The organism is Kineococcus sp. NBC_00420, from assembly GCF_036021035.1.
In the GTDB taxonomy this organism is placed as follows: Bacteria; Actinomycetota; Actinomycetes; order Actinomycetales; family Kineococcaceae; genus Kineococcus.
Genome location: NZ_CP107930.1, coordinates 1,553,128 through 1,666,862, shown reverse-complemented (window position 1 = coordinate 1,666,862; position 113,735 = coordinate 1,553,128). Strand labels below are relative to the sequence as shown.

Below are 113,735 nucleotides of genomic sequence, written 5' to 3'. Positions count from 1 at the left end.
TGCGGGAGGCGACGGCGTGGGCGAGGGCGGCGCCGTGGACGGGCGAGGTCCGGGTGTCCGTGAACCTGTCCGCGAGCTCGCTGGCCGACCCGGGTCTCCTCGTCCTGCTCGACGAACTGCTCGCCGAGGGCCTGGACCCGGGCTCCGTCGTCCTCGAGGTCACCGAGACGCTGCTCATGAGCAACCCCGAGCAGGCGGTGGAGATGACCCGGGAGATCCGTCACCGCGGCTTCGGGCTGAGCATCGACGACTACGGGACGGGGTACTCGTCGCTGTCCTACCTCGTCGACCTCCCGGCGACGGAGGTGAAGCTCGACCGGTCCTTCACGGTGCGGCTCTGCGGTGACGAGCGGGTGCGCCAGATCGTGGCCGGCACCGTGGAACTCGCGCACCGCCTCGGCCTGCGGGTGGTCGCCGAGGGGGTGGAGGACGAGGCGACGCTGGAGGTGCTGCGCTCGCTCGGGGTCGACGAGACCCAGGGGTACCTGCACAGCCGCCCGTTGGCGCCGGCCGACGTGCCCGCCTGGGTGCGCGGCCGGTCCGCGCCCGCGCTCAGCGGTGGGCGGTCGAGCTCAGCCACCGCGCCGTGAGGGCCTCGGCCGGTTGCGGCTTCCCGCACCAGTACCCCTGCAGGTAGTCGCAGCCCGCGGCGGCGACCTCCAGCGCCTGGGCCTCGGTCTCCACCCCTTCGGCGATCACCCGCAGGTCGAGGCTGGCGGCGACGGTGACCACGGCGGCGACCAGGGCACGGCGGCGCGGGTCGGTGGTGATCCCGGCGACGAACGACTTGTCGATCTTGGCGAGCCGCACGGGGAGTTCCACGAGCCGGGACAGCGAGGAGTACCCGGTGCCGAAGTCGTCGACGGACAACGGGTGACCGAGGCGCTGCTGCTCCTGCAGGCCGACGAGGACCTGGGGGTCGATGAAGCTGCTCTCGAGGAGTTCGAGACCCAGGTGCCCGGGGTCCAGGCCGTGGCGCTCCAGGGCCGCGCTGATGGTGGGGCCCAGCAGGGGGTCGACCAGTTCGCGGGCGCAGACGTTGACGTAGACCGTGGCGGGCGCCGCGGGACCCAGCCGGTCCCGCCAGAGCGCCATCTGCGCGCAGGTCTGGGCGATCACCCAGCGCCCGATCCCCACGATGGACCCGCTGTGGGTGGCCAGGTCGATGAACTCCGCCGCCGGCAGCAGACCGTGGACGGGGTGCTGCCAGCGCACGAGCGCCTCCACGGCGTGCAGCGCACCGGCGGCGTCCACGATGGGCTGGTAGTGGATCCGCAGCTGCCGCAGCCCTTCGGCCTCGGCGAGCTGGTGCTCCAGCAGACGCAGCGGGGGCCGCAGCGGCTGCCCGTTCGGTCCCGTCTCGCGGGCGAACTCGCCCAGCCGTCCCGGGGTGTGCTGCTTGGCGACGTACATGGCGCCGTCGGCGTCGGCCAGCAGCCCGTCGGCGTCGGTGCGCTGGTCGCTGAGGGCGACGCCGATGCTGGCGGAGACGACGAGGTCGACCTCGCCGACGGGGATGGAGCGCCCCAGGGCCTGACGCAGCCGTGCCACGACCGCCTCGACGCTCTGCTGCAGCTCGGCGGCGCCGGACTGCGGCAGGTCCTCGCACACCAGCACGAACTCGTCACCCGCGAGCCGGGCCAACGTGTCGCCCTGGCGCAGGGTGGCGCCCATCCGGGCCGCGACGGTCGTGAGCACCAGGTCGCCCGCGGCGTGGCCGAAGGTGTCGTTGACGCCCTTGAAGCGGTCGAGGTCGACGAACATCACCGCGACGACGCGGCGGTGGCGCTGCGCGGTGTGCAGGGCGTGCTCGAGCCGGTCGAAGAGCAGGGCCCGGTTCGGCAGACCGGTCAGCGCGTCGTGGGTGCTGGCGTGCGCCAGCTCCCGCTGGGCGCTGCGCGCGGCGTCGCGGTCGGCGGCGATCTCCAGGTAGGACGCCGCCAGGTGCGCCAGCAACCGGACCCACTGCAGCTCCTCGGGCTGCCAGGTTCCCGCCTGGCGGCGGTAGAGGTCCAGAGCCCCCCACACCCGTCCGTCGCTCACCAGGGGGACGGCCACCACGGACAGGAAGCCGACGGCGAGGGTCCGGTCCACGTACGTCGGCCACGCCGTCTGGACGGGGTCCCGCAGGTCGTCGACGACGACCTCGACCGCGAAGGCGATCGCGTCGCGGCAGGGCCCCTCCCGGTGGAGCTGCTGCACGAGCTCAGGGCCGTCGAAGACCTGGTCGCTGGCGTGCACGAACCGGACGTCCTCGCCCTCGCAGATCACGACCCCGGCCCCGTCGACCACCAGGTGCCGCGCGGCGAGGTCGACCAGGCCGACCAGCAGGTCCTCGGTCCCGACGTCGCCCGCCGCGATCCCGGCCAGGGCGGCCAGGGCGTCCAGGAGCGACTGCCGGGGTGGGTCGTCGGAGGCGGTCACGGTCCGACCCGTCGGGAAGGGGCTGCCGACAGGCCGACCTCGTCGACACCGAGGGAACCCCTCACGCCGAGGGTGTCGAACCAGAGGGTCACGACGGGCCGGGCCCCGGCTGCCCGCAACGTGCCACCCGCCGAGCGGGCGAGCCGGGACGGGGAGAGGAGGCTGGAGAGCCCACGGCAGTCGACGAAGGCGGTGTCCTGCAGGTCGACCACGACGTGAGGGACCTCGGCGAGGAGGTCGAGCACGCAGGCCTCGAACGCGGCGACGCTCTCGGCGTCCACGTCGCCCTCCAGTTCCAGGACACCCAGTTCTCCTACGGTGCGACGTCGAACGGAGGAGTCCACGAGAGGCTCCCGGAGGACAGTGCGGGTAGCGCCCACCCTCGACACCGGAGCCACCGTTCGACCGGGGGGTCACGCTAGCGCGGTCGGCCGCGGCTGGCGAGAGCGCTGCCTCGGGGCCCCGCGGGGCTAGGGTCGGCCCACGGCGCGCGCGGAGCCGTTCCCCACGAGGCCACCGGCTGCAGGGGTTCGACCAGCAGCCCCGGCGCACGGCCGCCGCCCGGGTGGTAGTCCCACCCCGCCGTCTGCAGCCGGCGGGCGAGCAGCAGGAGGTGCACCGTGACCACGGACGACCAGGGTGAGGACGTCACGTCCGACACCCGACCGCGGAGGGAACCGCAGGAGGTCCTCGCCGAGCTCGGCGCCATCGTGCTGGGCCAACCGCTGGGCGTGGTCCTGCGGCGGATCGCCGACCTCGTGGTCGCGTGCATCCCCGGAGCCGACGAGGTCTCGGTGACGCTGGTGGACGGGGACAAGACCGCCTCGGCGGCCTTCACGGGGTCGCTGGCGGCCTCGCTGGACGAACGGCAGTACGACGACGGGTTCGGGCCGTGCCTGGACGCCGCGCAGAGCGGCCAGCACCTGCGCATCGACGACACCGCCCACGAGGAGCTCTACGCCGGCTTCGCGGCGGCCGCCGCGCGGCAGGGGGTCCGCAGCACCCTCAGCATCGGCCTCCCCATGCCGCAGCGGGTGCTGGGCGCCATCAACGTCTACCGCTTCGGCGCTGCACCCCTCGACGCCGAGGCGGAGCAGTTGGCGACGGCCTTCGCCGGCTACGCGGCCGTCGCGCTGGCCAACGCGGCGCTCTACGCCTCGACGGCCGACCTGGCGGTCAACCTGCAGACCGCCATGAACAGCCGCGCGGTCATCGAGCAGGCGAAGGGGGTGCTCGTCGGCCGTCTGGGCTGCACGCCCGAGGAGGCCTTCACCCACCTGGCGACCCAGTCCCAGCACCGGAACCGCAAGCTGCGCGACATCGCGACGGAGGTCGTCGAGAACGCCGCCGGGCGTCCCGGGCACTAGCCGGACCCGGAGCGGTCAGGGCCGGAAGAGGTCCTGGCCGACCACCGCCCGCCGCACCGCCTCCGCCGTGCTGGCGACGTCGTAGCGGGCCCGCAGCGACCGCGCCACCGCGACCACCTCGTCGAGGTCGCAGCGCAGCCGGCTGGCGATCTCCGTACCCGAGTACCCGAGCACGAGCATCCGACCGACGGCGACCTGCAGCGGACTCAGGTCACCCGGCGGGTCGTCGGTGGTGGGCCGGGAGTGCGGGGGGTGCTGGGACACGGTCCGACCTCGTCCTGCGACGGAGCCCCCGGCCGCTGCTCGACCGACGTCCCCCACCCCACCGTTCCACACGCCACCCGTCCGTGGTGGGCAGGACGCGTGCGACGATCGGGCGGAGGGTGCGCGTCCGCCGCCCGTCAGGTGGAGGGGTCGACGTCGGTGAACGAGGACGGACGGGCGCTGGCCGCTCTCGAGACCGACACCGCCCGGCTGCGGTCGGCGCGACGGCTGGTGACCACGACGGCGAACCCGGCCCTGGACCGGCTCGCCGAACTCGCGGCGCGCCTGCTGGGCGCCCCGGCCGCCCAGGTGTCGCTCCTCTCCGACGTCCAGACGATCTCCGCCGCAGCGGGTCTCGACGCGCAGGATCGCGGCGTGACGGCGCTGGCGGACTCGTTGTGCTCCGTCACGGCCACGGCGGGGGAGCCGCTCGTCGTGACCGACGCGAGCGCCGACGACCGCGTCGCGCAGCTGCCGTCGGTCACCTCCGGCGACGTGCGCGCCTACCTCGGGGTCCCGATGCGCGGGCAGGACGGCTTCGTCGTCGGCGCGCTGTGCGTCTTCGGTCCGCAGGCCCGGGACTGGAGCGAGACCGACGTCGCCGTGCTGGGCGACCTGGCCGCCGCCGCGGTCACCGAGCTCGAGCTCACGGCGCTCGCGGTCGACTTCGAGGCCGCCCGGGTGCGCTCGGAGCTCGCCGTCGCCGCCGGGGGGATCGGCACGTTCGACTGGGACCTCGCCACCGGGGAGCTGCGCTGGGACGAGCGGCTGCTCGAGATGTTCGGGTACGCCGCCGACGACTTCGGCCGCGACATCGAGGCGTTCAACGCGCGGCTGCACCCCGACGACCTGCCGCGGGTCGGGGCGGCGCTGCAGCGGGCGATCGAGGAGTGCGGCCCCTTCGAGGCCGAGTACCGGGTCGTGCGCCCCGACGGCACCACCCGCTGGGTGCGGGCCCGGGGGCAGGCGCTGGCCGACGAGTCCGGCCGCAGCGTCCGGCTCCTCGGCGCGGCCTACGACACCACCGCCACCCGCACCGACGACGCGCGGGTCGCGCGGGTGCTGGAGTCGATGGCGTCCGCGTTCTTCTCCCTGGACCGGGACTTCCGCTTCAGCTACGTCAACGCCGAGGCCGAGCGTGTCCTGGGCCGCCCGCGGCAGGAGCTGCTCGGCGGCAGCGTGTGGGAGCTCTTCCCCGACGCGGTGGGGTCGCCGTTCGAGACGCACTACCGCGGGGTCGCGGCGACCGGTGAGCCGGCGACCTTCGAGGCCTACTACCCGCCCCCGCTGGACGCCTGGTTCGAGGTGCGCGCGTGGCCGGACCCGGACGGCGTCTCCGTCTACTTCCTCGACGTCACCGCCGGTCGGCGGGCGCGCAGGGAGCTCGAGGCCGCGCACGCGGCGGCGGCCGCGGCGGCCGAGCGGCTGCGCCTCATCGTGACCGTCAGCGAGGACCTCACGGCGACCCTCGACGTCCAGGAGGCGGTGGCCCGCCTGGCCCAGCACCTCGTCCCGGCGGTCGCCGACTGGTGCCTGGTGACGCTGGTCGACGAGCAGGGCGGGCTGCGCGACGTCGGCTGCCACCACGTGGACCCGGCGCTGCGCGACGTCGTCCTCGCCTACCGCGACACCCGGCTCTCCGCGCTGGCCCAGGACTCCTACCTGTACCGGGTCTGGCGGAGCGCGCGCCCGGCGGGCGTCACCCGGGGCGCGACGGCCGAGATCCTCCGGGTGCTGGCCGCCGACAGTCCGGCCCGGGAACTCATCCGGCGTCTGGCGCCGGAGTCGTTCGAGTGCGTGCCGTTGCGGGCGCGCGGGCGCACCGTCGGGCTGATCACGTTGTTCCACGGCGTCGAGCGCGGCGAGCTCGGCGCGGAGGACCTCCTGCTGGCGACCGAGATCGCCGACCGCGCCGGGTTGGCGCTGGACAACGCCCGGCTCTACGAGGCGCAGCACCGGATGGCGGAAGCGTTGCAGCGCAGCCTCCTGACGTCCCCGGTCGAACCGGACCACGTGCAGATCGTGGTGCGGTACCAGCCTGCCGCGCACGCGGCCGAGGTCGGCGGGGACTGGTACGACGCGTTCCTGACGCCCGACGGCGCCACCGTGCTGGTCATCGGCGACGTGATGGGACACGACATCACCGCCGCCGCGGGGATGAGCCAGGTCCGTTCGCTGCTGCGGGGCATCGCGTACACGACGGGCGCGAGTCCCGCCGGGGTCCTGTCCGGGCTGGACGCGGCCATGGCGGGCCTCGCGGTGGACACCACCGCCACCGTGGTCGTGGGCCGGCTGGAGCAGACCGAGGACGAGCGGCACCGCGACATCACCCGGTTCCGGTGGGCCAACGCCGGGCACCCGGCGCCCGTGCTGCTCACCCCCGACGGCACGGTGAGCTCCCTGGCCTCCCTCCCGGCCCAACTGCTGCTCGGCATCGACCCCTCGACCTCCCGGGCCGACGCGGCGATCACGGTCGACCGCGGGTCGACGATCCTCATGTTCACCGACGGCCTCGTCGAACGCCGCGACCGTTCTCTCGACGAGGGGTTGCTGCGGTTGCGCGAGGCCGTCGCGGACCTGGCCGCCGCCACGTTGGACGAGCTCGTCGACGGGGTGCTGGAGCGGATGCTGCCGGGCGAGCACGAGGACGACGTCGCCCTCGTCGCCGTCCGGCTGCACCGCCTCGACGGTGCCCGCCCGGCCGAGGCCGGTCCGGAGCGGACCCCTCCGGCCACGCCGCCCGTTCCGCGCTGAGCTCCCGGGCGGGTCGTCGCGCGCGGGACGTGGAACCTCGGCAGGGTGTGCGCGTGAGCAACCACAGCGACCGGCACCACGACGACCACCCGGCCACCGGCGGCAGCGAGAGCCGCGGCGACGACCCGGCGGGGGCCGGCGGCGGCCACGGCGCGGCCGGAGCCGCTCAGGACGGGCGCTCCGGGCAGGACCCCGTCGCGACGCTGCTCATCCTGGGGGCCAGTGGTGACCTCGCCTCCCGGCTGCTGATGCCCGGCCTGGCCCGGCTCCTGGTCTCCGGACGCAACGAGGACCCCGCGCACGGTCACGGCTCCTCGCTCGAACTGGTCGGCGCCGGTGCGGAGGACTGGGACGACGACCGGTGGCGCGAGGTGGTGACGAAGGCCTTCGGTGACGCGCTGGACGCGGGCGAGGAGTCGGCGGACGCCGCCCGGACGGTGCGCGACACCAGCCGCTACGCGCAGGTCGACGTCACCGATCCCGACGCCCTCCTGGCCCTGATGGGCTCCTGCACCGCCCCGGTCGCGGTGTACTTCGCCCTCCCGCCCGCGATCACGGCGAAGGCGTGCGCGGGTCTGGTCGGCCGGGACCTGCCGGCCAGCACCCGGCTGGTCATGGAGAAGCCCTTCGGCTCCGACGAGGCCTCGGCGCACGAGCTCAACCAGGTCGTCGCGCGCCTGGTCCCGGAGGAGCACGTGCACCGGGTCGACCACTTCCTCGGCACCTCCACGGTGCTCGGCACCGTCGGGGTGCGCTTCGCGAACCGCATCTTCGAACCCACCTGGAACGCGGGCCACGTGGAACGCGTCGACGTGTTCTACGACGAGGACCTCGCGCTCGAGGGCCGCGCCGGGTACTACGACCACGCGGGCGCCCTCATCGACATGATCCAGAGCCACCTGCTGCAGGTGCTCGCGATGCTGGCGATGGACGCCCCCTCGGCACTGGACGAGCGGGAGTTCCGCGACCGGAAGGCGCAGTTGCTGCGGGCGACCCGCCTCGCCGGTCCTCCCGCGCAGGCCAGTCGACGGGCCCGGTACACCGCGGGTCGCCTCGGGGACCGCGACCTGCCCGACTACACCGCCGAGCAGGGCGTGGACCCCGCCCGCCAGACCGAGACGTTGGCCGAGGTCGTCCTGCACATCGACACCTGGCGCTGGGCCGGGGTCCCGTTCCGCCTGCGGTCCGGCAAGGCCCTCGGCCGGGCCCGCAAGGAGGCCGTCATCACCTACAAGCCCGTCCCGCACCTCATGGCCGGACTGCTGGGCACACCGGTCCCCACCCGGCTCCGGCTCGGTTTCAAACCCGACACCGTGAGCCTGGACCTGAACGTGAACGCCCCGGGCGACCCGTTCGACCTCGACGAGGCGACGCTGACCGCCCGCCTGGGGGACTCCGACCTCCCCGCCTACGGGGAGGTGCTGGCCGGCGTGCTCGACGGCGACCCGTTGCTCTCGGTGCGCGGGGACACCGCGGAGGACTGCTGGCGCATCCTGGCCCCGGTGATCGCGGCGTGGAAGGCCGACGAGGTGCCGCTGGAGACCTACCCCGCCGGGAGCGACGGCCCCGAGGCGACCGCGGACTTCCCCGCGGTCTGAGGTTCGTACAGCTCAGATGAGGCCGCGGGCCCGCACGGCCTGCACGGCGGCCGCCGTGCTGTCCACGCTCAGGGCGCTGCGGATGGCCACCAGCCGCTCGGCGAGTTCGGAGAGGCTGCACCCGAGGCGCTCGGCGACCTCGGCGGCGCTCGCGCCGTCGAACCGGCCCAGCAGGCGCACCTGGTCCTCGTCGAGATCCCGACGTTCTCCGCTCATCTCCCACCTCACCGGTCGCTGGCCCCCTTCGGGGGGCCAGTCTGGCACCAGTGGTCCCCGGTCAACCAGTGACCTCCAGGCGGTTCCGCAGCGCCGGGGGGAGAGCGGCGCGGGCGGCCACCGGATCGGGGTGGGCCCGCAGCAGGGCCGCCAGCGTCTCCAGGGCCAGGCCGTCGCCGAGCACGACGTAGCCGTGCTCGCGTCCCACCAGGTCGTCGCAGGCGATCCCGTCGGTCGTCATCGTGAGCCACGGGTCCGGGGTGTCGGGCATCCCGTTGCCCCACACGTCGCCCAGGAGACCACGTACGGCCAGGGCGCGATGGCGCAGAGGGTGCTCGTCCGACACCCGAGAGTTGTACCGCGCCCGCGAGGGTCCTGCACAGGGCTTCAGCACCGTGTCCCGTTTCCGGCTGCAGGCCTGCGATCCGTCTCCCACCGTGCCGCCCCGCGAGGGCGCGGCGGTCGACGACGAGGAGAGCTGCGCCGTGGTGCGCGGCGAACACCGGGTGCGACGGCGGCCGGACGGCACCGGGGGACCGGGACACGAACTCGTCGGCCGAGCGTTTCCGGTTCGCCCGGGGAGGTGCTCACGAAAGCCTGGACACGGGCGGGAACTCCGGCCGGGGTCCACGTGGACTGGTCCGACAGCCCCGAGACGATCCGCCGGCGACAGGTGCGGGTGGCCACCGGGATGGTGGGGCTCGGCTTCACCGTGACCAGCCAGCAGGCCCTCTCGATCCTGCGGGCGCACGCCTTCGCCACGTCGACGACGCTGGACGACCTCGACGACGACCTCGACGACGACCTCGACGACGACCTCGCCGACGACAGCGTCCAGCGACGTTTCGACGTCGAAGAACTCGGCAGCGGCACCGCGTCCTGACGATCAGGACGCGGTCACCGCACGACGCGTCAGTTCCCGCCCGCGACGCGGATCACGGCTCCCGTGCTGTAGCTGGACTCCTGCGAGGCGAGGAACACGTAGGCGGGGGCGAGTTCCGCGGGCTGGCCGGCCCGGCCCAGCGGGGTCTGGGTGCCGAAGTCCTCGACCTGGTCCTCGGGCATGGTCGCGGGGATGAGCGGGGTCCACACCGGGCCGGGGGCGACGGCGTTGACGCGGATGCCCTTCTCCCCGAGTTCCTGGGCGAGGTTCAGGGTGAAGTTCACCAGGGCGGCCTTCGTCATCGCGTAGTCGAGCAGCGCGGGGGAGGGCGTGTCGGCCTGGACGGAGACGGTGTTGACGATGGCGGACCCCGGGGCGAGGTGCGGGACCGCCGCCTTGCACAGCCAGAACGTGGCGAAGACGTTCGTCGTGAACGTGCGCAGCAGTTGTTCCGTGGTGAGGTCCTCGATGCCCTCGACGCTCATCTGGTAGGCGGCGTTGTTGACGAGGAGGTCGAGGCCCCCGAACTCCTGGACGGCGCGGTCGATCACGCTGCGGCAGAACTCCTCCTGGCGCAGGTCGCCGGGAACGCTGATCCCGCGGCGTCCGGCGGCCTCGACGAGGGCCACCGTGGCGTCGGCGTCCTCCTGTTCCTCGGGGAGGTGGACGATGAGGACGTCGGCACCCTCGCGGGCGTAGGCGATGGCGACGGCGCGACCGATGCCGGAGTCCCCGCCGGTGATGACGGCCCGGCGTCCGGTGAGCTTGCCGGTGCCGACGTAGCTGTCCTCGCCGTGGTCCGGGGCGGGCGTCATCCGCGACGTGGCGCCGGGGTGGGTGAGGGTCTGTCCGGGGGTGCTGTCGGGGTGCTGCGTGGTCGGGTCGGTCGGGGTGTGCTGGTCAGGAGCCATGGTGTTCCTCTACCCGCACCGCGGGGTTCGCACACGGGCTGAGCAGCCGTTTCCGGGTGCAGGGTCGCGGGGGCGGGGTCAAGGTGGCCCTGGCCGCGTCCGGCGGCCGCCGGTGGAGCAGCCCGCCGGAGCGTTCCCTGGGGACGTTCTCAGGAACGGGACCACTGCGGAGGAGCAGAGATGGCGACTGGTGTGGCGAGCGTGTGGGTTCCCGTCGACGACATGGACCGGGCGGTGCACTTCTACGGCGAGGTGCTCGGCCTGACGGTGACCTCGACCGGACCGGACTGGAGCGAGATCGACGCCAACGGCGTGATGCTCGGGCTGAACGCCCGGGAGGGCACGTCCGCCACCGCGGACGGCGGGGCGGTCATCACGTTCCAGCCCGACGGAACCCTCGACGAGGAGGTGTCCCGGCTGATGGCCCAGGGCGTCCGCTTCACCGGGGGGATCAGCGAGCACGACTGGGGTCGCATCGCGCCGTTCAAGGACACCGAGGGCAACGACCTGCAGTTCTACGCCCCGCCCGCCTGAGGGTTCCGTTTCGAGTGGCGGGGCCCCCGGTGCGGGCGCACAGTTCGACCTGAGTTCCACCCGACGACCAGAGGAGTGACCATGCCCGACTTCGGCGACATCACCGAGAAGGCCAGCGACGCCGCGATCGACAAGGCGGGGGACGCGGCCGACGAGAAGACCGGCGGCAAGCACGCCGAGCAGGTCGACAAGGCCCAGGAAGCCGCCGACGGCAAGATCGGCGAGTGAGAACTCCGCTCAGCTGACCGCGAGAGCCCCGGCCGTCCGGCCGGGGCTCTCGTGCGTGGCGTCAGCGGCGGGCCACGGCCACCAGGTACCGGGTCGCGCGGTCGCGGTGGTTGGTGAACGTGCAGTCGGCGGCCGGCCCCAGTTCGAGGCAGTCGCCGGCGCCGAGTTCGTGGCGCCGCCCGTCCTCCACGAGTTCCAGGTCACCGGCCAGGACCCAGACCTGCTGGTGGATGTCGCGGTAGGCGTCGGCGGGATAGGTGATCGAGGCGCCCGGGGGGAGTTCGATCTCGGTCAGCTGCAACGGTCCGCCTGCCAGCGGGGACCGGGAGACCCGGCGGTAGCCCGACGCGGGATCGGTCCAGACGGGCGCCTGGCCGGCGCGCAGCAACCGGCCGCTGTCCTCGCGCGGACGTTCGACGCGCGCGAACAACTCCGACAGGGTCAGCCCGAGCGGGGGGCAGAGGCGTCCCAGCAGTGCCGCCGACGGTTGTGACTCGGCCCGTTCGAGCTTCACGATCGAGGCGCGGGAGACGCCGGAGCCCTCGGCCAGCGCGGCGGTGCTCAACCCGCGGCTCAGCCGGGACGAACGGAGCACCTCGGCGAGTCGCGGGGTGAGTTCGTCGTCGGCCACGATGGGCAGCATAGCGACAGGCATGCGTACTGTGGTGCTCATGTCGACCCCCGAAATCCTGCCCGACCGGGCGCCCGTCCCGGTCCGCACGCCGCCGCCCGGTGCCCACGCCCTCGTCGTCGGTGCGACCGGGATCACCGGGGGCGCCCTGGCGGAACGCCTGATCGCCTCCGGCTGGCGCACCTCGGGCCTGTCGCGCCGCCCGCCCACCGTCGACGGGGTCGAGCACGTCGCCGCGGACCTGTTCTCCCGCGGCGATCTGGAGGAGAAGCTCGCCGGGCTGGCCCCGACCCACGTGTTCATCACGGCGTGGGCGCGCCAGGACACCGAGGCCGAGAACGTCCGGGTCAACGGAGCCATGGTCCGCGACCTGCTCGCGGTGCTCGGCCCGCAGGGTTCGGTGCGCCACGTCGCCCTCGTGACCGGGCTCAAGCACTACCTCGGCCCGTTCGAGGCCTACGGGCAGGGCGACCTGCCCGACACCCCCTTCCTCGAGGACGCCGAACGCCTGCCGGTGGAGAACTTCTACTACGCGCAGGAGGACGAACTCTTCGCCGCCGCAGCGGCTCACGGTTTCGGCTGGTCCGTCCACCGCGCGCACACCGTCGTGGGGTTCGCCGTCGGCAACGCCATGAACCTGGTGCCCACCCTCGGGGCCTACGGCGCGATCGTGCGGGCGAGCGGGCGGAAGTTCACGTTCCCCGGCTCGCTCACCCAGTGGAACGGCGTCGTGGACATCACCGACGCCGACCAGCTGGCCGACCACCAGCTCTGGGCCGCCACCACCCCCGAGGTGGCGGACACCGCGTTCAACGTCGTCAACGGCGACGTCATCCGGTGGCGTCGCCTCTGGCCCCGGCTCGCCGCCCACCTGGGGGTCGAACCGGCCGGGCCGGAGGAGACGCCGCTGCCGTTGGAGCAGCAGATGGCCGACTCGGAACCGGTGTGGGACAGGCTCGTCGCCGAGCACGGCCTGGTCGAACCCGACCTGTCCAAGGTGGCGTCCTGGTGGCACAGCGACAGCGACCTCGGCCGTGACGTCGAGGTGCTGGCCGACATGACCCGCAGCCGGGTCGCCGGGTTCACCGGCTACGTCAGCACCGAGCGGGCGCTGCTGCGCCTGGTCGACCGCTACCGCACGGCGGGCGTCCTGCCGCCGGCCTGAGCCGTCAGGGTTCGAGGTTCTCCAGGTCCGCGAGCAGGCTCGGGTGCACCGGTTCCCAGCCGAGCCCCGCGCGGGTGGCGGCACTCGAGGCGGGCTGGTCCATCGCGAAGATCGGGCCGAACGGACCGAACGTCTCCTCCGGCACCGCGGCGACGGGCAGGCCCAGCCGGCGACCGATCACCGCCGCGATGTCGCGCACCGCGTCACCCTCGTCGGCGACGGCGTGCCAGGCGGTTCCGCCGGGCGCGTCCTCCAGGGCCAGGCGGAACAGCGACGCGGCGTCGCCCGCGTGGACGGCCGGCCAGCGCTGGGTCCCGTCGCCGGGGTAGCCGGCCACCCCGGTACGGCGGGCCGCGTCGGTGAGCATCCCGGCGAAGCCGCCCCGGCCCTGGTCGTGGACCGTGCGCGGCATCCGCACGGCACTGGCCCGCACGCCGCGCTCGGCGAGGCGCAGGATCGCCGTGACGGTCGCGCCGCGACCGCCGACCGGGCCCTCGGTGGGCAGCGGGTCGGCCTCCGTGGACGCCCGTCCCGGGATCCACGGGGTTCCCGAGACCGTGACGAGGGGACGGTCGCTCCCGACGAGCGCCTCGCCGAGCGTGGTCAGCGCGGTGGTCTCCTCGGCGACCCCGGCGATCACGGAGTCGGCGGTGGAGTAGTCGCGGCTGAAGGCGAGCTGGATCACCCCGTCGCTCGCCGCCGCCCCGGCGCGCAGGACGTCGAGGTCGCTCAGCGAGCCGCGCAGGGGTTCGGCGCCCGCGGCCGTGAGGGTGCGGGCGGAGTCCTCGGAACGGGCGAGGGCGAGGACGGTGTGACCGTGGGCCAGCAGTTCGGCCGTGACGGCCGATCCGATCGTTCCGGTTCCGCCGGTGAGGAAGACGCGCACGGGAGGGCCTCTCGAGTGATGGGACTCTTGTCTCATCACCGTACAGCCTGATGGGACAAAAGTCCCGTCACCTATGATGTCGTCATGGCTCGATGGGAACCCGGCGCTCGCGAACGCCTCGTCGTCGCGGCCGTGGACCTGTTCGTCGAGCAGGGCTACGACGCCACGACGGTCGCGCAGATCGCCGACCGGGCCGGGGTCACCAAGAGCACCTTCTTCCGCCACTTCCCGGACAAGCGGGAACTGCTCGTCGCGGGGCAGGAGACGCTGAGCGGCCTGCTGGCCGACGGGATCACCACGGCACCCCCCGAGGCCGCTCCACTGGCGGCCGTCGCCGCGGGTCTCGAACGCGCCTGCGCCGAGATGGGCCCCGCGAACCGCGAACTCGGACCCCGGCTCAAGGCCGCCGTGGCGGCCAGCGCGGAACTGCGGGAGCGGGACGCGCTCAAGAGCGTGGGGATGGCCGCGGCGATGACGGAGGCCCTCGTCGGGCGGGGAGTCCCCTCGACCGCCGCCCACCTGGCCGCCGAGATGGGCGTCATGGCCTTCAAGCTCGGGTACGCCCGGTGGGCCGACGCCGCGCCGGACGAGGCCGGAGGGTTGTGGCCGCACGCGTCCACCGCCCTGGAGGAACTGCGCGCCGCCGGCGCCGCACTCGGTTGACGTGTCCACCGGGGTGAGAGCCCCGTCGAGGAGGAGGAACGAGATGATCGTCCGGGTCGGGGACGACGGGTCCGTCGCGGTCGAGGACGTCGACGTGCTCGACCGGTTCCACGTCGAGGCGTCGGGGCTGACGATGGCGGCGGTCGTCGCGGCCCTGGAGTCGGCCGGAGCCGGCACCGGGCACTCGGCGGAGCAGGTCGCCGTCGAACCCGGGTTCCTGCGCCTCGCCGCGGGGACGTCGGCGTCGGACGACTGGCAGCGGGGTTTCGACGGGATGCTCGGCCACGCCCGGTCCAAGGGCTGGGTGGACGAGGCGAGCCGCCTGCTCGCCCACGTCGAGCACCTCGGCTGACCCCGGGAGGTCCTCCTATCAGCCCGCGGTGGCGGTCGGACGACGTCCCCGGCGCAGCACCAGGACGGTCACCAGGCTGAGCGCCGTGAGCACCGCGCAGACGGCGTAGATCCCGCCGTACCCGCGCGAGGTGCCCGCGCCGAAGGCGATGAGCGGGCCGGAGATCACGGCGCCGACCCGGCGGGTGTTCACGTAGAGGCCCGAGGCCAGCCCCGGGCGCGGGATCACCTGCTGGAAGAGGGTGAGCCCGACCCCGGCGACGACGGCGAAGAAGCAGGCGTTGAGGGCCTGGGCGCACAGGAGCGTGACGGGACCCCCGACGAACGTCATCGCCGCGTAGTACGCGATCCCGGCCAGGCAGCCCGCGACCAGCAACGCGAAGTTCGTGAAGCGCTTCGTCAACCGCGCGACCAGCAGCAGCGCCGGGATCTCCAGACCCGCGGCCAGCCCGAGGGCGGCGCCGGCCCACGCCACCGGCAGACCGAGGTCCCGGGTGGTGAACAGGCTCATGACCGAGACGGCGGCGCTGTTCGTCGCCTGCAGCAGGACGAAGGCCACGACGATGCCGGCCACGGCCGCGCGCGTCGTCGGCTCGTGGTCGTCGGCGGCGCCGGACCTCGTCCCGGGGGTGCGCGAGCGGTCGGCCCGCAGCATCAGCGTCGCCGTCCCGACGGTCAGCGCGGCGACGACGGCCAGCGGGACCAGCACGGCCCGGTCGCCGAACGCGCCGATGACCAGGGTGGCGACCGGGGGACCCGCCACCCAGGCGAACGACGCGATGGCGCGGGTGCCGATGACGTCGGAGGAGCTCGCCCCGGAGTGGCGCAGGTGGGCGAAGAGCAGGGAGTTGCCGACCCCGGCGGGGCCGCCGAGCACGACGAGCGCGACGACGGCGAGGGGGAGGCTGCGGCTGAGTCCGAGCACCACCGCCAGCGCGACGGTCATCACCCCGCAGCCGAGCATCGGCCGCAGGTAGTCACCCCGGCGGTCGGCGTAGGCGGGCACCAGCAGGGAGGCCGCGAAACCGCCGACGTTGTAGAGGGCCAGCACCAACCCCACCTGCCGGGCGTCGGCGTCGTAGAGCGCGACGAGCAGCAGGGCCAGGGCGGGGTTGAGGAAGGCGAACTGCAGACCCCAGAACAGGGCCGCGGAGGGGACGAGCAGGCGGTTCACCGGGTGAGCCTCCTCGCCCGCACCCGGAGTGCCTTCACCGCCCCCCTCGGCGCAGCGGCGGTGCGTCGAGCGCGCAGCTCATCTCGTGCGGGGCGGGTGCCTCGCTCTGGTCGGTGTCGGTGCCGGTGCCGGTGCGCAGCGTCAGTGCAGCCAGCACTCCCCCTGCGGCGCAGACGATCGCGGCGATCACGACGGCCGCGTGGAAACCTCCGAGCAGGGCCACCGGGCGCAGGTAGTCGTCGCCGCTGATGCCGGCGGCGGCGGGGAGCACCGCCACGGCGACGAGGCCCGCGGTCCGGGCGACGACGGTGTTGGTGGCGGAGGCGATCCCCGCCTGCGCGTCCGGCGCGGCGTCCAGCGCGGTCGAGGTCAACGGGGCGACGGTGACGGCCAGCCCGAGCCCGAAGACCAGGACCGCGGGCAGCACCTGCGTCGGGTAGGACCCCGAGGCGTCGAGGCGGGTGAGCAGCAGCAACCCGGCCCCGGCGATCAGCGGCCCCGCGCTCAACTGCAGCCGGGGCCCGCGACGCGCGGCGAGCGCCCCCGACCGCGACGACAGCAGCAGCATGACGACGGTCACCGGCAACAGGGACGTCCCGGCGGCCAGCGGGCTGTAGCCGACAGCGGTCTGCAGCACGACGGGCAGCAGGAAGAACGTCCCGCCCAGCGCGGCGTAGACGACGAACGTCACCGCGTTCACCGCGGAGAACTGCCGTCGGCGGAACAACCCCAGCGGCAGCAACGGGTTCCGCGCCCGGGCCTCGCGGAGCAGGAACGCCCCGAACAGCAGCACCGCAGCCAGCAGGCTCCCCAGGACGGCGGCGGAGGACCACCCCCGGCCGGGACCCTCGACGAGTCCGTAGGTGAGGGCGGCCAGGGTGGCGGTGATCGTCAGCGCGCCGAGCACGTCGAGGCGTCCGTCGACGTGCGGCGCCCGGGACTCCGGCACGTGGCGGGAGGACACCAGCACGACGACGACCGCGACGGGGAGGTTGATGAGGAACAGCCAGCGCCAGGACCCCACCCCGAGGATCCAGCCGCCCAGGAAGGGGCCGACGGCGACGGCGACACCCCCCAGACCCGACCACGCCCCGACGGCCCGGGAGCGGTCCTCCGCGCGGAACGCCGCGTGCAGGACGGCCAGGCTCCCCGGGGTCAGCAACGCGGCACCCACCCCCTGCAACGCCCGGGCGGCGACGAGGACCGGGGCGTCCGGGGCCAGCCCGCACAAGAGCGAGGCCAGCGCGAACCACACGACCCCGACCTGGAACACCCGTCGTCGCCCGAAGCGGTCACCGAGGCCACCGCCGAGCAGCAGCAGACCGGCCAGGGTGAGGGTGTAGCCGTTGACGACCCCCTGCAGCGCGGCGAGGTCGACGTGCAGCTCCCGCCCGATGGTGGGCAGGGCGACCCCGACGACGCTGGCGTCCAGCGAGGCCAGTCCCGACCCGAGGATCGTGGTGAGCAGGATCCAGCGCCCGGGACCGCTCGCGTACGCGACGCCGACCCCGGCCGGCGAGGACTCGGTCACGACCCACCTCCTCCGGCCCCGTCCAGGGCGTCGTCCAGGGAAACGCCGCCAGCATGTCAGGACGAGCCCGGCGGCGGACGCTCGTCGGCAGCGTTGTCGGACCCCGCCCCGGTTACGTTGACCGGGTGAGCGAGGACACGCCCGGACGGGCGCTGCGGGCCGTGCTGGACGCCGCCGAGGACGCGGCACCGGTGGACGCCGTCGAGGCCGTCACCGAACGGCTGGGTGCGGTCCTCGGCGCCACCGACGTCTCGTTCCTCATGAGCGACCTCACCGGGCGGGCCCTCGTCCGCCTGGGGGACCCGTCCCGGGCGGGGTCCTCGCCCCTGCCGCTGCAGGCCCACGCCCCGGCGAGCGAGGCGATCCGGACCCAGACGGTCCGGGTGCTGCCGCTGGAGGGGGACCGGGACCGCTGGCAGGTCCACGCCCCCGTGACCGAACGGGGCGAGGTCGTCGGACTGCTCCAGCTCACCCTGCCCGGGGAGCCCGACGCCGCGACGGTGGCGGAGGTCCGGGCCACGGCGCACGCCCTCGCCTTCGTCGTCATCGCGAACCGGCGCCACACCGACCTCTTCGAGTGGAGTCAGCGCAGCACGCCGTTCACCCTCTCCGCCGAGATCCAGCGCCGGCTGCTGCCCGCGGCCTCCACGTGCGAGGCGTCCTCGTTCAGCCTGGCCGGCTGGCTCGAACCGGCCGCCAGCGTCGGCGGGGACACGTTCGACTACAGCGTGGCGCGCGACGTGCTCCACCTCAGCCTCACCGACGCGATGGGCCACGGCGTGGGCGCGGCGCTGACGGCCACCCTGTGCGTCAACGCGTTGCGCCTGGCGCGGCGCGGTGGGGCGGGTCTGGTCGAGATGGCGCAGGCGGCCGACGCGGCGCTCCTCGAGCACGACGGTCCCGGACCACAGCCCTCCGAGGGTTTCGTGACGGGGATCCTCGGACGTCTCGACCTGCGGACGGGCGTCCTCAGCCTGGTCAACGCCGGCCACGTCCAGCCCCTGCTCGTGCGGGCCGGGAAGGTGGTCGAACTGGGCCTCGCGGCGGACCTCCCCTTCGGCCTCCTCCCGGGCAGCGGCTACCGCGCGAGCGAGGTGACGCTGCGGCCCGGGGACCGGATCGTGCTGCTGACCGACGGCATGCTCGAGCGCAACGCGGAACACCTGGACCTGGACGCCCAGGTGGCGGCCGCCGCGCCCCTGCACGTCCGCGAGGCCGTCCGCGCGCTGGCGGACGCCGTCCTGCGCCAGACCGGCGGAACGCTGGAGGACGACGCGACGATCCTCGTCGTCGACTGGTTCGGGGACCACGCCAGCCCCCGGTCCACCTCGGCCGGGGCCGACACCGCGCGCGCCAGCCACACCCTCGAGGGAGGTCCTCAAGGACGCGCCCCGCGCTGACGAAGCACCCTCGTGCACCTCTTGCCGCAGAACCGTCCCTCGTGAGCGCCGTCCTCGCCCTCCTCGCCAGCGTGCTGTGGGGCACGTCGGACTTCCTGGGGGGCAGCGTCAGCCGACGGCTGCGGGCCGTCCAGGTGCTCGCCGTCTCCCAGGTCCTCTCGGCGCTGGTCCTGCTGGTCGTCCTCGTGGCGACGGGTCAGGTCTCCGCCCCGGACGGGAACTGGATCGGCTGGTCGGTCCTGGCCGGCGTGACGTGGGCCGCGGCGATGGGCGCGCTCTACACGGCGCTCGCCATCGGGACCATGGGCGTCGTCGCCCCCATCGCCTCCTGCGGCATGCTCGTCCCCTTCGTCATCTCGGTGGCCGGCGGTGAACGACCCGCGACGCTGCAGGTGCTGGGAGCGGCGCTCGCGATCCTCGGCGTCGTCGCCACCGCCGGACCGGACGTCACGGCCGCGAAGAAGGGGCAGGGCCGGGCGATCACCCTCGCCCTGCTCGCCGCGGTGCTCTTCGGCGTCGAGATCTACGCCCTGGCCCGGGGGAGCGAGGTCTCCGTGCCGGGTTCCCTGCTCGGCATGCGGCTCTCCTCGGTCGTCGTGGTCCTCGGGGTGGCGCTGGCGAAGCGACGGCAGTCGCCACCGGTCGTCCGGGGCGACCTGCCTCCGCTGCTGGGCCTCGGGGTCCTCGACCTCGCCGCGACGGCCGCCTACGCGGTGGCCTCCAGCAGCGGACTGGTCAGCGTCGTCGCCGTCCTGGCCTCGCTCTACCCGGCCGTGACCCTGCTGCTGGCGCGCCGGTTCCACGGCGAGCGACTGAGTGGCGTCCAGTCCGGTGGGGTCGTGGTGGTCCTCGTGGGTGCCGCCTTCTGCGCCCTGGGCTGACACCTGTGCAGCGAGGCACCCGTTCGGCGGGTCGAGGTGGGGGCCCGGGGCACCGACAACTCCTGTGACCCCAGGAGGACCTCGTGTTCGTTCGACGCGGGCAGACCCGGCCCACGCTGACGCGTTGGTCGCTGCCGTTGCACGCCGTGCTGCTCAGCCCACCCCTCGCCTTCGCCCTCTCGACGATCCCGGGGGTCCGACCCCACGAGGGGTACTCGTTCCTGCTCGACGGGCTGCTGAACAACCTCGCCTACGAGTCGGCCGCGGCGCTCTGCCTCCTCCGCACCCTGCAGATCCAGGGCTCCCGGCGGGGCGGGTACCTGCTGAGCGCGGCCCTGGCGGTCTACGGTTCCGGCAACGTGTACTGGACGATCTTCGTCCGTCCCCTGGCCGACCAGCCCTACCCCTCCGGGGCCGACGTGGGGTTCCTCCTGTTCTACCCCTCGATCTTCGTCCTGCTCATCCTGCTCGCCCAGCGCCGCGACGCGCGGCACGCGCGCAGCCTGTGGCTGGACGGGGTCGTCGGCGGCCTCGCGGTCGGCGCCGTCGCCGCGGCCGCGGTGATCGGTCCCATCGTCTCCGCCTCCGGCTCGTGGGCGGCGGTCGCGACGACGTCGGCCTACCCCGCGCTCGACCTGGTCCTGCTCCTCGTCCTCGCCGCGGTCCTCTCCCTCCACGGCTGGCGCCCGCCGAAGGGGTTGTGGCTGCTGGCGGCGGGACTCGTGGTGTTCGTCGTCGCCGACCTCGCCTACCTGTTCTCCACCGCCCAGGGCACCTACACCCCCGGCGGTCCCACCGACGGGGTCTGGGTCCTCGGCGTCGTCCTCATGGGTTTCACCCCCGGCTGGCCCTCCGCGCCCAGCGGTCCGCGACTGCCCGGGTGGGCGCTGCTCTCGATCCCGGTCCTCTCCACCCTCGTCGCCCTCGCCGTGTTCGTCGTCGACCACCTGCACCCCCTGCACCCGGTCGCGGTCGCCCTCGCCGCCGCCGTCGTCCTCAGCGCGCTGGGCCGGCTGCTCTTCACCTTCCGCGAGGTCACCCGCCTCGCCGAGCACCGCGAACTCGCGCTGACGGACGAACTCACCGGCCTCGGCAACCGCCGGGCCCTGTACCGGCGCACGCCGGAACTCCTGGCCGCGGCCGGACCCGACACGCCCGTGGCCCTGCTGCTGCTCGACCTCGACGGTTTCAAGGAGGTCAACGACAGCCTGGGTCACCAGGCCGGCGACTCCCTGCTGCGCGACGTCGCCCGGCGCCTGCGCGAGGTCGCCGACGCCCCGGACACCGTCGTGACCCGCCTGGGCGGTGACGAGTTCGCCATTGCACGGATCGGGGCCGGGCTCGCGCCCGCCCAGGAACTGGCCGACGCCATCCACACGTCGCTGATGCAGGCGTACACCCTCGAAGGGGTGCAGGTCCGGGCCCGCACGAGCATCGGGATCTCCGTCCTGCCGGTGGGTTCCGCGGAACTCCCCACCCTGCTGCGCCAGGCCGACGTCGCGATGTACCACGCGAAGACCCGCCACCTCGGCACGTTCGCCTACACCGCCGACGTCGACGAGTTCGCGTCGGGGGAGCGGTTGGAGACCGCGGAACTCCTCCGCGCCGACATCGCCGCGCGCCGCCTCCTCCTGCACTACCAGCCGAAGGTCGACGTCGCGACGGGCGCCGTGGACAGCGTCGAGGCGCTCGTCCGCTGGCAGCACCCGCGGCGCGGCCTGCTGATGCCGGACGCGTTCCTCCCGGTCGTGGAGACCGCGGGGCTGATGGAGGACCTGACCCGCGCCGTGCTCGAGCAGGCCCTCGACCAGGCCGCCGTGTGGTGGCGGGCCGGGAAACCCCTCGCGATCGCGGTGAACCTCTCCGCGTCGTCGTTGGGGGACCAGGACCTGCCCGACCGGGTCTCGAAACTGCTGACCGAACGACAGCTGCCGGCGAGACTGCTGGAGATCGAGATCACCGAGGACTTCCTCATGGTGGACCGCGAACGGGCCCAGGGGATCCTCGAAGGGTTGCGCGCCAGAGGCATCCGGGTCGCCGTCGACGACTACGGCACCGGGTACTCCTCGCTGGCCTACCTGCGGGAACTGCCCATCGACGACCTCAAGCTCGACAAGTCCTTCCTCACCGACCTCGTGGGGGACACCCGGGCGCTCGCGATCGTCCAGTCGACGATCATGCTCGCGCACTCCCTCGGCCTGCGGCTGGTGGCCGAGGGCGTCGAGGACGAGGCGACGAGCCGGGAACTCGCCGCCGCCGGGTGCGACGTCCTGCAGGGCTGGCTCTACGCCAAGGCCCTCCCCGCGCACGAACTCGAACGGTGGCTGACCGAGCACGACCCGGCCACCGTTCCCAGCCACCCGCTCACCACGCCCGTCCTGACCGCTTCTCCTGGAGGTTCCTCGTGACCACGTCGTCGGTGCGCCGGCTCGCACCCGACCACACCGTGCTGGAAGGCCGCGCCGAGGTGGCCGCGCACCTGGCGCGTTCCCACGACCTGCACGGCCGTCCGGGAACTCCCGCCACGGCCACCACGGCCTGGTTGCGCAGGGTCCTCGACGTCGCGCCGCCCGCCTCGGTCTGGGCCGTGCACGTCCGGCAGGGGCAGGACGAGGCGGCCGTCGTCGTCGTCGACCGCGTGCACGACAGCGGCCGGGTCAGCGAACTCCTCGCGGGGGGCGGCGGGTACGCCGCCTCCTTCCCGGCCACGTCCCCGGAGGTCGCCGACCGGCTCGGGGTGGTCCTGGCGGAAGAGGCACGGCGCCGGGGGAGCGAACTGCACCTGGCCGAACTGCCCGACGACCCGCGCGTGCACGCCCTGGCCGCCGGGGCCGGGGCCCGGCTGCTCGACCTGGCCCCGGTGCCCTTCGTGCTGCGCCCGCAGGACGGCGCCCCGCTGGTGAGCGGGGGGATGCGGAAGAACCTGCGCAAGACCCACAACCGGATCGTCCACGACGGGGTGCACCTCGAGTTCGAGTTCAGCGACGACGCGGCGACGTTCGAGGCGACGCTGCCCGACCTCGAGGCGGCCTACCGGGACCGCGACGCGGCGCACGGCCTCGTGTGCGCGCTGGACACCCCGTCCGGACGCGACACCTGGCGGCACCGGCTGGCCGCGCTGGGCGACCTCGGCCGGCGTGAACTCGCGGTCCTGCGCCTCGACGGCGACCTCGCGGCCTACGTCGTGGGCGTCCGGGACGGGGCGCGCTACGGCGTGTTCGAGGGGCGGTTCGTGACCCGCTGGGCGCGCTACTCGCCGGGTCGGTTGCTGGAGCACGAGGTCCTGGTCCGGGCGTTCGCCGAGCACGGGGCCGAGCTGCTGGACTGGATGACCGGGGTCGCCCCGGAGACGCTGCTGGCCGTCACCGGTTCCGAGCGGCGGTTGGTGCTCCGCGGCTGGTGACCGTCACCCCGGGGTTGCGGGGGCCACCCGGCGGCGGAGACTGACGGACATGGAAACCCTCGAGGTGGCCGGGCTCGGCCCGGTCTCGCGCGTCGGGCTGGGCACGTGGCAGTTCGGCTCGCGGGAGTGGGGCTACGGCACGCAGTACGCCGACGGTCCCGCGGGTGAGATCGTGCGCCGGGCCCTGGAACTCGGGGTGACCCTCTTCGACACGGCCGAGGTCTACGCCTTCGGGCGCAGCGAACGGATCCTGGGTGACGCGCTCGGGGGAAGCCGTCGCGACGTCGTCGTCGCGAGCAAGGTCTTCCCGGTCCTGCCGCTGCCCGCCGTCGTCCACCAGCGGGCGGTGGCGAGCGCGCGCCGTCTCGGTCTCGACCGGATCCCGCTCTACCAGGTGCACCAGGCGAACCCGGTCTTCCCGGACACCGTCGTCATGCCCGGCCTGCAGCGTCTGCTGGCCGAAGGACGCATCGGCGCCGTGGGGGTCTCGAACTACTCCCTCGCGCGCTGGCGGCAGGCGGACCGGGCGCTCGGCGTCCCGGTGGTCAGCAACCAGGTGCAGTTCTCCCTGGCCCACCCCGGGCCGCTGGCGGACCTGGTGCCCTTCGCCGCGGCGAACGACCGGATCGTCATCGCCTACAGCCCGCTGGCGCAGGGGCTGCTGGGTGGGAGGTACTCCGAGGCGAACCGCCCCGGTGGGGTCCGGGCGGCGAACCCGTTGTTCGCGGTCGACAACCTGCGGCGCGCCCAGCCGCTGCTCGACACCCTGCGCGAGGTCGCGGCCGGGCACGGGGTCCGCCCGGCCCAGGCGGCGCTGGCCTGGCTGGTGGCCCAACCCCGGGTGGTCGTGATCCCGGGGGCCTCCAGCGTCGAGCAGCTGGAGTTCAACGTCGAGGCCGCGCAGGTCCGGCTGGAACCCGCGGCGCTGGCGGCCCTGACCGAGGCGGCGCGCTCGTTCAACCCGGCGTCGCCGGTGCGTCTGCTGCGCGACGCGGGGATCGCCCGGCTGGCGGGCGCGGCCGCGCGCGGAACGCGCTGACGGCGCCGCACGCCCCGTCGTGCAGCGGGTGACCGGACCGGACTCCCGGGCCGCGGGCGGGCTCGCCCTCGCCGGGCTCTCCGCGGTCGGCTTCTCGCTCTCCGGCCCGTGGGCGCGGCCTCCTCGACAGCGGCTGGAGCCCCGGCGCCGCAACGTCCTCGCCTCGGGTCCCGCCTCGCCTCGTTCGTCGCCCTGCTCGAGGTGGTCTCGGCCGTCGTGCTGGCCTGGATCCTCCTCGACGAACTGCCCCGGGGGATCCAGCTCGCCGGCGGGGCGCTGGTCCGCACCGGCGTCGTCGTGGTCCGCGCGGGGGAGCGAGCGGCCCCGCCGGCCCCGCCGGCGACCGCCTGAGGGTCAGGCGACCGCGGGAACCACCGCGCTGCCGAGCAGTTCGATGCTGCGCATCAGGCTCGCGTGCGAGGTCTGCGGGTTGGTCATCTGCAGCGAGATGCGTTCCACCCCGCCGAGCGACGCCGCGATCCGGGTGAGCTTCCCGGCCACCGTGTCGGGGTCGCCGATGACGAAGGCCCCCTCGGGTCCGGCCTGCTGCTCGAACTGGGCCCGGTTCGGCGGGGCGAAACCCCGTTCCCGCCCGATGCGGCCCATCATCTCGAACCAGCCGGGGAAGAACGCGTCCCGGGCCGCCGCGGAGGTGTGGTCGACGAACCCCGGCAGGTGCAGGGCCACCCGCAGGGTCTCGGGGGCGTGCCCGGCCTCGGCACCGGCGCGGCGGTAGAGGTCGACGAGCGGGCGGAACCGGGCCGGTTCACCGCCGATGATGGCGACCACCAGGGGCAGCCCGAGGAGCCCCGCGCGGACGAAGGACTCCGGGGTCCCCCCGACCCCCACCCACACGGGCAGCGGGTGCTGCACCGGACGCGGGTAGACGCCCTGGTCGAGCAGTTCCGGGCGGTGGCGGCCGGACCAGGTCACCTTCTCGGAGGCGCGCAGCCGCAGCAGCAGGTCGAGCTTCTCCTCGAACAGGGAGGCGTAGTCGCGCAGGTCGAGACCGAACAACGGGTAGGCCTCGGTGAACGAACCCCGGCCGACGACGAGGTCGGTGCGGCCGTGGGCGATGAGGTCGAGGGTGGAGAACTCCTGGAACACCCGGACCGGGTCCGCGGCGCTGAGGACCAGGACGGCGCTGGCGAGGCGGATGCGGGTGGTGCGCGCGGCGGCCGCGGCCAGCACCACGACGGGGGCCGAGTCGTAGAACTCGGGTCGGTGGTGCTCGCCGATCCCGAAGGCGTGGACCCCGGACTGGTCGGCGAGGACGATCTCGTCGAGGAGGTCCTGCATCCGCTCCTCCGGCCCGACCACCTGACCGGTCGCCGGGTCGGTGATGGCCGAGACGAAGTTGTCGACTCCGACGTGCATGGGCGGTTCTCCTCGGGGTGGGCCGGTCCCCACCGTACGACGCCCCTCCGGACCGTCAGGCGGGGTGTGCGTCGAGCCAGTCCGGCCGGGGCGCCGACCCGGTGCGGAACCGGGCCGCCTCCTCCGAGGGGCTGAACCGGCCGAGGGTCAGGTGCAGCGCCCGCAGCTCCCACCGGGCGCGGAGGAGACGGGCCCGGGCCGCGGGCGAGCGGTCACCCCGGCCGGGGACCCCGGCGAAGCGCGCCACCGACGGGGAGACCACCAGCTGCGCCGCCCGCCCCAGCTCGGCGTAGAAACCTCGTTCGACGCGGTTCAGACCGCTCGGGTCGGCGATGAAACCCAGCAGCTCCGCCGGCACCGGTTCCAGGTGCGGTTCCAGCTCCCGCAGGGCCTCCGCCAGCCCGGCCCGCGAGGACGGGAGGTCCTCCGCCCCGAGCGCCCGGGCACTGCGCGCCCAGTCCGCGACGTAGTCGTCGCCCCAGGCCCGGCCGAACCGCGGTGCGAGGTCCTGCCCGACGGCGGTCTGCGCGGCCAGGAAGGCGTCGGTGAAGGTCAGGTGGACCCAGCGCAGCAGTTCCGGGTCGGACGCCGAGTAGGCCCGGCCCGCGGCCGTCGTGCCGCGCACCCGTTCGTGCATCGCCCGCACCCGGCCGGCCTCGCGCTCGGCGAGCTCCGCCGAGCCGAACGTCGTCAGCACCAGCCAGCGGGCCGTCCCGGCGAGCCGGGCCCACGGGTCGCTGCGGTAGGAGGAGTGACGCTGCACCCCCGCCGAGGCCAGCGGGTGCGCGCCCTGCCCGAGCAGGGCCGCGATCCCGCCGACGAGGGTCGAGAGGTCGCCGTGGACCCGCCAGACCACGCCCTCGGGGTCGAACCACCCGGGCCCGGTCCCGACGAGGGCGATGTCGCGCACCCAGTCCGGTACCCCGGTGGGATCGCCGGAGACGCGGCTGCGGAAGGCCTGACGAACGCGCCGGGCGAGGTCGGAGGTGGGGCGCGAGGGGTCTCGCAGGGCGGGCACCCCGACAGCCTCACCCCGCGACGGGGGTCGCGCACCCCGCGACCGACACGGCGAAACGTCGACGGACCGTCGAGCGTGCCCCCGTGCAACACTCGGAGGGTGGAGGGACCGGAGCGCTTCGTCCAGGTGCACCTGCTCGGACTCCCCGTCCAGGCCCGCGTGCGGTTCGGCCAGCACCTGCAGGAACTCACGCGCGAGCTCTCCCTCATCCGCATCGCGGCCCAGGACGGCGAGGATCCGAGCCTGCCGCTGCGGTTGCTGCAGATCGCCGCGGAGCTCGACACCACCTACGTCGCCTTCCGGGCGGCGCCGGACGCCGTGATCGCCGCCGCGCTCGCCGCGGGGGACGACTTCTGCGACGTCACCTACACCGTGCCGCTCAGCGCGGGCGTCTTCGTCCAGGGGCTGGGCCGGGTCCTCGAGGAGGCCGACGCCTTCTGCCGGTCCGAGCAGCTCCTCAGCCTGCCCGCCTCCCAGGAGGTGGTCGCCTACCGGCGGTGGTTCGTCGAGGAGTCGGTGCGTCAGCTGGCCGGCGAGGAACCGCGCGCCTGGCGTCCCCCGGCCGGGACCTCGTTCGTTCCCGGCCCGCGGCCGTCGGCGCACTCGCTCGCCCCGCGCCCCGGCCCCCGGCCCGACGGTGTCGGCGAGAGCGCGGGGGACCTGGTGGGGGAACCGATGGTCATGGAGTCGATGGCCAGCAGCGTCGCCTCGGCCCGTCGCTACGTGCGCGGGGTGCTGCGCGGTCTCGACGCCGAGGACCTGGAGGAGGCCGCGGAGCTCGCGGTCTCCGAACTGGTCACCAACGCCGTCCTGCACGCTCGCACCGACTTCTCCCTCGCGGTCCGGACGCTGCCCTCGGGCCGGGTCCGGATCGAGGTCCGGGACTCCTCGCCGGCGCCCCTGCAACCGCGGCACTTCGCCACGACCGCGACCACCGGCCGCGGTCTGCAACTGGTCGCCTCGCTCTCGACGAACTGGGGCGTGGAGCAGCTGTCCCCGGGCCCGGGCAAGGTCGTCTGGTTCGAACCGCGGGTGCTCGACGCCGAACCGCTGCTCGACCTGGCCGAGTGGGACCTCGACACCCTGCTCTGAGGGGCCACGGACGGTGATCCCCGTGTGCCAGACTTGCGGGGCACGACCCACGCCCCAGTAGCTCAGAGGCCAGAGCGCCCGCCTTGTAAGCGGATGGTCGCCGGTTCGACTCCGGCCTGGGGCTCCCCGCGTGTGCGAGCCTGAGCCGGTGACCAGCCCGACCTCGGCGTCCGAGACCGCAGCCTCCGAAACCGCAGCCTCCGAGACCGCAGCCTCCGAGACCGAAGGCCTGCCGACCGAGCAGCGCCACCCCGGCACCGCCCACCTCGACGAGGTCGACAGCCTCGAGGTGCTGCGGATGCTCAACGACGCCGACCGCGGGGTCGCCGACGCCGTGACGGCCGTGCTCCCTCAGCTCGCGGCCCTCGTCGACGCGACCGTCGCGGCCCTGCGGCGCGGGGGCGGCGTCCACTACGTCGGCGCGGGCACCTCCGGGCGGCTCGCGGTGCTCGACGCCGCGGAGCTGCGCCCCACCTTCACCCTCGAACCCGGCCGGTTCGTCGCCCACCTCGCGGGGGGCGAGCGCGCCCTCACCGACGCGGTCGAGAACGCGGAGGACGACGAGGACGCCGGAGCCGCGGCGGTGGCGTCGCTCGGTCCCGACGACGTGGTGGTCGGGATCGCCGCGTCGGGCCGGACCCCCTTCGTGGCCGGGGCGTTGCGCGCGGCCCGCGCCCGCGGGGCCACCACGGCGCTGGTCGCGAACGTCCCCGCACCGCGCCTCGCTGGGCTCGCCGACCACGTCCTCGCCGTCGACACCGGTCCCGAGGTCCTCACCGGCTCGACCCGGTTGAAGGCCGGGACGGCGACGAAGATGGTGCTCAACGGGTTCTCGACCGCCGTCATGGTCGGGCTGGGCCGCACCTACTCCAACCTGATGGTGTCCCTGGTCGCCACCAACGCCAAGCTCGAGGCGCGCAGCGTCCGCGTCCTGCAGGAGATCACGGGACTGACCGCGGCCGCCGCCGCGGAGACCCTCGCCCGGGCGGACGGTGAACTGCCCACCGCGCTGGTCGTGGCGCTCACCGGCCGCGACCCCGCCGCGGCCCGGGAGGCGCTGGCGCGGACGGACGGTTCCGTGCGCGCCGCCGTCGCGCTACCGGGGGAGCAGGGCGTCGGCGACGCGTTCCAGCCGTTCCGTCCGTGACGCCTTGACCAGCACGACGTCGTCGGGGGACAGCCTCTCCCGCAACACCTCCAGCGCGGCCCCGGGGTCCGCGACCCACGTGCCGCCCGCCGCGAGGTCCTGCGCGCCGGGACCGACCCCGACGACGTCGACCCCGAGGCGGCGGGCCAGCGCGCCCACCATCCGGTGCCCCCTCCCGCTCGCCTCGCCCAGTTCCCGCATGGCGCCCAGGACGGCCACCCGGTGCCCGGAACCGGCCACCGCGGCGAGGGCCCGCAGCGCGGCGGCCATCGAGGCGGGAGCCGCGTTGTAGCAGTCGTCGAGCAGCAACCCGCCGTCGTCACGACGTCGGGGCTGCAACCGGCGTTCGCCCGCGCCCGTGCGTTCCAGACCGGCCACGACCGCCTCCACCGGGGTTCCCGCGGCCAGGGCGAGGGCGGCGGCGCAGGCCGCGTTGGCGACCTGGTGCGCGCCGACCACCCCCAGGCGCACCGCCACCGGTGCGCCCCCGGGGTGCAGCAGGAAGCTCGCCCGGCCGACCTCGTCCAGCGTCACCGCGCTCCAGCCGACGTCCCCGCGGGTTCCGAACGTCACGACCCGCGCCCAGGTGTGGGCGGCCATCGCCAGCACCCGCGGGTCGTCGGCGTTCAGCACGCAGACCCCCGAGGTCGCCTGCGGCAGTTCGCGCTTCGCCGCCTCCAGCAGGTGCGGGCCACCGAACCGCTCGAGGTGGGAGTGCCCGAGCGCCGTGACGGCGCCGAGGTCCGGCGGGGTGATCCCGGCCAGGTAGGTCAGGTGCCCGACGGCGCGGGCCCCCATCTCCACCACCAGGTCGCCGCCGTGGGCGGGCAACCGCAACGCGGTGAGGGCGACCCCGAGCTCGTTGTTCTGGTTGCCGTGCGTCGCCGTCGCGCCCGGCAGGATCGCGGCCAGGAACTCCTTCACCGCCGTCTTGCCGTGCGAGCCCGTCACGGCGAGGACCCGGGGCGCCCGGCGCGCGACGACCGCGCGGGCCAGCCGGCCGAGCGCCACGGTCGTGTCCGCGACGACCACCGTCGGCGCGGACGTCGGCCGGGAGCCGAGGACGGCGTGGGCCCCGCCCGCGTGGTCGTGGCCGTCGACCCGCGTCCCCGCCACCGCGACGAAGAGCCCGTCCCCGACGGCACGACGCGTGTCGAGGTAGGCGGACCCGCGGACCAGGAGGTCGGGGTCACCCACGACGAGGCCGTCCACGGCGGTGGCGATCTGCTGCAGCGTCATCTCGAGCACACCCCGACGCTGCCGCACCGGCGGGTGGGGACGCCTCCACCTCGAGGACCGGACGTCGGTACCTGCGGGTGATCCCGCGGTACCCGTGTTCACCGCAGGCTGAGGACGTGATGAACGTCGAACTGCTGATGAGCGACCCGGTGGTGGCCGCGGTCCCCGTGCGGGAGGACGGCGACCCGCTGGTCGTCCTGGGTCCCGGGTTCGGGCCCGCCGGCGCCCGGGTGCGCCGTGCCGTCGCGGTCCGGCTCGCCCTCGCCCAGGACGGCTTGCCCCGGGGCACCTCCTTGCGGGTGGTCGAGGGTCTCCGGGAACTCTCCGCCCAGCGGGCGATCATCGCCAGGTACTCCGCGCAGGTCCGTGCCGCCCACCCCGACGCCGACGACGACCTCGTGCACCACCTCACCAGCCGGTTCGTCGCCCCCGTCGCGGTCGCCCCGCACGTCGCCGGTTCCGCCGTCGACCTCACCCTCGTCGACGAGCGGGGCCGGGAACTCGACCTGGGCACCCCGATCGACGCGACGCCCGAGGACTCCCGCGGCGCGTGCGCCACCGCCGCGCCCGTCGGTGCGACCGCCCGCCGCCACCGCGAGGTCCTGGGGGACGTGCTGCTCGCCGCGGGGTTCGTGAACTACCCCACCGAGTGGTGGCACTGGAGCTTCGGGGACCGCTACTGGGCCGCCGTCACCGGAGCGGAGCACGCGCTGCACGGTCCCCTCGAGGAGGTGCGGTCGTGAACTCCACCCTCGCCGCGGCGCCCCGCACGGGGTCGGCGATCGTGGAACTCGACCTCGCGGCCGTGACCCGCAACACCCGCCTCGTCCGGGCCCGCACGTCGGCGGCCGTGATGGCGGTCGTGAAGGCCGACGGGTACGGCGTCGGGGCCCTCGCCGTCGCCCGCGCCGCCCTGGCCGGCGGGGCCACGTCGCTCGGGGTGACCGGTGTGGCGGAGGCCCTGGCGTTGCGCGCGCAGGGCGTGACCGCGCCCGTGCTGAGCTGGCTGAACCCCTCGGGCACCGACTTCCGCCCCGCCGTGGCCGCCGGCGTCGACCTCGCCGTCCCCGGTCTCGCCCACCTGCTCGGCATGCCGCGCGGGGCCCGCGTGCACCTGCACCTGGACACCGGGATGACCCGCGACGGCGCCGCGGTGGGGGAGTGGGCACGGTTGTGCGAACAGGCCGCCGCCGCGCAACGCTCCGGCCGCCTCCACGTCGTCGGGGTCATGTCGCACCTCGCCTGCGCCGAGGATCTTCGGGAGAACGCGCTGCAGCGCAGCCGGTTCGAGGAAGGCCTCCGCGTCGCGCGACGTGCGGGACTGGAACCCGACGCGCACCTGGCCGCCACCGCCGGCACCTTCGCCGACCCCTCGTCGCACCACGACCTCGTGCGGATCGGCGCCGGGTTGCTGGGGATCGACCCCACCGGGACGGTTCCGCTGCGCGGGGCCGTCACGTTCCGGGCGCCGCTGACCGCGGTGCGCCGGGTGCGGGCGGGAACCCCCGTCGGCTACGGCCACACCTGGTACGCGCCGCGGGACACGACCCTCGGGCTGCTCCCCCTCGGCTACGCCGACGGCGTCCCGCGCGACCTCGCCGCCGAGGCCGAGGTCAGCGTCGCCGGCCGCCGCTGCCGCGTCGTCGGGCGGGTGTCGATGGACCAGACGGTCGTGGACCTCGGGCAGCTGGCGGACCTGCCCGCCCCCGAACTCCTCCTCGGCGCCGACGTGACCGTCTTCGGCCCCGGTGACCACGGCGAACCGCGACTGTCGGACTGGGCGCGCTGGAGCGGCCGCCTCGACGCCGAACTCCTCGTCGGCTTCGGCCGCCGGGTCCACCGCAGCACCACCTGACCCCCGCACCGCGGGGGAGAGAAACGGAGTTCTCCGACGTGAACAGTTCCACCCTTGACCAGGGGCAGATCCGGGTCGCGGTCGTCGGCGGCGGCCGCAACGGCGAGCACGACGTCTCCCTCGCCTCGGCCGCCGCCGTCGCCGCCGGACTCGAGGAGACCGGCCACCACCGGGTCGTCCGGTTGACCGTCGACCGCGACGGTCTCTGGCGCGACGACGAACTGCGCCCGCTCGGCCTCGCCGGGGCCGTGCGCGTCCTGCAGACCTGCGACGTCGTGTTCCCCGTCCTGCACGGCGTCCACGGGGAGGACGGCACCCTCGCCGCGCTCTGCGAACTCGCCGGGGTCCGCTACGTCGGTTCCGGCGTCGGCGCGGGCGCGCTGGCCCTGGACAAGTGGGCGACGAAACTGGTCGCCGGGGCCGTCGGCGTCGCCACCGCCCCCGGCCGGCTGCTGGCCGGTTCCGCGGACCGGGAGGAACTCCTCGCCGCACCCTGGGGCGGACCCGTGGTGGTGAAACCCGTCACGGCGGGTTCCAGCCTCGGGGTGTCGCTGGTCCGGAGACCCGGCGAACTGCCCGCGGCGCTCGCGAGCGCCGTCGCGCTGGACGACCGGGTGCTCGTGGAGGAGTTCGTCGTGGGCCGGGAGTTCTGCGTCGCGGTCCTGGCCCGGCCGGACGGGACGCGGCGGACCGCGCCGATCGAGGAGGTCGTGCGGGACGGCATCTTCGACCACGCGGCGAAGTACGGCGGCCACCCCGACATCCGGCTGCCGGCCGATGTCAGCCCGTCCGAGGCGGGCGCGCTGGAGGCGGCGGCGGTCGCCGTCTTCGACGCCCTCGGCTGCCGGGGGCTGGCCCGGGTGGACTTCTTCCTCACCGCCGACGGGGTGGTGCTGAACGAGGTGAACACGACGCCGGGGTTCACGGCGCACTCGGCGGCGCCGTTGATGTTCGCGGCGGGTGGTCTCGGCTACGGGGACCTCCTCGACGTGCTCGTCCGCGACGCCCTGGTGTGAGCGTCCGGGAGACTACGGTGGTCCCGATGGACGACCTCGACGAGACGACCCCGGTGCGCCGGTTCGGTCCCGACGTGCTGCTCGGTCTCCTCACCGCCGCCGCGGGGCTGGCGGAACTCCGGGTCCGGACCGACTCGGGCTACGAGAGCGCGAGCCCGTTCTTCGTCCTCCTCGTCGCGTTGACCGTGGGGATCGCCCGGCCGTTGCCGGGGATCGCGTTGGGCCTGACCTGGCTGACGGGTGTGCTGCAGCTGACCCACTCCGTCCCGATGCTGCTGTCGCAGGCCTTCATGCTCTTCGTCGCGTTCTCGGCGGCGCGGTGGGGTGGTCCCCTCGTCCTGGGGTTGTCCGGCGTCTCGATCGTCACGGGCACCCTCGTGGCTGCGGGGGCGCTGTTCAGCGGGTACTACTACCCGGGGATCCTCGTCCGGCGTCAGGTGGAGTTCGCCTTCAACCTGTTCGGGACGGCGGCGACGCTGGTCGTCCTGCTGCTCGTGCTGGCCGCCGCCTGGCTGGCGGGGCTCGCGCTGCGTTTCCAGGGCAGTGCCGCGACGTCGCGGCGGGAACGCGTCGCCGCCGAACGGGAATCGGCCCAGGCCCACCTGGAGACCGCGCAGGCGTACGAGATCGCGCGGTTGCGCGAGGAGCAGGCCCGCCTGGCCCGCGACGTCCACGACGTCGTCGGGCACTCCCTGGCCGTGATCCTGGCCCAGGCGGAGTCGGGTCAGTTCCTCCCCGACCACGACCCGGCGGCGTTGAAGGCGACGCTCGGCACCATCGCCGGGACGGCCCGGGCGTCGTTGCGCGACGTCCAGCAGGTCCTCTCGGCCTCGGCGGAGGCCCCGGCGCCGGGGCGGTTGCAGAGCCTGGTCGAGGGTGCGCGGGGGACGGGTTTCCGCATCGTCTCCTCGACCTCGGGGGCCGAGCGTCCGTTGCCGCCGGAACTCGCGGCCGTCGCCTACCGGGTGCTGCAGGAGATGCTGACCAACGCCCTGCGGCACGGGGACCGCGACGCCCCCGTGACCGTCGTCCAGCGGTGGCCGGGGGAGTCCTCCGGCCCCGGGAACCAGTGGTTGGAGCTGCACGTGAGCAACGGGATCCCCGCTGCGGGAGGCACGACCTCGGCGGGTGGGCGGGGCGTCGAGGGGATGCGGCGGCGCCTCGAAGGCGTCGGTGGCGGCCTGGAGGTCGCGCCCGGCCCGGCGGGGCGGTTCTCGGTGACGGCGCGGGTTCCGGTGCGCGCGTGATCTCGGTGCTGCTGGTCGACGACCAGGACCTGTTCCGGGCCGGGGTCCGGGTCATCGTCGACGCGCAGGAGGGGTTGCACGTCGTCGGTGCCGCGGGCGACGGGCTGGAGGCGGTGCGCTTCACCGAGGAACTCTCGCCCGACGTCGTGCTGATGGACCTGCGGATGCCGGAGATGGACGGGGTCGAGGCGACCCGGCAGATCTTCCTGCCCGAACGGGTGGCGCGGCGGGCCGCGCCGGTGCGGGTGATCGTGCTGACGACGTTCGACCTCGACGACCGGGCGGCCACGGCCATCCGGTACGGGGCCAGCGGTTTCCTGCTGAAGGACACCACGCCCGCGCAGCTCGCCGACGCCATCCGCACCGTCCACGCCGGCAACGCCGTCCTGGCCCCGGGGGACCTGACGCGGCTGCTGGAACGCGACCTCACCGCGACGAGACCCCCGCCGCCGCAGTTCCTCGCCCTGACGGCGAAGGAGCGCGAGGTGTTCGACGCCGTCGCCCGCGGGTTGTCGAACGCGGAGGCCGGCCGGCTGGTGTTCGTCTCGGAGTCGACGGTGAAGACGCACGTCGGGGCGATCCTGCGCAAGCTCGGGCTGCGGGACCGGGTGCAGATCGTGGTCTTCGCCTACGAGAACGGGTTGACGGGGTGAGCGTCACACGACCGCGGGAGTGCGTCCGCGCAGCCACCGCAGGAACTCGCCCGCCGGGACGGGCCGGCTGTGCAGGTAGCCCTGCGACTCCTCGATGCCGAGCCCGCGCAGCAGCTCCAGGGTGCCGGTGTCCTCGACGCCCTCGGCGACCACCCGCAGACCGAGGTGGTGGGCGAGGTCCACGGTGCCCGCGACGATCGCGGTGATCCGGTCGTCGACGAGGGCCCGGGAGGTGAACGCCCGGTCGATCTTCAGCTCGGTGGCGGGCAGGTTGGCCAGGTAGGCCAGCGAGGAGTAACCGGTGCCGAAGTCGTCGATGCTCAGCGAGAACCCGCGGGCGGTGATGTCGCGGCACGTCGCGAGGGCCCGTTCGGGTTCGTTCATCAACGAGGTCTCGGTGACCTCGACGACGATGCGCGAGGGGTCGGTCCCCTCGGCCAGTTCGTCGAGGAGTTCCAGCAGCTGCGGGTTGGACAGGTAGGTGCTCGACGTGTTGATGGAGAGCCGCAGGTCGTACCCCGCCGCGCGCCAGGCCGCCAGGTCGGTCACCGCGCGGCGGGCGACGTGGACGGTGAGGGCGGGCATCATGCCGCGTTCCTCGAGGACGTCGAGGAACGCGCCGGGGGCCAGCAGACCGAGGCGTGGGTGGTTCCACCGCACGAGGGCCTCGACGCCGACGACCTCGTCGTCGACCAGGGAGACCTGCGGTTGGTAGTGCACCTCGAACGCGTCCGCGGCACAGGGTCCGGCGTCCACGCCCAGCGCGTCGTGCAGTTCCTCCGACAGCAGCACCCGGCTGCGCCAGGCGCGGTCGGTGACCTCGTCGTGCAGCGCGACGCCGAGCCCACCGACCTTCGCCGTGTACATCGCCCCGTCGGCGCGGCGCAGCAGCTCCTCGCCGCTCAGGCCGTCGGAACCGCTGCTGGTGGCGACGCCGACGCTGGCCCCGACGGTGTGGGCGACGACGGAACCGAGCACGACGTCGACCCGGGACACGGCGGCGAGCATCGAACCCGCCGTCGTGACGGCCTCGGCCGCGTCGGCACCGGGCAGCAGGACGGCGAACTCGTCGCCGCCGAGGCGGGCGAGCAGGGCCGGGTGGGGCAGGACGGAGCCGAGCCGGATGGCGGTGGCGGTGAGCAGCTCGTCACCCGCGGCGTGACCGTGCTGGTCGTTGACCTCCTTGAACCGGTCGAGGTCCAGCAGCAGCACGGCGAACGGAGCGCCTTCGCCGGCGGCGCGGCGCAGGTGGTCGAGGAACTCACGGCGGTTGGCGAGACCGGTGAGGTCGTCGGTGCGGGCCTGGCGGCGGGCCCGGTCGTGGTCGGCGAGATCGCGGACCAGTCGCACCAGCCGCACGCCCGACCCGGCGATGGCCGCGGCCCCGAACCACAGGGCCCAGTGCGTGGGCCGCGGGACCAGCCCGGCGCCGAGGAGGCTCACGAGACCGAGCACCAGACCGGCGGAGCTGACGACGGGCACCGACAGGATGCGGTGGTGCTGGTGGCCCAGCGTCACGGCGGGCAGGCAGGCGGCGATCGCGTAGGCGACGGCCAGGTAGGCCCACGCCGTCCAGCAGGCGAGGACGATTCCGAGCTGCGGCCCGTGCAGGAGGTAGACGACCTGGGTGACCAGGACGAGCGCGACGGCCGCGGCGACCATCGTGGACCGGCCACGCAGATCGCGCGGCATGGTCAGGGCGAAGAACGCCACGGCGCTCAGCAGCACCGCGATCGAGGCGACGTGCACGATCCGCAGCTGCTGGGCCAGACCGGTGCCGCCGTCCGGGACGACCAGGACGACGTTGGCCAGTCCGGCGACCCCCAGGACGCAGCTGATCCCGACCAGCCAGTCGACGCGTCCGGAGGGACGCCCCTTGTCGTGTGCCCGGTACCACCGGGAGATGCCGTGGTAGAGGAAGAAGCAGCCGGTGGTGCTGGTCACCCGCAGCACCAGGACGAGACCGAGACCGACGCGTCCGACGGACTGCCCGAGGAGCACCGGGACCGTCTCGAGCGCGCTGCTCGCGGCCAGCAGGCCCAGACCGGCGCGGTAGGACCGCCACGACCCCCGGACCTGGGTCCGTGCACCGCTCTCCCGCGACGCCCGCCGGGCGACGACGAGGAACGACGCGACGACGACGAGGGTGCGCAGCACGATGAGAGCCGCCAACACGTCGATGTCCTCCTGGTGGTGCGTCGTCCCGTCCCCTCGTCCTCGGCAGCGCGGTCGCCGGAGTTGAGGGTCCGAACGGGTCCGGAGCCAGCTCCGGAGGCGCGATGTTCGAACGTCGACCACACTGCTGGCGTGAGTGAGAACGTGCAGGCGACCGGGAACCACGACCGCGGCCCCGGTTCGGGTACCTGGGGTGGCACGGGCTACGTCCGGCAGGAGCTGGACCCCGCGCTCGCGGCCTGGTGGCAGGCGTTGCCCATCACGACCCGCTCGGCGCTGGCCGCGGTGCGTCCCGGTGAGGTGCTCTCCCGGGAGGCGGCGGGAGCGCTCGCCGCGACCGGACTCGTCTGCCCCGAGGTCGTCGTCGTCGAGGAGGGACGCCGGGTGCGACGTCGCATCGCCTCCCGCGACGTCATCGCGACCGTGCTGCGGGTGCGGCTGAACCACTCCGAGCGTCGCCTCGTCTGACCCCGGCCGCACCCGGGTGCGCTCCCCCCGCCGAGGCGGTGGGATGGGCCGGTGAGCAGACGGTTGGTGGTGACGGGCGCCGGCGGGGCGCTGGGTGCGCGGCTGGTCCCGCGCGCGGTCCGGGCCGGGTGGGAGGTCCTCGCCCTGGACACCGGACGAGCCGTGCCGGAGTCCGAGGGCGTCGAGCCCTGCTCCGTGGACGTCACCGACCCGGTCGCCCTGGCCGAGGCCTTCGCGGGGGCGGGTGGCGTAGTCCACCTCGCCGCCCGGCCGAGCCCGCTCGGGCACGACCCGCACGACGTCCTCTCGCTGAACGTCGGCGGCACGTTGGCGGTGCTGCTGGCCGCCGAGACCGCCGGGGTGGAGCATGTCTGCCTGGCCTCCAGCGTCAACGCCACCGGCGCCGCGTTCAGCGCCGCCCCCCGCTACGACTGGTTCCCGGTCGAGGAGTCCCACCCCAGCTACAGCGAGGACCCCTACGCGATCTCCAAGTTCCTCGGCGAGCAGGCGGCCGACGCCTTCGCCCGTCGCCGTCGCGCGGCGGTCCTCACCAGTCTCCGCTTCCACGGCCTGCGCGAGCGGTACGGGCAGGACGACCCGGGACGGGAGGCCGAGCGGCGCAAGGACCTCTGGGGCTGGGTGTCCTTCGCCGCGGCCTCCGCGGCGTGCCTGCGCGCGCTGGGACGCCGCCGGCCCGGGCACGTCGTGGCCAACGTCGTCGGCGCCCGCACCGTCAGCCCGGTCCCGACCGCCGAACTCGCGGCGCGGTTCCACCCGGGAGTTCCCTGGCGGTCCGCCCCGACGGGGAACTCGTCCTTCTACGCCACCGACGTCGCCGCCCGCGAGCTCGGCTGGGACGCCGCCGACGACGACCCGGTGATCACCGCCGCCGAACGACCACGGACCGCGTGACCGCGCTGCACCACCACCACGGGCAGGTGGGGGCGATCAGCCGGGTTCCGCCCGCAGTTCCCCGAGAGCCGCGGCGAACTCCGGGGGCTGGGCGTAGGCCCCCTGTCCGATCGAGGGGGCGTGCAACCCGGCCGCCTGCAACGACCACGCCAGGTGCGGAGGGAGGGGCTGGCCGTCGGCGATCCCGGCGACCGCGCGCCGGGTTCGTGCGTCGGCCTCGGCCCACCACTGCGAAACGCGCTGGTCCACGGCGCCAGCGTCGCACAGGCTGTGCCCGTGGAGATCCCCGGACCGCTCGTGCACACCGCCCACGCCGACGCCTGGGCCGTGAGCTCCGGCGGCCGGCCCGGTGGCGCCCACGCCGAGTTCGGCGGGGCCCGGACCGCCTGCAGCGGAACGGACTTCGCCCAGTACAACGCGGCCGACCTGGACGACCCCGCCCGGACCGACCCCCTCGCCGTCGCGGCCTGGTTCGCGGCCCGCGCGACCCCGTGGGCCTGGCGGCTGCCGGCCTCGACGCCCTGGCCGCCCGGGTGGCCGGGCGGGGAACCGATCGTCCGTCAACGCCTCGCGGGCCTGTGGCCCGCGAGCTTCCGGCCGGTCGGCGTCCCGGCCGGGACCTCGGTGCGGACCGCGTCCGCGGGGCAGCCGGGGGACCTGGACGCCGTCGTGGCCATCGACGTCGCGGCCTTCGGCGGCCCGCCCGGGGCGGCCCGGGAGTGGCTCGGCGGGCTGCTCGCGAACGGGCGCGTCGAGGTCGCGATCGCCCACCTCGACGGGGTCCCCGTGGCGAGCGCCCACACCGTGCGCTCCGACGGCCGGGCCGGGCCGGCGGTGCTGCTGGCGGGGGTGGCCGTCCTCCCCGCGGCCCGGCGGCGGGGGATCGCGGCGGGGTTGTCGTCCTGGCTGCTCGGGCGCGCGTTCGCCCGGGGCGCCGCACTGGCCCACCTGCAACCCGACGACGACCGCGCCGCCCGGGTGTACGCGCGGCTGGGGTTCACCGAGGTCGAGGCGCTCGACGTCCGCACCGCCGGCTGAAGCGCCACGCCGTCGCGGAGGTGGCGCCGCGGGCCACCACTACGCTGGGGCCTCCGACCGTCCCCGGCCCAGAGGTACCCGTGCCGAAGAAGAAGAAGTCCCACGGCCACCCCGCGCAGCGGGCCGTCACCGGCACCCAGATGTCCCCGTTGCGGGCCGGTGGCAAGGTCCTCGGCGACCTGCAGGTGCCGTTCCGGCGCTTCCTGGAAGCCGAGCTCCTCGACGACGCCGAGGCCGGCGAAGCACCCCTGGAGGTCGGTGACCTCGAGGCGAGGCTCATGGAGTCCCTGGGCTGGCTGGTCCTGTCCCTGGAGCTCGACCTGACCCCGGCCGCCGCGCGCCGGTTCCACCCCGAGGAGCTGCAGGAACTCTTCACCGAGATCGTCCCCGCGGTGGCCGAGCACAACGAGCTCGACGCCCAGGAACTCGTGGACGAGAGCCGCGTCGCGTGGACGTCCTACCTGATGTTCCTCGGGGAGACGGAGGAGTGGGCCGGTGAGCCCGAGGAGCTCGCCGACTGCCTCGACGTCGCCTCCGGGGGTGTCGCGGGCACCACCTCCGGGCGGGGCACCGTCCTCGACGCCCTGCAGGCCGCGGAGCTCGCCGTCCCCACGGCGACCCGGCTGGAGGACCTCTCCTCACTCCCGGTCGTGGCGGCCGGACTCGCCGCCCTCGGCGAACTGGCCCTCGGCGTCGAGGCGGGCGAGCCCGAGGCGAGTCCGGCGATCGACGTCCTCCGCCGCCACCTCGAACCCTTCGCGCCCGCCCTCGACCCCCTGGTGGAGTGGGCCGAGCTGCTGACCCACGAGGTCGTCGTCGTGGTGGACGGGAAGACCACCGTGCCGGCGCTGGACGACGTCGACCACCGCTGCGACGTGGCGACGACGATCCTGGCCTCGGCCGTCAGCGGGACCCTGGCCGCGTCGGAGTCGCCGGCCGCGATCGTCGGTGCGCTCTCCGCCGTGACCGCCTCCGTGCTGGACCCGATGACCTCGGGCCGGCTGCGGGAGCTGCTCACCGAGAACGGTGACGAGGACGAGTTCGAGACGACGTCGGCGCTCGTCGGGCGGATCGTCGACCTCGGGGTGCTGTCGTCGGTGGAGCCGTGGACGGCCCGCCCCGGTCTGGCCGGTGCGGTGCTCGACGTCGTCGACGGGTTCTTCGGGCCCGACGAAGACGAAGCGGACGAAGCGGACGACGCGGACGACGCGGACGACCTGGAGGACGCGGACGGCGTGACCGAGGCCTGACCGCCGTCCGGCGGCGGCGCGGCGTGCTCCGCCGTGGGGTCTGGGTGGGGTCTGCGGGGGGTCAGTCGACCGGCCCGAGGTCGGGGTCACCGTCCACCGTGCGGACCCCCCGGCCCCCGACGCACCCGGTGCTCGACGCGAACTCCGAGGCGTCGGAGGCCAGGGCGTGGGCGACGAGGCCGGGGTACCGGGTGGTCGACGTCGCCCACACCGCGTCCGGTCCGGACCACGCGGTGGTGAGGCGGTGCACGAGCCGGTCGACGTCCTGAGCCAGGAGTTCGGAGTTGAACGCGGGTCGTGAGGTGCCCCAGGTGGCGAGGGCGCACGTGCTCGCAGGCGGTGTCGTCCGGGGCGCCGGTGTTCTTCAGCGTGCTGTGCCGGCGAGCGCGTCACGTACGGGTGACGTCGACCACCTCGGTGGCGAGTTCCGCCACGACCACCTCGTCCCGGGTCACGGTCCTGACCGCCACCGAGACCCGTTCGACGGGGACGACCCGGAGGGTGACCTCGGGAACTTCCTCGTGCAGGACGATGACGAGTTCCGGGGGGAACTCGCCGCCCGTGACGGGGAACTCGTCCGACAGGGGCTCGTGGGTGACCACGAGTTGCTCCACCCGGACGGGGACCTGGATGGTTCGCGTGGTCGTGACGATCCGTTTCGTGAAACGCACCCTCTCGACCGGGACCCGTCGGGTGGTGATGCTCAGTCGTTCCTGGTGCAGCACCACTTCCGCACCGACCTCGGCGCCGACATCAGCTGCGGCGGAGGAGTTTCCGGGGAGGAAACCCTCCTGGGCCGAGTTCGGGTTCTCCATCGTGTGTCCTGACGTCGAGGTCGGTGCGAGGCGGTACGGGTCAGTCGCGGGGGTCGTGCTTCCCCGTGGTGCCGGTCTTGACGGTGCTGTCGGCGTCGAGGTCGATCCGCTCCTCGCGCACCTCCGCCTGGACGGTCTCGGTGCTCTCGACGGTCTTGGTGCCGACCTGGACGCGCTCGACGGGGACGACGTCCTTCTCGACGACGGCGCGCTCCTCGGTGAGGACGACTTCGTGCTCCTCCTCGGTGAGGTCGCCACCGGAGAGAGCCGCGCCGCGGTTCGTCTCGGTGATGGGTTCCCGGGTGACGACGACCTCTTCGTGCGAGACCGGCACGGTGCGGGAGACGTTCTCGGTGGTGATGTACTTGCGCAGGCGTGCCCGGCCCGCCTCGCGGGTCTCGGTGCCGACGCGGAGTTCTTCCTTGGAGCGGGTCATCGCGTTGTCGGTGTCGGGGCCGGACGTGTCGTGCCCGCGGCCCGAGCCCTCGGTGAACTCCTGGGTCGTCCCCGCGGTGCGGCCCGTCGTCTGCCCGGCGGTCCCGAGGGTGTTCTCCCGGTCGGTCGAGGTGTGCTCACCCGTCGCGTGCTCACCCGTGCGGGTGTTCGCGTCCGAGGTGTCGCCGACGGACCCGTGGGTTTCGTCCATCCCGTAGTAGCGGTAGAGGTCGGCCTCGTCGGCCTCGCTGAGTTCCGCACCCGGGTCGTGGTGGGGGGCGTTCTTCACCATGGTCTTGTCGAAGGGGACGGTGACGGTGTCACCGGACACGGTGGCCTGGGCGAGCGGCAGCAGGGAGACGTTCGAGCCGAAGAGCCCGGTCTTCACGGAGATCCACTCCGGGTCGCCGCTGCGGTTGTCGAGGTAGACCTCGTCGACCTTGCCGATCTTGTCCCCGTCGCTACCGGTGACGGTGGCGTCGAACAGGGTGTCGGGGGTGTAGTCGCGGTTCATGGGTGTTTCCTTCCGGGCCGTTTTCCCGAGACGTCCGCCCCGGGTCGTGGAGCAGTGCGTGAGCCCTCGGTCTGGACCCGGCGTCGAGGTGATCGACCTCAGCGTCTTCATCAGCGTCTTCAGCGTCGGAACGTGATCGGTGCTGTGCGGGGTCGATCTCCTCGCCGGTCTTGCCGATGCCCATCGTTGCCTTCCCCGGCGCGTCCGCAACTCAGAGCGGAACGAGGAACGGTCCGGGAGGTGTGCCTCCACCCGGGCGGTGGGTTTCTCCGGTTCAGACCGTCCTGCTGGAGGGGCGGGAGACCGCCTCCAGCTGACGTGCTGCGTCCACCCGTGCGGATCGCGGCGTAGACCGCCGTGACGACCAGGGCGACGCAGCAGAGGGCGGTCCGCACAGGTGTTCTTCCTCGGTTCGGCACGGTCGGGCGCACGCGGTGGGCGGCCCGCTGCTCGACACGCTGTCGCCGGTGCAGCGGCTCCGGACCCCGGCCGGTTCCCGTTCCCGGGACCCGGCTCCAGGATCACCCTCCCGGCCCATCGGGTGTCACGAACTGCGCGAAGGGAGGACGGAAGGTCACCGCGGAGCGGGGTGGAGGACTCGAGACGGTTCGCGCCCCGTGGAGGTGAACACGTCGTGAACTCCGTCCCGGCGGCTCGCGCGGCCCGGATCGTCGTCGATGTGCAGTGGTGCAACGCTGAACCGGTCGGCGTTCGGAGGGTGGCAACGAGAACATGGGTCAGCAGCAGGTGCGTTCGGATCGAGCGGGTGTCGGTGCAGCGGGCGGCTGGCTCGCCAACCGTCGCGTGGGGACCCGGCTGCTGGCGGCTACCGCCCTGGTCGCCGTCGCGGCCCTGGTCGTCGGTCTCGTCAGCCTGTCGGTGATGCAGAGCCTGCAGACGCAACGCCAGCGCGAGGTGGGCCGCGCCGTCCCCTACATCACCGGTCTGCAGCAGGCCGCCCTGGCGGCGAAGTCGGCGGCCACCGACGAGCGGGGTTTCTTCATCACCGCCGAGCAGAAGTACGTCGACGAGAGCCTGGGACGCCAGAAGGGTTTCGACACCGCGATGGCCACGTCGCGCGCAGCAGCCGACAGTGCGGCGCAGCGAGCGACCGTCGACACCATCCAGAAGGACGTCGACGCCTGGTTCGAGGCCCTGAGCGCGGAGTACACCCTCGCCGGCACCGACCGGGACGCGGCGGTCACCGCCTCGTTCGGGGTCAACCGTGACGCGCGGAAGGCCTACGAGGCAGCGCTGAGCAAGGAGACGGAGCGCGCCGGTACCGCTCTCGCCGCCGGGCAGGACTTCGCCGCCACGGTGCGTCACGGCCAGCTCGTCGTCCTGACGCTGCTGCTGGTCAGCCTGGCCGTCGCGGTCGGGGCCGCCCTCGTCGTCCGTCGCAGCATCGTCTCCCCGCTGACCCGTGTCACCGACGTCCTCTCGCGGGTCGCGGACGGCGACCTCGGGGCCACGGTCGACCTGTCCAGCCGCGACGAGATCGGGACCATGGCCCGCGCCCTCGACCACTCCACGCTCCGTTTCCGCGGCGCCATGCAGCAGATCACCGGTAGCGCCGGTCAGCTGGCCGCCTACGCCGGGCAGCTGACGCAGGTGTCCACCCAGCTCTCCGTGGGCGCGGAGCAGTCGGCTGACCAGTCCCAGGTCGTCTCCGCTGCGACGGAGGAGATCTCGGCCAACATCGGCACCGTGGCCGCCGCGGGCGACGAGATGAGTTCGGCCATCCGCGAGATCGCGGCCTCGACCGCCGAGGCGTCCTCCGTGGCCGCGGCTGCGGTCGCCTCCGCGAGCGAGGCCTCCGCGACGTTGGACCGCCTGTCCGCCTCCTCCCGGGAGATCGGCGACGTCGTCAAGCTCATCACCTCCATCGCCGAGCAGACGAACCTGCTCGCCCTCAACGCCACCATCGAAGCGGCCCGGGCCGGCGACGCCGGGAAGGGTTTCGCGGTCGTCGCCGGGGAGGTCAAGGAACTGGCCCAGCAGACCGCCCGTGCCACCGAGGACATCACCAGCCGGGTCGGGGCCACGCAGACCGACGCCGTCGCCGCCGCGGCCGCCATCGCCGACATCGGTGAGGTCATCGCCCGCATCGACGCCTTGCAGGCCACCATCGCCGCGGCCGTGGAGGAGCAGTCGGCCACGACCTCGGAGATGGTCCGCAACGTCACCGAGGTGTCCGGCGGGTCCCAGGAGATCGCCGCGAACGTCTCCGGGATGGCGGCGTCTGCCGCCGAGGCGACCCGCAGCGCCGGCGACACCGCCAGGACCGCGAACGACGTGGCCGACACGGCACGGGAACTGGAGGGTCTGGTCAGCGTCTTCCGCTACTGACCCCGACGCGACAGCGTGGATCAGCCGCGACAGCGCGGGATCAGCCGGGCCCGTCGCTGGCGGCCGCCAGCAGGGCCACCACGACGTCGCTGACCGGTGTTCTGATCCCGTGCGACCGGCCACGGCGCTGGATGACACCGTTGCGGACGTCCCACTCCAGCGGCCGTCCGGCGTCCCGGTCGGCGAGGATCGAGGTTCCCAGGTCGGCGGGGTGGGCGCGGAAGGAGTCGAGGACCTCCTGCGCGACGTCCTCGCCCAGGAGTGCGCCCTCGGCCCGGGCCACCGCGAGGGACTCGGCCAGGTAGGCGAGGGCCAATCCGCCCACGTCGTCGCGGCGGAACATCCCTGCGCGCCGGCCGGTGAGCGCCATCAACCCGGCGACGGAGTTCTGCAGCAGTTTGCGCCAGGCGAGGGTCGTGAAGTCGGCGGCCGGCTCCGCCGTGCACCGGCTGTCGCGCAACGCGTCGAGGACCACCCGGGCGGCCGGCACGTCGGGAACGGTGACGCGGGGTCGGGCGCGCAACCACACGGAACCGTCGGGCTGCGTCTGCGCGGGGAACCAGACGACGGCGGGGAGCACCGGCCCGCCCGGGACGTGCGGGGCGACGCTCGACACCTGCTCGACTCCGTTCTGCAGGACGCACACCACGGTGTCCGGGCGGCACAACGCCGCCAGCCACGCTGCGCTCGCCTCGACGTGGGTGGTCTTCACCGCGAGCAGGACGAGGTCCACGCGACCCGCCACGCGCGCGGGGTCGGTGAGCACCGGCCCCGGGACGACGACGGAGCCGGCGTCGTCGCGCAGTTCCAGCTGCTCGCGGGCCGTGCGGCCGCACAGCACCGGGGTGCGACCGACCTCGTGCAACGCGGCCGCGACGGTCGTGCCGATCGCGCCCGGGCCCACGACGGCGACGCTCGGGTTCACGGACGTCCCCCCGGAACCGTCGGTCGAAGGCGCGCCCTCGCGGTCGAACCCCGCTGGACGGACGAGATGACGCGCAGCAACTGCGCGCCCCCCTCGCCGATCGTGCCGTCGTTGCGGATCATCTGGTCGGGGACCCGGCCGGGCGCGGGGTCGGGCCGGGACAACCGCCGGTCGACGGCCTCGCCGTCCTCCCGTCCGCGGGCCCGCAACCGTTGCGCTCGCACGGCGTCGGACACGGTGACGCCCACCACGACGAGGCGCGCGTACCGCTCCTCGAGCGCGTCCAGCGCGCCACGGGACACGTTCGCCACGACGACCCGGCCCTCGAGGACGGCCGCGTCGGCCGAGACGGGGATCGCGTAGGACAACCCGTGCGCCTGCCACCAGACGGCGAAGGCCCCGGCCTCCCGGGCACGCCGGAACTCGGCCTCGTCCACCGGCGTGGACTCCTCACCGCCCCCCGGGCGCCGCGTGATCACCCGGGTCGGGAAGTGCGCGTCGTCGCCGGCGACCGCGCGGGCGGCGGCGAGGACCGCGTCCTTGCCCACCCCGCTGGCCCCGGTGACCGCGATGAACGCGCCGGGCCCCAGCTTCACAGCACGCGCGATCCGCCGCGGAACACCCCGCGCACCACCGGCACCACGCGCCCACGGACGTGGCGTTCGGTGGCGGGCAGGGCGTGGGTGTGGACGCGCACCAGGTCGGCGCGGCGTCCGACGACGATGGTTCCGCGGTCCTCCAGGCCGACCGCGCGCGGGGGGTTCCCGCTCACGAGCTTCACCCCCTCGACGAGCGGGCAACGACCGTCGGCGTCCAGCTGCACGATCGCCTGCAACGGGCTCGCGGGGACGTAGTCCGAGGACAGGACGTCGAGCAGGCCCTGGTCGAGCAGGGTCGCGGCGGCGACGTTGCCCGACTGGCTGCCGCCGCGCACGATGTTCGGCGCGCCCATGACGATCAGTTGTCCGTGCTCGCGCGCCGCCTTCGCCGCGACCTCGGTGGTCGGGAACTCCGAGATCCGGACGCCGAACGACTGCGACTCCTCGACGTGGTCGAGCGTCGCGTCGTCGTGGGCGGCGAGGGTGATGCCCCGCGCCGAGGCGCGCCGCGCGATCTCCTTCCGGTTGGGCACGGAGAACTCCTCCGCGATGACCTCGAGCCGCGCCATCAGCGCCTCCACGCCGTCGGGGGCGACCTGCCCCTTGCCGACGACGTAGCGCCGGAAGGCCTCTACGTCGGCGTACTGGCGCTGACCGGGTGTGTGGTCCATCAGCGAGGCGAGGCGGACCGAGGTCAGGTCCTCCAGAGCCTCGAACTCGGCGACCGTCTGGGGTGCCGCCACCTCGCACCGCAGGTGGATGAAGTGCTCGGCTCGGGTGAGGCCCGCCCGCTCGGCGTGCTCGACGGCCTCGGCGAGCGAGCGGGCGCGTTCCGTCAACGTGTCGCCGTGTCCCTCCGAGCCGATGCGGACGGCGTCGAACACCGTGGTGACGCCGGCCCCGCTGAGCTGCACGTCGTGCGCCAGCACGGCGGGCACCGGGTCCCAGTCCGTGCCCGGGCGCGGGCGGGCGTGTGCCTCCAGGTGGTCGGTGTGCAGTTCCACCAGACCGGGCAGCAGCAGGTCGCCGTCGAGGTCCACACCGCCCGCGACCGGGCCCGGGGTGATGTCGGCGATCAGGCCGTCGCGCAGCAGGACGGAACCGTCGAGGATGCCGTCGTCGAGGACGACGCGGGCGTGGGTGAGGACGGTCTCGTGGTTCATCGGACCCTTCCGGTCTCGAGGTGGGGGAGTTCCGTCCCGGAAGCGGTCCGGAGCGGGTGCAGCGAACGGAGGAGGAAGGGCGCGCCCGGCTCGTCCTCGGTGAACACCGCGACGGCGTCGAGGCACACGCCACGCCCGAGGAGGGGCGCGAACCATCCCGTCAGGGCGTCCCGGACCCGGGGTTCCAGATCGGGGTCGATCCGATCGGTGAGGGTGAAGTGGAAGCGGAACTCCTCCAGCACGTACGGGTACCCCCACCTCGCCAGCAGCTCCCGCTGCCGGGGGGTGAGCGCGGCAGGGTCGCGGCGGGCGCTCTCCGCCTCCGTCAGGGGCGCACGGAACTCGTCGAACGTCGTCACGAGGGCGTCGGCCAGCGCGTGGAGGGCACTGACCGGGCGGCCGGGGACGAGGGCGAAGAACCCGCTGAGGCGCAGCAGCGCCAGGTCCGGCACGTCGACGGCTGCCCGAGCCGCGGCGAACCGGCTCACGCCGTCCGCCAGCTCCTCCAGCGTCCGCCCCGGCGCGAGCCGGAACGGCGCCTTGAGCGTGCCGTGGAACCCGTACCGCCGAGCCTGCACGGTGACGGCGTCGAGCTCGGAACGGTTCCACCCCGGTGGGGGCGCGGCGTCGGGGACCGAACCGTCCACCCGGCGCCCGAGCCAGGACTCGGCCCGGGCGCGCAGGAGGTCACCGACGTCGTCGCCCGTGCCCGCTCCGGGCAGGGCGTAGAGGGCGACCCGCTGCGTCACGCCGGAACCGCCGCGTGGGGGGCGAAGGCCTCGACGTCGACGACCCGGTCGGCGACCGCGTCGCGCACCTCGAGGTCGTGGAAGATGCCGAGCAGGCCGACGCCCTGTGCCCGTTTCTCGGCGATGAGTTCCACCACGACGTCGCGGTTGCGGGCGTCGAGGGACGCCGTGGGTTCGTCGAGCAGCAGCAGCGGCAGATCGGGCAGGAAACCCCGGGCGATGTTGACGCGCTGCTGCTCACCCCCCGAGAACGTCGCGGGAGGTAGGGACCAGAGCCGCTCGGGGATGGACAACCGGGTCAGCACCTGGGCCGCGCGGTCGCGCGCCGAGGGCAGGTCGACGCCTCGCTCCACCAGGGGTTCGGCCACGATGTCCAGCGCGGGGACGCGGGGGACGCACCGCAGGAACTGGCTGACGTACCCCATGGTGTCGCGGCGGGCCGCGAGCACCTCGCGGGCGTCCGCCCCCGCCAGGTCGATGACGTCGTCGACGCTGTCGCGGTGCAGCAGGATGCGGCCGCTGTCCGCGGAGTAGTTTCCGTAGACCATCTTGAGGATCGTGCTCTTGCCGGCGCCGGAGGTGCCGCCGAGCACGACGCACTCGCCGTGGTGGACGACGAGGTCGAGGTGGTTCAGCACGGCGAGCCGCTGACCGCCCTGCAGGTGCATGGTGAACGTCTTGTCGACGGCGGAGACGGTCAACACCGGACGGGGGACGGGGTTTCCGGTCACGGGCGGGTCATCCTTGCAGGATCGAGGAGACGAGCAGCTGGGTGTAGGGCGCGTGCGGGTCGTCGAGGACGCGGTCGGTCAGACCGGACTCGATGACGTGACCGTCCTTCATGACGATCGTGCGGTGGGAGATGAGCCGGGCCACGGCGAGGTCGTGGGTGACGATGACGACGGCGAGCCCGAACTCGGTGACGAGGCTGCGCAGCAGATCGAGCAACCGCGCCTGCACCGACACGTCGAGCCCGCTCGTCGGCTCGTCCATGAACACCAGCCGGGGCGAGACGACGAGGTTGCGGGCGATCTGCAGCCGCTGGCGCATGCCGCCGGAGAACGTCGTGGGGTGGTCGTCGATGCGGTCCACGGGGATCTCGACGCGACGCAGCCACTCGGTCGCCGTAGCGCGGATCTCGGCGTAGTTGCGCCACCCGTTGGTCATGAGGGGCTCGCCGACGTTCCCGCCCGCACTGACGTGCATGCGCAGGCCGTCGGCGGCGTCCTGGTGCACGAAGCCCCACTCGCTGCGCCACAACCGGCGCACGGCGCCTTCGCCGAGGGTGCCCAGGTCGAGGGTCTCGCCGTCGGCGTTCCGGTAGGCGACGCTCCCCTCGCTGAGTCCGAGGCGCTGGGAGAGGACCCCGAGCAGCGTCGACTTGCCCGAGCCCGACTCGCCCACCACCGCGAGCACCTCACCGGGCCACAGGTCGAGGTCGACGTCGCGGCAGCCGAACCGATCGCCGTAGCGGTGGCCCGCCCCTCGGACCTGCAGCAGCGGCAGCTCGTCGATCACGCGGGGACCTCCTGGTCGTGACTGCTCAGCGTGCGTTCGCAGTGGTCGGTGTCTGAGCACACGAACACGGCCCCGCCGGCGTCGTCGGTGATGACCTCGTCGAGGTAGACGCCGTTCGAGCCGCAGATCTCGCACGGTCGGTCGAAGCGCTGCGGCTCGAAGGGGAAGTCCTCGAAACCGAGGCTCTCGACCTTCGTGAACGGCGGCACCGCGTAGATGCGCTTCTCGCGGCCCGCGCCGAACAGTTGCAGGGCGGGGTTCATGTCCATCTTGGGGTTGTCGAAGCTCGGGATGGGGGAGGGGGCCATGAGGTAGCGTCCACCCACCAGCACGGGGTAGTCGTAGGTCTTGGCGATGTGCCCGAACCGGGCGATGTCCTCGTAAAGCTTGACGTACATCAGCCCGTACTCCTCGAGCGCGTGCAGGCGCCGGGTCTCGGTCTCGCGGGGTTCCAGGAACCGCAGGGGTTCGGGCAGCGGGACCTGGTAGACGATCACCTGCCCCGGTGCGAGCGGGGTCTCGGGGATGCGGTGGCGGGTCTGGATCAGTGTCGCCTCGTCGGTGCGCGTGGTGGTGCGCACGTGGGCGACGTCGGCGAAGAACGCCCGGATGGAGACGGCGTTCGTCGTGTCGTCCGCACCCTGGTCGATGACCTTGAGGACGTCGTCCTCGCCGATGACGGCTGCGGTCACCTGCACGCCGCCGGTGCCCCAACCGCGAGGCATCGGAACCTCGCGGCTCGCGAAGGGGACCTGGAAACCGGGGACGGCGACGGCCTTGAGCAGCGCCCGGCGGATCATCCGTTTGGTCTGCTCGTCGAGGTAGCCGACGTTGTAGACGATGGGTCCGGGGTTCACGCGGGCACCTCCTCGGCGGTCGCCGGCGCGGTCGCGCTGCGTTCGGCGAACTCCCGGTTGAGGCGGCGCACCAGGACGAGTTCGGCCTGGAAGTCGACGTAGTGCGGCAGTTTGAGGTGCTCGACGAAACCGGTGGCCTGCACGTTGTCGCTGTGGCTGATGACGAACTCCTCGTCCTGGGCGGGGGCGGTCGCCCGCTCGCCGAGTTCCTCGGCGCGCAGTGCGCGGTCGACCAGCGACATCGACATCGCCCTCCGCTCGCTGCGCCCGAACGCGAGACCGTAGCCCCGGGTGAACTGGGCGGGGGTGTCGACCGAGCCGGTGAACTGGTTGACCATCTGGCACTCCGTGACCTCGACACGGCCCAGCGGGACCGCGAACCCGAGTTCCGGGGCGTCGAACTCGACCTCGACCTCGCCCACGCGGACCTCGCCCGCGAAGGGGTGGTTGTTGCCGAACCCCCGCTGCGTCGAGTACCCGAGCCCCAGCAGGAAACCCTCGTCACCGCGCGCCAGGGCCTGCAGCCGCTCGGCGCGGGTCATCGGGAACACCGTCGGTTCCCGGGTCAGGTCGCCCGGTTCGACGTCGTCCTGGCCGGGGTGGGCATCGGGTTCGATGAGCGCGGAGGAGCCGAGGAGGTCCGCGACGCGGGGCATGGCCGCGGGTCCCTCGTCGTCGACCCGGGTCTGCGGTCCGTCGGTGGGGGCGGAGGAGAACAATCGGTGGGTGTAGTCGAAGGTCGCGCCGAGCTGCTGCCCGCCGGGCAGGTCTTTGAACGTAGCGGAGATCCGTCGCTGCGGCGGCAGCCCCGCGGTGTCCAGCGGTTGCGTGTACCCGAAGCGCGGCAACGTGGTGCGGTAGCTGCGCAGCAGCGTCACGGCTTCGAGGACGTCGCCCTGCGACTGCAGCAGGGCCCGCGCCGCGAGGGCGGGGTCGTACAGCGAACCCTCGGTCATGACGCGTGAGACGAGCACGCCGAGCTGACCGGCGACCTGGCCGGGGTCGATCGCCGGGGTGGTGGTGTCCCCGCGTCCGACCTGGGCGAGCAGGGCGTGTGCGTTGGCGATGGCGCGCTCCCCGCCCTTGACGGCGACGTACACGTCAGTCCTCCTCGGTGGTGGGTGCGGTGGGACCGAGCCGGGTCGTGCGCGGCAGCCCCGTGACGGAACCGGCGTCGAGGACCAGCAGGTCGACGCCGCGGGGGAACTGCGCCGCGTTGCGGGTCCAGCGGCCGAAGAACTCCGCGTCGGCCCACGGTGCGACCAGGACGGCGAAACCCTCGATGCCCGGCCCGTGCGCCGACCACCGGCGGTCCCCGGTGCAGCCGCGTGCGTCGAGGACGACGGTCGCGGAGCGGTGCGGTTCTTCGTCGCTGCCCTGGGCCAGGTCCTCGAGGGCCGGTACGGCCGCGGCGTCGACGACCACGAAGTCGGCCTCGGCCGCGGTGCGGGCCCGGCGGACCCCGGTGTGGAAGGCCAGCCAGGCGTCGAGCTCGGCGTCGTCGGCGAACCGGCCACCGAGCCACGCGCTGCACTCCTCGTCGAGGAGGGTGAGGAGGACCGCCGCGAGGGCCGGTCCCAGTGACGTGGGTGCCTCGGGGGGACCGGCGACGGGGAGGGGGCGGGTGGGTCGCGAGAGCGCGTCGAGCACGGCGCGGAACGTCTGCTGGGCCTGCCGCGTGGGTTCGGAGAAACCCGGGGCGGGGATGGTGCTGGTGCGCGTGGTCACGCGTGCTCCCGGGAGACGGTGAAGAAGTCGACGAGCGTGCTGCGCGCCTCCTGGTGCCGAACCTCGTCGCGGGCGTCCTGTCGCCGGGCGAGGGGAGCGACGACCTCGGTCTGCACGCGGTCGTGCAGGGTCGCGTCGGTGAGGAGGCCGTCGAAGACCGCGGCGAGCCGTGCGTGCTCCAGGTCGGTGCCGAGCAGGTAGGAACTGCCCATCAGGTCACCGGACAGCCCGGTTCCGTGGAGCCGCACGGTCGAGCGGGTGACGGTCGCCTCGCCGAGGTTGAACCGTCCGCCGCCCGCGTCGATGCGTCCGCGCACCATGACGAGCCCCGCCTCAGGACCGCGGACGTCCTGGACCTCGGGTTTCGGGTGCCAATCCCGCCAGGCCGTGTCGAGTTCGGTGGTCGTCGCGGCCCCCAGGGTCCGCATCCACCCCTGGCGTCGCGCCGTTCTCGTCGCGTCGTCCTGCATCGCGACCTCCTCCGTGTCTCGTCGTGCGGCTCCGGGATGAGTTGTCTGGTGAAGCAGACAACTCGAGGCTAGCCTAGGTTCCGGACACCGGGCACCCCCGTCGGCGAAGAACCCCTTCACGGCCGGTGAACGTTGCAGGAACGAGGTGGCGGAACCGTCGCACCTCCCGGAAACCTTCCGGGAGGACACCGCTACCGCCAGGAACCGGAGGAACAGCGTGAACGCACCGCGTCTGTCGGAGAACGTCCCGGAGATCGACGAGGAGGTGAGCGTGGTCGAGAGTTCGCTCGGCCGGTGGACGCAGGTCGGCGCGGGTACGCGCCTGCTGAACACCGTTCTCGGGGACTACAGCTACTGCGACCGGCTCTGCGACTTCGCGAACACCGACATCGGGAAGTTCTCGAACATCGCGAGTTCCGTCCGCATCGGCGCGACCGACCACCCGCTGGACCGCGCGACCCTGCACCACTTCTCCTACCGGAGTTCCTACTACTTCGAGGACGTCGCCGACGACCCGGACTGGTTCGAGCGACGTGCGGCCCGGCGGACCAGGATCGGGCACGACACCTGGATCGGGCACGGCGCGATGGTCAAACCCGAGGTCGTGCTCGGAGACGGTGCCGTGGTGGCCGCCGGTGCGGTCGTGACCCGGGACGTGCCCGACTACGCGGTCGTGGCGGGGGTCCCGGCGCGGGTGATCCGGCTGCGTCAGCCGCCGGAGATCGCCGAACGGCTGAAGGCCCTGGCCTGGTGGGACTGGGACCACGAGGTGCTGCGCCGGCACCTCGAGGACTTCCGCCACCTCGAGGTCGAGGCGTTCCTGGAGAAGCACGGCGGCTGATCCGCGCGGGGCCGGCCCCGGGCAGGGCCGGTAGAGTACCTGGACCATGGTCACCCGGAGCAGGCCCGCGCAGGGCCGGACCCCGAGCGGTTACTCCGCCTGGCGGCTCATCGCGGAGGAGCTCCGCGGCGAGATCGTGGCCGGGGTCGTGCCGGTCGGGTCGAAACTGCCCTCCGAGAGCGAGCTCGCCCAGCGCTTCGAGGTCCACCGGCACACCGTGCGCCAGGCCGTGGCGGCGCTGGCGGCCGAGCAGCTGGTGGTGGCCCGTCGCGGCAGCGGGACCTTCGTGGCCGAGCACGACGTCGTGGTGCACCGCATCGGGGTCCGCACCCGCCTCAACGACAGCCTGGGCCCGAGAGGGCTGACGGCGCCCGGTCGACTGATCGAGACGGCGGTCGAACCCGACCCGCCCGCGGACGTCGCGCGCCGCCTCGGCCTCGGCGACGGTGCCGCGCGCCGGCTCGAGGTCGTGCGGTCGGTGGAGGGCCGCCCGATCTCGCGGGTGACGTCCTGGTTCGACGCCGGGACGCTCCCCGGCATCGCGGAGGAGTACCGGGAGGTCGGGTCCATGACGGTCGCGCTGCGCAACTCGGGTGTGCCCGACTACGTGCGGGCCGCCACGAGCGTGAGTGGTCGCCTCGCGACGGCCGCCGAGGCCGAGGACCTGCAGCTGCCGGCGGGTTCCGTCGTCCTCGTCGTCCGCGCGCTGGACACCCACCCCGACGGGCGGCCGTTGCTCTTCAACGTCACGCGGTTCGCGGCGGATCGTGTCGAACTCGACGTCGACCACCCTGAGGTCTCACCCCCCGCGGGTCGGCGCCCGGGACGGCCGACGGCCGAGGATCATCGGTAGACCCGCCGCAACCACACCGCGAGTCCCTCCACCAGGAGGACGGTCACGAACACCATGGCCACCAGGGTGGTCACCTGACCGTGCAGGGTCAGCACGCTGGAGGCGTTGGTGAGGTAGAAGCCGATGCCGCTGCCCCCGACGATGCCCAGGATCGTCGCCGCGCGGACGTTGGTGTCCACCAGGTACATCGAACTGCTGATGACCGCGGGCAGGCCCTGCGGCCAGGTGGCGGCGAGGAACCGCTGCCCACGGGTGGCACCGACGGCCGTCAGTGCGCGTTCCGGACCGGCGGCCACCTCCTCGAGGGAGTCCGCGACGAGCTTGCCGAGCAGTCCGATCCCCCCGAACGCCAGAGCCACGACACCGGCCTGGTTCCCGAGCCCGGTGACCATGATGAGGAAGATCGCGAGAACCAGTTCCGGAACGCCGCGGAACACCACCAGGACGACGCGGAACACGCCACGCACGACACCGTTGGGGGCGACGTTCCGGGCGGCGAGGGGGCCGAGGACCAGGGAGAGCACGAGCGACAGGGCGGCGGCGGCGAAGGCGACCTCGACCGTGACGAGCAGGGCCTGCAGGAACTCGGTGGCGGTGTGGCTGCCCAGGCTCGGCGGCCAGAAGCTCTCCAGGGTCGGGACGACCTGGTTCCAGCTGATCTGGCTGAAGTCGACGTCGGCGAGGAACCAGCCGGCGACGACCACCGCGACGGCGCTCAGGACCCAGCTCAGACTGCGGACGCGCTCCCAGGTCCAAGGGCGGTGCATCATCTGCGCCACGGTGGGGCCGGTCACCGTCAGCGTCGCCCCTGAGCGGTTCCGGGGCGCCACGACAGGCGGTCGGCCCCGGGTCGCGGCCCGGGTGATGCGACCTCCGAGGCCGTTGCCGACAGGATCGACGCCCAGCAGCCGGCGTCGGATCGTGGAGGAGACGACCTCGGCCACGACGCAGAGCACGAAGATGACGCCGGCGATGCCCAGCCCCCGCCCGTACCCCTCGGGGAACTGCCCGAAGGCGACCTTCATGGCGTAGCCCAGGCCACCCACGCCCGCGTACCCGAGGATCGCGGAACCCCGGAGGTTGATGTCGAAGCGGTGCAGCGCCGTGGCCGTCCACGACGGCAGCACCTGCGGGAACACCCCGGACCAGAACTCCTGGGCCCGTCCTGCTCCCGAGGCCCGCAGAGCGAGCTGCGGGCCGCGGTCGACCTGCTCGACGGCGTCGGCGAACAACTTCGAGATCATCCCGACGGAGTGCACGCCGATCGCGAGGATGCCGGGCAGCGGACTGCCCAGGGCGAACGTCAGGGAGAACGCCAGGGCGAGGACGACGTCGGGGACGGCGCGCGTCACGACGCCGATCGCGCGTCCGACCCAGCGCAACCACGTGGCAGGAGTGGTGTTCTCGGCCGCGACGTAGGCGACCGGGATGGAGATCAACGAGGCGAGCAGGGTGCCCGTGATGACGATCCCGAGCGTGAGTCCGATGAGGTACGCGAGGTCGCCGGGGCCCGGCAGGCTGACGGGATCCATGTGGGAGAACACCCTGGCCGCGTTCCGGGTACTGCGCAGCAGGTCGTTCCACGAGAACTCGAGGGTGCTGATCGACCAGACCGCGAAGACGAGCAGGGCCGCCACGAGGAGCAGAGCGAGAGGTTTCGCGATCCGGACCGGACGGCGCGGACTGCGGTCCCCGGCGTTGCCGGGGACCGCTCGTTCGGCGGTGCCGAGGGTGCTCACCGGAGGTTTCCGGCTGCGAGGCCACCGACCGGGACGGCCACCCGGCCGTAGACCTCCATGACCTGCGCCTTGGACAGGCCGGCCGTGGGGGTGTCCAGCACGACCTCGCCGCCGCGCAGACCGACGATCCTGTCGGCCCACCCGAGTGCGAGGTCGACCTGGTGCAGGCTGCACACGACCGTCAGTCCCCGTTCGGCTGCGATCTCGCGGATGAGGGCCATGACCTGGTCACTCGATTCCGGGTCCAGGCTCGCGACGGGTTCGTCGGCCAGCAGGACCTCCGGGTCCTGCATGAGGGCCCGGGCGATCGCGACGCGCTGCTGCTGACCGCCCGAGAGCTGATCAGCGCGCTGGTAGGCCTTCTCCAGCAGACCCACCCGATCGAGGTGGTTCAGGGCGGTGAGCTTCGCCGCGCGAGGGTAGGTCCACAGGCCCAGCCGCGGGCCGCGCAAGCGACCCAGCGCCCCCGTCAGCACGTTTTCGAGCACCGTGAGGGAGGGCACCAGTTCGAACTGCTGGAAGATCATGGCAACGCGTCCACGCAAGGTGCGCAACGCACCGGGAGCCAGCGCGGGCACGTCCTGGTCGAGGACGCGGACGGTACCCGACGTCGGGAACTCCAGGCCGTCGAGGTGGCGCAGCAACGTCGACTTGCCCGACCCGGAGAGTCCGAGGAGCACGACGACCTCACCGTGGCGCACCGTGAGGTCGACGCCGCGCAGTGCGTGCGTGGTGCCGAAGTCCTTGGTCACCGCGGAGACGGCGATGACCGGTGAGATCGTCGTGCTGGTCACGGTTGTGCTCCCTCAGTTCGTCCGCACGCTCAGCCGGTGCACTTGGCCGCGGGGATCTCGGTGCACAGGTCCGCGATGGTCTTGTAGTAGTCCGCGTTCTCCGGCTCGACGCCGAAGTAGCCGGAGGTGAAACCGTCGGTCACGTCGACGCCGGAACCCTTGATGGCCTCCACCGACGCGCCCTGGAGGGCCGAGGTGAGCTTGGCCTTGACGTCCTCGGGCAGTGCCGTGGAGATCGACAACGGACCCCCCGGGACGTACTCCTTGCCGATGACCGTCACCTCGCCCTTGGCCGCACCGGGTTCGGCGATGGTGTCCTCGGCGAAGCCGACGTCGCACTGCTTGGAGGCGACGGCCTGTTCCGACTTGTCGTGGGCGCCCGCGAAGTAGGCCGTGAAGTCGCTGAACGTGGGGTTCCCGTTCGCGTCGGTGCCCGACGGTGTCACGTTCAGTCCGGCCTTGGACAACTGGTAGAGCCCGAAGAGGAAACCCGACGTCGAGTTGGGGTCGACGAAGCAGACGGTGTGGCCCTTCGCACCCGCGAGGGAGGTGATGGGCGATCCGCTGGGAACGATGGCCTCGGAGTAGTACCCGGGGTCCTTGACGTCGGGGGAGCTGAGCACGGCGGCGACGGGTTCCAGAGTGGCGCCCTTGTTGTTGGCCATGACGTACTGCAGGGCACCGCTGGTGACCATGTCCACCTTGCCGGCGGCGGCCGCGGCGATGAGGGCCGTGTAGTCGGCGGTGGGGTAGTACTCGACCTCGTAGCCGGTCTCCTTCGCGATGTAGTCCTCGAGGGGCTTCCAGTTCGAGTCGGAGCCGGCCTGGTCCGGGGTGGCGCCGAAGACGATCGTCCCCTCGGACTTCGCCCAGGTACCCCCGGACGACCCTGAAGAGGAACCGGACCCGGTCGCGGCGTCGCTCGCGGCCGAGCAGCCCGTCACGGCCATCGTGGTGAGCAGTGCGCCGGCGGCGAGTGCTCCGAAGCGCCTGGTGCGGGACGTGAGCATGGGAGCGACCTTTCGGGGCGGGTGGGGCCCGGCGGAACCGCGGAGGAGGGCGCGGTCACGGGGAAGTCCCGGGCACAGCCGCGACGCTAGGGAGGGCAGGTGGCAGGCCGCCCCCGGTCGGGTGTCCGAACCGTGAACTAGTCCAGAAGTCCAGACAACTCACGGCCACCCGGTCGTCGAGGGTCTCCGTCGTCGCGGAGGCCGGCAGGGGACCGTGGCTGCGGGTGACGAACGTCACCACCTGTGCTGCGACGTCGTCGGGGACAGGGCCTGAGCTCGCCGCCACGGTTCCACCTCGACCTCTCGCGGCTCCGTCCAGCACCTCGTGCGGCGGCGTCACGGGTGGGGCGCGTCCGTACCGGTACGGCTGTCCGAATGATGTCGATCATGCAATGGTCAGAACGTGCAGGATCCATCCGATACCCCTGCTGTGAGTCTGTGGATCAGCGACCTGCTCAGCACGGGGCCCGCCAACACCTCGGTCGGCGTGCTGGCCGGCCCTCTCGAGACGGTCGCGGCGGATCTGCCCGTCACCGACCTGGACGACCGGTTCCGCTCCGATCCGCGGTTGACGTGTGTTGCGGTGCGGCCCGCTCACCACGCCGCCGATTCCTCGAACCCTCCTGCCGACGCTGCTGGTCAGGGACGGGCCGCGGGATGGGGGTTGTTGACCCGGGCACGTTTCCAGCAGCTCATGACCGGGCGGTTGGGCTACGGGCGGGTCCTGCACGCCCGCAAGACCGTCCAGGCGATGACCGACTGGTCCCCGCTGGTGGTGGACGCCGCCACGGACATCGCCGACATCGCCCGCCTCGTCCTCGAGCACGACCAGGCTCAGGTCTCGGACGGAGCAGGTGCTCCAGGTACCGCTCCGCAGCGGGGGAGGACTGAGAGTCCGTCCCGCGACGCTGCTGACCGTCCAGGCGACGTCGGCGCCCACGTCGGTGCGGCCGGTGTGGCCGTCGGCGACATCCTCGTGGTGGACGAGGACCAGGAGCCACGTCAGGTGTCCGTGGCGGCGGTCTTCCGAGCGCTGTCAGCGCAGTTGGCGCAGCACGCCTTGACCGACCCGCTGACCCGGTTGGCCAACCGCGACCACTTCCTGCAGTACCTGCACCGCTGCTTCCAGCAGCCTGACCGGCGTGAGCGGTTGGCTGTGGTCTACATCGACCTGGACGGGTTCAAAGCCTTCAACGACAGCTACGGCCACGGTGTCGGGGACCAGGTGCTGCAGGTCGTCGCCGAACGGTTGCGCGCCTCGTGCCGTCCTCAGGATCTGCCGGCCCGACTCGGCGGTGACGAGTTCGCGGTCATCGTTCGCCTACCGGGCGACGTCGAGGCCGGTCAGGCGGCTCACGGTCTGGGACAGCGCCTCCTGGCCTGCCTGGGTGGGACGGTCACCGTGGGGCAGCTGGTCCTGCCAGGACGGGCGAGCATCGGGATCGCCGTCGCCGACGACGCCATCCACGACGCCGCTGCGAGAACTCGGCTCGAGAGCGACCCGGGCCCGAACCGATCCACCGGCCGAGAACGCCGACCGAGTGGTGACGTCTTCGCCCGTGCGGACGTGCTGCTGCGGGAGGCGGACCTGGCGATGTACCAGGCCAAGGTCGCCGGCGGACACCGGGCCCACGTGGTGACGGGAGTCACCCATCGGGTCGGGACCAGCTCCTCGGTGATCGATCGGCGGGAGCTGCAACGCGCCCTGGACGCGGGGGAGTTCGTCCTGCACTTCCAACCCATCACCGAGGTCGCGACGGGGCAGTTGGCCAGTGTGGAGGCCCTGGTCCGCTGGCAGCACCGCAGCCGGGGGCTCCTGGGGCCGGGGGAGTTCCTGGACGCGGTCGCCGACGCCGGGTTCTCCGCCGAACTGGACCACCACGTCCTCGAGATGGCGTTGCGCCAGCTGCGGTCCTGGACCCAGGAGCTGGGGTTGCAGGCCCCGCCGTTCCTCAACGTGAACCTGTCGGTGCAGGGGCTGCAGGCGCCCGGTCTGGCGGATGCGGTCCTGGCTGCGGTCGGAGACTGTCAGGTTCCGGCTGAGCGGCTGCGCCTGGAGATCCCGGAGGTGGCGACGGTGCAGCACTTGCAGGCCGCCGCGGAGGATCTGGCGCGGTTGCGGGCTGGGGGGGTGCGCTTGACGTTGGACGACCTCGGAGCCGGCGCATCGACGCTGCACCACCTGACCGACCTGGCGTTGGACGGGATGAAGATCGACCGGCGGTTCGTGGCGGGCATGCTGGAGGACGAGCGAGACGCTGCGGTGGTGCGGATGCTGCTGGAGCTGGGGCTGAGCACCGGGCTGGCGGTGACCGCTGAGGGGATCGAGACGGAGCCGCAGCTGCGGCTGCTGCAGGAGATGGCCCGCGGTCGGGCGGTGTTCGTGCAGGGCTTCCTGCTGGCCCGGCCGGCACCGGCGGAGACGTTGCCGCTGCCCTGGCCCTCAGGGGTCGTGACGCGCTCGCCGAGCGGGCCACGACCCACGAGTCGCTGAGGGTTCCAGACCGTGGAGTCGTTCGTCAGCCCGTTTTCGGAGAACGTCCTCAACCGCCGGACGGCGTGGCCGCGAAGAACCGCGTCTCGCCATCGTCATCTGGATCGAGGGCACCTACCACCGCCGGCGGCGTCAGCAGTCTCTCGCTCGACCGACGCCCACAGGGTGGAGGTGGCGACGAGTTCGTTCAGCTCCACTGCGGCGCGGGAGACCTCCCCGGCGGTGGTGGCGGTGCAGGTGGCTCCTGACGTGGTCCGCAACGTCACCGAGGGGTCCAGCAGGTTCCAGGAGTTCGCCGCGAACGTCTCCGGCCTGGCGGCGTCGGTAGCCGAGGCCACACTGCGCGGGAACTGGGGGCGGGTCAGCGTCTTCCGGTGCCGACCCGACCCGGCGCGCATCCGGTCACCGCAGCCAGCGGTGGAGGCGCTTGGCCCGCAGTGCCTTCCAGGCCTCCTCGACGTCGGACTCGCTGAGCCGGGCGTGGGTCTCCTCCTGCGCGAACAGCCGTCCGTAGGCGAAGGCCACCTCGGGCTCCGCCCGCGCGGCCAGCTCGGCCAACCGCTCGCGGGTGACGACGGAGTCCTGGTGCTCACCGAGGACCTCCTGCACCGCGGTCGTCGCCGCGGCGAACCGCTTGGCGTCCTTCCCGAACACGACGGCGACCGCCTCGGCGGCGTAGCGCACCTGCTTCGCGGCCTTGCGGGCCTCGTGGAACAGCTCGTCCCGTGCGTGACCGGCGGGGGCGTCCTGCGCGGCGGCGACCAGCTCCGCCAGCGTGCGGTACGTCCGGGCGACGCGCTTCGGGAGTTCCTTCCCCGCGGGACGACGGGCCTTCGGGCTCGTCGCCGGGCTCTCGACGAACTCCTGGAGGGTGTCCAGCAGGCGTTGGTAGCGCTCGGAGTCCAGTTCAAGGAGCACCTGGTCGTGGGCCCGTCGGTAGTCCGACCCCAGCTGCTCGGCCACCCGCTGCGGTACGGCTCCCGTCGCTGCGGGGTCCTCGGGGGTGACGTCCAACGACGCGACCGCCTGCACCAGGCGGTCGCGCAGGACCTCCGCGTCGCGTGCCCGTCCCAGCTCGGCGGCGAGCCAGCGCAGCTCGTCCCGCAACGGTTTCGTCGGTGCGCCCAGCAGGGGCTGGAACGTGCGGAGCGCGCTGCGCAGGCGGCGGGTGGCGACCCGCATCCTGTGCACGCTGTCGGGCTCGTCGGCCCGGACGCGGGCGTCCTGGTCGAAGACCTGCTGGACCTGTTCGCGCAGGTGCAGGAAGAGCACGTCGCCCGCGCTCGACGCCGTCGACAGTTCCTTGCGCCGGGGGGTCGTGCCGCGGGACAACGTCCGGGGTTCCGTCGGGGTCGCGGCGGACGGCGTGGTCACCTCGACGGGGACGACCTCCGCGGTAACGGTGTCAGGATCGGTGTCGGTGGTGTGGTCGTCGGCCGCGGGTTCCGGCGGCATCCCCGCCAGGACGCGCCCGACCTTCGAGGAACTCGTCGAGACGACCAGGCCGGCCGCCCGCAGCGCGGCGTCGACGGCGTCGAAGACCGCACGGTCGCCGTCGAGGAGTTCCAGTTCCACCTCGCGCCACGTCTGCCCCGCGCCCGGCTCCCCGGAACCCCCGGCCGGCAGCAGCCGGTGGGCCTCGACCCTGTCGTCGGCGAGTTCCAGCAACCGTCGACCACTGACGTCGAGGACCGTCTGCACGCTCCGGTGCGTGGACAGCCGGACCACCGGTACGAGCGGCTGTCCCTCGGTCAGGGTCTCCACGAGGCGGCGCAGCGCGACGGGGACGGTGCGGACCGCGCGTCCCAGCGGTACCCGGCGTTCGAGGCGGGCGCCGTCGTCGCCGGGGGTCTTCAGGTGCCACCCGGCGTCGACGCCGCCGGTGCGCCGGCGCAGCGTCGTCCTCGCCCCGGAGAGTCGCAGGTCGGGGGTGTCGAAGTAGACGGCGTCGAGGACGAACTCGTCGCGGTCACCGACGCGCAGCCCGCTGGCGTCGTCCTCGGGCAGCACGGCGGCCAGCGGCGGCAGCTCGGCGTCGGGGGCGAACTCGTACTTCACTTCGATCTCTTCGTGGGCGTCGACCATCCTTCTTGTCTACCCGCCCGCGGACGTCGGCGCACGATCATGGCCGGCGGGCGTACTCCGCGCTGTCGATCGACTACCGGGAGTGAGTCCCCGGCCCATCGAAGCACGGAGCGCGGCAACGGGGCGGTGCCACGAGGACACCGCCCCGCCGCGGCTCTCAGGCCTCCTGCAGCCCGGGGCGTCCGGCCTCGACGACGAAGGTCGCGCGGGTGCCCGCTGCGGCCCCCGGCTGCGACACCCGGTCGAGCACCCGGAACTCCGCGCGCATCTCGTGCCGGTCCAGGCGCGCGACGACGTAGCCGCGCTGGTTGTTGGCGAGCTTCAGGTCGGGGTTGTCGGCCAGTTCGCTGTCGCGGGTCGCGTAGTCGTCACCCCCGTCACCCCCGGACGTGATCGAGGTGGCGACCAGTTCGACGCCCACGGGCGCGGAGCCCGGGTCGGTGGCGACCCGGGAGAGGTCCGCCGCGTAGTGCTTGTGCACGTCGCCGGAGAGGACGACGGGGTTCTCCACCCCGCGTTCCGCGAACTCGTCCAGCAGTCGCTGGCGGTTGGCGGTGTACCCGTCCCAGGAGTCGGGGTTGAAACCCCGGTCGACACCCGGGACGTAGTCGTGCTCGTGGAACATGACCTGCTGGGCGATGACGTCCCACGTCGCGCCGGAGCGTTCGAGGCCGTCGAGCAGCCACGCCTCCTGCTCCTCGCCCATGATGGTGCGCTGGGGCTCGTCGCGTTCCGGGCCGGCGCTGGGGAACGTGTCCCCACCGGGCTGGTCGTCGCGGAACTGGCGCGTGTCGAGCACGTGGAAGTTCGCCAGCCGTCCCCAGCTGAGGCGGCGGTACAACTGCATGTCGGCACCCCGGGGACGGGCGTCGGCACGCAGCGGCATGTTCTCGTAGTAGGCCTGGTAGGCCGCGGCCCGGCGGGCGGTGAACTCCTCGAGGGTCGGCACGGGGACCTGTTCCTCGGCGACGAGTGCGGCGTAGTTGTTCTCGACCTCGTGGTCGTCCCAGGTGACGATCCACGGAGCCACCGCGTGCGCGGCCTGCAGGTCCGGGTCCGCCTTGTACTGGGCGTGGCGCTGGCGGTAGTTGGCCAGTGACACCGTCTCCGGGCCCATGTGGTCGCGCACGTTGCTGCCCGAGGGCGAGACGTACGTGTCCGCCTGGTACTCGTAGATGTAGTCCCCGAGGAAGAGGACCACGTCCGGCTGTTCCTCGGCCAGGCGGCGGTAGGCGGTGAACCAGCCGTGTTCGTACTGCGCGCAGGACGCGAACGCCATGGTCAGCGGTGTGCCCCAGGACCTCAGGGCCGGGGCGGTGCGGGTCATGCCGACCGGGGAGACCTCCCCGCCCAGACCGGCGAGGCGGAAGCGGTAGAAGAACTCCCGCCCCGAGGGCAGGCGGTCGACCTCGACGTGGACGCTGTGCCCGAGCTGGGACGGGGCGACCGTCCGGCCGCTGCGCACGATGCGGCGGAACGCGTCGTCCTCCGCGAGTTCCCACTCGACGGGGACGTCGCGGTCCGGCATGCCGCCCCGCCCGTCCTCGGCGTAGGGGTAGGGCGCCAGTCGCGTCCACAGGACGATGCCGTCGGGCGTGGGTTCCCCGGAGGCGACGCCGAGGGTGAAGGGGTTGCCCAGGCGTGAGGCGAAGGACTTCGTCGCCCGGTCGGGGCTCTGGGTCGCGGACGCGCTGTGCTGACCGGCCACGAGCAGGCCGGTGCCGGCGGCTGCGCCGGCGAGGACGCTGCGGCGGCCCAGGCCGCCGGCGGGGGTGCTGACGAGGGGGAACGTGGTCACGGGGATCCTCACGAGGCGGGTGGCTGCGGTGCACTCCGGATGCCCCGAACCCTTCCCGTGCTCGGCCAATCCACAGCTGACGCCGAACAACCCTTCGGTGAACGCTGCGCAGATCCTGTGCGTCGTCTCAGTCCAGGGTCCACGTCGCGACGTGTTCGCACACCAGGCTGCGCCACCACCGCCCGCTCCAGTCGGAACTGGCGGTGCGGTACAGGGTCACGGTGCGACCTCGGAAACCCTGCGGTACCGCGACGTCGAGACCGGTGACGAACTCGCCCACCTCGTCGTGCAGGTCGGGACGTTCGTAGAGGTCGTGCGAGGCCAGGGACAGGTGGGCCAGGAAGCCGGCGCGGTCGAAGCCGTGGACCTGCGGGGAGTTCATCGGCAGCCGCAACGGCTCGACGGCGGCGTCGACCGCGGCGGCGAGGTCCACGAACTCGGCGTTCGGGCTCCCGTCGGCGCGGTGGTGCACGTCGTAGACGAAACCCACCCCGCTGGGCCGCACCCCGCGGTTGTGGACGTCGAAGCCGGGGCGGCCCTCCAGGACGGCGTCGAGGGCGGTGACGACCGCGTCCTCGTCGCGGCCCAGGTGCTGGCTGCCCACCAGGGTGGCGTGCGGCGGGAACGCCCCGGCCGAGACGAACCCGTACTGCGCCCGGAGCTGGGTGGTGATGGTCGTGACGGCCAGGCACGTCCGCGGGTCGGGCCGCAGGTAGACGCCGTAGCGGTAGGGATCGCCCACGTCGCGGGCCCGTTCCCCGGGGCGCAACGCCTCGTCGTGCATGCGGCGAACGTACCCGGCTCGCGCCGGACCCGGGACGTCAGGTCGCCCCGGAGCGGCGGTACGCGCTGGGGGCCATGCCGAGGACCGCGCGGAAGTCGTGGGTCAGGTGGGCGTGGTCGGCGTAGCCGAGGTCGGCGGCGATGCGGGCCAGGTCGGCGCCGGGATCGCTCCGGACGCGCTCGGCGGCCTCCTGCAACCGGCGGCGGCGGATCATCGCCGCGGGCGGGAGACCGACGTAGCGGCGGGCGAGGCGTTGCAGGGTGCGCGGTGACGTCGCGAGCCGGAGGGCGACGTCCTCCACCCGGAGGACCTCGGGGTCGGAGTCGATGAGCTCGGCCATCGCGTTGGCCAGCGACGCCTCCGCGGACGGTTCCCCGACGTGGGCGGCGAGCCAGTCGGCGAACGCGGCGGCCCCGCGGGCGGGGAGACCGTCGGCCGGGCCCGACGTCGCGTCCCGGACGGCCGCCAGCAGGTCGGGCAGGTCGAGGCGCCGGTAGTCGTCGCGCAACGCCGTGGGGTCGTCGGTGAAGGCGGGCACCGCCGCCGGCAGCAGTTGCGCACCGACGGCCCAGCCGCTCCCGCTGAGGTCCTGGTGCGAACGCCGTGTCGTCGGCCCGGCCAGGCCGACGAAACCACCCTCGCGGCTGTCCACGACGAGGTTGCAGGCCGGGAAGGCCACGACGTGCTGGCGGGAGACCCGGCCGGCGTCGACGTCCCACTGCGGGACCCAGAACCAGCGCACCAGCCGGTCGACCGCCTCGGGGGCGGGTACCCGGGTGAAGCGGGGCAGGCGCGCGGGGTAGAGGATCCCGCGGTCCGCTCCGGTCACGTCCGCACGCTACCGCCGGGGTTGGCGCGAATCTCCAAGCCGGACCCGGGCGGCGGCGCCTAGCGTCGCGACCATGAGCGAAACGACCGGTCGCCGGGCCGCGCACGGCGAGCACACCACCCACGGGGTCCCGCACGGTGTCAGCGGCATCACCCCGTTCCTGACGATCGCGCGCGCCCGGGAGGCCGTCGAGTTCTACCGCGACGTCTTCGGCGCGCGGGTCGTCGACGTGACCGAGATGGGTGGTGTCGTCGTCCACGCCGAGCTCGCCTTGGGCGGCGGTCGCCTGCAGCTGGGGGAACCGAACCCCGATTACCACCTCGTCCCGGCCCCGGACGGTGACGACGACTGCTACTCCCTCGGGTTCCACTGCGCCGACGTCGACGCCGTGGTGGCGCGCGCCGGGGCGGCCGGGGCGACGATCCGCGAACCGGCGACCGACTTCGTCTCCGGCGACCGCTTCGCGAGCGTCCGCGACCCGTTCGGGGTGCGGTGGTCGGTCATGACGCGCGTCGAGGACCTCTGCGAGGAGGAGAGCGCCCGTCGGGTCGCGGAGTGGGCCTCAGCCGCCGGCGCCGGCTGAGGGGACGTCCCCGCCCTTCAGTCCGCCCCCGGGTCGGTCGACACCCAGGAGGAGGGTGTCGAGCGCGGAGGGGGCGGGCGGTGGACGGGCCAGCGGCCACGGTGCTCGTCGACTCCCCGTCCCCGGCGGTGCTGCAGGCCGCCCTGCACGACGTCGCGTTCCTCGTCGGCCACGACGTGGAGGCCGCCGCGACCCGTGCGGGGTTCCTCCTGCACCAGGTCCGCCACCACGTCCCCGGTCCGGAGCGGACGGGGCTCGGGTGGCAGGCGGAGCTCGTCATCGCCGACGCCGCGGGCCGCCGCGGTGACGCGGAGCGCCTCGGGGTCGTCGCGCAGGCCGCGCTCGCGTGGGCCGACGGGGCGGGAGACGCGTTCGTCGCCGCCCGCGCCCACCAGTTGCTCTCGACCCTGCACGAGATCCTCGGCGACGGCGGACTCGCCCTCGAGCACGCCGTGCAGGGCGTGGAGCGCCTCCCGGCCGACGCTCCCGCGTGGGTGCACGGTGACCACCGGTCCCGGCTCGGCATCACCCACGAGGTCCTCGGCGACTTCGACGAGGCCCGCACCCGGTTCACCGGGCTGCTGCGGGCGGCGGAGGCCCAGGGCGACCAGAACCTGCGGCTGCGGACGCTGAACAACCTCGCCTACCTGGAACTCCGCGCGGGGCGGGCGGCCGAGGCCGCGGCCCTCGCCGCGGAGCTGCTGGAGCACTCCCGGCGGACGGGCCTGGCGCTGAGCGCCGCGGCCTGGGACACGGTCGCGCACGTCCGCATGGGGGCGGGCCGGTGGGCCGCCGCGGAGGCCGTGCTGCGTGACGCCCTCGCCGACGCGCGCCTGATCACCGAGGCCCGGGACGTCGCGACCCTGCACGTCAACCTCGCCCGGTGCCTGCGCCACCTCGGGCGCTTCGCCGAGGCGGCGCAGAGCCTGGCCGCCGCGGCCGCGCAGTGCGCGGACCTCTCCTTCGGCGAGGTGGGGGGCGACCTCGTGCTCGAGCAGTGCGAACTGGCCGCGGCCACCGGCGACTTCGAGGGCGCCTACCGGCTGCACCGCAGGTTCTACGACCTCACGATGGAGCGCGTCTCCGCGGCGAAGCACCACCGGGCCCGGGTCCTCGCCGCGATCTACGAGACGACCGAGGCCCGTCGCGCCGGCGAGCACTACCAGCGGCTGGCCGAACGCGACCACCTCACCGGGCTGTTCAACCGCCGCTACGTCGAGGACGTCGTCCCGGCGCGGGTGGCGGCGTCCGGTGGACGGGGGTGGGCGATCGCCCTGCTCGACCTCGACCACTTCAAACGCGTCAACGACACCCACTCCCACCAGGTCGGTGACGAGGTGCTGCAGCAGTTCGCCCGCTACCTGGAGCAGTTCTGCGGGCCGGGTGAGATCGCCGCCCGCCTGGGCGGTGAGGAGTTCCTGCTGCTGCTGCGCGACGACCACGACGATGACGATGACGGGGGCGCGCGCGTCACCGTCCTCCGGTTGCTGGAGGCCGTGCGCTCGCACGACTGGGGCGTCCTCGCCGCCGGCTTGCGCGTCACCTGCAGCGCCGGGCTCGTCCCGGTCGGCGGTGGCGGGTCCGCCCTGGTCGACGCGCTGGCCGGGGCCGACCGGAACCTCTACGCCGCGAAGCGTGCGGGTCGTGACCGGTTGCGTTCCGACGTCCCGCGCAGGCGCCGCGACCCGCGCTGAGCCGCGCCGGGTCGGTCCACCGGTCTTCCCCGGTGCTGAGGATCACCGCTGGCGTTCCGCGTTGACCGTCGGCGGAGCGCTGACTACTTTCGGGACCAGGGTTCACGACGACGGGTCACGACGAGGGGCGGGGTGGGTGGCGCGGTGAGCGAACGCAAACCTCCCGGCACGTCCTTCGAGGACTGGGTCGAACGCCAGGTGCGCGAGGCCCAGGAACGCGGCGACTTCGACCACCTCCCGGGGGCCGGAGCGCCGCTGCGCGGCCTGGACCGCGACTTCTCGGCCGAGGAGTGGGCGGCGGACAAGGCCCGCCGCGAGGGCTACGACGTCAGCGCCATGCTCCCGCCCGCGCTGGCCCTGCGTCGCGAGCGGGAGGACATCCTGCGCGACCTCGGCCGGCTGCACTCCGAGTCGCTGGTGCGGGCCGAGGTCGAGGGGTTCAACGACCGGGTGCGTGAGCTCTACCGACGACCCAGTGACGGGCCCCTCGTCGTGGTGGCGCTGCTCCAGGAGTCCGTCGTGCTCGAGGCGTGGCGTGCCGCCCGACCCGCTCCGGTCGTGGCGGCCCCGGTCACCCCGCCGCCACGTCGCCGGAGGTTCTTCCGCCGCGACCGCGGGTGAGTGATCCGCAGCGCAGCGCAGCCGCAGTGCGCCCAACCCGGGGAGGGATCCCCCGAACGTGGGCGTACCCCGTCGCGGCGGGCGCATCCTGACGTGCGTCGCCACCCGCGGCGCTCGGGTGCTGGGGTTGGTGGCCGGCGGGTTGCCCGCCGTGGTGGTCGCGCACACCGTGGGGCTGGCGCTCCCGGACCTCGCGCACGAACTGGCGCTGCTGCGCGAGCGCTACGGCGTGGACAGCACCGCCTCCGCCGTGGCGCGGGCGCGCGCCGTCGGTGACCTGGGCTGATCCGGTTCCGTAGGGTGCGAGGGTGCTCGAACTCTCCTGCGTGGTCCTGAACGACCTGCACCCCACCGCCTTCACCGAGACCGCGCGCGCCGTCGAGGCCCTGGGGTTGCGCACGGTGTTCTGCTACGACCACCTGTCCTGGGAGTCCCTGCGCGACGGGCCCTGGTACAACGCCGTGCCGTTGCTGGCGGCGGCCGCCACGGTCACGACCACGGTGCGGCTGGGCACGCTCGTCGCCTCCCCGAACTTCCGCCACCCGGTGACCTTCGCGCACGAGGTGATGACCCTCGACCAGCTGAGCGGGGGGCGCCTCGAACTCGGCGTGGGGGCGGGGACGGCGAGGCACGACGCCACGGTGCTGGGGATCGCGGAACTCACCCCCGCGCAGCGGCAGTCGCGCTTCGAGGAGTGGACGACGCTGCTGAGCACGGTCCTGGCGCAGCGGGCCAGCGACGTGGCGGGGGAGCGGTACACGGCGCTCGACGCCCGCAACGTCCCCGGTCCGGTGGCCGGCTCGATCCCGCTGACGGTGGCCGCGGCCGGTCCGCGGGGGATGCGCTTCGCCGCCGCCGTCGGGGACACCTGGGTGACCTACGGCGACCGCCGTCCGGGGTCCGAGGAGACCGTCGAGCGCTTCACCGCGCCCGCTGCCCGCTTCGCGCAGGTCCCCGGTGCGGCCGGCGTCCGGGCGATGGCGCTGCTGAGCCTGGACGAGGAGGCGGCCTACCGGGACTACCCGCGGTTCGCGGCCGCCCTGGAGGCGGCGGGCTTCGACGAGGTCGTCGTGCACTGGCCCCGCGGCGACGGCCGGGGGATGCCCGCCGACGTCCTCGACAGGGTGCTGCGGACGCACGGGCTGGGCCGGACGTGAGAGCGCTCGGGTGCGACCTGTCCGGCCGCACCCGAGCGCGTCGAGGGGGTGTTCCCGCGATCCTCAGCCGAGGGTGAGTTCCACCGTCGCGAAGGAGTGCGGGGGCAGGTCGACGACGAGCGCGTCGCCCTCGCGTCGGGCGCCGTCGAAGGCGACGGGTGCCACGGCGGAGGGGTCCTGCACCGTGTTGTGCGCCTGCAACGAGGGAGCCGCGAGGATCTTGGCGGTCGCGACCTGCCAGTCACGTCCCCGCAGGTCGAGCCGGACGGTGCCGCCGTTGCTGGCGTCGAGGTTGGTCAGCGAGACCAGCGCGCTGCCCTCCCGCGAACTCACCGAGGTGGTCAGCGTCGCGTACTCGCCGACCTCGCCCCGGTAGCGGGCGTCGGAGCTGACGACCTGCACCGGGTGGCTGGTGGCGTCCTGGTGCCCGGCGTTCATCGCGAACACGTGGTACGTCGGGGTGAGGACCATCTTCGCGCCGTCGGTCAGCACCATCGCCTGCAGCACGTTGACCGTCTGGGCGATGTTCGCCATGACCAGCCGGCGGGCGTTGGCGTGGAAGACGTCGAAGTGCAGACCGGCGACGAGCGCGTCGCGCAGGGTGTTCTGCTGGAACAGGAACCCGGGGTTGGTGCCGGGTTCCACGTCCCACCAGGTGCCCCATTCGTCGCAGACGAGACCGACGGTGGCCTCGGGGTCGTAGGCGTCCATGACCCGGGCGTGCCCGCGGACGATCTCGTCGATGCGCCAGGCGTTGAGGATGGTGCGGTGGTACTCCTCGGCGTCGAACTCCGTCGCCGAGCCCTTGTGCTGCCAGTCGTCGCTGGCGTGGGTGTAGTAGTGGAAGGACAGGGCCTGCCAGCCGTTGTGCTTGCGGTCGGCCACCGGCCCGCCGAGGGCGCTGATCGACTTCATCAGCGTCTCGGTCCAGTGGTAGTCGTCCTTGTTCGGACCGGCCGCCACGCGGTACAGCTCGTTGCCGTCGTGGTTGCGCGTGTAGGTCGCGAACTGGCTGGCGAGCTGGGTGTACTGCTCGGCGGTCATGTTGCCGCCGCACCCCCAGGCCTCGTTCCCGATGCCCCAGAAGGGGACCTTCCAGGGCTCGGTGCGCCCGTGCTCACGGCGCAACCGGGACATCGGGGCGTCGCCGGAGCGGGTGAGGTACTCGACCCAGTCGCTCATCTCGGCGACGGTGCCGGAGCCGACGTTGCCCGAGACGTAGGGCTCCGCCCCCAGCAGCTCGCAGAGCTGCATGAACTCGTGGGTGCCGAAGGAGTTGTCCTCGACGACGTCGCCCCAGTGGGTGTTGACCATCGAGGGGCGTTCCTCGCGCGGGCCGACGCCGTTCATCCAGTGGTACTCGTCGGCGAAGCAGCCCCCCGGCCAGCGCAGGTTGGGGATGCTGATCTCCTTCAGGGCCTGCACGACGTCGTCGCGCACCCCCGCGGTGTTCTGGATCGGGGAGTCCTCCCCGACCCAGAACCCCTCGTAGATGCACCGGCCCAGGTGCTCGGCGAAGTGGCCGTAGAGGTGTCGGCTGATGGTCGCGCCCGCCACGTCGAGGTTCACGACGCCGTGCAGGTTTCCGGTGCTCACAGGTGGATCAACCCTTCAGGCCGGTGCCGGCAACGCCTTCGACGATGCGGCGCTGGAAGACGAGGAACAGGATGACGAGCGGCAGGGCGCCGAGGATGGCCGAGGCCTGGATGTCGGCGTAGCGCTGCCCGAACGAACCTTGGACGGAGGCCAACCCGACGGGGATGGTCATGAGCTTCGGGTTCGACATCGTGTACAGGGGGAGGATCAGGTTGTTCCACACGCCGACGAACGTGACGATGGCCATCGCCGAGATGACCGGCTTGGACAGCGGCATGACGATGGAACGGTAGATCCGCCAGTTCGAGGCGCCGTCGAGGCGGGCCGACTCCTCCAGCTCGACGGGGATGCCGTCGAAGAACTGCTTGAAGACGAAGAGGGCCACGACGCTGGGGACCTGCGGGAAGATCACCGACCAGTAGGTGTTCAGGAGGTGGACCGCCTGCAACTGCTGGACGATCGGGATGATCAGGACGTTGGACGGCACCATGATCCCGGCGATGACCGCGAAGAACACGATGTTGCGGCCCCGGAAGCGCATGCGGGACAGAGCGTAGCCGGCCATCGAGGCGAAGAGGACGACGAGCGCCGCGCTGACGACGGACGTGATGGCGCTGGAGAGGTACCAGTTCCACAGGTCGCCGCCCTTGAGCAGCGTGGCGTAGGACGAGAACGTCGGGTGCAGGTCCTTGAGGATGGACTCCGCACCCAGCGCCGCGACGGAGTTCGCGGTGAGGGACGTCTTGATCGCCCACAGGCTCGGCAGCAGCCACAGCACCGCGAACACCGTCAGGACCGCGGCGCAGACGATGCCGAAGGTGCGGCCACCGTTGGTCTGGGTCTTGACGACCTTGGCGGCCGGAGCCGCGGCGGACAGACCGTTGTTGCGGGAGCGCGCGGGGCGGGCACTGCCCGTGATGTCAGGGCTCGCCATCAGGCCGCCCTCCTCTCCTGGGCACGTTCGATGAGCTGACGGGCGACGGCGATCACGACGATCACGATGAACAGCAGGAACGAGGCGGCGGCGGCGGCCCCGATGCGGTTGTCGGTGAAACCGGCGCGGGTGATGAACGTCAGGGCGACCTCGGTGCTGATGCCGGGCCCCCCGTCGGTCATGATCGCGACCTGGTCGAAGATCTTCAGGCTGGCGATGATCTGGAGGAGGATGACCAGCGTCGTCGTGCGGCTGAGCATCGGGATGGTCAGGTAGCGGATCTGCTGCCACGGGGTGGCGCCGTCCAGGGCGGCCGCTTCGTACAGTTCGCGCGGAACGTCCTGCAGGCCGGCCAGGTACAGGATGAAGTTGAAGCCGATCGTCCACCAGATCGTGGTGATCGCGATCCCCACCATGGCGAAGGTCGGGCTGGCGAGGACCGGCGTCGGGGCCTCGGCGCCGAACCACTTCTGGATGGTGGGCCAGATCCCGGTGTCGGCGGAGAAGACGAAGACCCAGATGAGGGACACCGTGGCCGAGGGCAGGATGTAGGGCACGAAGAACGCGAGGCGCCAGAACCAGGAACCACGCGTCATCCGGTTGGCGAGCACGGCGAACACGAACGACAGCACGACGAGCGGCGGGACCGTGTATATCGTGAACTGCAGGGTGTGCCACATCGACGACCAGAACGACGGGTTCCCGAGCATCTCGGCGTAGTTCGCGAAGCCGGCGAACGTCCCGAGACCCGTCTTGACCAGACTGGTGTCGAAGAAGCTGGCGATGAACATGTAGATCGACGGGCCCAGCAGGAACGCCAGGTAGAACAGGGCGAAGGGGGCCACGAAGAGCCAGGCGGGCCGGGTCTGGTTCTCGGACACGGCGGCCTTGGGGCGGGTACCGCCGTGGCCGGTCACCGGCCGGTCGAGGGTGGTGCTCACTGCAGATCGCCTCCAGGCGTCGTCCGGGACGTCAGCGTCCGGTTGCTCATCGGCCGGTTCACAAGGGGTTCGCCGTCTTGGCGTAGCTGCCCAGCTGCGACTTGATGGAGGCGAGGGCCGCCTCCGGCTTGGACAGGCCCTGGATGACCAGCCCGATCTCGGACCCGATGACGTTCTCGAAGTTCGAACCCGACCCCGAGTACCACGCGGGGGAGTCGTACTTCGCGTAGTTCGCGGCCTCCGCGTAGTCGTGCATCGGCTCGAGGTTCTCGTACTCGGAGCTGTTGAACGTCTCGGCGTACGCGGGGATGTGCCCACCGGCGGCCCAGGTCATGCTCTGGTCGAGCATCGACTTGACGAAGCCCATGGCGCGCTTGAGACGGTCCTCGTCCCGGTCCATCTTGGGGAGGATGAACGTGTGCGAGTCCGCGTGGGCCGCGGGTTCGTCGTAGAGCGTGGGGAAGGCCGCCATGCCGAACGTGAGCCCCTCGATGCCCTGCGCGGTGGTGACCTCCCACTCGCCGTTGAGGAAGAAGCCCGACTTCCCGGTGAACATCGAGGACTCCGCGCCCGCCGTGTCGGCGTTGGAGGGCATGAGGCCCTTCTCGGCCCAGGACCGGATCAGCACGAGGACGTCGTGGAGGATGCCCTCGTCGTAGCTGAGCCTGGTGCCCTGGTCGGAGAGGAACTCCGGGGCACCGGTGGTCTGGAAGTACAGGGTGTTGACCATGCGCCAGCAGTTCGAGTTGTCCCCGACCGACCCGGTGGTCATGCCCCACTGGCCGCTGGCCTCCTTGGCCGCGGTCATCGCGGCCTCCCAGCCGTCGGTGCCCTCGATCGGCTTGAGCTTCCCGTCGGAGTCGACCAGGCCGGCCTTGTCGAGGACCTCGGTGTTGTAGAACACGACCCAGGGGTGGGTGTCGAGCGGGAGCGCGTAGGGAACGCCGTCGACCTTGACGGACTCCCAGGCCTTCTCGGTGAAGGAGTCGGCCGTGAGGCCGCCGGCCGCGAGCACCTCGTCGGTGATGGGGGAGAGTAGACCGGCCTCGGCGAGGTTCGCCGCGCGGGTGGCGTGCGAGACCGCGACGTCCGGCGGCTTGTTGCCCAGCGTCGCCAGGGTGACCTTCGAGTAGTACGGGTTGCCCCACGCGAAGGTCGCCGCCTCCAGGGACTTCTCGCTGCCCTGTTGCTTGCGGTACTCGTCCTCCATCTGGATCATCCGGGCGCCGTCGCCGCCGCCGAAGAGGTTCCAGAACTGCGTGGTTCCCGGCGCGAGCTCGCTGCCGACGAGACCCGCCGACAGGGCCGAGCCGCAGCCGGAGGTGCCGGCCACGAGGCCGAGCCCACCGGCGGCGAGGCCGCCGCGCACCAGGCTGCGCCGGCTGAGGGCACCCCGTGCCGGGGGTGTCGGGGGATGACTGTTCACTCGAGATCCGTCCCTGCCGTCGTTGGCGGTCGTGGCAGTGCGGCCCGGACGCGTGAGCGCCAGGAACCGCACCGTCCCGTTCAGTGCTGCGGAACTTAGCACGCCGTTTGCAACGCTGCATAGACCTTCGGGAGACCCGCCTTGCAACGATGCACAGGACGGCGTGGCGCGGTTGCCGGAGAGCCTGGCGACGGGGCAGAGTGGGGCCCGCACCGCTGGCGCGTCGTGCCCCCGGGAACGCTCCGGACGCCCGCCGATCGCGGCCAGCGACCTCCAGGCAGCAACCCACTGAGGAGAAGCTCGTGCCCGAAGACCAGACCACCGCCGTCGTCGTCGGAGGACCGGTTCCCCGTCCGGAGTACCCGCGGCCCTCCGTGGTCCGCGCCGACTGGATCACCCTGAACGGGACGTGGGGGTTCGAGGTCGACGCCGGCGACTCCGGCCTCGAGCGCGGACTGCTCGGACGCGACCTGGCCGCGACGATCACCGTGCCGTTCGCCCCGGAGTCCGAGCTCTCCGGGATCGCGAACACCGACTTCATGGCGGCGGTCTGGTACCGCCGTGAGGTGAGCATCCCGCCCGCCTGGGCCGGACGTCGCACGTTGCTGCACTTCGGGGCCGTCGACCACGACGCCACGGTGTGGGTCGACGGCGAGGAGATCGTGCGCCACCGCGGCGGGTTCACCCCCTTCACCGCGGACCTCGGCCACCGCAGCGGCACCGTCACCGTCGTCGTCCGCGCCCGCGACGACCACCGCGGCCCGCAGGCCCGCGGCAAGCAGTCGACGCGCTACGACAACTACGAGTGCCTCTACACCCGCACGACGGGGATCTGGCAGACCGTGTGGGCCGAACCGGTCGCCGACGTGTCGCTGGGCCGACCCCGGATCACCCCCGACGTCGCCGGTTCGACGTTCCACCTCGAGCAGCCGTTGCGGCGCACGGGGACCGGGTCCGTCGGTGACCGCGCCGGCTGGACCCTGACGGCGTCGGTGCGCGACGCCGCCGGGGAGGTCGTCGGCGCCACCGTGCGCGCCGACCTCGACCTCTCCCCGCGGCTCACCCTCGTGGTGCCGAGCGACCGCGTCCGGCTCTGGTCCCCGGAGGACCCCCACCTCTACGACCTCACCGTCACCCTCACCGACGCCGCGGGCGAGGTCGTCGACACCGTCGAGACCTACGCCGGGCTGCGCTCGGTCAGCATCGACGGCAAGGCCGTCCTGCTCAACGGCCGGCCGGTCTTCCAGCGCCTCGTCCTCGACCAGGGCTACTACCCCGACGGCCTGATGACCGCGCCCAGCGACGAGGCGCTGGTCAGGGACATCCAGCTCGCCCTCGACGCCGGGTTCAACGGTGCCCGCCTGCACCAGAAGGTGTTCGAGGAGCGCTTCCTCTTCCACGCCGACCGCCTCGGCTACCTCGTGTGGGGGGAGTTCGGCGACTGGGGGGCGATCGAGGAGGGCAGCAGCGTCCGCGGCGAGCACCAGCAGCCGACGTCGAACTTCGTGTCGCAGTGGCTGGAGGAGCTGGAGCGCGACTACTCCCACCCCTCCATCGTCGGCTGGTGCGGGCTCAACGAGACCCGTCAGCCGCTCACCGACCGCGGTCAGGTCCTCGACGACGTGACCCGGGCGATGTTCCTGGCCGCCAAGGCCATGGACACCTCGCGACCGGTGCTCGACACGTCCGGCTACTCCCACCGCGTGCTCGAGTCCGACGTGTGGGACTCGCACAACTACACCCAGGACCCCGCGAAGTTCGCCGAGGAGGTGTCCGGGCTGCCCCAGGACCGTCCGCACACCAACTACGGCGGCCACGAGGGCGACTACGGCGTCGAGGGCATCCCCTGGTCGCTGCCGTACCAGGGCCAGCCGTGGTTCTGCAGCGAGTTCGGCGGGATCTGGTGGCGTCCCGACGTCGCCGCCAGCAACCCCGAGGTCGACCGGGGCGCGACCTCGTCCTGGGGCTACGGCGAGCCGCCGCGCACCGAGGAGGAGTTCCACCACCGCTTCGAGGGGCTGACGGGCGTCCTGCTCAACGACCCGCTGATGTTCGGCTACTGCTACACGCAGCTGACCGACGTCTTCCAGGAGCAGAACGGCGTCTACTCCTTCGACCGCAGCGACAAGCTCGACGTCGCCCGCGTCCGCGCCGCCCAGCAGCGACCCGCGGCCATCGAGAAGCTCTGACCCCGTTCGATCGGCGATCTTCCTGGACTTCCCGGGGAGGTCGCCGATGAGGAGGGGTGACGCGGACTCTCCGTCACCGAGAGTCATCTAGAAGACTCCGGACGGGGGTACCCCGGGCGGTCGCTGTCGTGACACCGACCCGAGGACGATCACTAAGGGGTGAAGAACCCTCGTGCTCGACTCGTCGCCCCGCTGCTGGCCGCGCTCGTCGCGCTGCCCTGTGCGGGTGTCGCCCAAGTGGTCACGGCCTCGTCGGCGTCCGCAGCGGCGCAGGTCCTCACCCCCGTGGTCTCCGCCACCACCCAGCAGCAGCAGATCCTCGACGGGCTCAACCGCGAGCGCGCCAAGGTCGGCGCGCCCGCGGTGACCCTCGACCCGACGCTGGAGACCGTCGCCCAGAACTGGGCCGACGTCCTCGGGCAGGGCGACGGGATGAAGCACAACCCGAACCTCTCCACGCTGCTCTCGGACTTCCCGCGCTGGGGCGAGATCGTCGCCACGGCGGACATGGGCAACGCCGACACCCACGGCCTCGAGAACGGCGACCTCGCCGTCGACACCTGGATGAAGTCCGACCCGCACCGCGCCGTCCTGCAGGACGGGCAGTACAACACCGTCGGCATCGGGCTGGTCTACACCACCCTGTACTCCGGTGGCCGGACCGTCTGGCGGTCCTACTGGGTCGCCGACTTCGGCTCGCCGCGTCGCACCCCGCTGGTGACCGCGAACACCGACGGTTCGCGCAGCTACGTGGGGATCCCCGTCAAGGGCGCGATCCTGCAGTCCTACGGGGCCACCGGGGCGAACTCCGGTTTCCTGGGCCTGCCGATGTCGCGCGAGATCGGTCCCCTGCGCGACGGCGGGTACGCGCAGAGCTTCGCCGGCGGGTCGATCTACTGGAACCCCGCCACCGGCGCGCAGGTCGTCCGCGGCGCGCTGCGCGACCGCTGGGCCTCCCTCGGTTTCGAGAACTCCTGGCTGGGCTACCCGACGGGTGCGGAGTTCGCCGTGCGGAACGGGTTCGCGCAGCGCTTCCAGGGCGGGATCGTCTACTGGTCGCCCGCGACGGGGGCCCAGGCCCTCGGTGGTGCGCTGCTCGACGCCTACGGCGCGACGGGGTACGAGAACGGCGCCCTCGGGTTCCCGACGTCGACCGCGATCGCCCTGCCCGCCGGTTCCTACGCCGCCTTCCAGAACGGTTCGCTCTACTCCAGCGCGGCCGGCACCCACGTCGTCGCCGGTGCGGTCCGGTCGGCCTGGGGGGCGCAGGGCTGGGAGGGTGGGACGCTCGGCTACCCGAGTTCGAACCTCTTCGGCGGCCTCGTCGGCGGCGGCTCCGGGCAGCACTTCACCGGCGGCTCGATCTACTCCAGCCCCGCCACCGGTACGCACACCGTCCCGACCGCCGTCCGCGCCGTCTGGGCCGCCCGCGGGTGGGAGACCGGTGCCCTCGGCTACCCCGTCTCCGAACCCCGCGCGGTGTCCGGCGGGCTCCAGCAGGACTTCCAGGGCGGCACGGTCACCGTCGCCACCGGGAAGACCGCGGTGGCGTTGCACTCGGTCGCCCGGGGAACGCGCACGCTGTAGGTCGCACGCTCGATCGCCTGCGAGGAACGGGTGGGGCTCGCTACGGTTCGATCATGGACCGTGTCGCGTCGGCGCCCACCCGAGCATCCCGGCGCGGTCGGGGCGTGTTCCGGGTGCAGGCAGCGGGGCCGGTGGCCCTGCTCGCCCTGCTGGGTGCGCTGAGTTCCTGTTCTCACGACGACGCACCGAGCACCTCTTCGGCCGACCTCGACGCGGTCACCACGATCGTCGACGACGCGGCGCTCGCCGCAGGTGGCCCGTCGATGGGAGGCGCCGCCGGTGACGCGCAGACCGACGGCAGCGTGTCCCTGGGGCTCACCGCGAACAGCACCGTCCGCGCGTTCTACGCCTGCACCGGCGGGGGCAGCGTCGAGCTGAACCTCAACGGCACGGAGGAGGACCTGGACTGCGACGAGAAGACCCACGAGATCGAGGAGTTCCTCGTTCCCGACACCGGATCGGTGGTGTTCAGGGCGAGCAGGCCCAACCGCGTTCCCTCCGCGTGGGGTGTGGCGTTGGTCTCCACCTGAGCGGGAGCGGCCCCCACCGGGTGCCGGGGACGTCGGGTGCCGGTGGGGGAGTAGCGTCCGGCCCATGGAGTACCGACGACTCGGAAGGTCGGGGCTGCGGGTCTCGACGATCACCATGGGGACGATGACGTTCGGTGGACAGGGAGGTTTCGCCGCCGTCGGGAACACCGACGTCGCGCAGGCGCGCCGCCAGGTCGACCTGGCCCTGGACGCCGGCGTGAACCTCTTCGACACCGCGGACGTGTACTCCGACGGTCTCAGCGAGGAGATCACCGGTGAGGTCCTCGAGGGCCGCCGCGACGACGTCCTGCTCGCCACCAAGGCCCGGATGGTCGTGGGCGCCGGACCCAACGACGGCGGCGCCTCGCGCTACCACCTCGTCCGCTCGGCCGAGCGGAGCCTGAAGCGGCTGCGGACCGAGCACATCGACCTCTACCAGATCCACGAGTGGGACGGCCAGACCCCGCTGGAGGAGACCCTCGAGGCCCTCGACACGTTGGTGCGCTCGGGCAAGGTGCGCTACGTCGGTGTCTCCAACTACGCGGGCTGGCAGCTGATGAAGGCGCTCGCCGTCTCCGACGCGCACGGCTACCAGCGCTACGTCTCCCAGCAGATCCACTACACCTTGCAGTCACGCGACGCCGAGGACGAACTCATCCCGCTGACCCTCGACCAGGACCTCGGGGTCCTCGTCTGGAGTCCGCTCGCGGGCGGGTTGCTGTCCGGGAAGTACCGGCGCGACGTCACCGCACCCGCCGGTTCGCGACACCTGGGTGAGTGGAGCGAACCCCCCGTCCACGACGAGGGGAAGCTCTACGACACCGTCGACGTCCTCGTCGAGGTCGGAGCGGCGCACGGGGTCTCGGCCGCGCAGGTCGCGCTGGCCTGGTTGCTGGGACGAGCCGGCGTCACCTCGGTCGTGATCGGTGCCCGCACCGAGGACCAGCTGGTCGACAACCTCGCCGCGGCCGACCTCGTCCTCACCGAGGAGGAGCGGGCCCGCCTCGACGCGGTCAGCGCCGTCCCGCTGCGCTACCCGCACTGGCACCAGGCGGCGACGGCCGCGGACCGGCTCTCGCCCGCCGACCTCAGCCTGCTCGCCCCGCACCTCCCGGGCTGACGTCCGACGCGGTCCCCGCGGTGTCGGCGTGCCGCGGGGACCGCGTCCCCGTACCATTCGTCACGGATTCGCACCGCCCAGACCTCGCTGCGCGAACCGCCCCGCCGTCGACCGACGCGACGGGGACGGCTCCAGTGGAGGACGCACGAGGATGCACGACGCTTCGCCCCGCGGTGCGCGGACACAGGTCGAAGACCGCTACGAGACCCACGACGACGTAGAGACCCTGCGCAACGAGCTGACTCAGCTGCGGACCGCGCTCACCCGACGACCGGTGATCGACATGGCGAAGGGCGCCATCATGGCCCTCACCCGGTGCGACGACGACACGGCGTTCAAGCAGCTGTCGCAGGTCTCGCAGACCCACAACGTCAAGCTGTTCGACCTCGCGAGCGCACTGCTCGCCGACCTGCGGGGCGAGTCGTCGGGCAGCGTCGACACCCAGCAGCTCGTGCAGCGGACGTGGACCCGCCGCTGAGGTTCCCGGCCGGTCAGGCCTGGCCGGCCCGCGCGTCGGCGCCCACCCCGCCCGGCGTGGCCCCGACGACCTCGGTCGCCACGTCGAGGAGGCGACGGCGTTCGCTGCGGGCCTGCGTGCGCAGGAGACCGAACGCCTCGTCGGGGTGGATCCGGTGCCGTTCGGCGAGGACACCCTTCGCCTGCTCCAGCACGACGCGGCTCTCCAGCGCGGCCTGGAGCTGGTCCCGCAGCCGTTCGCCCTGCGCACTGGCCTCCAGCTGGCTGATGCCGACGGCCGCGAAGGACGCCATGGCGTGCGCGACGTCCGTCTCCACCGTGGAGTAGGGACCCTCGTGGTCGCGGAACAGGTTGAGGGCGCCGATGGTGCGTCCGCGCAGCTGCACCGGCACCGCGTGGACGGACACGATGCCGTGCTCGCTCGCAGCCCGCGACCAGACGGGCCACCGGTGGGCCAGGTCGGCCGCGTCCGGGGAGACCACGGGCGTGCCCGAGCGGTGGCAGTCCAGGCAGGGACCCTCCTCGGTCTCCAGCTGGAGGAGCTCCACCACCCGCGCCTCGCTCGAGGACGCCGCCAGCAGGCCCAGCCGGCCCGTGCCGTCCTCCACCAGGAAGCCCACGGCGCTCGCCGAGAGCAGCGTCGCGCAGTGCTGCACCACGCGGTGGGCGAGGTCGAGCGGGTCGCCCCGCTCGGCGAGGACCTGCGCGACGTCGTCGACCGCGGCTGCGACCGCCTCCGCACGAACCTCCACGTGGACCTCCTCCGAGTCGACCTGCACCGCTGGCGGTCACCTGCGGTGACTGCCAGGGTGACCGGGTGTCCGGTGCCGAACTCGCACGATCCTTCCACGACGAGGTGGTGGCACCGCTGCTGCGACGGGAGTTCCCGGCGGCGTCCTGGGTCACGGGCCGCTTCGGCGGGGGCTCCGACGTCCTCCGTCTCGACGACGAGGTCTCCACCGACCACGACTGGGGACTGCGGCTCACCGTCCTCACCGCCGCGGCGACCGACGCCGCCGACGTCGCGCGGTTCCTCGAGGAGGACCTGCCGGAGGAGTTCCACGGCGCTCCCGTGCGGTTCCCGACCACCTGGGACGCGGCCGCCCGGCACCGCGTGGAGGTCGCCCCGCTCGCGGAGTTCGTCGCCGGCCGCCTCGGGGTCGGGCCGGAGGACCCCTGGTCGGTCACCGACTGGCTCGCCTTCACGGGACAGGCGGTGCTGGAAGTCGTCGCGGGACCCGTCTTCGCCGACGACGAGGGCCGCTGGGCGGCGTTGCGCGACCGGCTCCGCTGGTACCCCGACGACGTGTGGCGCCACCTCGTGGCCTGTTCGTGGAAGCAGCTGGAACAGGAACTGCCCTTCGTGGGACGGGCGGGTTCCCGCGGTGACGACCTGGGGTCGCGGGTCGTCGCGGCCCGGCTCGTCGACGTCGCGGTGCGCCTGGGTCTGCTGCTCGACCGGGTCTGGGTCCCCTACCCGAAGTGGATCGGGACGGTCTTCGCGCGGTCGGTGTCGGGACGGACCGGGTCGCAGTTGACGGCCTGCTTGACGGCCCCGGAGTGGCGTTCGCGGGAGGCCGCCCTGTGCCGGGCGCTGGAGGGGTTGCGCGAACGGCAGCGCGAGGTCGGTCTCCCCGTCGCCGACGTCGCCACCGGACGGTTCCACGACCGGGAGTTCCAGGGGGTCCCGGAACGGGCGAGCGAGGTGGTCCTGGAGACCGTCGAGGATCCGCGGGTGCGGGCTCTGCCCGTCGGGGTGGGGTCGGTGGACCAGTGGGTGAGCTCGGTCGACCTGCTGGTCGACACCACCCGGCGGAGGTCCGCGCAGGCCGCGGTCGCGGGCCGCGCGTCGTCCGTGCGCGGGGACACGACCCCCGCCCCCTGACCCGGGTGGTAGGACGGAGGGGTGTTCTCCTCCGACCCGGGCGCGGCCCGCTCGATCCTCACCGGCCGCCTGAGCCAGAGCGGCGAGACCCTGCTGGCGGAACTCCCGTTGTCCGGCGGGGCGCTGGGCGGAGCGGGCGCGCTCGCCGTCACCGCGCAGTCGGTGTGGCTGGCCCAGCCGCAACTCGTGGGCGCTCCGTCCGTCGCCTCCGTCCCGCTCTCCGACGTCGGACGGGTGGGCTTCCGGGCACGCCCGGTGTTCGGCGGACTCCGGGTCACGCTGGAGATCGCGGGTCACCCCGTGAAGCTGACCACCTCCGCCGCCGAGGACGAGGTCAGCGAGTTCCTGCGGGTCCTCGAGGCTGCGCGCACCTGAACCGGCGTCAGAACCTCGCCGTCGAACCGCGGACGACGAGTTCCGTCGCCAGTTCCACGTGGTGGGAGTCGAGCTGCTCCCCGTCGGCCATCCGCAGGACGGTGCGCAGGGCGACCCGGCCCATCTCGCGCAACGGCTGGCGGACGGTCGTCAGCGGGGGAGCGGCCATCGGGGCGAGCTCGGTGTCGTCGAAACCCGTGACGGAGAGGTCCTCCGGGATGCGCAGACCGAGGATGCGCGCCGCCTCCATGACCCCCAGGGCGATGGAGTCGCACCCCCCGACGACGGCGCTCGGCCGGTCGGGCAGGGCCAGGAGCTCGGCGCCGAGTCGCCGGCCGGCGTCGTACTGGAAGTCCTCGTTGCGGATGTGGTTCTCGGCGGGGACCAGGCCCGCGTACTCCATCGCGGCGCGGTAGCCGTGCAGCCGGGCCTGGTTGCACGACGCGGCCGGGGGACCGCCGACGTAGGCGATGCGCCGGTGTCCCTGGGCGATGAGGTGGTTCGTCGCGCTCATGCCCCCGGTGAAGTTGGTGGACCCGACGCTCGCGACCTCGGTGCGGGGCAGGTTCAGCGGGTCGATGACGACCAGCGGGATCTTGACCGCCGCCAGGGCGTCGACGTGGGCCCCGGTCAGCTCGCCCGTGACGACGATGACGCCGGTGCGGCCCGACGCGGCCAGGGAACGGGCCCACGACCTCGGCGGCACGGTGAAACGGCCGTTGCGCCGGTCCCGCAGGACGCCCACCACGATCGAGGCCCCCTGTTCCGCCGCCGCCTGCACGACCCCGTCGACGACCTGGGTCGCGTAGGAGGAGAAGTCACCGTCGATGAGGAACTCGACCGCCCTGGTCGTCGCGCTCGCGCGCCGGCCCGACGGGGGGTTGTAGTCGTGGCGCACCAGCAGGTCCTCGACGATGGCCCGGGTCTCGGCGGAGACGTCGTCGCGGCCGTTGACCACCTTCGACACGGTGGCGATCGACACGCCGGCGCTCGCGGCGATCGTGGCCAGCGTGGTCTTGTCCCTGGGGCTGTCCCGGGTGCGTTGCGGGTGGTCCAGCACGGGTCCTCCTCGACTCGGTGGTGAGGTGACTGTACGAGTGCAAGAGCCCCCGGCGCCAGCCCTTCTCGAAAAGTTTCGTGATGCGATCGCAACCTCGCGCCCCTACTGCGGCAGCGGAAACAGCACGAACTGGTCTCGAGTTCACCGACTCGCTTGACCGAGCCCCGATCGTCCTCTTATCGTTCCGGTCAGACGACGTGGTCGAAAGCTTTTCGATCATGTTTCGGCACTGGCCCACCAGGGTCTGGTGCCCGGAGCAGCCGCAGGGACGCGGCTCGGCACATCGGAGATCAGAGTGGATCACAACCGGACTTCGCGTCGGTCCTTCATCGCCCTCGCCACCGCGACCCCCCTCGTCGCCACGGTCCTCGCCTCGTGCGGCGACTCCGGCCCGGGCGCGGCGAGTTCCGACGGAGCCACCGACTGGATCCTGACGGGCGCTCCGAAGGAGAAGATCCGTCAGACCGCCGTGGACGACTGGAACAAGGCGCACTCGGACCAGAAGATCACCACCAGCGCGTTCCAGAACGACGCCTACAAGGCCAAGATCAAGACCGCCATCGGCGCCGGTCAGGCCCCGACCATCATCTTCGGCTGGGGCGGCGGCACGCTGCGCAACTACGCCGAGTCCAAGCTGGTCGACGACCTGACCCCGTGGCTGACGGAGAACCCCGACGTCAAGAGCCGCCTCTTCGACGCCGCCTTCGCCGCCGGGACCGTCGACGACAAGGTCTACGGCCTCCCCACCGAGACCGTGCAGCCGCTGGTGTTCTTCTACAACAAGAAGCTCTTCAAGCAGATCAACGCCGAGCCGCCCACCACGTGGGACGAGCTCATGGCGCTGGTGCCGAAGTTCAACGCCGCGAACATCGCCCCGATCTCCCTGGGCGGGCAGTCGCGCTGGACGAACATGATGTGGCTGGAGATGCTCTTCGACCGCATCGGCGGCCCCGAGCTGTTCGAGTCCATCTACAACGGCACGCCGAACTGGACCGACCCCTCCGCGATCGACGCCCTCACCAAGGTGCAGGACCTCGTCAAGGCCGACGGCTTCATCAAGGGCTTCGCGTCCATCACGGCCGACTCCAACGCCGACCAGGCGCTGCTGTACACCGACAAGGCCGCCATGATGCTGCACGGCACCTGGACCTACGGCGGCATGAAGACCGACGGCGGCGACTTCGTCTCCAGCGGCAACCTCGGCTACGTGAACTTCCCCGCCGTCACCGGTGGCAAGGGCGACCCGACGAACACCTTCGGCAACCCCGCGCAGTACGTGTCGATCTCCTCCAAGGCCACCCAGAAGGCCAAGGACATCGCGCTGGCCTTCTTCAAGAGCGGCCTGCTGCAGGACAAGGAGGCCGAGGCCTACATCACCGAGGCCGGCGAGGTCCCGATCGTCAAGGGCATCGACTCCAAGTTCTCCGGCATGGACGACGAGGAGTGGCTGAAGTTCACCTACGACCTCGCCACCAACGCGCCGTCGTTCGCGCAGTCCTGGGACCAGGCGCTGTCCCCGACCGAGGCCGAGACCCTGCTGGACAACATCGAGAAGCTGTTCGGCCTGGCCATCACCCCGCAGGAGTTCGCGGCGAACATGAACGCGGCGATCGGCTCGTGAGCACGTCCGTGAGCACGGCCCCCAGCACCACCCCGGCGAAGATCACGCCCTCGGCCCACACGTCGACGGGTCGACTGGGGTGGCTGGTGCTGCCGGCGTTGCTGTTCTTCGTCGTCTTCGCCGTGGTTCCCCTGATCGGGGTGTTCGTCCTCAGCTTCACGTCGTGGGACGGCATCGGCGCGATCTCCTTCACCGGGCTCAAGAGCTGGACCGCCGTGCTCACGGACCCGGGTCTCCCGCACGCGCTGTGGGTCACCTTCTTGATCATCGTGCTGTCCTGGATCGCGCAGACGCCGCTGTCGATCCTGCTCGGCGTCTTCATCTCCGGGCACCAGAAGTACCGGGCGGTGCTGGCGGTGCTGTTCTTCCTGCCGCTGCTGCTGTCCGCGGCGGCGGTCTCGATCGCCTACAAGGCGCTGCTCGACCCGAACTTCGGTCTGGGCCCGGGGTTGAAGCTCGGGTTCCTGACCCAGGACTGGCTGGGCAAGAGCGCGCTGGCCATGGGCGTCGTGATCTTCATCATCGCCTGGCAGTGGATCCCGTTCCACTCCCTGATCTACCAAGGTGCGATCCGCCAGATCCCGACCTCGATGTACGAGGCCGCCCAGATCGACGGTGCGGGTCGGGTGCGTCAGTTCTTCTCCATCACGCTGCCGCAGTTGAAGAACACGATGATCACGTCCTCCACGCTGATGATCGTCGGCTCGCTCACCACGTTCGACCTCATCTTCGTCCTCACCGGCGGCGGACCGAACGACGCGACCCGCGCCCTCGCCCTGGACATGTACCTGACCGGTTTCCGGGCCAACCAGATGGGCCTGGCCTCGGCCATCGCCGTCATCCTCGTCGTGGTCGGCCTCATCCTGGCGCAGGTCCTCCAGCGCCTCGGTGGCAAGGAACGCAACTCCCAGCTGGAAGGTGCCTGACCGATGGCGACCGAAACTGCGACGCGCCGGACGGGTTCCTCCCGCTCCGCGGGGGCCTCGGCCAACGGCACCACCGCCCGCAAGAACTGGTTCGGCGGCGCGTTCGGCTGGCTGTGGCTGCTGATCGTGCTGATCCCGATCTACTGGATCGTCATCACGAGCTTCAAGAGCTCCGCCGGCTACTTCGGCACCAACCCGCTGCTCCCGTCGGGGTCGCCGACGCTTGACAACTACAAGCTGGTGCTCGAGAACGACTTCGCCCGCTACTTCGCGAACTCCGTCATCGTCACGGTGGGCGCGACGATCCCCGCGGTGCTCATCTCGTTCATGGCGGCGTTCGCGATCGTCCGGGGTGCCGGCCGCTGGCTCAAGGCGGTCAACGCCCTGTTCCTCATGGGTCTGGCCATCCCGCTGCAGGCGACGATCATCCCGATCTACCTGATCATCATCAAGTCCGGGATGTACAACTCCCTCGGCGCGATCATCCTGCCCTCGATCGCCTTCGCCATCCCGCTGACCGTGCTGATCCTCAGCAACTTCGTCCGCGACGTGCCGAACGAGCTGTTCGAGGCCATGCGCATGGACGGTTCCAGCGAGTGGGGCACCATGTGGCGCCTGGCCTTCCCGCTGACCCGCCCCGCGCTGGTCACGGTGACGATCTACCAGGGCCTGCAGATCTGGAACGGCTTCCTGCTGCCGCTGATCTTCACCGACCGGGCCGACCTGCGCGTCCTGCCGCTGGCGCTGTGGACCTTCCAGGGTCAGTACAGCGTCAACATCCCCGCGGTGCTCGCCTCTGTCGTCCTGACGACCCTGCCGATCCTCGTGCTCTACATCGTCGGGCGTCGTCAGCTGCTCTCCGGCTTGACCGCCGGCTTCTCCAAGTGATCCGAAAGGTTCTTCCGTGACTCGCCAGGCTCTCGTCGTCCGCGGCGGCTGGGACGGGCACTCGCCCGTCGAAGCCACCGACCTCTTCATCCCGCACCTGGAGGCGAACGGTTTCACCGTCCGCGTCGAGGACCTCGGGACCGAGATCGGTGGCAGTTCCCCCAGCACCCCGAAGGTCTACACCGACGCCGACTACCTCGCCACGGTCGACCTCATCGTCCAGTGCAACACCATGAACTCCATCGAGAAGGCGGAGTTCGAGGGGCTGCAGAAGGCCGTCGAGGCCGGTACCGGTTTCGCCGGCTGGCACGGTGGGATCGCCGACTCCTACCGCAACAACTCCGACTACCTGACGCTGGTGGGCGGGCAGTTCGGTTGCCACCCGGGCAAGCACCCCGACGAGCGCGAGGGTGGCCCGCAGGACAACTACATGCCCTACCGGGTCAACATGGCGCCCGCGGCGGCCTCACACCCGATCACCGAGGGCATCGAGGACTTCGACCTCGTCACCGAGCAGTACTGGGTGCTGTCCGACGACTACATCGACGTCCTGGCCACCACGACGCAGGCCGTGCGCGAGTGGGACGCCTGGAACCGCCCGGTGACCTCCCCGGCGGTCTGGACGCGCCAGTGGGGCAAGGGCCGGATCTTCGTGGCCACCCCCGGCCACGACCCCGAGACGCTGAAGAACCCCAACGTCAAGACGATCATCGAGAGGGGCCTCTTGTGGGCAGCCCGCTGAAGGTCGGCGTCGTCGGCGCCGGTGTCATCTCCGCCCAGTACTCCGCGTCGCTGAAGAAGCTGCCGCAGCTGCAGATCACCGCGGTCAGCGACTTCGTCCCCGAGCGTGCGCAGGCCCTGGCCGACGAGCACGGCGCGCAGGTGCTGTCGCTGGAGGAGTTGCTGGCCTCGCCCGAGGTGGACGTCGTCCTCAACCTCACCCTGCCCCGCACGCACGCCGAGGTGGCGCTGCAGGCGATCGCCGCGGGCAAGCACGTCTACGGCGAGAAGCCGCTGGCGATGACCGTCGCCGAAGGGCGCGAAGTCGTGAAGGCCGCCGCCGCGGCGGGGGTGCGCGTGGGCTGCGCCCCGGACACCGTGCTCGGCACCGGGGTGCAGACGGCGCGTGCGCTGGTCGACGCCGGTGAGATCGGGACCCCGTTCGCCGCGACGGCGTTCATGACCACCCCCGGTCACGAGCGCTGGCACCCGCAGCCGGACTTCTACTACCAGCCCGGCGGCGGCCCGCTGCTGGACATGGGCCCGTACTACCTGACCTCGCTGGTGCACCTGCTCGGCCCGGTCGTCCGGGTCGTCGGCGCGTCGGCCCGTCCCTCCCAGAACCGGACCATCGGTTCCGGGCCGCGGGCGGGCGAGTCGTTCGACGTCACCATCGACACCCACATCACCGGGATCCTCGAGCACGCCTCGGGTGCGCTGTCGACGCTCATCATGAGCTTCGACACCTGGGCGGCCCGACTGCCCCGCATCGAGGTCCACGGGACCGGCGGTTCGATCTCGGTGCCGGACCCGAACATGTTCGAGGGTGCGGTGGAGCTGTTCTCCGCCGCGTCCGCCCCGGCTCCGGGCTCCGACGCGGCCCCGGACGCGAACTGGAAGGACGTCGGCGTGACCGCGGGCTTCCTCGACTCCGGTCGGGGCTACGGTCTGGCCGACCTGTCGCTGGCCGTGGCCGAAGGGCGTCCGCACCGCGCGAACGACGAGGTCGCCCTGCACGTCCTCGAGATCATGGAGTCGGTGCAGCAGGCCGCGGACGGGAACACCTCGGTGACCCTGACCACGACGTGCGAGCGCCCCGAGGCGATCAGCTCCCCGGTCGACCTCACGAACTGAGCAGTTCCCGCACGGCCGCCGCCGCGGCCGGGTCGAAGAGCATCGTGGCGTGGTTCGCCTCGACGCGCTCCCACGTCAGGTGGGGGACGACCCGGTTGCCGGCGGCGATCGCGTTTCCGGAGAGGAACGCGGGTCTCGTGTCGTCGGCGCCGTGCGCGGCGGCGACGAGGTGGACCGGTGCGCCGGCGGCCGCCAGGAGTCCCAGGTGCGGTGCGCGGGTGAGGCTGTCGACGGCGTCGGCCACGAGCCGACGCGCGTCCAGGTTCGGCCGGAACGCCTGACCGCTGGGCCGCAGCACCGCCTCCGACCAGGCCCGGAAACCCGTCCGCAGGTCCGGCCGGTTCGCCGCAGCCTTCCCCTCGGCGACCGCCGTGTAGGCGTCGACGTCGGGGAAGTCCCGGACCAGGCGCCGGGTCTGCACCCCGAACACCCCTCGGACGACGAGCGGTTTCAGCAGCATCGACGGTTCGGGCGCGACCCCACCGTCGAGCAGCACCGTGGCGACCACCCGCTCACCCAGTCCCTCGACGACCAGCGGCGCGAGGAACGCACCCATCGAGTGCCCCACGACGACGACGCGGCGCAGGCCCAGCTCGTCGACGCTGCGCACGACCTCCCGCGCCAGACCGGCCAGGCCCGGTCCCGCGGCCGCCGCGACCGAGAAACCTCGTCCGGGCAGGTCGGGAGCCACCACGGGGACGTCGAGACGGTCGGCGAGGTCCGCCCACACCGCGGAGGTGCTGGTCAGCCCGTGCAGGGCCAGCACGACGGGTCCCTCGGGTGCGGGGGTCCCCCAGCTGCGGACGGCGAGACCAGCGACCTGTGCGAGAGCCATCGCGCCACCGTACGACTCAGACGTCCGGGGCCAGCAGGGCGGCGGTCTCGAGGAACGGAGCGGCCAGGTCCTCCGCACCCAGCGAGCGTGCGTACAGGCCGGTCGAGACGCGCTCGAGGAAACCCCACTCCCAGACGGCCTGCGGGTCCTGACCCGACTCCGTGGCCAGGGTCCGGCAGTAGCCGCGGAGCAGGTCCGCCGGGTCGCGCGCGACGAACAGCTGCGGGCACCAGTCGCGCAACGCCACCCCGGGGTCGTAGGCGGGATCGCCCGTGAAGCCGTCGGGATCGACGAAGACGACCCCGAGTTCGGCGCCGCGTCGAGGTTCCGGGACGGTCAGCGTGTTCGCCGGCGCCGGGTCCCCGTGCACGACGAGGGCGTGCTCGGGGTCGAAGGCCGCCGAGCGGCGCCGGGCGAACTCGAGGGCCCGCTCGAGCGCCGGGCCCTCCCACCTGTCGACGCGGTCCTCCACGAACTCCAGCAGACCGGCCGCCTTGTCGAACGGTGTGTCGTGGTCTCCGGGGCGCTGCCACGCCGTCGGCAGCAACCGTCCCAGCCGCTCGAGCTGCTCGCGGACCGGTCGTCCCGCCGTGGCCAGCGACGGCCCGAGGTGCTCCAGCAGCATCGCCCGCTCATCGTGGCGCAGCAGGCGCACGTACCCCGCCCCGTCGGCCCGGGTCAGCACCCGCACGACGCGGTCGTCGGACAGACCCGGGACGGGGACCTTGAGGACGACCGTCGTGCCGTCCTCGGTCAGCGCGCGGGTGACGAACGCGCCCGTCCCCCCGGCCAGCGCCTCGGTGACCCGGATCCGCCAGCGGTCCTCGAGCTCCGCGACGAGGGCCGGGAGCGCGGCGACCCAGTCGCTGCCCTCCCGGCCGGACTCGAGGGCACGAGCGACGACGACGTCCGGGATTTCCACGTCCACGATCCTGCCCGACGTCGGGACTGGTTCACGCCGCCACCGCCCGGTCGCTCGCCACCGGAGCTGGTCCCGCCGTTCTGCCGGTTCCCTCCGACACGACGACCCGGCCCGCGGGGGGACGGGAAACGGCGTGGACCGGCCCGCGCCGACGTCGTAGCTTGGGCAGGTGGACGAGGTCGTGTCGCACGTCGAGTTCCGGGTCGCCGTCGAGGAGCTCGGGATCGGACGGCTGCCGACCGTGGAACCCGTCGTCGACGGTGTCCCGTTCCGCGAACTCGTCGCCTCGGACCTGCACGCAGGGTTGGCCGATCCCGGCGTCCGCTGGCCCGCACAGCACTTCCTCGGTGAGCCGGTCCTGGGCGCGGGTGGCCGGACCGGCATCCTCGGCTGCACCTGCGGCGACTTCGGGTGCGGGCCGTTGACCGCCGAGGTCACGGTGACCGACGCGAAGGTCACCTGGTCGGAGTTCCGCGGCACACCGGACGACGGGGACCTGGGCGCGGTGCGGTTCGTGTTCGCCCGCCGTCAGTACGAGTCCGCGTTGCGGGCCACCGCGCTGTGACCGTCCGCCGCACCGTGGCCGTCCGTCTCGCGGAACCCGACGACTGGGACCTGCTGCCCGCGGTGGAGCGGGCCGCGGACGGACTGTTCCGCGACCTCGGCGTCGAGCTTCCCGACGACGTCTCCTCGGTGGAGGAGCTGCAGGCCGCGGGGTTCGTGCTCGTCGTCGGCACACCGCCGGTGGGTTTCGCGCGGGTCGAACGGGTCGACGGACTCGCGCACCTCCAGCAGGTGTCCGTGCACCCCGACGCCGCTCGGCACGGGGTGGGGAGTTCTCTGCTGGCGGCGGTCCTCGACCGGGCCGCCGCCAGCGGGTTCACCGGCGTCACGCTGACGACGTTCGCCGACGTCCCCTGGAACGGGCCGTTCTACCGTCGTCGAGGTTTCGCGACCATGTCCGACCCCGGGCCGGAACTCCTCGGGCACGTGGCGGCCGAAGAACCGCTGACCCGGTTCGGGCGCCGTGAGGTGCTGGTCCACCCGATCCGGTGAGTCAGTGGTCCAGGCAGAGGCAGAACGGGTGGCCGGAGGGATCGGCGTAGACCCGGAAGCCGGGGTGGTCGCCGTCGTCCTGGACGGGGGTCGCGCCGAGGGCCAGGGCGTGCGGTTCGGTGCTGTCGTAGTCGGCGACCAGGAGGTCGAGGTGGAACTGCTGGGGAACCTCGCCGGCGGGCCAGGTCGGCGGGACGTGGTCGGGGGCCAGCTGGAACGCCATCGGGGCGCCGCCGTCGCCGCGGATCGTCACCCAGTCGTCGGCGGTGTCCTCCGGGTCGAGCTCCCAGCCGAGCAGGCCCGCGTAGAAGGTGGCGAGGCCACGGGGGTCGGGGGTGTCCAGGACGACCATGCCGAGGCGGATACCGGTGGTGTCGGTCATGCGCCGAGCCTGACGCGACGGGGGCGGGCCTGTCCAGGGACGTGTTGCCGCCGGAGGTCCGCCCCGGCAGGGTGGGGGGCATGGACGATCCGGACGTGGCGACCTCGGCGGGGGAGGTCTCGTGAGGTGGGTCGTCCTGCTGCGCGGGGTGAACGTCAACGGCGTGACGATCAAGAGCGCGCCGCTCTCGGCCGCACTGGGCAGGGCCGGTTTCACCGGGGTCCGTTCGGTGCTCGCCAGCGGCAACGTCACGCTCGTCGCGCCGGCGCAGGACCGGGAGACGGTGAAGGGGCAGGTCGAGGAGGCGCTGCGAGACGCGTTCGGCTACGACGCCTGGGTCGTGGTCCTGACCCCGGACCGCCTGGCGGAGATCGCTGCGGGGTACCCGTTCGTACGCCACGACGACGTCGACCACCCGTACTGCGTCTTCGCCTCGGACCAGGGGCAGCTCGCGGAACTCGTGGCGTCGCACACCGCGAACGAGCAGGAGTCCGTGGCGCTGGCCGGCGACGTCGCGTACTGGCGCTGCCCCCAGGGCTCGAGCACCGACACCCCGTTCGCGAAGCTCGCTGCGGCGAGGCGGTGGAAGCCGGTGGTCACCACGCGGAACCTGCGCACGGTCGACAAGCTCGTCGCCGTTTCGAGCGACGGCCGGTCGTGACCCCCCTCGACCCCGACGACCCCTACGCGGGACTGCGCAACGAGACCCCGACGGAACGGATGGACCGGAACTGGGTCGAGCTGCTGCAGGAACTCCGCGTCGTCCAGACCGGCGTCCAACTGCTCACGGGGTTCCTGCTGACGCTGCCGTTCCAGTCCCGGTTCGAGTCGCTGGACCGCTACCAGCTGACCGTCTACGTCGTGGTCCTGCTGCTGGCCGTCACGGCCGTGGTCCTGTTCATCGCCCCCGTCGGCTACCACCGGGCACTGTTCCGGCAGCGCTCGAAGGATCGTCTCGTCGCGGCGGGCACCGCGTTCGCGAAGGCCGGGCTGGCCACGGTGGGGGTCGTCGTGTCCGGCGGGGTGCTGCTGGTCGCGGACGTGATCGGCGGCCGCGTCGCCGGCTGGGCCGCCGGCGGCGTGGTCGCCACCCTCATCGTCGTGTGCTGGTACGTGTTGCCGCGCAGGGCGTTGCGTCAGGTGCTGACGGCTCGCCAGGGTTAGGCCAGCGCCGCTGCGAACTGCGGGACGAGAGCGTTCACGCCGTAGGGCACGGACAGGACGCTGTTGTAGGTCATGGCTCCGCGTTCGTCGACGTTGGGCAGCACGAGCCCACCGCGCCGCACGACCGGCAACTGCTGCAGGACGGGGTCGGCCTGCACCTCCGCGCGGTCGGCGTCGTCGGTCAGCACCACGAGCAGGTCGGCGTCGAGCAGGTCCAGACGCTCGGCGGAGAGGTCGATGAAGAAGCTGTCCCCGGTGTCCAGGGCGGCGACCGCCGGGGGCAGGACGAAACCCAGGTCGGCCATGAAGGCCCCCCGGGCGTCACCGGGCGTGAACACCCCGTACCTGCCCTGGTAGGGCAGGGCGACGAGGGCCGTCCGGCCGGCGAACTCCGGGTGGGCGGCCGCGGCGTCGGTGAAGGCCGCGTCCGCGGTGTCGACGAGAGCCTGTCCCGCCTCGGTCCGGCCCAGGGCGGCGGCGATGGTGAGCGTGTTCGCGCTGCGGTCGGTGCCGTAGTCGGTGCTCCCGACGGGCCGGGCCAGGACGGGGGCGATCCGGGAGAGCTGGTCGTACAGCGCCTGGTCGATGCCGGAGACGAGCGCGAGGATCAGATTCGGTCGCAGCGCCGCGATCTGCTCGACGCTGAACTCGGTGTCGGAGTCGATCTTCACGAGGTCACCCGTGAGCAGGTCCGCGGCCCAGGGGCCGAGGCCGGTCTCGGGGTAGAAGGTGAAGCCCGTGTTGGTGAGCGGTTGTACGCCGAGGGCCAGCAGCGGGTCGGCGTCGGTGACCCCCAGCACCGCGACCCGGGTCGCGGGGGCCTCGACGACGGTCTCGCCGAAGGCGTGGCGGTAGCGGAACGGGAAACCGGCTGCGGCGGAGGCGGGTTCAGCGCCGTCCGCGGTGGACTCCGACGACCCGCACGCGGTGAGGGTGGCGCCGGCGATGCTCAGGCCGGCGCCGGCGAGCAGGCGGCGGCGGTTCAGGAGGAGAGACACAGCATGAGCTTAGCCTAGCCTCACCGGGGTGGGCGACGCATGATCACGTCAACGCCGTCCACGTGGTCCTCGACGAAGCCGTGCCGCTCGTAGAGGCGGCGGGCACCGCTGCCCACGAGGACGTCGAGGAGCAGGGTGGTGCCGTTCGTGTCGGCCGCGCGGGTCGTGTCCGCGAGGAGGGCGCCACCCCGCCCGGTTCCCTGCAGGGTCCGGGCGAGGTAGAAGTGCTCGATCCAGGTGCCCTCAGGGCTCGGTCGCACCGCGATCGAGCCGAGGATCCCGTCCGGGCCACGGAGCACCCGGGTGAACTCCGGGGCGAACGCGCTCAAGAAGTACGCGCGGGCACGGGTCGCGTCGAAACGCCCGACCCGTTCGAGGCTCTCGCGCAGCACGTCCACGCGGAGTTCCGCGATCGACGGGCCGTCGTCCCGATGGGCTGGTTCCCACTGCACGACGAGGAAACGTACTGCATCACGTCCCGGGCAGGTGCTTGCCGAGCGCCCGCGCTGCGGCCCCGATGGTCTCGCGAACCCCCTCGACGACGATCTCCCTCGCCGCCGGGTCGCCCTTGAGCTGCGACTTCGCCGTCCCGAGGAGCTGGTCCAGGCTGACGTGCGGCGGGATCATCGGCACGTTCGGGTCGACCACGGCGTCGAGCACGTAGGGACGTCCGGCCGCGAACGCCTCGTCGAGCACGTCGTCGACCTGAGCGGGGTCCTCGAGCCGCCGGCCCCCGAGACCCAGGAGTCCCGCCCAGCCCGCGTAGGGGACGTCGGGGACGTCCATCGCGGCGTCGAAGGGGACCTCGCCCTGCATGGCCCGTGCCTCCCAGGCGACGAACGACAACTGCCGGTTGGTGAGGACCACCACGACGAACCGCGGGTCGGACCAGCTCCGCCACCGCTGGGCCACGGTGATGAGTTCGTTGACCCCGTTCATCTGCATCGCGCCGTCGCCGATCAGGGCCAGCACCGGCCGGTCGGGATGGGCCTGCTTCGCGGCGATCGCGTAGGGGAGTCCGCCACCCATCGACAGCAGCGTCCCCGACAACGAGGCCTGCATCGTCGGGCGCAGGTCGAGGTCGCGGGCGAACCAGCTCGTCGCGGTCCCGCAGTCGACGGCGATCTGGTGGTCGTCCTCCAGGCGGGACGAGAGGCCGCGGACGACGAGTTCCGGGTTCACCGGGTCCGCCTTCGCCGCAGCGCGTTCCTCGCCCCACTCCCGCCACGCGGTGTTCCACCGGGCGATGTCGCGACGCCACCCCGGATCGGGTTCCGCCCCCGCCAGCATCGGCAGCAGGGCCTGCAGGGTGAGCTTGGCGTCTCCGACGAGGTTCACCTCGGTGGGGTAGCGCAGCCCGCACCGGGTTCCGTCGACGTCGATCTGGACCGCGCGGGCCTGACCGGGCGCGGGGTAGTACTCCGTGTAGGGCATGGTGGTCCCGACCATCAGCAGGACGTCGCACTGCCGCATCAGGTCGTAGCTGGGGCGGGTGCCGAGCAGTCCGATGGACCCGGTGACCCAGTCGAGGGTGTCGTCGAGGACGGCCTTGCCCAGCAACGCCTTCGCGACTCCGGCCCCCAGGGCGTCGGCCACGGCGGTGAGTTCGGCGGTCGCCCCCAGGGCTCCGGCCCCGGCGAGGATCGCGACCTTCTTGCCCGAGCGCAGCAGTTCCGCGGCCTGTTCCAGCGCCTCCCGCCGGGGGATGCCGGGCAACGACCCCGGTACGGCGGAGGTGTGGGTGAAACCGTGGGCGTCGGGAACCTCCAGGACGGCGTCGAGGTCCTGGACGTCGCTCGGCAGGATCACCGCGGTGACGGTGCGCCGTTCCAGCGCCGTGCGGGCGGCGCGGTCGATCGCGTGCTGCACCTGCTCGGGCTTCGTCACCTGGAAGACGAACTCCCCGGCGACGTCGCCGTAGAGGCGCACCAGGTCGAGTTCCTGGTAGTACGAGGTCCCCAGGGCGGCCGTCGCGGTCTGACCCACCAGGGCCACCACGGGGACGTGGTCGAGCTTCGCGTCGTAGAGCCCGTTCAGGAGGTGCACGGCACCCGGTCCGGACGTCACGGCGGCGACCCCGAGGGGCGAGCCGCCGAACTTCACGTCCGCCGTGGCCGCGAAACCCGCCGTCTCCTCGTGCCGGACCTGCACGAACTCCGCCTCGCCGGCCTCGACGGCGCGGCCGACGGCGGAGATCACCCCGCCGATCCCGTCGCCGGGGTAGCCGTAGAACCGTCGCGCGCCCCACTGCCCCAGACGCGAGACGACGTGGTCACCGACCGTGGGAGAACTCATGCCCCCACTGTCGGCGCCACGTCGTCACGTCGCACCCGGAACTCCGCGGAACTAGTCCGTCGGCATGCGGGTGTGGTGCTGCTCCCCGAGGGGAGCGTCGCTGCTGCTGCTGCTGCTGTTGTCGCCGTTGCCGCTGAACTTGTCCTTCACGGAACCCGCGACGGAACCGGCGGCGGCGCCGACCTTGTCCTGGGCCAGCGAACCGGCCTGCTTCGCGAGGTCGCCGGCCTTGTCCTCGAGGTCGCCGACCCGGGACTGGACCTTCGGGTTGCCCCACAGGCGGCCGACCGCCGAGGCGATCTGGTCGTAGCGTTCCCGGCCCGCGCGAGCCCCGAGCACGTAGCCCGTGGCCCCGGCGACCAGGAAGATCATCTTGCCCTTCACGTCGTACCTCCTCGATGCGTGGAATCGGCACCCACTCTGGCAGCGGTGCCCGTCGGGCGCGCGTCAGGAACGGCGCAGCAACGCCCGGGCCAGCGCGTCGACGTCCTCGTCGACGGTGTCGAGGTGACCGCTGACCCGCAGGGTCGGCGTCGTCATCTCGCCCGGGGCGCGTTCGGGACCGACGTAGGTCGTGACGATGCCATCGCGCGCGATGAGCTCGGCGCGCAGACCGGCCAGGTCGATCGCCTCCCGCGGTCGCAGCGTGACCGTCGCGGAGGGTTCGTCGAGGTCCTCGACGACCTCCCACGTCCCGCTGAGCTCGTCGGCGAGGCGTCGCCGCGTCCGCGACCCGAGGGCCGCCAGCCCGGCGTGCACCGCGGCCGGACCGAGGGCGACGTGCTCGGCGACCGCCGCGGCGAACCCGACCCGGCCCGCGACGTGCGCCTCCGCCTGCTCCAGCCCGCCCATCCGGTCCGCGAGGTCGCCGCGGACCGCGACGAAGCCCACCCCGCGCGGTCCGGCCAGCCACTTGCGCGAGGTCCCGTAGACGACGTCGACGTCGGTGGCGCCGGTCGTGTCGACGTGCCCGAAGGCCTGGGCGGCGTCGACGACCACGGGCACCCCCGCCGCGCGGGCGATCGCCGCGACCTCCGCCACCGGCTGCACCGTCCCGACGTGACTGCCGAGCCAGGTCAGGTGGAGCAGGTCGGGACGGTTCGCGGCGAGGGAGGCCGCGAAGGCGGCGGGGTCGAGGCGGTGCGGGCCCGCGACCTCGCTGGTGCCGATGCCGAGGCGGCGCAGGACGGTGAGGTTCGGGCCGTACTCGCCCCGCGCGTGGGCGACGGTGACGGGCAGGTCGCCCGGCCAGCCCAGCAGCACCTGACGCCACGCGTCCTCGGCGCTGTGCACGAAGGCGACGGTCCCCTCCGCCCAGCCGAGCAGGTCGAGGACGTGCCGGCGGGTCGCGTCGAGGAGGTCCGAGACCTCCTGGGCGGCGACGTAGCCGCCGCGCTCGGCCTCACGACGGGCGTGCTGGGCGGTCGCGTCCAGCACCGCCCAGCTGCTGCGCCCGGCGGCGGCGGAGTCCAGGTGGAGCGTCGTGCGCGGGGGGCGGATGCGTCGCCACGCCGAGGAGAGGTCGGAGGTGGGTGCGTCAGGAGCGTCGGGAGCCACCCGGGGATCCTGGCACCGTCGGGCGCGCGGTGACCGGGAACGCGTTTTCCGCACTGGCTAGGCTGCCGCCGTGGCACAGAGAGAGCAACGACTGCTCATCACCGGGTCGAACGGGGTCGTCGGACGCATGCTCACGGCGCGGCTCGCGCGCGAGGGGCGCCGACTGCGACTGCTGGACCTCGACCACGACCCGGACTTCGTGCCCGCGGGCGCCGAGGTCCTGACCGGGTCCGTCGTCGACCGCGAGCTGGTGGCCCGCGCGGTCGACGGCGTCGACGCGGTCGTCCACCTCGCGGGGATCCCCGGGGAGGACACCTGGGAGCGGATCCTCGAGGTCAACGTCCACGGCAGCTGGGTGCTGCTCGACGCCGCCCGGGCCGCGGGGGTCCCGAAGGTCCTGCTCGCCTCCAGCAACCACGCCGTCGGGATGGCCCCGACCCTGGACGCCGGGGCCGACCTGGCCGTGGACGCCATCGCGCCGCCCGACTCCTACTACGGGTGGAGCAAGACGGCGGTCGAGTCGCTGGGCCGGCTGTTCGGCGCGCGGACCGGTCTCGACGTCCTCGCCGTGCGGATCGGCAGCTGCTTCCCCGAACCCAACGGGGAGCGGGCCCTGGCGACGTGGATGTCGCCGGACGACGTGGCCCGCCTCGTCGAGGCGTTCCTGGTGGCGGCGCCCGCGGGGTACCGCTGCATCTGGGGTGTCTCGGACAACACGCGCCGGTGGTGGTCCCTCGAGGAGGGCCGGGCGATGGGTTACGAGCCCGTCGACGACGCGGAGAGCTACGCGGGGTCGGTGCCCGCCCTGAACTCCGTCAGCGAGTGGCTGGGCGGGAGGTTCCCGGAGCACCCGCTGGGAGAACCGATGGGGTTGTGACCGCAGGGCCGGCCGGAGGAGCGGGGCGAGCGCGCCGGCGTGCGCGGATCCGGACGGCGGCCACCGCACCCCAGGCCAGCGCCAGCACGAGCGCGGCCCCGGCGTCCAGGGGGCGGTCCCGGCCGAGGGCGGCACCGGCGGCCACCAGCAGGGCGAGGCTCAGCACCACGTCGGCGACGTCGATCCAGGGTCGGCGCACGGTCGCTCCTCTGCTCCGTCGGTGCTGCTCCGGTGGGTCCTCCGGCTGACCGGTCCACTGTAACCACGTTTTCGGCGCGCCGAACTCTAAACCGCCGACGTGCTGCGATCCTGCCCGCACGCGCCGGGTGGCAAGCTTTCCCCGTGCCCCGCCCCTCGACGACCGCTGCGGCCACCCCGGCGGCCGAGGACTGCCTCAAGACCGTCTACGCGGCGGGGGAGTGGTCCGACGCCAAGATCACCCTCTCGATGCTCGCGACGAGCATGGGCGTCTCGCCGTCCACCGCCTCCGAGGCCGTGCGCAAGCTCACCGACGCGGGCCTGCTGAGCCACGAGCGCTACGGCGGGGTCGAACTCACCGCCGAGGGCCGCCTGCGCGCCCTGGCCGTCGTCCGCAAGCACCGACTGCTCGAGACCTTCCTCGTCGCCGACCTCGGCTACTCCTGGGACGAGGTCCACGAGGAGGCCGAGGTCCTGGAGCACGTCGTCTCCGACCGCCTGCTCGACCGTCTCGACGCCCGCCTCGGCCACCCGGAACGCGATCCGCACGGGGACCCCATCCCGCGTCCCGACGGGACCGTCCCGCAACCGGGCGCGCACAACCTCTCCGACGTCCCCGAGGGCGGCACGGGCGTCGTCGCCCGCATCTCCGACGCCGACCCGGACGTCCTGCGCTACTTCGCCGAACTCGGCATCGGTCTCGACCTGACGCTGGAGGTCTTGCACCGCAGGGAGTTCGCCGGGACCACCGTGGTCCGGGTGGGCGAGGGACGCGACGTCGACCTCGGCGACCCGGCCGTCGCCGCCATCTGGGTCCTCCCCGTCCGTCAGGAGCACGCGTGAGCATCAGCTACGACAGCCACGGCAAGCCGCACGCCGAGAAGACGCACGACGTCACCGTCGTCGGCAGCGTCAACGCCGACCTGGCGATCCGGCTCGACGAGCTGCCGCCCGCCGGTCAGACCGTCCGCGGCTCCGACGCCGAACGCGGGCTGGGCGGCAAGGGCGCCAACCAGGCCGTCGCCGCCGCCCGCCTCGGGCGCAGCGTCGCGATGGTCGCCGCGCTCGGCGACGACGACGAGGGACGCGGCCTGCGTGCGGCGCTGGCCGGCGAAGGGGTCGACGTCGAGCACGTCGCCGCGCTCGACGTCCCGACCGGGGTCGCCGTCGTCCTCGTGCACGGCGGGGAGTCCACGATCGTGCTCAGCCCCGGGGCCAACGACCGGATGGACGAGGCCCGGGTGCAGGCCGCCGCCGAGGCCGTCAGCGGCGCCCGCGTCGTCCTCCTGCAGTGCGAGGTGCCCGACGAGGCCCTGCTCGCCGCGGCCCGGCTGTGCACCGGTCTGCTGGTGCTCAACCCCGCCCCCGCCCGGCCGTTGCCGGCCGAGCTGCTGGCCCGCGCCGACCTGCTCGTGCCCAACGCGGGTGAACTCGCCGTCCTGGCCGGCGAGCCCACCGCCCGCGACGTCGAGGGGATCGTCGCCCAGGCCCGCCGCGTCCGGCCCGCCGGCACCACGATCGTCACCCGCGGTGAGCACGGCTCGGTCGTCATCACCCCGGGCGGGCACGCCGAGGTCGCGGCCGTGCGCGCGCACCTCGTCGACGCCACGGCGGCGGGCGACAGCTTCGTCGCGGCGCTCGCGGACGCCCTGCTCGACGGGGCCGGTCTGCTCGACGCCGCGCACTGGGCGGCCCGCGTCGCCGCGGTGACCGTGAGCCGTGCGGGTGCGTCGCAGTCGCTGCCGCGCAAAGCTGACGTTCCGCAGGAGACACCTGCCTGAGGTTCGAAGGAGGAGCGCGTGAGCGTCGGCTGGGGTTTCGTCGGGACCGGGGGCATCGCCCGCACGGTGGCCCGTGCGCTGGAGCTCGCCCCGGGGGGCCGGTTGGTGGCCGTCACCTCCCGTGACCTCGAGCGGGCGAAGGGGTTCGCCGCGGACCAGGGGACGGGGATCAGCGCCTACGACGACGTGGACGCCATGCTCGCCGACCCCGCCGTCGACGCGGTGTACGTGGCGACGACCCACCCGCAGCACCACGCCCCCGCCCGGGCCGCCCTGCTCGCGGGCAAGGCCGTGCTGGTGGAGAAGCCCATGACCGTGAGCCTCGCCGCCACCCGCGACCTGCTCGACCTGGCCCGCGAACGGTCGGTCTTCCTGCTCGAGGCGTACTGGACGCGGTTCCTGCCCGGGACGATCGCGCTGCTGGAGACCATCGAGCGCGGGGACGTCGGCGAGGTGCTCGGGGTGCACGCCGACTTCGGCTTCCCCGCTCCCGACTCCCTCACCCGCTTCCACGACCCGGCCATCGGCGGCGGGTCCCTCTTCGACCTCGGTCCCTACCCGGTGGGCCTCGCGCTGACCCTGCTGGGGACCCCGGACCAGGTGCAGGTCGCCGGGTCGCTGGGGCCGACGGGGGTGGACCGCCAGGTCGCGCTGGCCCTGGGGTTCCCCTCCGGCGCGATCGCCGCGCTGTCGACGACGATGGCCGCGCGGACCCCGTCCAAGGCGTGGATCGAGGCGAGCGAGGGCTGGATCGAGGTCCACCCCGTGCTGCCCGCGGCGCCGGGTTTCACCGTGCACCGCAGCGGCCCCGACGGCGCCGAGCACGTCGAGGTCCACGACCACACCGTGGCCGACGGGCACCGCTTCATGCTCGAGCACGTGCACGAGTGCCTGGCCGCCGGTCTGACCGTCAGCCCGCTGCTGTCCCCGCAGTTCAGCCTCGACCTGGCCGGCGTCTTCGAGGAGGCCGTGACCCGGCTCGGGGTGGCCCGCGCGGCGGAGCTCCCGGGCACCGATTAGCCTGCCGCACATGCCGTTGACTGGTGAGTACGAACCGAGTCCCGAAGCCTGGGTGCGCGAGCAGGTCGAGAAGTACGAGGCCTCCGGCGGTCAGGAGGCGGGCGACCTGCGGGGCATGCCCGTCGTCGTCCTGACCACGAAGGGGGCGAAGTCCGGGAAGCTGCGCAAGCAGGCCCTGATGCGCGTCGAGCACGACGGGCGCTACGCCGTCGTGGCGTCACTGGGCGGCGCCCCGAAGCACCCCGTCTGGTACCACAACATCGTCGCGACCCCGCTGGTGGAACTGCAGGACGGGGCGGTCAGGCGCGACTACACCGCCCGCGAGGTCACCGGCGACGAGAAGGCGGTCTGGTGGGAGCGTGCCGTGGCGGCCTACCCCGACTACGCCGACTACCAGCAGAAGACCGACCGGGAGATCCCGGTCTTCGTGCTGGAACCGGTGTCCTGAAGCCCACGTGAGCCCCACGTGAGCCCCATGTGAGCACAGCGTGAGCGGATCGTCCGGGTGGCCCAGCCAGGGGTCACCCGGACGTCCACTGCTCCATCCGGGTGACTGACCCTCAGGTCGATCTTGGCCCCGGGTAACACTGGGAGTCACACAGCAGACACCCTGGGCTACGAATGGAGACGGACATGCGAATCGGAACGGTGACCTCGGCACCCGCGGTGCGCAACGCGTCCCGCCTCGACGGCACGGCGGGCATCACCCCCGTCCAGCGGATCAACCCGGACTGGGTCGACGAGGACCCGTTGGACGAGCTGACCCAGTCCGACCGCACCCTGCTCGGCCACCTCTACGGGCAGGACGAGACCGGGGTCGCCCACGAGATCGGCTCCACCCAGGTCTCCTCCCTGGCCCGCGAGATCAACCGCGAACGCGCGGCCGGCATGGTCTCCGACCAGCGCGACCTGACCGCCGAGGACCTGCGCCGCATGATCGGGCGCATGACCTTCGCGGCCAAGGAGCCCGTCCCGGTCGAGGTGCAGCTGCGCCTCATGACGATGCTCAACGGCAGCACCCAGGGGCGCCTGGACGTCGTGCTCTGAGGTCCGACCCGTTCTGAGAGGGTGAGGCGTGCGCCTCTACCTCGTGAGACACGGTCAGACCTCCTCCAACGTCGAGCACCTCCTCGACACCGCCGTACCCGGGGCGGACCTCACCGCCCGGGGCCGCGACCAGGCCGCCGCGCTGGTGGACCTGCTGGGGGAGCAGGGGATCGGCGCCATCACGGCCTCGACCCTGGTGCGCACCCAGCAGACCGCGGCCCCGCTCGCCGCCCACCTCGGCCTCCCGGTGCACGTCGCCGACGGCCTGCGCGAGGTCCAGGCCGGTGATCTGGAGATGCTCGGCGACGAACCGTCGGTGATGCGCTACCTCGGCGTCGTCGGTGCCTGGCTCGAGGGCGACCTCGACGCCGCCGAACCGGGCGCGGAGGACGGGCACGCGTTCTTCGCCCGCTACGACCGCGCCGTGCTCGACGCCGTCACGGCCGCCCGCGCCGCCGGGGTCGAGACCCTCGCCCTCGTCAGCCACGGTGCCGCGATCCGCTGCTGGGCGGGCGAGCGCACGCTGAACCTGTCCGCGCAGTTCGTCATCTCCACCGGGCTGGAGAACACCGGGGTCGTCGCCCTGACCGGGTCACCCGAGGACGGCTGGACCTGCGAGAGCTGGATGGGTGCCGTCGTGGACGCCGTCGCCGCCGAGGCGGCGGGCGAAGGTCCCGCCGCGGAACCGGGGACGGTGTTCTGATGGACCTCGCCGACCTCGTGGAACGCGCCCGCTCGATGACGACAGGACCCCGCCGCGTGCTGGGCCTCGTCGGAGCGCCCGGTTCGGGGAAGTCGACCCTCGCTGCGCAACTGGCCGCCGCCCTCGGTCCGCAGTTGTGCGTCGTCGTGCCCATGGACGGCTACCACTACGCCAACGTCGTGCTCGAAGCGCTCGGCCGGCGCGAGCGCAAGGGAGCCCACGACACCTTCGACGCCGGCGGCTACGTCTCGCTGCTGCGGCGGCTGCGCTCCGGGGAGGAGGCCGTCGTGCACGCCCCGGAGTTCCGTCGCGAGATCGAGGAACCGATCGGCTCGGCGCTCCCCGTGCCGCGGGAGGTGCCCCTGGTCATCACCGAGGGGAACTACCTGCTGCTGCGCGAGGGTCCGTGGGCCGCGCTCGAAGGACTCCTGGACGAGACCTGGTTCGTCGACCCGGGGGAGGCGCTGCGTCACGACCGGCTGATCGCCCGCCACGTCGCCTTCGGCAAGGACTCCGATGCCGCCCGCGCGTGGGCCCTGGGCAGCGACGAGGCCAACGCGCGCGTCATCGCCGCCACCCGGGACCGGGCCGACCTGGTCGTACCGACCTTCTGAGCCGTCCGGTTCCGGTGGCGGGGCTGTGGGGTTGCTGAGAGGGTGCGCGGCATGCGACGTCGCGCTGGTGCTGCCGTGGTGTTCTCCGCCGTCCTGACGTTCGGGTTGGTGAGCCCGGCGCACGCCGGTTCCCCGCCCCGGGAACCGGTGGCCGCCGGGTTCGGGGGCGCCGTCGCGAGCGTCGACCCGGACGCGACGGCCATCGGCCTCGACGTCCTGCGCCGGGGCGGGAACGCGGTGGACGCGGCGATCGCCACGGCCGCCGCGCTCGGGGTCACCGAGCCGTACTCGGCGGGCGTCGGGGGTGGGGGCTTCCTCGTCAGCTACGACGCGCGCACCGGGACCGTCCACACCCTCGACGGCCGCGAGACCGCTCCCGCCGCGATGACGCAGGACGCGTTCCTCGGGGACGACGGGAAACCCCTGCTCTTCGCCGACCTCGTGAACTCCACCCTGTCGGTCGGTGTCCCGGGAACTCCCGCCACCTGGGAGCGGGCGTTGGCCGACCAGGGCACGATGAGCCTCGCCGACGTCCTGTCCGGGCCGCGGTCGCTGGCCGAACGGGGTTTCGTCGTCGACCAGGAGTTCCACGACCAGACCGTCGAGAACGCGCAACGGTTCCGCGACTTCACCTCCACCGCGCAGTTGTTCCTCGCCGACGGCAACGCCCCCCGGGTCGGCGACGTGTTCACCAACCCCGACCTGGCCCGCACCTACCAGCTGCTCGCCGACCAGGGTTCCGGGGCGTTCTACGGCGGCGAACTCGGCCGCGCCGTCGTCGACACCGTCGCCGCGCCGCCCCTCGCCGACGGCGTCACGCGCGAGGTCCTGCGCGGCGGGATGACCCTCGACGACCTGACCTCCTACCAGGCGCGGCAACGGGTCCCGACCCACGTCGTGCACCAGGCGCCCGGCGCCGGCGGACCGGTCGACGTCTACGGCATGCCCGCCCCGAGTTCCGGTGGGACCACCGTCGGCGAAGCGCTGAACGTGCTCGACGCCGTCGACGCCCAGCGCGGAGCGACCTCCGACCCCGTCCAGTCCGAACACCGCAAGCTCGAGGCGGCGGCGCTCGCGTTCGCCGACCGCAACCGCTACGTCGGTGACCCCGACGTGCAGGACGTGCCGCAGTCGATGCTGCTGTCCCCGGAGTTCGCGGCGCAGCGGGCCTGCCTCGTCGACCCGGGCTCGGTGCTGCCCCGGCCGGTCGCACCCGCCGAGGGGTGCACCACCGGTGGGACGGGAACCCCCGAACCCTACGAGGGGACCTCCACGACCCACCTCGTCACCGCGGACGCCGCCGGGAACGTCGTGTCCTACACGTTGACCATCGAACAGACCGGGGGTTCCGGGATCGTCGTGCCCGGACGTGGGTTCCTGCTGAACAACGAACTCACCGACTTCTCCGCCGCCCCGGCGGTGGCGGGCCGGCCCGACCCCAACCTGCCCGGCCCGGGCAAGCGACCGCGGTCCTCGATGGCACCGACGATCGTGCTGAAGGACGGCCGCCCGTTCCTGGCCGCCGGTTCCCCGGGTGGGGCGACCATCATCGGCACCACGCTCGGGATCCTCGTCGACCGTCTCGACCGGGGGGTCGACCTGCCCACGGCCGTCGCGAACCCGCGGGTCTCGGAGCAGAACGGTGCCGCCACCTCCGCCGAACCGGCCTACGTCGACTCCCCGCGGGGTCGGGCCCTCGCCGCGATGGGCCACGTGTTCACCCCCACCGAGGAGATCGGCGCCGCGGTCGCGCTGGAGTTCCTCCCCGACGGCAGCGTGCAGGCCGTCGCGGAACCCGTGCGCCGCGGAGGCGGAGCCGCCGGGGTCGTCCACCCCCTGGGGTGAGCACACGACCTCCACACCACCTCCAGGTGATCGGACGACGGATCGTGCAACGGGTCGAGGGTGCGGTGCGTCCCACCCTCGACCGCACGACCGTGCGGTCGATCGACCAGGAGGTTCGACCATGGCCCGCCGCTCCACCGCACTGCTCCTCGCCGCGCCGGCCCTCGCCGTCACGATCGCCGCGATGACGACCGGGTCGGCCAGCGCGGACACCACCAGCGCTCCGGCCGAGATCAGCACCGCCGTCACCACCAGTCCCGCCGTGGCCGGGGTGCCCGCCTCCGACTACTCCGTCACCGACGTCCGCCTCGCCGACAGCGACCCCACGTGGGCCGCCGCGCAGCTCACCCCCACCGCGGCCGGAGCCGACGTCCTCGACCCCGCCACCGTCGTGCTCCAGCAGGTCGACGGCACCTGGCAGGTCGTCGACCTCGGCACCGCCCAGGTCGGCTGCGGACTGCTGACCCCGGCCGTCGAGGGGGAGCTCGCCCTCTCCTGCTGAAGCCGGGGCCGGGGGTTCGGTAGCGTCGGCGCGTGCCTGCGCTGCGAACCGTGCGACACCTGCGTACCCGGCTGGCGGACCTCATCGCGGGCGAGTCCCTGCCCGACCCCGAACCGCTCGTCGAGGGGGGACTGACCCGGGCCGAGGCCCTCGAGGTCCTCGACGCCATGGCGCGGATGGCCGAGGCCCTGCTCTCCGCAGGGGCCTCCGCCGCCGACGTCACCGCCCTGACCCTGCGCGCCGCCGACGGCGCCGGCCTGCAGCACACCCAGGTCGACATCACCTTCACCGCGGTCATCGTCTCCACGGCCGGTGACGACCGGCACCCGCTGACGGCCGTCCGCGTCGTGAAGGTCCGCGCCAACGACTACTCGCGGCTCTCGGCGCTCTACGACCTCGCCCACGCCGCCGCCGACGGCCTGGCCCCCGACGAGGTCGACACCCGGCTCAAACGGCTGCTGACCCAACGCCGCCCCTACCGGCCCTGGATGTCGGGGGCGGGGGCGATCGGGCTCGCCGTCTCCGTCGCCGTGCTGCTCGGGGGGAGTTGGGCCGTCGCCGTCGGTGCCGGCCTCGTCACCACCGTCCTGCAGCTCGTCCTCGCCGCCCTGAACCAGCGCGGGCTGCCCGCGTTCTTCCAGCAGGTCGCCGGGGCCGGGATCGCCACCGGATTCGCCCTCGCCCTGCTCGAGTGGCAGCCCTACCTGCCCGACTGGATCGGTGAGCTGCCGCCGTCGCTCGTCGTGGGGTCGGGGATCGTCGTGCTGCTCGCCGGGCTGTCCCTCGTCGGCTCCGCCGAGGACGCGATCTCCGGGTTCTACGTCACCGCGGGCGCCCGGGCCTTCGAGACGGTGCTGCTCACGACGGGCCTGGTCCTCGGCATCGCCGGCGTCCTCGACCTCGGCCAGCGCGCCGGCATCTCGCTCAGCCTCAGCTTCTCGGCCGCCACGTCGACCCCGTACCTCGTGCAGGTGCTCGCCGGCACCTGCGCGGCCGTGACGTGGGCCGTCTCCGGCTACGCCGACGGCCGGGCCGTCGGGCTGGCTGCCCTGGCGGGGGCCACCGCGACGGGTGTCTCGGGTGCCTGCGTGCTGCTCGGCATGGGGCCGGCGGCCGCCGCCGGGGTCGCTGCGCTGCTCGTGGGGTTCCTGGCCGAGGGCACCGCCTGGCGCTGGAACGTCCCCGGCCTGGTGGTGTCGATCTGCGGGATCGTGCCGCTGCTGCCCGGTCTGGCGATCTACCGGGCGATCTTCGCGATCGTGGGCGGGGGGACGTCGGCCGGACTCGCCCAGCTCGTGACCGCCCTGGGGACGGCGCTGGCGCTCGCGGCCGGGGTCACGCTGGGGGAGTTCTGCTCGCAGCCGCTGCGCCGCGAGTTCGACCGCATCGAGCGTCGTGTCCGCCGGCGCAGCCTCAACCGCCAGTTCTGAGGCGGGCGAGCAACCGGGCGAGGCGGGTGTCGGCCTCGGCTTCGGCCGCTTCGTCGTGCAGGGTCGTGCTCGTCATCAGCTCCACCGCGCCGGTCCGCTGCACCAGGTCCTGCAGGCGGTCGAGGACCTCGGCCTCGTCGCCGTGCACCGTCGAGGCGAGGTTCCGCTCGACGTCGGCGCGTTCCCGGGCGCTGAGCTGTGCGGCGGCGGCCTCCTCGGGGCTGGGCAGGGCGCCGAACTCCCCGCGACTGCGGGTGCGGGCCAGGGCCACCGCCTGCGGCAGCAGCTCGCGCCGGGCCGCCGCCACGGAGTCGGCGACGAGCACGTCCACGGAGAGCGTCACCCGGGCCCGCCCCGGCGGGGAGGCGGCCCGGTAGCGGTGCAGCGGCTCGGGATCGGTGAGCACCGGCCCCGCCACGACGACCGGCAACCCGGCCCGCGCGGCGATCTCCAGCCCGCCGCCCGTCGCGAGCAACCACACCGGCGGGGGCGGGACCAGCGGTCGCAGGGTCACCGGACCCCGGCCGTGCAACCAGTCGAGCAGCTCCGCGAGGCGGTCCTCGAAACCGTCCGCGCTGCTCACCCCCAGCGCCCGGCGCACGGGCGCCGTGAAGCCCACCGACCGCCCGACCCCGACGTCGATGCGCCCCGGGTGCAGCGCCGCCAGGGTCGCGATCTGCTCGGCGACCACGAAGGGGGTGTGGTTGGGCAGCATCACCCCGGCCGTCCCGACCCGGATCCGCGACGTCACCGCCGCGACGGAGGCCATCAGCACCGTGGGCGCGGAACCCACCACCCCGGGGACGGCGTGGTGCTCGGCCACCCAGAACCGGTGCAGGCCGAGCTGCTCGGCCCGCCGGGCCCGGCGCAGGGTCGCCTGCAGCGCGTCGGCGTCGGAGCGGCCGGTCCGGGTCCGCGAACGGTCCAGCAGCGACAGCAGCACGCCCTCAGCAGACCACGCGTGTGCCGCCGTGTCGTTCCCATCGGATAGACAGGGGGCGTGCTCCACGTCCACCGTTCCGAAAGCGCCACGGCCCTCGTCGCCGGCCTCGCCGACGTCCTGCGCCACCCGGCTCCCGGGGCGGACCCCTTCGCCCCCGACGTGCTGGCCGTCGGCGCGCGCGGGACGGAACGCTGGATCGCGCAACGCCTCTCCCACCACCTCGGCGCCGGGCCGGGCGGGGACGACGGGATCTGCGCCCGCGTCGACTTCTCCTCCCCGGCCGCCCTGCTCGACGGCGTCCTCGCCGACGTCATCCGGGCCACCCTCGCCCGGATCCGCCCGGAGGTGGCCGACGCCGTCGAGCGCTGGGCGCCCGAGGCCCTCACCTGGAACGTCCTCGAGGTCCTCGAGGACATCGCCCCGCTCGAGGGCCCGGCCCCCGACGACCGCCCCGGGTTCGCCGTCCTGCGCCACCACCTCGGGACCGCACCGGGCGAGGACACGCCCCGCGTGCGGCGCACGGCCGCGGCCTCGCGCCTCGCCGGCCTCTTCGCCCGCTACGGCGGGGCCCGGCCGGAGCTGCTGCGCGACTGGGCCGCGGGAGGCGACGGGGGAGTGCCCGCCGACCTGGCCTGGCAGCCGGAGGTGTTCCGCGCCGTGCGGGAGCACGTCGGCCTGCCCGCCCCCGCCGAACTGCTCGACGACGTCTGCACGGCGCTGCGGGGCGACCCGTCCCTGACCGGCGTCGGGTCGCGGTTCGGGGTCTTCGTCGTGACGCGCCTCGCCGCGAGCCGGCTGCAGGTGCTCTCCGCGCTCGCCGAGCACCGCGAGGTCCACCTGTTCCTCCAGCACCCGAGCCCCGCGGTGTGGGACGCGATCGCCCGTCGGGGCCCGACCGGGCTCCGCCGGGGACCGGACGCCGACGACCTCGTCACCCACCCGCTCCTGCAGTCGATGTCGCGCGACGTGCGCGAACTGCAGGCGCGCCTGCATCAGGCCGCCCCCGGCCACGGGGACGTCCACCACCCCGCCCCGACCCCGCGCGACACCCTGCTCGGACGGCTGCAGGAAGCCCTCGCCCACGACGAGGTCCCCCTCCCGCGACCGGATCCGGGTCCGGGCGACACCTCGGTCCAGGTCCACTCCTGCCACGGCCGCGCCCGCCAGGTCGAGGTCCTGCGCGAGGTCGTCCTGGGCCTCCTCGACGCCGACCCCACCCTGCAGCCGCGCGACGTCCTCGTCATGTGCCCCGACGTCGAGACCTACGCGCCGCTGGTGTCCGCGGTCTTCTCCACCGACTCCCACCCCGGCGGGGGCCTGCGGGTCTCGGTGGCCGACCGCTCCGCGCTGCAGACCAACCCGCTGCTCGGCCTCGCCGCCCGCCTGCTGGTGCTCGCCCAGAGCAGGCTCACCGCCACCGACGTCCTCGACCTCGCCGGCTCCGCCGCCGTCCGCGAACGCTTCGACCTCGACGACGAGGCGCTGGAGCAGATCCGCGAGTGGACCGTCGACGCGGGCGTGCACTGGGGCCTCAGTGCCCGGCACCGCAGCGCGTGGGCGCTGGGCAACCTCGCCCAGGGGTCCTGGCGGGCCGGGCTCGACCGCCTCCTCGTCGGGGTCGCCGTCGGCGGCGCCCACGAGGAGGACCTCGTCGGGCCCCTCGACGCCGCCGTCGTCCCGCTCGCCGACGTCGAGTCCAGCCGGATCGACCTCGCCGGACGCTTCGCCGAACTCGTCGACCGCCTCGACGGGGCCGTGACCCGCCTGTCCGGTCGCCGCAGCGTCGCGGCCTGGTGCGAAGCGCTGCTCGACGGGGTCCTCGACCTCGCCGACACCACCGCGGACACCACCTGGCAGGCCACGCAGCTGCGTCGTGAGCTCGGGGTCGTCGCGGCCGACGCCGCGCGGGCCGGGACGGCCACCGTCGGGCTCGCCGACGTCGCCGCGCTCGTCGCCGAACGCTTCGCCGGCCGCCCCCAGCGCGCGAACTTCCGCACCGGAGCGCTGACCGTCTGCACCCTCACCCCGATGCGCTCCGTCCCGCACCGCGTGGTCTGCCTGCTGGGCATGGACGACGGCGCCTTCCCCCGGGTCACCTTCCCCGACGCCGACGACGTCCTCTCCCGCGATCCCCACCTCGGTGACCGCGATCCGCGCAGCGAGGACCGCCAGGTCCTGCTCGACGCGATCTGCTCCGCGCGCGACACCCTCGTGCTCACCTACTCCGGCAAGGACGTCCGCACCGGCGCGAAGCTGCCCCCGGCCGTCCCCGTCGGTGAGCTCCTCGACACCCTCGAGGCGGCGGCCCCCGGCGTCAAGCAGCGGATCGTCGTCCAGCACCCGCTGCAGCCGACCGACCCCCGCAACTTCACCGCCCACGCCCTGGGTCGCCCCGGCGCGTTCAGCTACGACCGCACCGCCTTCGGCGGAGCGGCGACGGGCCACCGGGAGCCCGTCGCGCCCCCGGAGTTCCTCCCCGTCGGCCTGCCGCCCGCCCCGCCGGCCGACCTCGACCTCGACCAGCTCGTGCAGTTCTTCCAGCACCCCGCCCGCGGGTTCCTGCGCCAACGCCTGGAGGTCGCCTCCGCGACCCGGGAGGAGGAACCCGCCGACGCGCTGCCCGTCGAACTCGACGCCCTGCAGAAGTGGGCCGTCGGCGACCGGGCGCTCGCGGCCCGGCTGCGCGGCACCGACCCGGGCGAGATCGTCCGGCTGGAGTCCGCGCGGGGGGACCTGCCGCCCGGCCCGCTCGGGACGGCCGTCCTGCGCGACGTCGGGCCGGTGGTGGACCAGATCGCCGGGGTGACCGCGGAGTTCGACACCGGCCACCCCCGCAGTGTCGACGTCGAACTCGACCTCACCGTCCCCGACGTCGGGGAGGTCCGGCTCACCGGCAACGTCCGCGGGGTCAGGCCGGTGCGCGCCGGGGGCCGCGCCACCGGTGACGTCGCCGTCACCACCACCTTCTCCCGCGTCCGGGCCAAGCAGACGCTGCGCGCCTGGCTCGAGCTGCTCGCCCTCTCCGCCGCCGACCCCGGCACGGAGTTCCGCAGCGTCGTCGTCGGCCGCGGCGGCGGCGGCAGCGTCGGCCTGCTGACCCTCGGCCCGGTCCCGGCGCAGGTGGCCCGCGACCTGCTCGTCGACCTGCTGGAACTGCGCTCGCACGGTCTGCGGTTCCCGCTGCCGCTGCCCGTGGACACCACCTTCGCCTGGGCCCAGTCCGCCTGGAACCGGCGTCCCGACGAGGTGTGCCGCCGCGACGCCTCCCGGAGCTGGGTGTCGGAGCACGCCTTCGACAAGGAGGACAAGCAGGAGGAGAACGTCACCGTGTGGGGGGAGGGTGCGCCCGTCGACGTCCTGCTCGACTGGACCCCGCCGCCCGGCGCACCACCGGGCAGCCCGCAGAACTTCGCCGCTGCGGCGCAACGGGTCTGGGAACCGTTGCTGGGTGCCTACCGGATGGACGAACGCTGATGCCCGTCGAGGACTTCGCACTCACCGGCCCGCTGCTGAGCGGGACCACCGTCCTGGAGGCCAGCGCCGGCACGGGCAAGACCTACACGATCGCCGGGTTGGTGACCCGCTACATCGCCGAGGGGGTCGCCGCCGTCGACGAACTCCTCGTCGTCACGTTCGGCCGGGCCGCCACGGCGGAACTGCGCGAACGCGTCCGCGAACGGCTCGTCGCCGCCCGCGACGCCCTCGCCGACCCCGCCGCGGCGCTGCGCTCCGAGGACGCCGTCATCGCCCAGCTCGCCACCGCCGACGTCGCGCGACGCCGGGCCCGGTTGAGCGCGGCCCTCGCGGGTTTCGACTCGGCCACGGTCGCGACGCTGCACGAGTTCTGCCGGCAGGTCCTCACCAGCCTGGGGACCGCCGCCGACGTCGACCCGACGGCGACGCTGGTCGAGGACGTCGACGACCTCGTCGAGGAGGTCTGCGACGACCTCTACGTCCGCTTCG

Annotated in this window: 116 protein-coding genes and 1 tRNA gene (2 of these 117 only partly in view); 66 read left to right on the top strand and 51 right to left on the bottom strand. The window is 73.2% G+C overall.

What is annotated here, in order from left to right:
• Window positions 1–590, top strand: partial view of a putative bifunctional diguanylate cyclase/phosphodiesterase gene (locus OG218_RS08115; RefSeq protein ID WP_328292702.1) — the 3' portion only. It extends 1,648 nt beyond the left edge of the window; 590 of the gene's 2,238 nt are visible here — the last part of the coding sequence; its start codon lies off the left edge, out of view; its stop codon occupies window positions 588–590.
• Here the strand turns inward: OG218_RS08115 and OG218_RS08110 are convergent.
• The 3 genes from OG218_RS08110 to OG218_RS08100 all read right to left on the bottom strand — a co-directional run bounded on the left by OG218_RS08110 (window position 553) and on the right by OG218_RS08100 (window position 3,052).
• On the bottom strand, window positions 553–2,424 hold the full coding sequence (locus OG218_RS08110; protein ID WP_328292701.1) for a putative bifunctional diguanylate cyclase/phosphodiesterase: 1,872 nt from the start codon (window positions 2,422–2,424) through the stop codon (window positions 553–555). The genes OG218_RS08115 and OG218_RS08110 overlap by 38 nt on opposite strands.
• The gene (locus OG218_RS08105) at window positions 2,421–2,768 is read right to left on the bottom strand and encodes an STAS domain-containing protein (RefSeq protein WP_328292700.1); all 348 of its coding nucleotides are present in this window, start codon (window positions 2,766–2,768) and stop codon (window positions 2,421–2,423) included. The genes OG218_RS08110 and OG218_RS08105 overlap by 4 nt, the downstream gene beginning before the upstream one ends.
• A 74-nt stretch (window positions 2,769–2,842) precedes the next feature.
• The gene (locus OG218_RS08100; protein WP_328292699.1) at window positions 2,843–3,052 is read right to left on the bottom strand and encodes a hypothetical protein; all 210 of its coding nucleotides are present in this window, start codon (window positions 3,050–3,052) and stop codon (window positions 2,843–2,845) included.
• Between OG218_RS08100 and OG218_RS08095 the strand changes: the two genes are divergently transcribed.
• Entirely contained in the window at window positions 3,045–3,791 is a 747-nt protein-coding gene (locus OG218_RS08095) for a GAF and ANTAR domain-containing protein (RefSeq protein ID WP_328292698.1), read from the top strand. The genes OG218_RS08100 and OG218_RS08095 overlap by 8 nt on opposite strands.
• Before the next feature lie 15 nt (window positions 3,792–3,806).
• On the opposite strand, the gene OG218_RS08090 is transcribed toward OG218_RS08095, so the two are convergent.
• Window positions 3,807–4,055 (bottom strand): hypothetical protein, encoded by a 249-nt coding sequence (locus OG218_RS08090; RefSeq protein WP_328292697.1) that lies wholly within the window; start codon window positions 4,053–4,055, stop codon window positions 3,807–3,809.
• A gap of 159 nt (window positions 4,056–4,214) precedes the next feature.
• Here OG218_RS08090 and OG218_RS08085 point away from each other — a divergent pair, with 159 nt between their 5' ends.
• Both OG218_RS08085 and OG218_RS08080 read left to right on the top strand, forming a co-directional pair.
• Entirely contained in the window at window positions 4,215–6,809 is a 2,595-nt protein-coding gene (locus tag OG218_RS08085) for a SpoIIE family protein phosphatase (protein ID WP_328292696.1), read from the top strand.
• A gap of 53 nt (window positions 6,810–6,862) precedes the next feature.
• Window positions 6,863–8,407 carry a glucose-6-phosphate dehydrogenase gene (locus OG218_RS08080; RefSeq protein ID WP_328292695.1) on the top strand — a complete coding sequence of 515 codons (1,545 nt, stop codon included), beginning with the start codon at window positions 6,863–6,865 and terminating at the stop codon, window positions 8,405–8,407.
• Window positions 8,408–8,419: 12 nt separating this feature from the next.
• Here the strand turns inward: OG218_RS08080 and OG218_RS08075 are convergent, their stop codons facing one another.
• Together OG218_RS08075 and OG218_RS08070 are read right to left on the bottom strand one after the other, a co-directional pair.
• Window positions 8,420–8,623, bottom strand: coding sequence for a hypothetical protein (locus OG218_RS08075; RefSeq protein ID WP_328292694.1), 204 nt, complete (start codon window positions 8,621–8,623; stop codon window positions 8,420–8,422).
• A gap of 61 nt (window positions 8,624–8,684) precedes the next feature.
• Window positions 8,685–8,969 (bottom strand): hypothetical protein, encoded by a 285-nt coding sequence (locus OG218_RS08070; RefSeq protein WP_328292693.1) that lies wholly within the window; start codon window positions 8,967–8,969, stop codon window positions 8,685–8,687.
• A gap of 285 nt (window positions 8,970–9,254) precedes the next feature.
• On the opposite strand from OG218_RS08070, the gene OG218_RS08065 reads away from it, so the two are divergent.
• The gene (locus OG218_RS08065) at window positions 9,255–9,506 is read left to right on the top strand and encodes a hypothetical protein (RefSeq protein WP_328292692.1); all 252 of its coding nucleotides are present in this window, start codon (window positions 9,255–9,257) and stop codon (window positions 9,504–9,506) included.
• A gap of 29 nt (window positions 9,507–9,535) precedes the next feature.
• Here OG218_RS08065 and OG218_RS08060 read toward each other — a convergent pair whose 3' ends face one another.
• Window positions 9,536–10,417 carry an SDR family oxidoreductase gene (locus OG218_RS08060; RefSeq protein WP_328292691.1) on the bottom strand — a complete coding sequence of 294 codons (882 nt, stop codon included), beginning with the start codon at window positions 10,415–10,417 and terminating at the stop codon, window positions 9,536–9,538.
• 180 nt (window positions 10,418–10,597) lie between these two features.
• On the opposite strand from OG218_RS08060, the gene OG218_RS08055 reads away from it, so the two are divergent.
• Together OG218_RS08055 and OG218_RS08050 are read left to right on the top strand one after the other, a co-directional pair.
• Window positions 10,598–10,951, top strand: coding sequence for a VOC family protein (locus OG218_RS08055; protein WP_328292690.1), 354 nt, complete (start codon window positions 10,598–10,600; stop codon window positions 10,949–10,951).
• Window positions 10,952–11,032: 81 nt separating this feature from the next.
• Window positions 11,033–11,179, top strand: coding sequence for an antitoxin (locus OG218_RS08050; protein ID WP_328292689.1), 147 nt, complete (start codon window positions 11,033–11,035; stop codon window positions 11,177–11,179).
• A gap of 61 nt (window positions 11,180–11,240) precedes the next feature.
• Here the strand turns inward: OG218_RS08050 and OG218_RS08045 are convergent, their stop codons facing one another.
• Complete coding sequence (locus OG218_RS08045; RefSeq protein ID WP_328292688.1) at window positions 11,241–11,834, bottom strand: helix-turn-helix domain-containing protein; 594 nt, start codon at window positions 11,832–11,834, stop codon at window positions 11,241–11,243.
• 16 nt (window positions 11,835–11,850) lie between these two features.
• Here OG218_RS08045 and OG218_RS08040 point away from each other — a divergent pair, with 16 nt between their 5' ends.
• Window positions 11,851–12,975 (top strand): SDR family oxidoreductase, encoded by a 1,125-nt coding sequence (locus tag OG218_RS08040; protein WP_328292687.1) that lies wholly within the window; start codon window positions 11,851–11,853, stop codon window positions 12,973–12,975.
• Between the two features lie 4 nt (window positions 12,976–12,979).
• Here OG218_RS08040 and OG218_RS08035 read toward each other — a convergent pair whose 3' ends face one another.
• Entirely contained in the window at window positions 12,980–13,861 is an 882-nt protein-coding gene (locus OG218_RS08035) for an SDR family oxidoreductase (protein ID WP_328292686.1), read from the bottom strand.
• Window positions 13,862–13,945: 84 nt separating this feature from the next.
• Between OG218_RS08035 and OG218_RS08030 the strand changes: the two genes are divergently transcribed.
• The gene (locus OG218_RS08030) at window positions 13,946–14,524 is read left to right on the top strand and encodes a TetR/AcrR family transcriptional regulator (protein ID WP_328292685.1); all 579 of its coding nucleotides are present in this window, start codon (window positions 13,946–13,948) and stop codon (window positions 14,522–14,524) included.
• 43 nt (window positions 14,525–14,567) lie between these two features.
• Window positions 14,568–14,876: a hypothetical protein gene (locus OG218_RS08025; protein WP_328292684.1), complete on the top strand. Its 309-nt coding sequence runs from the start codon at window positions 14,568–14,570 to the stop codon at window positions 14,874–14,876.
• Between the two features lie 18 nt (window positions 14,877–14,894).
• On the opposite strand, the gene OG218_RS08020 is transcribed toward OG218_RS08025, so the two are convergent.
• Window positions 14,895–16,049, bottom strand: coding sequence for an MFS transporter (locus OG218_RS08020; RefSeq protein ID WP_328292683.1), 1,155 nt, complete (start codon window positions 16,047–16,049; stop codon window positions 14,895–14,897).
• Between the two features lie 34 nt (window positions 16,050–16,083).
• Window positions 16,084–17,580, bottom strand: a complete 1,497-nt coding sequence (locus OG218_RS08015) for a DHA2 family efflux MFS transporter permease subunit (RefSeq protein ID WP_328292682.1) — start codon at window positions 17,578–17,580, stop codon at window positions 16,084–16,086.
• 125 nt (window positions 17,581–17,705) lie between these two features.
• Here OG218_RS08015 and OG218_RS08010 point away from each other — a divergent pair, with 125 nt between their 5' ends.
• The 6 genes from OG218_RS08010 to OG218_RS07985 all read left to right on the top strand — a co-directional run bounded on the left by OG218_RS08010 (window position 17,706) and on the right by OG218_RS07985 (window position 24,654).
• On the top strand, window positions 17,706–18,980 hold the full coding sequence (locus OG218_RS08010; RefSeq protein ID WP_328292681.1) for a PP2C family protein-serine/threonine phosphatase: 1,275 nt from the start codon (window positions 17,706–17,708) through the stop codon (window positions 18,978–18,980).
• Window positions 18,981–19,021: 41 nt separating this feature from the next.
• The gene (locus OG218_RS08005) at window positions 19,022–19,861 is read left to right on the top strand and encodes an EamA family transporter (protein ID WP_328292680.1); all 840 of its coding nucleotides are present in this window, start codon (window positions 19,022–19,024) and stop codon (window positions 19,859–19,861) included.
• An 83-nt stretch (window positions 19,862–19,944) separates the two neighbouring features.
• Window positions 19,945–22,269, top strand: coding sequence for a putative bifunctional diguanylate cyclase/phosphodiesterase (locus OG218_RS08000; protein ID WP_328292679.1), 2,325 nt, complete (start codon window positions 19,945–19,947; stop codon window positions 22,267–22,269).
• Entirely contained in the window at window positions 22,266–23,264 is a 999-nt protein-coding gene (locus OG218_RS07995) for a GNAT family N-acetyltransferase (protein ID WP_328292678.1), read from the top strand. Before OG218_RS08000 ends, OG218_RS07995 begins: the two co-directional genes overlap by 4 nt.
• 49 nt (window positions 23,265–23,313) lie before the next feature.
• Window positions 23,314–24,303: an aldo/keto reductase gene (locus OG218_RS07990; protein ID WP_328292677.1), complete on the top strand. Its 990-nt coding sequence runs from the start codon at window positions 23,314–23,316 to the stop codon at window positions 24,301–24,303.
• Window positions 24,304–24,411: 108 nt separating this feature from the next.
• A complete protein-coding gene (locus OG218_RS07985; protein WP_328292676.1) occupies window positions 24,412–24,654 on the top strand; it encodes a hypothetical protein in 243 nt (80 codons plus the stop codon).
• Between the two features lie 3 nt (window positions 24,655–24,657).
• On the opposite strand, the gene OG218_RS07980 is transcribed toward OG218_RS07985, so the two are convergent.
• Together OG218_RS07980 and OG218_RS07975 are read right to left on the bottom strand one after the other, a co-directional pair.
• The gene (locus OG218_RS07980) at window positions 24,658–25,680 is read right to left on the bottom strand and encodes an Atu2307/SP_0267 family LLM class monooxygenase (RefSeq protein WP_328292675.1); all 1,023 of its coding nucleotides are present in this window, start codon (window positions 25,678–25,680) and stop codon (window positions 24,658–24,660) included.
• Window positions 25,681–25,735: 55 nt separating this feature from the next.
• Entirely contained in the window at window positions 25,736–26,698 is a 963-nt protein-coding gene (locus OG218_RS07975) for an oxygenase MpaB family protein (protein WP_328292674.1), read from the bottom strand.
• 99 nt (window positions 26,699–26,797) lie between these two features.
• Between OG218_RS07975 and OG218_RS07970 the strand changes: the two genes are divergently transcribed.
• The 3 genes from OG218_RS07970 to OG218_RS07960 all read left to right on the top strand — a co-directional run bounded on the left by OG218_RS07970 (window position 26,798) and on the right by OG218_RS07960 (window position 28,937).
• A complete protein-coding gene (locus tag OG218_RS07970) occupies window positions 26,798–27,790 on the top strand; it encodes an ATP-binding protein (RefSeq protein ID WP_328292673.1) in 993 nt (330 codons plus the stop codon).
• A gap of 51 nt (window positions 27,791–27,841) precedes the next feature.
• A tRNA-Thr gene (locus tag OG218_RS07965) sits at window positions 27,842–27,914 on the top strand.
• Window positions 27,915–27,938: 24 nt separating this feature from the next.
• Window positions 27,939–28,937: an N-acetylmuramic acid 6-phosphate etherase gene (locus OG218_RS07960; RefSeq protein ID WP_328292672.1), complete on the top strand. Its 999-nt coding sequence runs from the start codon at window positions 27,939–27,941 to the stop codon at window positions 28,935–28,937.
• Here the strand turns inward: OG218_RS07960 and OG218_RS07955 are convergent.
• Window positions 28,887–30,176, bottom strand: coding sequence for a UDP-N-acetylmuramoyl-tripeptide--D-alanyl-D-alanine ligase (locus OG218_RS07955; RefSeq protein ID WP_328296225.1), 1,290 nt, complete (start codon window positions 30,174–30,176; stop codon window positions 28,887–28,889). The genes OG218_RS07960 and OG218_RS07955 overlap by 51 nt on opposite strands.
• A gap of 119 nt (window positions 30,177–30,295) precedes the next feature.
• Between OG218_RS07955 and OG218_RS07950 the strand changes: the two genes are divergently transcribed.
• Genes OG218_RS07950 through OG218_RS07930 form a run of 5 tightly spaced genes read left to right on the top strand, consistent with a single transcriptional unit; the run spans window position 30,296 to window position 34,947 of the window.
• Window positions 30,296–30,919, top strand: coding sequence for a M15 family metallopeptidase (locus OG218_RS07950; protein ID WP_328296224.1), 624 nt, complete (start codon window positions 30,296–30,298; stop codon window positions 30,917–30,919).
• Window positions 30,916–32,031 (top strand): alanine racemase, encoded by a 1,116-nt coding sequence (alr, locus tag OG218_RS07945; RefSeq protein WP_328292671.1) that lies wholly within the window; start codon window positions 30,916–30,918, stop codon window positions 32,029–32,031. Before OG218_RS07950 ends, alr begins: the two co-directional genes overlap by 4 nt.
• 38 nt (window positions 32,032–32,069) lie before the next feature.
• On the top strand, window positions 32,070–33,047 hold the full coding sequence (locus tag OG218_RS07940) for a D-alanine--D-alanine ligase family protein (protein ID WP_328292670.1): 978 nt from the start codon (window positions 32,070–32,072) through the stop codon (window positions 33,045–33,047).
• Between the two features lie 26 nt (window positions 33,048–33,073).
• Window positions 33,074–34,294, top strand: coding sequence for a sensor histidine kinase (locus OG218_RS07935; RefSeq protein WP_328292669.1), 1,221 nt, complete (start codon window positions 33,074–33,076; stop codon window positions 34,292–34,294).
• Window positions 34,291–34,947 (top strand): response regulator transcription factor, encoded by a 657-nt coding sequence (locus tag OG218_RS07930; RefSeq protein WP_328292668.1) that lies wholly within the window; start codon window positions 34,291–34,293, stop codon window positions 34,945–34,947. The genes OG218_RS07935 and OG218_RS07930 overlap by 4 nt, the downstream gene beginning before the upstream one ends.
• 3 nt (window positions 34,948–34,950) lie before the next feature.
• Here the strand turns inward: OG218_RS07930 and OG218_RS07925 are convergent, their stop codons facing one another.
• Window positions 34,951–37,122 (bottom strand): putative bifunctional diguanylate cyclase/phosphodiesterase, encoded by a 2,172-nt coding sequence (locus OG218_RS07925; RefSeq protein WP_328292667.1) that lies wholly within the window; start codon window positions 37,120–37,122, stop codon window positions 34,951–34,953.
• A gap of 132 nt (window positions 37,123–37,254) precedes the next feature.
• Between OG218_RS07925 and OG218_RS07920 the strand changes: the two genes are divergently transcribed.
• Together OG218_RS07920 and OG218_RS07915 are read left to right on the top strand one after the other, a co-directional pair.
• Window positions 37,255–37,590 carry a hypothetical protein gene (locus tag OG218_RS07920; RefSeq protein ID WP_328292666.1) on the top strand — a complete coding sequence of 112 codons (336 nt, stop codon included), beginning with the start codon at window positions 37,255–37,257 and terminating at the stop codon, window positions 37,588–37,590.
• 51 nt (window positions 37,591–37,641) lie between these two features.
• Window positions 37,642–38,502: an NAD-dependent epimerase/dehydratase family protein gene (locus tag OG218_RS07915; RefSeq protein ID WP_328292665.1), complete on the top strand. Its 861-nt coding sequence runs from the start codon at window positions 37,642–37,644 to the stop codon at window positions 38,500–38,502.
• Window positions 38,503–38,538: 36 nt separating this feature from the next.
• Here OG218_RS07915 and OG218_RS07910 read toward each other — a convergent pair whose 3' ends face one another.
• Window positions 38,539–38,751, bottom strand: a complete 213-nt coding sequence (locus tag OG218_RS07910) for a hypothetical protein (RefSeq protein WP_328292664.1) — start codon at window positions 38,749–38,751, stop codon at window positions 38,539–38,541.
• 27 nt (window positions 38,752–38,778) lie between these two features.
• On the opposite strand from OG218_RS07910, the gene OG218_RS07905 reads away from it, so the two are divergent.
• Complete coding sequence (locus OG218_RS07905; RefSeq protein WP_328292663.1) at window positions 38,779–39,540, top strand: GNAT family N-acetyltransferase; 762 nt, start codon at window positions 38,779–38,781, stop codon at window positions 39,538–39,540.
• Between the two features lie 80 nt (window positions 39,541–39,620).
• Window positions 39,621–40,790: a hypothetical protein gene (locus OG218_RS07900; RefSeq protein WP_328292662.1), complete on the top strand. Its 1,170-nt coding sequence runs from the start codon at window positions 39,621–39,623 to the stop codon at window positions 40,788–40,790.
• 61 nt (window positions 40,791–40,851) lie between these two features.
• On the opposite strand, the gene OG218_RS07895 is transcribed toward OG218_RS07900, so the two are convergent.
• The 3 genes from OG218_RS07895 to OG218_RS07885 form a co-directional block, all read right to left on the bottom strand.
• Window positions 40,852–41,040, bottom strand: a complete 189-nt coding sequence (locus tag OG218_RS07895) for a hypothetical protein (RefSeq protein ID WP_328292661.1) — start codon at window positions 41,038–41,040, stop codon at window positions 40,852–40,854.
• Between the two features lie 139 nt (window positions 41,041–41,179).
• On the bottom strand, window positions 41,180–41,605 hold the full coding sequence (locus tag OG218_RS07890) for a YsnF/AvaK domain-containing protein (RefSeq protein WP_328292660.1): 426 nt from the start codon (window positions 41,603–41,605) through the stop codon (window positions 41,180–41,182).
• 40 nt (window positions 41,606–41,645) lie between these two features.
• Window positions 41,646–42,554: a PRC and DUF2382 domain-containing protein gene (locus tag OG218_RS07885; RefSeq protein WP_328292659.1), complete on the bottom strand. Its 909-nt coding sequence runs from the start codon at window positions 42,552–42,554 to the stop codon at window positions 41,646–41,648.
• Window positions 42,555–43,286: 732 nt separating this feature from the next.
• Between OG218_RS07885 and OG218_RS07880 the strand changes: the two genes are divergently transcribed.
• Entirely contained in the window at window positions 43,287–44,903 is a 1,617-nt protein-coding gene (locus tag OG218_RS07880) for a methyl-accepting chemotaxis protein (protein ID WP_328292658.1), read from the top strand.
• 40 nt (window positions 44,904–44,943) lie between these two features.
• Here the strand turns inward: OG218_RS07880 and OG218_RS07875 are convergent, their stop codons facing one another.
• The 10 genes from OG218_RS07875 to phnG all read right to left on the bottom strand — a co-directional run bounded on the left by OG218_RS07875 (window position 44,944) and on the right by phnG (window position 52,912).
• The gene (locus OG218_RS07875) at window positions 44,944–45,828 is read right to left on the bottom strand and encodes an oxidoreductase (protein WP_328292657.1); all 885 of its coding nucleotides are present in this window, start codon (window positions 45,826–45,828) and stop codon (window positions 44,944–44,946) included.
• A complete protein-coding gene (gene phnN / locus OG218_RS07870) occupies window positions 45,825–46,424 on the bottom strand; it encodes a phosphonate metabolism protein/1,5-bisphosphokinase (PRPP-forming) PhnN (protein WP_328292656.1) in 600 nt (199 codons plus the stop codon). Before phnN ends, OG218_RS07875 begins: the two co-directional genes overlap by 4 nt.
• Window positions 46,421–47,590, bottom strand: coding sequence for an alpha-D-ribose 1-methylphosphonate 5-triphosphate diphosphatase (locus tag OG218_RS07865; protein WP_328292655.1), 1,170 nt, complete (start codon window positions 47,588–47,590; stop codon window positions 46,421–46,423). The genes phnN and OG218_RS07865 overlap by 4 nt, the downstream gene beginning before the upstream one ends.
• Window positions 47,587–48,339 carry a DUF1045 domain-containing protein gene (locus OG218_RS07860; RefSeq protein WP_328292654.1) on the bottom strand — a complete coding sequence of 251 codons (753 nt, stop codon included), beginning with the start codon at window positions 48,337–48,339 and terminating at the stop codon, window positions 47,587–47,589. The genes OG218_RS07865 and OG218_RS07860 overlap by 4 nt, the downstream gene beginning before the upstream one ends.
• Window positions 48,336–49,007 (bottom strand): phosphonate C-P lyase system protein PhnL, encoded by a 672-nt coding sequence (gene phnL, locus OG218_RS07855; RefSeq protein ID WP_442906472.1) that lies wholly within the window; start codon window positions 49,005–49,007, stop codon window positions 48,336–48,338. The genes OG218_RS07860 and phnL overlap by 4 nt, the downstream gene beginning before the upstream one ends.
• 70 nt (window positions 49,008–49,077) lie before the next feature.
• The gene (gene phnK, locus OG218_RS07850) at window positions 49,078–49,854 is read right to left on the bottom strand and encodes a phosphonate C-P lyase system protein PhnK (protein WP_442906471.1); all 777 of its coding nucleotides are present in this window, start codon (window positions 49,852–49,854) and stop codon (window positions 49,078–49,080) included.
• Window positions 49,854–50,714, bottom strand: a complete 861-nt coding sequence (locus OG218_RS07845; protein ID WP_328292651.1) for an alpha-D-ribose 1-methylphosphonate 5-phosphate C-P-lyase PhnJ — start codon at window positions 50,712–50,714, stop codon at window positions 49,854–49,856. Before OG218_RS07845 ends, phnK begins: the two co-directional genes overlap by 1 nt.
• Window positions 50,711–51,814 (bottom strand): carbon-phosphorus lyase complex subunit PhnI, encoded by a 1,104-nt coding sequence (locus OG218_RS07840; protein WP_328292650.1) that lies wholly within the window; start codon window positions 51,812–51,814, stop codon window positions 50,711–50,713. Before OG218_RS07840 ends, OG218_RS07845 begins: the two co-directional genes overlap by 4 nt.
• A 1-nt stretch (window position 51,815) precedes the next feature.
• Window positions 51,816–52,442, bottom strand: a complete 627-nt coding sequence (gene phnH, locus OG218_RS07835; RefSeq protein ID WP_328292649.1) for a phosphonate C-P lyase system protein PhnH — start codon at window positions 52,440–52,442, stop codon at window positions 51,816–51,818.
• Window positions 52,439–52,912, bottom strand: a complete 474-nt coding sequence (phnG, locus tag OG218_RS07830; protein ID WP_328292648.1) for a phosphonate C-P lyase system protein PhnG — start codon at window positions 52,910–52,912, stop codon at window positions 52,439–52,441. Before phnG ends, phnH begins: the two co-directional genes overlap by 4 nt.
• Before the next feature lie 217 nt (window positions 52,913–53,129).
• Between phnG and OG218_RS07825 the strand changes: the two genes are divergently transcribed.
• A complete protein-coding gene (locus OG218_RS07825) occupies window positions 53,130–53,753 on the top strand; it encodes a hypothetical protein (protein WP_328292647.1) in 624 nt (207 codons plus the stop codon).
• 46 nt (window positions 53,754–53,799) lie between these two features.
• Entirely contained in the window at window positions 53,800–54,606 is an 807-nt protein-coding gene (gene phnF / locus OG218_RS07820; protein WP_328292646.1) for a phosphonate metabolism transcriptional regulator PhnF, read from the top strand.
• On the opposite strand, the gene OG218_RS07815 is transcribed toward phnF, so the two are convergent.
• The 3 genes from OG218_RS07815 to OG218_RS07805 are packed head-to-tail and all read right to left on the bottom strand — an operon-like array spanning window position 54,597 to window position 58,149.
• Window positions 54,597–56,345 (bottom strand): PhnE/PtxC family ABC transporter permease, encoded by a 1,749-nt coding sequence (locus OG218_RS07815; RefSeq protein ID WP_328292645.1) that lies wholly within the window; start codon window positions 56,343–56,345, stop codon window positions 54,597–54,599. The two genes, phnF and OG218_RS07815, sit on opposite strands and share 10 nt — an antisense overlap.
• Window positions 56,342–57,139 carry a phosphonate ABC transporter ATP-binding protein gene (phnC, locus tag OG218_RS07810; RefSeq protein ID WP_328292644.1) on the bottom strand — a complete coding sequence of 266 codons (798 nt, stop codon included), beginning with the start codon at window positions 57,137–57,139 and terminating at the stop codon, window positions 56,342–56,344. The genes OG218_RS07815 and phnC overlap by 4 nt, the downstream gene beginning before the upstream one ends.
• A 29-nt stretch (window positions 57,140–57,168) precedes the next feature.
• Window positions 57,169–58,149, bottom strand: coding sequence for a phosphate/phosphite/phosphonate ABC transporter substrate-binding protein (locus OG218_RS07805; RefSeq protein ID WP_328292643.1), 981 nt, complete (start codon window positions 58,147–58,149; stop codon window positions 57,169–57,171).
• Window positions 58,150–58,579: 430 nt separating this feature from the next.
• On the opposite strand from OG218_RS07805, the gene OG218_RS07800 reads away from it, so the two are divergent.
• On the top strand, window positions 58,580–60,643 hold the full coding sequence (locus tag OG218_RS07800) for a putative bifunctional diguanylate cyclase/phosphodiesterase (protein WP_328292642.1): 2,064 nt from the start codon (window positions 58,580–58,582) through the stop codon (window positions 60,641–60,643).
• A 402-nt stretch (window positions 60,644–61,045) separates the two neighbouring features.
• Here the strand turns inward: OG218_RS07800 and OG218_RS07790 are convergent, their stop codons facing one another.
• The 4 genes from OG218_RS07790 to OG218_RS07775 form a co-directional block, all read right to left on the bottom strand.
• Window positions 61,046–62,728: a CYTH and CHAD domain-containing protein gene (locus OG218_RS07790; RefSeq protein ID WP_328292641.1), complete on the bottom strand. Its 1,683-nt coding sequence runs from the start codon at window positions 62,726–62,728 to the stop codon at window positions 61,046–61,048.
• 157 nt (window positions 62,729–62,885) lie between these two features.
• Window positions 62,886–64,526, bottom strand: a complete 1,641-nt coding sequence (locus OG218_RS07785; RefSeq protein WP_328292640.1) for an alkaline phosphatase D family protein — start codon at window positions 64,524–64,526, stop codon at window positions 62,886–62,888.
• A 127-nt stretch (window positions 64,527–64,653) separates the two neighbouring features.
• A complete protein-coding gene (locus OG218_RS07780; RefSeq protein ID WP_328292639.1) occupies window positions 64,654–65,310 on the bottom strand; it encodes a 2'-5' RNA ligase family protein in 657 nt (218 codons plus the stop codon).
• 37 nt (window positions 65,311–65,347) lie between these two features.
• Window positions 65,348–66,139, bottom strand: coding sequence for an AraC family transcriptional regulator (locus tag OG218_RS07775; RefSeq protein WP_328292638.1), 792 nt, complete (start codon window positions 66,137–66,139; stop codon window positions 65,348–65,350).
• A gap of 73 nt (window positions 66,140–66,212) precedes the next feature.
• On the opposite strand from OG218_RS07775, the gene OG218_RS07770 reads away from it, so the two are divergent.
• The 5 genes from OG218_RS07770 (at window position 66,213) to OG218_RS07750 (ending at window position 70,194) form a co-directional block, all read left to right on the top strand.
• A complete protein-coding gene (locus OG218_RS07770) occupies window positions 66,213–66,722 on the top strand; it encodes a VOC family protein (protein WP_328292637.1) in 510 nt (169 codons plus the stop codon).
• A gap of 80 nt (window positions 66,723–66,802) precedes the next feature.
• Window positions 66,803–68,416, top strand: a complete 1,614-nt coding sequence (locus OG218_RS07765; protein WP_328292636.1) for a tetratricopeptide repeat-containing diguanylate cyclase — start codon at window positions 66,803–66,805, stop codon at window positions 68,414–68,416.
• A 144-nt stretch (window positions 68,417–68,560) separates the two neighbouring features.
• A complete protein-coding gene (locus OG218_RS07760) occupies window positions 68,561–69,037 on the top strand; it encodes a J-domain-containing protein (protein ID WP_328292635.1) in 477 nt (158 codons plus the stop codon).
• Between the two features lie 58 nt (window positions 69,038–69,095).
• Entirely contained in the window at window positions 69,096–69,323 is a 228-nt protein-coding gene (locus tag OG218_RS07755) for a hypothetical protein (RefSeq protein ID WP_328292634.1), read from the top strand.
• A gap of 22 nt (window positions 69,324–69,345) precedes the next feature.
• The gene (locus tag OG218_RS07750; RefSeq protein WP_328292633.1) at window positions 69,346–70,194 is read left to right on the top strand and encodes an LLM class flavin-dependent oxidoreductase; all 849 of its coding nucleotides are present in this window, start codon (window positions 69,346–69,348) and stop codon (window positions 70,192–70,194) included.
• Between the two features lie 63 nt (window positions 70,195–70,257).
• On the opposite strand, the gene OG218_RS07745 is transcribed toward OG218_RS07750, so the two are convergent.
• Genes OG218_RS07745 through OG218_RS07730 form a run of 4 tightly spaced genes read right to left on the bottom strand, consistent with a single transcriptional unit; the run spans window position 70,258 to window position 75,091 of the window.
• Complete coding sequence (locus tag OG218_RS07745) at window positions 70,258–71,790, bottom strand: alpha-N-arabinofuranosidase (protein ID WP_328292632.1); 1,533 nt, start codon at window positions 71,788–71,790, stop codon at window positions 70,258–70,260.
• A 7-nt stretch (window positions 71,791–71,797) separates the two neighbouring features.
• A complete protein-coding gene (locus OG218_RS07740) occupies window positions 71,798–72,724 on the bottom strand; it encodes a carbohydrate ABC transporter permease (RefSeq protein WP_328292631.1) in 927 nt (308 codons plus the stop codon).
• The gene (locus tag OG218_RS07735; RefSeq protein ID WP_328292630.1) at window positions 72,724–73,665 is read right to left on the bottom strand and encodes a carbohydrate ABC transporter permease; all 942 of its coding nucleotides are present in this window, start codon (window positions 73,663–73,665) and stop codon (window positions 72,724–72,726) included. The genes OG218_RS07740 and OG218_RS07735 overlap by 1 nt, the downstream gene beginning before the upstream one ends.
• 58 nt (window positions 73,666–73,723) lie before the next feature.
• Window positions 73,724–75,091 carry an extracellular solute-binding protein gene (locus tag OG218_RS07730; protein ID WP_328292629.1) on the bottom strand — a complete coding sequence of 456 codons (1,368 nt, stop codon included), beginning with the start codon at window positions 75,089–75,091 and terminating at the stop codon, window positions 73,724–73,726.
• Window positions 75,092–75,393: 302 nt separating this feature from the next.
• On the opposite strand from OG218_RS07730, the gene OG218_RS07725 reads away from it, so the two are divergent.
• The 5 genes from OG218_RS07725 to OG218_RS07705 all read left to right on the top strand — a co-directional run bounded on the left by OG218_RS07725 (window position 75,394) and on the right by OG218_RS07705 (window position 80,995).
• On the top strand, window positions 75,394–77,280 hold the full coding sequence (locus OG218_RS07725; RefSeq protein ID WP_328292628.1) for a glycoside hydrolase family 2 protein: 1,887 nt from the start codon (window positions 75,394–75,396) through the stop codon (window positions 77,278–77,280).
• A gap of 159 nt (window positions 77,281–77,439) precedes the next feature.
• Window positions 77,440–78,867: a CAP domain-containing protein gene (locus OG218_RS07720; RefSeq protein WP_328292627.1), complete on the top strand. Its 1,428-nt coding sequence runs from the start codon at window positions 77,440–77,442 to the stop codon at window positions 78,865–78,867.
• Window positions 78,868–78,920: 53 nt separating this feature from the next.
• The gene (locus OG218_RS07715) at window positions 78,921–79,397 is read left to right on the top strand and encodes a hypothetical protein (protein ID WP_328292626.1); all 477 of its coding nucleotides are present in this window, start codon (window positions 78,921–78,923) and stop codon (window positions 79,395–79,397) included.
• Between the two features lie 64 nt (window positions 79,398–79,461).
• A complete protein-coding gene (locus OG218_RS07710; protein WP_328292625.1) occupies window positions 79,462–80,517 on the top strand; it encodes an aldo/keto reductase in 1,056 nt (351 codons plus the stop codon).
• Between the two features lie 151 nt (window positions 80,518–80,668).
• On the top strand, window positions 80,669–80,995 hold the full coding sequence (locus OG218_RS07705; protein WP_328292624.1) for an ANTAR domain-containing protein: 327 nt from the start codon (window positions 80,669–80,671) through the stop codon (window positions 80,993–80,995).
• Window positions 80,996–81,008: 13 nt separating this feature from the next.
• Here the strand turns inward: OG218_RS07705 and OG218_RS07700 are convergent, their stop codons facing one another.
• The gene (locus OG218_RS07700; protein WP_328292623.1) at window positions 81,009–81,746 is read right to left on the bottom strand and encodes a GAF and ANTAR domain-containing protein; all 738 of its coding nucleotides are present in this window, start codon (window positions 81,744–81,746) and stop codon (window positions 81,009–81,011) included.
• Window positions 81,747–81,811: 65 nt separating this feature from the next.
• Here OG218_RS07700 and OG218_RS07695 point away from each other — a divergent pair, with 65 nt between their 5' ends.
• Window positions 81,812–82,879 carry a DUF4037 domain-containing protein gene (locus tag OG218_RS07695; protein WP_328292622.1) on the top strand — a complete coding sequence of 356 codons (1,068 nt, stop codon included), beginning with the start codon at window positions 81,812–81,814 and terminating at the stop codon, window positions 82,877–82,879.
• 21 nt (window positions 82,880–82,900) lie between these two features.
• On the top strand, window positions 82,901–83,254 hold the full coding sequence (locus OG218_RS07690) for a hypothetical protein (RefSeq protein WP_328292621.1): 354 nt from the start codon (window positions 82,901–82,903) through the stop codon (window positions 83,252–83,254).
• Window positions 83,255–83,261: 7 nt separating this feature from the next.
• On the opposite strand, the gene OG218_RS07685 is transcribed toward OG218_RS07690, so the two are convergent.
• Entirely contained in the window at window positions 83,262–84,314 is a 1,053-nt protein-coding gene (locus OG218_RS07685; RefSeq protein WP_328292620.1) for a LacI family DNA-binding transcriptional regulator, read from the bottom strand.
• 295 nt (window positions 84,315–84,609) lie between these two features.
• Here OG218_RS07685 and OG218_RS07680 point away from each other — a divergent pair, with 295 nt between their 5' ends.
• From OG218_RS07680 to OG218_RS07660, 5 genes are read left to right on the top strand one after another with little or no spacing between them, the layout of a single operon-like run.
• Window positions 84,610–85,935: an extracellular solute-binding protein gene (locus OG218_RS07680; protein ID WP_328292619.1), complete on the top strand. Its 1,326-nt coding sequence runs from the start codon at window positions 84,610–84,612 to the stop codon at window positions 85,933–85,935.
• A 41-nt stretch (window positions 85,936–85,976) separates the two neighbouring features.
• Window positions 85,977–86,861: a carbohydrate ABC transporter permease gene (locus tag OG218_RS07675; RefSeq protein ID WP_380162413.1), complete on the top strand. Its 885-nt coding sequence runs from the start codon at window positions 85,977–85,979 to the stop codon at window positions 86,859–86,861.
• Window positions 86,862–86,864: 3 nt separating this feature from the next.
• Window positions 86,865–87,749, top strand: a complete 885-nt coding sequence (locus OG218_RS07670) for a carbohydrate ABC transporter permease (protein WP_328292617.1) — start codon at window positions 86,865–86,867, stop codon at window positions 87,747–87,749.
• Window positions 87,750–87,765: 16 nt separating this feature from the next.
• Window positions 87,766–88,491, top strand: a complete 726-nt coding sequence (locus tag OG218_RS07665; protein WP_328292616.1) for a ThuA domain-containing protein — start codon at window positions 87,766–87,768, stop codon at window positions 88,489–88,491.
• On the top strand, window positions 88,476–89,603 hold the full coding sequence (locus OG218_RS07660) for a Gfo/Idh/MocA family protein (protein ID WP_328292615.1): 1,128 nt from the start codon (window positions 88,476–88,478) through the stop codon (window positions 89,601–89,603). The genes OG218_RS07665 and OG218_RS07660 overlap by 16 nt, the downstream gene beginning before the upstream one ends.
• On the opposite strand, the gene OG218_RS07655 is transcribed toward OG218_RS07660, so the two are convergent.
• Both OG218_RS07655 and OG218_RS07650 read right to left on the bottom strand, forming a co-directional pair.
• Window positions 89,593–90,438: an alpha/beta fold hydrolase gene (locus tag OG218_RS07655; RefSeq protein WP_328292614.1), complete on the bottom strand. Its 846-nt coding sequence runs from the start codon at window positions 90,436–90,438 to the stop codon at window positions 89,593–89,595. The two genes, OG218_RS07660 and OG218_RS07655, sit on opposite strands and share 11 nt — an antisense overlap.
• Window positions 90,439–90,454: 16 nt before the next feature.
• Window positions 90,455–91,360, bottom strand: a complete 906-nt coding sequence (locus tag OG218_RS07650) for an aminoglycoside phosphotransferase family protein (RefSeq protein WP_328292613.1) — start codon at window positions 91,358–91,360, stop codon at window positions 90,455–90,457.
• 169 nt (window positions 91,361–91,529) lie between these two features.
• Here OG218_RS07650 and OG218_RS07645 point away from each other — a divergent pair, with 169 nt between their 5' ends.
• Together OG218_RS07645 and OG218_RS07640 are read left to right on the top strand one after the other, a co-directional pair.
• The gene (locus tag OG218_RS07645; RefSeq protein WP_328292612.1) at window positions 91,530–91,925 is read left to right on the top strand and encodes a hypothetical protein; all 396 of its coding nucleotides are present in this window, start codon (window positions 91,530–91,532) and stop codon (window positions 91,923–91,925) included.
• A gap of 14 nt (window positions 91,926–91,939) precedes the next feature.
• Window positions 91,940–92,416, top strand: coding sequence for a GNAT family N-acetyltransferase (locus OG218_RS07640; protein ID WP_328292611.1), 477 nt, complete (start codon window positions 91,940–91,942; stop codon window positions 92,414–92,416).
• Between the two features lies 1 nt (window position 92,417).
• On the opposite strand, the gene OG218_RS07635 is transcribed toward OG218_RS07640, so the two are convergent.
• On the bottom strand, window positions 92,418–92,798 hold the full coding sequence (locus tag OG218_RS07635) for a VOC family protein (RefSeq protein ID WP_328292610.1): 381 nt from the start codon (window positions 92,796–92,798) through the stop codon (window positions 92,418–92,420).
• Between the two features lie 121 nt (window positions 92,799–92,919).
• On the opposite strand from OG218_RS07635, the gene OG218_RS07630 reads away from it, so the two are divergent.
• Window positions 92,920–93,459, top strand: a complete 540-nt coding sequence (locus OG218_RS07630; RefSeq protein ID WP_328292609.1) for a DUF1697 domain-containing protein — start codon at window positions 92,920–92,922, stop codon at window positions 93,457–93,459.
• The gene (locus OG218_RS07625; RefSeq protein ID WP_328292608.1) at window positions 93,456–93,962 is read left to right on the top strand and encodes a DUF6328 family protein; all 507 of its coding nucleotides are present in this window, start codon (window positions 93,456–93,458) and stop codon (window positions 93,960–93,962) included. Before OG218_RS07630 ends, OG218_RS07625 begins: the two co-directional genes overlap by 4 nt.
• On the opposite strand, the gene OG218_RS07620 is transcribed toward OG218_RS07625, so the two are convergent.
• The 5 genes from OG218_RS07620 to OG218_RS07600 all read right to left on the bottom strand — a co-directional run bounded on the left by OG218_RS07620 (window position 93,959) and on the right by OG218_RS07600 (window position 98,812).
• Window positions 93,959–94,960, bottom strand: a complete 1,002-nt coding sequence (locus OG218_RS07620) for an ABC transporter substrate-binding protein (protein WP_328292607.1) — start codon at window positions 94,958–94,960, stop codon at window positions 93,959–93,961. The genes OG218_RS07625 and OG218_RS07620 overlap by 4 nt on opposite strands.
• A 20-nt stretch (window positions 94,961–94,980) precedes the next feature.
• Window positions 94,981–95,412, bottom strand: coding sequence for a GNAT family N-acetyltransferase (locus OG218_RS07615; RefSeq protein ID WP_328292606.1), 432 nt, complete (start codon window positions 95,410–95,412; stop codon window positions 94,981–94,983).
• A gap of 19 nt (window positions 95,413–95,431) precedes the next feature.
• Window positions 95,432–97,255, bottom strand: coding sequence for a thiamine pyrophosphate-requiring protein (locus OG218_RS07610; RefSeq protein WP_328292605.1), 1,824 nt, complete (start codon window positions 97,253–97,255; stop codon window positions 95,432–95,434).
• 51 nt (window positions 97,256–97,306) lie between these two features.
• Entirely contained in the window at window positions 97,307–97,639 is a 333-nt protein-coding gene (locus OG218_RS07605; RefSeq protein WP_328292604.1) for a hypothetical protein, read from the bottom strand.
• Window positions 97,640–97,702: 63 nt separating this feature from the next.
• Window positions 97,703–98,812 carry an aminotransferase class V-fold PLP-dependent enzyme gene (locus OG218_RS07600; RefSeq protein WP_328292603.1) on the bottom strand — a complete coding sequence of 370 codons (1,110 nt, stop codon included), beginning with the start codon at window positions 98,810–98,812 and terminating at the stop codon, window positions 97,703–97,705.
• A gap of 70 nt (window positions 98,813–98,882) precedes the next feature.
• On the opposite strand from OG218_RS07600, the gene OG218_RS07595 reads away from it, so the two are divergent.
• From OG218_RS07595 to OG218_RS07545, 11 genes are all read left to right on the top strand, one after another.
• Window positions 98,883–99,689 (top strand): NAD-dependent epimerase/dehydratase family protein, encoded by an 807-nt coding sequence (locus OG218_RS07595; protein ID WP_328292602.1) that lies wholly within the window; start codon window positions 98,883–98,885, stop codon window positions 99,687–99,689.
• Window positions 99,690–100,031: 342 nt separating this feature from the next.
• Window positions 100,032–100,730, top strand: coding sequence for a metal-dependent transcriptional regulator (locus OG218_RS07590; RefSeq protein WP_328292601.1), 699 nt, complete (start codon window positions 100,032–100,034; stop codon window positions 100,728–100,730).
• Window positions 100,727–101,668 carry a ribokinase gene (locus OG218_RS07585; RefSeq protein ID WP_328292600.1) on the top strand — a complete coding sequence of 314 codons (942 nt, stop codon included), beginning with the start codon at window positions 100,727–100,729 and terminating at the stop codon, window positions 101,666–101,668. The genes OG218_RS07590 and OG218_RS07585 overlap by 4 nt, the downstream gene beginning before the upstream one ends.
• Window positions 101,669–101,686: 18 nt before the next feature.
• Window positions 101,687–102,688, top strand: a complete 1,002-nt coding sequence (locus OG218_RS07580; protein ID WP_328292599.1) for a Gfo/Idh/MocA family protein — start codon at window positions 101,687–101,689, stop codon at window positions 102,686–102,688.
• Between the two features lie 10 nt (window positions 102,689–102,698).
• On the top strand, window positions 102,699–103,136 hold the full coding sequence (locus OG218_RS07575; RefSeq protein ID WP_328292598.1) for a nitroreductase family deazaflavin-dependent oxidoreductase: 438 nt from the start codon (window positions 102,699–102,701) through the stop codon (window positions 103,134–103,136).
• Between the two features lie 185 nt (window positions 103,137–103,321).
• Window positions 103,322–103,735, top strand: a complete 414-nt coding sequence (locus OG218_RS07570) for a hypothetical protein (RefSeq protein ID WP_328292597.1) — start codon at window positions 103,322–103,324, stop codon at window positions 103,733–103,735.
• A 28-nt stretch (window positions 103,736–103,763) separates the two neighbouring features.
• Window positions 103,764–104,438, top strand: coding sequence for a histidine phosphatase family protein (locus tag OG218_RS07565; protein WP_328292596.1), 675 nt, complete (start codon window positions 103,764–103,766; stop codon window positions 104,436–104,438).
• A complete protein-coding gene (locus tag OG218_RS07560) occupies window positions 104,438–105,052 on the top strand; it encodes a nucleoside/nucleotide kinase family protein (RefSeq protein ID WP_328292595.1) in 615 nt (204 codons plus the stop codon). Before OG218_RS07565 ends, OG218_RS07560 begins: the two co-directional genes overlap by 1 nt.
• A 51-nt stretch (window positions 105,053–105,103) precedes the next feature.
• Window positions 105,104–106,897: a gamma-glutamyltransferase gene (ggt, locus tag OG218_RS07555; RefSeq protein WP_328292594.1), complete on the top strand. Its 1,794-nt coding sequence runs from the start codon at window positions 105,104–105,106 to the stop codon at window positions 106,895–106,897.
• A 121-nt stretch (window positions 106,898–107,018) separates the two neighbouring features.
• Window positions 107,019–107,399, top strand: coding sequence for a hypothetical protein (locus OG218_RS07550; protein ID WP_328292593.1), 381 nt, complete (start codon window positions 107,019–107,021; stop codon window positions 107,397–107,399).
• Window positions 107,400–107,431: 32 nt separating this feature from the next.
• Window positions 107,432–108,829: a threonine/serine ThrE exporter family protein gene (locus tag OG218_RS07545; RefSeq protein ID WP_328292592.1), complete on the top strand. Its 1,398-nt coding sequence runs from the start codon at window positions 107,432–107,434 to the stop codon at window positions 108,827–108,829.
• On the opposite strand, the gene OG218_RS07540 is transcribed toward OG218_RS07545, so the two are convergent.
• Window positions 108,813–109,772 carry an MsnO8 family LLM class oxidoreductase gene (locus OG218_RS07540; protein ID WP_328292591.1) on the bottom strand — a complete coding sequence of 320 codons (960 nt, stop codon included), beginning with the start codon at window positions 109,770–109,772 and terminating at the stop codon, window positions 108,813–108,815. The genes OG218_RS07545 and OG218_RS07540 overlap by 17 nt on opposite strands.
• 57 nt (window positions 109,773–109,829) lie before the next feature.
• On the opposite strand from OG218_RS07540, the gene recC reads away from it, so the two are divergent.
• Window positions 109,830–113,246, top strand: coding sequence for an exodeoxyribonuclease V subunit gamma (gene recC, locus OG218_RS07535; protein ID WP_328292590.1), 3,417 nt, complete (start codon window positions 109,830–109,832; stop codon window positions 113,244–113,246).
• A protein-coding gene (locus tag OG218_RS07530) for a UvrD-helicase domain-containing protein (protein ID WP_328292589.1) crosses the window boundary here: on the top strand, window positions 113,246–113,735 show its start. It continues 2,864 nt past the right edge of the window; only the first 490 of its 3,354 coding nucleotides appear in the window; the start codon lies at window positions 113,246–113,248; its stop codon lies off the right edge, out of view. The genes recC and OG218_RS07530 overlap by 1 nt, the downstream gene beginning before the upstream one ends.

Excerpts from the sequence above, each read along its gene's own strand:
- OG218_RS08050 (WP_328292689.1), top strand. The coding sequence starts at position 11,033 with ATGCCCGACTTCGGCGACATCACCGAGAAGGCCAGCGACGCCGCGATC.
- OG218_RS07955 (WP_328296225.1), bottom strand. The coding sequence starts at position 30,176 with ATGACGCTGCAGCAGATCGCCACCGCCGTGGACGGCCTCGTCGTGGGT.
- OG218_RS07635 (WP_328292610.1), bottom strand. The coding sequence starts at position 92,798 with ATGACCGACACCACCGGTATCCGCCTCGGCATGGTCGTCCTGGACACC.
- OG218_RS07885 (WP_328292659.1), bottom strand. The coding sequence starts at position 42,554 with ATGAACCGCGACTACACCCCCGACACCCTGTTCGACGCCACCGTCACC.
- OG218_RS07770 (WP_328292637.1), top strand. The coding sequence starts at position 66,213 with ATGAGCGAAACGACCGGTCGCCGGGCCGCGCACGGCGAGCACACCACC.
- OG218_RS08075 (WP_328292694.1), bottom strand. The coding sequence starts at position 8,623 with ATGAGCGGAGAACGTCGGGATCTCGACGAGGACCAGGTGCGCCTGCTG.
- phnF (WP_328292646.1), top strand. The coding sequence starts at position 53,800 with ATGGTCACCCGGAGCAGGCCCGCGCAGGGCCGGACCCCGAGCGGTTAC.
- OG218_RS07950 (WP_328296224.1), top strand. The coding sequence starts at position 30,296 with ATGAACGTCGAACTGCTGATGAGCGACCCGGTGGTGGCCGCGGTCCCC.
- OG218_RS07805 (WP_328292643.1), bottom strand. The coding sequence starts at position 58,149 with ATGCTCACGTCCCGCACCAGGCGCTTCGGAGCACTCGCCGCCGGCGCA.
- OG218_RS07790 (WP_328292641.1), bottom strand. The coding sequence starts at position 62,728 with ATGGTCGACGCCCACGAAGAGATCGAAGTGAAGTACGAGTTCGCCCCC.
- OG218_RS07610 (WP_328292605.1), bottom strand. The coding sequence starts at position 97,255 with ATGAGTTCTCCCACGGTCGGTGACCACGTCGTCTCGCGTCTGGGGCAG.
- OG218_RS07670 (WP_328292617.1), top strand. The coding sequence starts at position 86,865 with ATGGCGACCGAAACTGCGACGCGCCGGACGGGTTCCTCCCGCTCCGCG.
- OG218_RS07980 (WP_328292675.1), bottom strand. The coding sequence starts at position 25,680 with ATGCACGTCGGAGTCGACAACTTCGTCTCGGCCATCACCGACCCGGCG.
- phnG (WP_328292648.1), bottom strand. The coding sequence starts at position 52,912 with ATGCAGGACGACGCGACGAGAACGGCGCGACGCCAGGGGTGGATGCGG.
- ggt (WP_328292594.1), top strand. The coding sequence starts at position 105,104 with ATGCGACGTCGCGCTGGTGCTGCCGTGGTGTTCTCCGCCGTCCTGACG.
- OG218_RS07890 (WP_328292660.1), bottom strand. The coding sequence starts at position 41,605 with ATGGAGAACCCGAACTCGGCCCAGGAGGGTTTCCTCCCCGGAAACTCC.
- OG218_RS07705 (WP_328292624.1), top strand. The coding sequence starts at position 80,669 with ATGCACGACGCTTCGCCCCGCGGTGCGCGGACACAGGTCGAAGACCGC.
- OG218_RS07655 (WP_328292614.1), bottom strand. The coding sequence starts at position 90,438 with ATGGCTCTCGCACAGGTCGCTGGTCTCGCCGTCCGCAGCTGGGGGACC.
- OG218_RS07740 (WP_328292631.1), bottom strand. The coding sequence starts at position 72,724 with ATGGCGAGCCCTGACATCACGGGCAGTGCCCGCCCCGCGCGCTCCCGC.
- OG218_RS07880 (WP_328292658.1), top strand. The coding sequence starts at position 43,287 with ATGGGTCAGCAGCAGGTGCGTTCGGATCGAGCGGGTGTCGGTGCAGCG.
- OG218_RS07865 (WP_328292655.1), bottom strand. The coding sequence starts at position 47,590 with ATGAACCACGAGACCGTCCTCACCCACGCCCGCGTCGTCCTCGACGAC.
- OG218_RS07575 (WP_328292598.1), top strand. The coding sequence starts at position 102,699 with ATGCCGTTGACTGGTGAGTACGAACCGAGTCCCGAAGCCTGGGTGCGC.
- OG218_RS08030 (WP_328292685.1), top strand. The coding sequence starts at position 13,946 with ATGGCTCGATGGGAACCCGGCGCTCGCGAACGCCTCGTCGTCGCGGCC.
- phnL (WP_442906472.1), bottom strand. The coding sequence starts at position 49,007 with ATGCACCTGCAGGGCGGTCAGCGGCTCGCCGTGCTGAACCACCTCGAC.
- OG218_RS07780 (WP_328292639.1), bottom strand. The coding sequence starts at position 65,310 with ATGCACGACGAGGCGTTGCGCCCCGGGGAACGGGCCCGCGACGTGGGC.
- OG218_RS08060 (WP_328292691.1), bottom strand. The coding sequence starts at position 10,417 with ATGGCTCCTGACCAGCACACCCCGACCGACCCGACCACGCAGCACCCC.
- OG218_RS07715 (WP_328292626.1), top strand. The coding sequence starts at position 78,921 with ATGGACCGTGTCGCGTCGGCGCCCACCCGAGCATCCCGGCGCGGTCGG.
- OG218_RS07560 (WP_328292595.1), top strand. The coding sequence starts at position 104,438 with ATGGACCTCGCCGACCTCGTGGAACGCGCCCGCTCGATGACGACAGGA.
- OG218_RS08025 (WP_328292684.1), top strand. The coding sequence starts at position 14,568 with ATGATCGTCCGGGTCGGGGACGACGGGTCCGTCGCGGTCGAGGACGTC.
- OG218_RS07710 (WP_328292625.1), top strand. The coding sequence starts at position 79,462 with ATGGAGTACCGACGACTCGGAAGGTCGGGGCTGCGGGTCTCGACGATC.
- OG218_RS07990 (WP_328292677.1), top strand. The coding sequence starts at position 23,314 with ATGGAAACCCTCGAGGTGGCCGGGCTCGGCCCGGTCTCGCGCGTCGGG.
- OG218_RS07570 (WP_328292597.1), top strand. The coding sequence starts at position 103,322 with ATGCGAATCGGAACGGTGACCTCGGCACCCGCGGTGCGCAACGCGTCC.
- OG218_RS08040 (WP_328292687.1), top strand. The coding sequence starts at position 11,851 with ATGTCGACCCCCGAAATCCTGCCCGACCGGGCGCCCGTCCCGGTCCGC.
- OG218_RS07550 (WP_328292593.1), top strand. The coding sequence starts at position 107,019 with ATGGCCCGCCGCTCCACCGCACTGCTCCTCGCCGCGCCGGCCCTCGCC.
- OG218_RS08045 (WP_328292688.1), bottom strand. The coding sequence starts at position 11,834 with ATGCCTGTCGCTATGCTGCCCATCGTGGCCGACGACGAACTCACCCCG.
- OG218_RS08055 (WP_328292690.1), top strand. The coding sequence starts at position 10,598 with ATGGCGACTGGTGTGGCGAGCGTGTGGGTTCCCGTCGACGACATGGAC.
- OG218_RS07935 (WP_328292669.1), top strand. The coding sequence starts at position 33,074 with ATGGACGACCTCGACGAGACGACCCCGGTGCGCCGGTTCGGTCCCGAC.